At 71.6% G+C, this 111,743-nt stretch carries 107 protein-coding genes and 2 pseudogenes; 51 read left to right on the forward strand and 58 right to left on the reverse strand.

From position 1 onward, the window contains the following. The first annotated feature begins 954 nt into the window (after window positions 1-954). From I4J89_RS38665 to I4J89_RS38695, 7 genes are all read left to right on the forward strand, one after another. Entirely contained in the window at window positions 955-1,782 is an 828-nt protein-coding gene (locus I4J89_RS38665) for a hypothetical protein (RefSeq protein ID WP_196419165.1), read from the forward strand. Window positions 1,783-3,138: 1,356 nt separating this feature from the next. Further along, a complete protein-coding gene (locus I4J89_RS38670; RefSeq protein WP_309238665.1) occupies window positions 3,139-3,591 on the forward strand; it encodes an NUDIX hydrolase in 453 nt (150 codons plus the stop codon). Window positions 3,592-3,891: 300 nt separating this feature from the next. Then, entirely contained in the window at window positions 3,892-4,074 is a 183-nt protein-coding gene (locus I4J89_RS38675) for a helix-turn-helix transcriptional regulator (protein WP_196419166.1), read from the forward strand. Further along, entirely contained in the window at window positions 4,074-5,276 is a 1,203-nt protein-coding gene (locus I4J89_RS38680; protein WP_196419167.1) for a tyrosine-type recombinase/integrase, read from the forward strand. The genes I4J89_RS38675 and I4J89_RS38680 overlap by 1 nt, the downstream gene beginning before the upstream one ends. A 166-nt stretch (window positions 5,277-5,442) precedes the next feature. Continuing rightward, window positions 5,443-6,201 (forward strand): ABC transporter ATP-binding protein, encoded by a 759-nt coding sequence (locus I4J89_RS38685; protein ID WP_196419168.1) that lies wholly within the window; start codon window positions 5,443-5,445, stop codon window positions 6,199-6,201. Continuing rightward, entirely contained in the window at window positions 6,198-8,516 is a 2,319-nt protein-coding gene (locus tag I4J89_RS38690; protein WP_196419169.1) for an ABC transporter permease, read from the forward strand. The genes I4J89_RS38685 and I4J89_RS38690 overlap by 4 nt, the downstream gene beginning before the upstream one ends. 111 nt (window positions 8,517-8,627) lie before the next feature. After that, window positions 8,628-9,041: a hypothetical protein gene (locus tag I4J89_RS38695; protein WP_196419170.1), complete on the forward strand. Its 414-nt coding sequence runs from the start codon at window positions 8,628-8,630 to the stop codon at window positions 9,039-9,041. On the opposite strand, the gene I4J89_RS38700 is transcribed toward I4J89_RS38695, so the two are convergent. Next, complete coding sequence (locus I4J89_RS38700; RefSeq protein WP_309238666.1) at window positions 9,042-10,250, reverse strand: EAL and HDOD domain-containing protein; 1,209 nt, start codon at window positions 10,248-10,250, stop codon at window positions 9,042-9,044. It abuts the gene before it with no gap. Between the two features lie 140 nt (window positions 10,251-10,390). Here I4J89_RS38700 and I4J89_RS38705 point away from each other — a divergent pair, with 140 nt between their 5' ends. From I4J89_RS38705 to I4J89_RS51770, 8 genes are all read left to right on the forward strand, one after another. Continuing rightward, a complete protein-coding gene (locus tag I4J89_RS38705) occupies window positions 10,391-11,938 on the forward strand; it encodes a long-chain-fatty-acid--CoA ligase (RefSeq protein ID WP_196419171.1) in 1,548 nt (515 codons plus the stop codon). 77 nt (window positions 11,939-12,015) lie between these two features. Then, the gene (locus tag I4J89_RS38710) at window positions 12,016-13,317 is read left to right on the forward strand and encodes a GlnX family signal transduction membrane protein (protein WP_196419172.1); all 1,302 of its coding nucleotides are present in this window, start codon (window positions 12,016-12,018) and stop codon (window positions 13,315-13,317) included. Beyond that, on the forward strand, window positions 13,317-14,246 hold the full coding sequence (locus I4J89_RS38715; protein ID WP_196419173.1) for a glutamate ABC transporter substrate-binding protein: 930 nt from the start codon (window positions 13,317-13,319) through the stop codon (window positions 14,244-14,246). The genes I4J89_RS38710 and I4J89_RS38715 overlap by 1 nt, the downstream gene beginning before the upstream one ends. Beyond that, complete coding sequence (locus tag I4J89_RS38720) at window positions 14,243-15,421, forward strand: hypothetical protein (RefSeq protein WP_196419174.1); 1,179 nt, start codon at window positions 14,243-14,245, stop codon at window positions 15,419-15,421. The genes I4J89_RS38715 and I4J89_RS38720 overlap by 4 nt, the downstream gene beginning before the upstream one ends. Then, window positions 15,418-17,718 carry a serine/threonine-protein kinase gene (locus tag I4J89_RS38725; RefSeq protein ID WP_196419175.1) on the forward strand — a complete coding sequence of 767 codons (2,301 nt, stop codon included), beginning with the start codon at window positions 15,418-15,420 and terminating at the stop codon, window positions 17,716-17,718. Before I4J89_RS38720 ends, I4J89_RS38725 begins: the two co-directional genes overlap by 4 nt. Beyond that, entirely contained in the window at window positions 17,715-19,274 is a 1,560-nt protein-coding gene (locus tag I4J89_RS50315; RefSeq protein WP_230860348.1) for a protein phosphatase 2C domain-containing protein, read from the forward strand. Before I4J89_RS38725 ends, I4J89_RS50315 begins: the two co-directional genes overlap by 4 nt. A 10-nt stretch (window positions 19,275-19,284) precedes the next feature. Then, complete coding sequence (locus I4J89_RS38735) at window positions 19,285-20,550, forward strand: vWA domain-containing protein (RefSeq protein ID WP_196419176.1); 1,266 nt, start codon at window positions 19,285-19,287, stop codon at window positions 20,548-20,550. Continuing rightward, on the forward strand, window positions 20,547-21,212 hold the full coding sequence (locus I4J89_RS51770; RefSeq protein WP_196419177.1) for a double zinc ribbon and FHA domain-containing protein: 666 nt from the start codon (window positions 20,547-20,549) through the stop codon (window positions 21,210-21,212). Before I4J89_RS38735 ends, I4J89_RS51770 begins: the two co-directional genes overlap by 4 nt. Here the strand turns inward: I4J89_RS51770 and I4J89_RS38745 are convergent. From I4J89_RS38745 to I4J89_RS38755, 3 genes are all read right to left on the reverse strand, one after another. Beyond that, on the reverse strand, window positions 21,194-21,724 hold the full coding sequence (locus I4J89_RS38745; protein ID WP_196419178.1) for a snapalysin family zinc-dependent metalloprotease: 531 nt from the start codon (window positions 21,722-21,724) through the stop codon (window positions 21,194-21,196). The two genes, I4J89_RS51770 and I4J89_RS38745, sit on opposite strands and share 19 nt — an antisense overlap. A 137-nt stretch (window positions 21,725-21,861) precedes the next feature. Beyond that, a complete protein-coding gene (locus I4J89_RS38750) occupies window positions 21,862-23,100 on the reverse strand; it encodes an RNA polymerase sigma factor (protein ID WP_196419287.1) in 1,239 nt (412 codons plus the stop codon). A gap of 5 nt (window positions 23,101-23,105) precedes the next feature. Further along, a complete protein-coding gene (locus tag I4J89_RS38755; RefSeq protein ID WP_230860349.1) occupies window positions 23,106-23,492 on the reverse strand; it encodes a YciI family protein in 387 nt (128 codons plus the stop codon). A gap of 285 nt (window positions 23,493-23,777) precedes the next feature. On the opposite strand from I4J89_RS38755, the gene I4J89_RS38760 reads away from it, so the two are divergent. Continuing rightward, the gene (locus I4J89_RS38760) at window positions 23,778-25,031 is read left to right on the forward strand and encodes an MFS transporter (RefSeq protein WP_196419180.1); all 1,254 of its coding nucleotides are present in this window, start codon (window positions 23,778-23,780) and stop codon (window positions 25,029-25,031) included. Window positions 25,032-25,374: 343 nt separating this feature from the next. Here I4J89_RS38760 and I4J89_RS38765 read toward each other — a convergent pair whose 3' ends face one another. Further along, window positions 25,375-26,166 (reverse strand): inositol monophosphatase family protein, encoded by a 792-nt coding sequence (locus I4J89_RS38765; RefSeq protein WP_196419181.1) that lies wholly within the window; start codon window positions 26,164-26,166, stop codon window positions 25,375-25,377. A 59-nt stretch (window positions 26,167-26,225) separates the two neighbouring features. On the opposite strand from I4J89_RS38765, the gene I4J89_RS38770 reads away from it, so the two are divergent. Continuing rightward, window positions 26,226-26,606, forward strand: a complete 381-nt coding sequence (locus I4J89_RS38770) for a VOC family protein (RefSeq protein ID WP_196419182.1) — start codon at window positions 26,226-26,228, stop codon at window positions 26,604-26,606. Here I4J89_RS38770 and I4J89_RS38775 read toward each other — a convergent pair. Continuing rightward, entirely contained in the window at window positions 26,603-26,956 is a 354-nt protein-coding gene (locus I4J89_RS38775) for an STAS domain-containing protein (protein ID WP_196419183.1), read from the reverse strand. The genes I4J89_RS38770 and I4J89_RS38775 overlap by 4 nt on opposite strands. Beyond that, window positions 26,953-27,738, reverse strand: a complete 786-nt coding sequence (locus I4J89_RS38780; RefSeq protein WP_309238667.1) for an ATP-binding protein — start codon at window positions 27,736-27,738, stop codon at window positions 26,953-26,955. The genes I4J89_RS38775 and I4J89_RS38780 overlap by 4 nt, the downstream gene beginning before the upstream one ends. A 164-nt stretch (window positions 27,739-27,902) precedes the next feature. Between I4J89_RS38780 and I4J89_RS38785 the strand changes: the two genes are divergently transcribed. After that, window positions 27,903-28,199, forward strand: coding sequence for a hypothetical protein (locus I4J89_RS38785; protein WP_196419185.1), 297 nt, complete (start codon window positions 27,903-27,905; stop codon window positions 28,197-28,199). Window positions 28,200-28,205: 6 nt separating this feature from the next. Here the strand turns inward: I4J89_RS38785 and I4J89_RS38790 are convergent, their stop codons facing one another. Beyond that, window positions 28,206-30,959, reverse strand: coding sequence for a DEAD/DEAH box helicase (locus I4J89_RS38790; RefSeq protein WP_196419186.1), 2,754 nt, complete (start codon window positions 30,957-30,959; stop codon window positions 28,206-28,208). 75 nt (window positions 30,960-31,034) lie between these two features. Here I4J89_RS38790 and I4J89_RS38795 point away from each other — a divergent pair, with 75 nt between their 5' ends. Continuing rightward, the gene (locus I4J89_RS38795; RefSeq protein ID WP_196419187.1) at window positions 31,035-31,784 is read left to right on the forward strand and encodes an HAD family hydrolase; all 750 of its coding nucleotides are present in this window, start codon (window positions 31,035-31,037) and stop codon (window positions 31,782-31,784) included. 4 nt (window positions 31,785-31,788) lie between these two features. Here the strand turns inward: I4J89_RS38795 and I4J89_RS38800 are convergent, their stop codons facing one another. The 7 genes from I4J89_RS38800 to I4J89_RS38830 form a co-directional block, all read right to left on the reverse strand. Then, window positions 31,789-31,980 (reverse strand): hypothetical protein, encoded by a 192-nt coding sequence (locus tag I4J89_RS38800; protein WP_196419188.1) that lies wholly within the window; start codon window positions 31,978-31,980, stop codon window positions 31,789-31,791. A gap of 41 nt (window positions 31,981-32,021) precedes the next feature. Further along, window positions 32,022-32,921: a diacylglycerol kinase family protein gene (locus tag I4J89_RS38805; protein WP_196419189.1), complete on the reverse strand. Its 900-nt coding sequence runs from the start codon at window positions 32,919-32,921 to the stop codon at window positions 32,022-32,024. Window positions 32,922-33,007: 86 nt separating this feature from the next. After that, on the reverse strand, window positions 33,008-33,958 hold the full coding sequence (tatC, locus tag I4J89_RS38810) for a twin-arginine translocase subunit TatC (RefSeq protein ID WP_196419190.1): 951 nt from the start codon (window positions 33,956-33,958) through the stop codon (window positions 33,008-33,010). Between the two features lie 9 nt (window positions 33,959-33,967). Next, window positions 33,968-34,309 carry a Sec-independent protein translocase subunit TatA gene (tatA, locus tag I4J89_RS38815; RefSeq protein ID WP_196419191.1) on the reverse strand — a complete coding sequence of 114 codons (342 nt, stop codon included), beginning with the start codon at window positions 34,307-34,309 and terminating at the stop codon, window positions 33,968-33,970. A 131-nt stretch (window positions 34,310-34,440) separates the two neighbouring features. Next, the gene (locus I4J89_RS38820) at window positions 34,441-34,683 is read right to left on the reverse strand and encodes a hypothetical protein (RefSeq protein WP_196419288.1); all 243 of its coding nucleotides are present in this window, start codon (window positions 34,681-34,683) and stop codon (window positions 34,441-34,443) included. 15 nt (window positions 34,684-34,698) lie between these two features. Continuing rightward, on the reverse strand, window positions 34,699-35,697 hold the full coding sequence (locus I4J89_RS38825) for a helix-turn-helix transcriptional regulator (RefSeq protein ID WP_196419192.1): 999 nt from the start codon (window positions 35,695-35,697) through the stop codon (window positions 34,699-34,701). Continuing rightward, window positions 35,694-36,689 carry a helix-turn-helix transcriptional regulator gene (locus tag I4J89_RS38830; protein WP_196419193.1) on the reverse strand — a complete coding sequence of 332 codons (996 nt, stop codon included), beginning with the start codon at window positions 36,687-36,689 and terminating at the stop codon, window positions 35,694-35,696. Before I4J89_RS38830 ends, I4J89_RS38825 begins: the two co-directional genes overlap by 4 nt. Before the next feature lie 100 nt (window positions 36,690-36,789). Between I4J89_RS38830 and I4J89_RS38835 the strand changes: the two genes are divergently transcribed. Further along, window positions 36,790-37,872, forward strand: a complete 1,083-nt coding sequence (locus tag I4J89_RS38835; protein ID WP_196419194.1) for a DUF3866 family protein — start codon at window positions 36,790-36,792, stop codon at window positions 37,870-37,872. On the opposite strand, the gene I4J89_RS38840 is transcribed toward I4J89_RS38835, so the two are convergent. The 9 genes from I4J89_RS38840 to arc all read right to left on the reverse strand — a co-directional run bounded on the left by I4J89_RS38840 (window position 37,869) and on the right by arc (window position 47,408). Beyond that, window positions 37,869-38,513: an O-methyltransferase gene (locus tag I4J89_RS38840; protein WP_196419195.1), complete on the reverse strand. Its 645-nt coding sequence runs from the start codon at window positions 38,511-38,513 to the stop codon at window positions 37,869-37,871. The two genes, I4J89_RS38835 and I4J89_RS38840, sit on opposite strands and share 4 nt — an antisense overlap. Before the next feature lie 23 nt (window positions 38,514-38,536). Beyond that, window positions 38,537-38,731 (reverse strand): hypothetical protein, encoded by a 195-nt coding sequence (locus I4J89_RS38845; RefSeq protein ID WP_196419196.1) that lies wholly within the window; start codon window positions 38,729-38,731, stop codon window positions 38,537-38,539. Window positions 38,732-38,754: 23 nt separating this feature from the next. Beyond that, window positions 38,755-40,113: a Pup--protein ligase gene (pafA, locus tag I4J89_RS38850; RefSeq protein WP_196419197.1), complete on the reverse strand. Its 1,359-nt coding sequence runs from the start codon at window positions 40,111-40,113 to the stop codon at window positions 38,755-38,757. A 367-nt stretch (window positions 40,114-40,480) separates the two neighbouring features. Continuing rightward, window positions 40,481-41,317 (reverse strand): proteasome subunit alpha, encoded by an 837-nt coding sequence (prcA, locus tag I4J89_RS38855; RefSeq protein WP_196419198.1) that lies wholly within the window; start codon window positions 41,315-41,317, stop codon window positions 40,481-40,483. Between the two features lie 38 nt (window positions 41,318-41,355). Next, the gene (gene prcB, locus I4J89_RS38860; RefSeq protein ID WP_196419199.1) at window positions 41,356-42,195 is read right to left on the reverse strand and encodes a proteasome subunit beta; all 840 of its coding nucleotides are present in this window, start codon (window positions 42,193-42,195) and stop codon (window positions 41,356-41,358) included. A gap of 244 nt (window positions 42,196-42,439) precedes the next feature. Then, window positions 42,440-42,655, reverse strand: coding sequence for a ubiquitin-like protein Pup (locus I4J89_RS38865; protein ID WP_106320381.1), 216 nt, complete (start codon window positions 42,653-42,655; stop codon window positions 42,440-42,442). 100 nt (window positions 42,656-42,755) lie between these two features. Next, the gene (gene dop / locus I4J89_RS38870; RefSeq protein WP_373688193.1) at window positions 42,756-44,273 is read right to left on the reverse strand and encodes a depupylase/deamidase Dop; all 1,518 of its coding nucleotides are present in this window, start codon (window positions 44,271-44,273) and stop codon (window positions 42,756-42,758) included. A 47-nt stretch (window positions 44,274-44,320) separates the two neighbouring features. Next, entirely contained in the window at window positions 44,321-45,568 is a 1,248-nt protein-coding gene (locus I4J89_RS51775; protein WP_196419200.1) for an acyltransferase family protein, read from the reverse strand. Window positions 45,569-45,626: 58 nt separating this feature from the next. After that, a complete protein-coding gene (gene arc / locus I4J89_RS38880; RefSeq protein WP_196419201.1) occupies window positions 45,627-47,408 on the reverse strand; it encodes a proteasome ATPase in 1,782 nt (593 codons plus the stop codon). 175 nt (window positions 47,409-47,583) lie between these two features. Between arc and I4J89_RS38885 the strand changes: the two genes are divergently transcribed. Beyond that, the gene (locus I4J89_RS38885) at window positions 47,584-47,865 is read left to right on the forward strand and encodes a ferredoxin (protein WP_196419202.1); all 282 of its coding nucleotides are present in this window, start codon (window positions 47,584-47,586) and stop codon (window positions 47,863-47,865) included. Between the two features lie 17 nt (window positions 47,866-47,882). Here the strand turns inward: I4J89_RS38885 and I4J89_RS38890 are convergent, their stop codons facing one another. The 3 genes from I4J89_RS38890 to I4J89_RS38900 form a co-directional block, all read right to left on the reverse strand. Continuing rightward, window positions 47,883-48,473, reverse strand: a complete 591-nt coding sequence (locus I4J89_RS38890) for a hypothetical protein (protein WP_196419203.1) — start codon at window positions 48,471-48,473, stop codon at window positions 47,883-47,885. A gap of 71 nt (window positions 48,474-48,544) precedes the next feature. After that, the gene (locus I4J89_RS38895) at window positions 48,545-49,483 is read right to left on the reverse strand and encodes a tRNA (adenine-N1)-methyltransferase (RefSeq protein WP_196419204.1); all 939 of its coding nucleotides are present in this window, start codon (window positions 49,481-49,483) and stop codon (window positions 48,545-48,547) included. A gap of 20 nt (window positions 49,484-49,503) precedes the next feature. Further along, window positions 49,504-50,586 carry a site-2 protease family protein gene (locus I4J89_RS38900; protein ID WP_230860368.1) on the reverse strand — a complete coding sequence of 361 codons (1,083 nt, stop codon included), beginning with the start codon at window positions 50,584-50,586 and terminating at the stop codon, window positions 49,504-49,506. A 393-nt stretch (window positions 50,587-50,979) separates the two neighbouring features. Here I4J89_RS38900 and I4J89_RS52245 point away from each other — a divergent pair. From I4J89_RS52245 to I4J89_RS38910, 3 genes and pseudogenes are all read left to right on the forward strand, one after another. Next, window positions 50,980-51,270, forward strand: a pseudogene (locus I4J89_RS52245) (RecB family exonuclease); the annotation flags it as partial. 378 nt (window positions 51,271-51,648) lie between these two features. Continuing rightward, window positions 51,649-52,260: pseudogene (locus I4J89_RS50345) on the forward strand (RecB family exonuclease); the annotation flags it as partial. A gap of 370 nt (window positions 52,261-52,630) precedes the next feature. Next, window positions 52,631-53,350 (forward strand): LuxR C-terminal-related transcriptional regulator, encoded by a 720-nt coding sequence (locus tag I4J89_RS38910; RefSeq protein WP_196419206.1) that lies wholly within the window; start codon window positions 52,631-52,633, stop codon window positions 53,348-53,350. 675 nt (window positions 53,351-54,025) lie between these two features. Here the strand turns inward: I4J89_RS38910 and I4J89_RS38915 are convergent. Further along, on the reverse strand, window positions 54,026-54,706 hold the full coding sequence (locus I4J89_RS38915) for an HAD family hydrolase (RefSeq protein WP_196419207.1): 681 nt from the start codon (window positions 54,704-54,706) through the stop codon (window positions 54,026-54,028). A 43-nt stretch (window positions 54,707-54,749) separates the two neighbouring features. Then, entirely contained in the window at window positions 54,750-55,460 is a 711-nt protein-coding gene (locus I4J89_RS38920) for a neutral zinc metallopeptidase (RefSeq protein WP_196419208.1), read from the reverse strand. Between the two features lie 252 nt (window positions 55,461-55,712). On the opposite strand from I4J89_RS38920, the gene I4J89_RS38925 reads away from it, so the two are divergent. Then, window positions 55,713-56,480, forward strand: a complete 768-nt coding sequence (locus tag I4J89_RS38925; protein ID WP_196419209.1) for an ABC transporter ATP-binding protein — start codon at window positions 55,713-55,715, stop codon at window positions 56,478-56,480. Beyond that, window positions 56,480-59,014, forward strand: a complete 2,535-nt coding sequence (locus tag I4J89_RS38930) for an ABC transporter permease (protein ID WP_196419210.1) — start codon at window positions 56,480-56,482, stop codon at window positions 59,012-59,014. Before I4J89_RS38925 ends, I4J89_RS38930 begins: the two co-directional genes overlap by 1 nt. Window positions 59,015-59,246: 232 nt before the next feature. Here I4J89_RS38930 and I4J89_RS38935 read toward each other — a convergent pair whose 3' ends face one another. The 3 genes from I4J89_RS38935 to I4J89_RS38945 are packed head-to-tail and all read right to left on the reverse strand — an operon-like array spanning window position 59,247 to window position 60,642. After that, window positions 59,247-59,690, reverse strand: coding sequence for an SRPBCC family protein (locus tag I4J89_RS38935; RefSeq protein ID WP_196419211.1), 444 nt, complete (start codon window positions 59,688-59,690; stop codon window positions 59,247-59,249). Continuing rightward, window positions 59,687-60,031 carry an ArsR/SmtB family transcription factor gene (locus I4J89_RS38940; protein WP_196419212.1) on the reverse strand — a complete coding sequence of 115 codons (345 nt, stop codon included), beginning with the start codon at window positions 60,029-60,031 and terminating at the stop codon, window positions 59,687-59,689. Before I4J89_RS38940 ends, I4J89_RS38935 begins: the two co-directional genes overlap by 4 nt. Window positions 60,032-60,087: 56 nt before the next feature. Beyond that, window positions 60,088-60,642 (reverse strand): hypothetical protein, encoded by a 555-nt coding sequence (locus I4J89_RS38945; protein WP_196419213.1) that lies wholly within the window; start codon window positions 60,640-60,642, stop codon window positions 60,088-60,090. 111 nt (window positions 60,643-60,753) lie between these two features. Here I4J89_RS38945 and I4J89_RS38950 point away from each other — a divergent pair, with 111 nt between their 5' ends. Next, on the forward strand, window positions 60,754-61,623 hold the full coding sequence (locus I4J89_RS38950) for a PAC2 family protein (protein ID WP_196419214.1): 870 nt from the start codon (window positions 60,754-60,756) through the stop codon (window positions 61,621-61,623). A 49-nt stretch (window positions 61,624-61,672) separates the two neighbouring features. On the opposite strand, the gene I4J89_RS38955 is transcribed toward I4J89_RS38950, so the two are convergent. The 3 genes from I4J89_RS38955 to I4J89_RS38965 form a co-directional block, all read right to left on the reverse strand. Beyond that, window positions 61,673-61,870 carry a DUF397 domain-containing protein gene (locus I4J89_RS38955; RefSeq protein ID WP_196419215.1) on the reverse strand — a complete coding sequence of 66 codons (198 nt, stop codon included), beginning with the start codon at window positions 61,868-61,870 and terminating at the stop codon, window positions 61,673-61,675. A 19-nt stretch (window positions 61,871-61,889) separates the two neighbouring features. Beyond that, window positions 61,890-62,816 carry a helix-turn-helix domain-containing protein gene (locus I4J89_RS38960; RefSeq protein WP_196419216.1) on the reverse strand — a complete coding sequence of 309 codons (927 nt, stop codon included), beginning with the start codon at window positions 62,814-62,816 and terminating at the stop codon, window positions 61,890-61,892. A gap of 126 nt (window positions 62,817-62,942) precedes the next feature. Further along, window positions 62,943-63,359, reverse strand: coding sequence for a DUF6232 family protein (locus tag I4J89_RS38965; RefSeq protein WP_196419217.1), 417 nt, complete (start codon window positions 63,357-63,359; stop codon window positions 62,943-62,945). 201 nt (window positions 63,360-63,560) lie between these two features. On the opposite strand from I4J89_RS38965, the gene I4J89_RS38970 reads away from it, so the two are divergent. Then, on the forward strand, window positions 63,561-64,352 hold the full coding sequence (locus I4J89_RS38970) for a GntR family transcriptional regulator (RefSeq protein WP_196419218.1): 792 nt from the start codon (window positions 63,561-63,563) through the stop codon (window positions 64,350-64,352). Here I4J89_RS38970 and I4J89_RS38975 read toward each other — a convergent pair. Then, window positions 64,349-65,701: an alpha/beta fold hydrolase gene (locus I4J89_RS38975; RefSeq protein WP_196419219.1), complete on the reverse strand. Its 1,353-nt coding sequence runs from the start codon at window positions 65,699-65,701 to the stop codon at window positions 64,349-64,351. The genes I4J89_RS38970 and I4J89_RS38975 overlap by 4 nt on opposite strands. A 109-nt stretch (window positions 65,702-65,810) precedes the next feature. Between I4J89_RS38975 and I4J89_RS38980 the strand changes: the two genes are divergently transcribed. Both I4J89_RS38980 and I4J89_RS38985 read left to right on the forward strand, forming a co-directional pair. After that, window positions 65,811-66,968 (forward strand): sensor histidine kinase, encoded by a 1,158-nt coding sequence (locus tag I4J89_RS38980; RefSeq protein WP_196419220.1) that lies wholly within the window; start codon window positions 65,811-65,813, stop codon window positions 66,966-66,968. Further along, entirely contained in the window at window positions 66,956-67,633 is a 678-nt protein-coding gene (locus I4J89_RS38985; protein WP_196419221.1) for a response regulator transcription factor, read from the forward strand. Before I4J89_RS38980 ends, I4J89_RS38985 begins: the two co-directional genes overlap by 13 nt. Before the next feature lie 60 nt (window positions 67,634-67,693). Here the strand turns inward: I4J89_RS38985 and I4J89_RS38990 are convergent, their stop codons facing one another. Then, entirely contained in the window at window positions 67,694-68,965 is a 1,272-nt protein-coding gene (locus tag I4J89_RS38990; protein WP_196419222.1) for a hypothetical protein, read from the reverse strand. A gap of 164 nt (window positions 68,966-69,129) precedes the next feature. Here I4J89_RS38990 and I4J89_RS51780 point away from each other — a divergent pair, with 164 nt between their 5' ends. Continuing rightward, a complete protein-coding gene (locus tag I4J89_RS51780; protein ID WP_196419223.1) occupies window positions 69,130-70,308 on the forward strand; it encodes a sensor histidine kinase in 1,179 nt (392 codons plus the stop codon). Then, window positions 70,305-70,961, forward strand: coding sequence for a response regulator (locus I4J89_RS39000; RefSeq protein ID WP_196419224.1), 657 nt, complete (start codon window positions 70,305-70,307; stop codon window positions 70,959-70,961). The genes I4J89_RS51780 and I4J89_RS39000 overlap by 4 nt, the downstream gene beginning before the upstream one ends. Window positions 70,962-71,134: 173 nt before the next feature. On the opposite strand, the gene I4J89_RS39005 is transcribed toward I4J89_RS39000, so the two are convergent. The 6 genes from I4J89_RS39005 to I4J89_RS39030 form a co-directional block, all read right to left on the reverse strand. After that, entirely contained in the window at window positions 71,135-71,500 is a 366-nt protein-coding gene (locus tag I4J89_RS39005; RefSeq protein WP_196419225.1) for a hypothetical protein, read from the reverse strand. Between the two features lie 225 nt (window positions 71,501-71,725). Continuing rightward, window positions 71,726-72,970: a cysteine--1-D-myo-inosityl 2-amino-2-deoxy-alpha-D-glucopyranoside ligase gene (mshC, locus tag I4J89_RS39010; RefSeq protein ID WP_196419226.1), complete on the reverse strand. Its 1,245-nt coding sequence runs from the start codon at window positions 72,968-72,970 to the stop codon at window positions 71,726-71,728. 61 nt (window positions 72,971-73,031) lie between these two features. Further along, a complete protein-coding gene (locus I4J89_RS39015; RefSeq protein WP_196419227.1) occupies window positions 73,032-73,847 on the reverse strand; it encodes an SCO1664 family protein in 816 nt (271 codons plus the stop codon). Continuing rightward, window positions 73,844-74,440: a DUF3090 domain-containing protein gene (locus tag I4J89_RS39020; RefSeq protein ID WP_196419228.1), complete on the reverse strand. Its 597-nt coding sequence runs from the start codon at window positions 74,438-74,440 to the stop codon at window positions 73,844-73,846. The genes I4J89_RS39015 and I4J89_RS39020 overlap by 4 nt, the downstream gene beginning before the upstream one ends. 110 nt (window positions 74,441-74,550) lie before the next feature. Beyond that, window positions 74,551-75,243: an MSMEG_4193 family putative phosphomutase gene (locus I4J89_RS39025; RefSeq protein ID WP_196419229.1), complete on the reverse strand. Its 693-nt coding sequence runs from the start codon at window positions 75,241-75,243 to the stop codon at window positions 74,551-74,553. After that, window positions 75,243-76,295 (reverse strand): LLM class F420-dependent oxidoreductase, encoded by a 1,053-nt coding sequence (locus I4J89_RS39030; RefSeq protein WP_196419230.1) that lies wholly within the window; start codon window positions 76,293-76,295, stop codon window positions 75,243-75,245. Before I4J89_RS39030 ends, I4J89_RS39025 begins: the two co-directional genes overlap by 1 nt. Window positions 76,296-76,409: 114 nt before the next feature. Between I4J89_RS39030 and I4J89_RS39035 the strand changes: the two genes are divergently transcribed. The 4 genes from I4J89_RS39035 to I4J89_RS39050 all read left to right on the forward strand — a co-directional run bounded on the left by I4J89_RS39035 (window position 76,410) and on the right by I4J89_RS39050 (window position 79,565). Continuing rightward, window positions 76,410-77,405, forward strand: a complete 996-nt coding sequence (locus I4J89_RS39035; RefSeq protein WP_196419231.1) for an aldo/keto reductase — start codon at window positions 76,410-76,412, stop codon at window positions 77,403-77,405. Continuing rightward, window positions 77,402-78,559, forward strand: a complete 1,158-nt coding sequence (locus tag I4J89_RS39040; RefSeq protein ID WP_196419232.1) for a sensor histidine kinase — start codon at window positions 77,402-77,404, stop codon at window positions 78,557-78,559. The genes I4J89_RS39035 and I4J89_RS39040 overlap by 4 nt, the downstream gene beginning before the upstream one ends. Continuing rightward, complete coding sequence (locus I4J89_RS39045) at window positions 78,556-79,194, forward strand: response regulator transcription factor (protein WP_196419233.1); 639 nt, start codon at window positions 78,556-78,558, stop codon at window positions 79,192-79,194. The genes I4J89_RS39040 and I4J89_RS39045 overlap by 4 nt, the downstream gene beginning before the upstream one ends. A gap of 179 nt (window positions 79,195-79,373) precedes the next feature. Next, entirely contained in the window at window positions 79,374-79,565 is a 192-nt protein-coding gene (locus I4J89_RS39050; protein WP_196419234.1) for a DUF5703 family protein, read from the forward strand. Window positions 79,566-79,713: 148 nt separating this feature from the next. Here I4J89_RS39050 and I4J89_RS39055 read toward each other — a convergent pair whose 3' ends face one another. Further along, entirely contained in the window at window positions 79,714-80,382 is a 669-nt protein-coding gene (locus I4J89_RS39055) for a hypothetical protein (RefSeq protein WP_196419235.1), read from the reverse strand. A gap of 21 nt (window positions 80,383-80,403) precedes the next feature. Next, complete coding sequence (locus tag I4J89_RS39060) at window positions 80,404-81,711, reverse strand: M20/M25/M40 family metallo-hydrolase (RefSeq protein WP_196419236.1); 1,308 nt, start codon at window positions 81,709-81,711, stop codon at window positions 80,404-80,406. Window positions 81,712-81,778: 67 nt separating this feature from the next. Between I4J89_RS39060 and I4J89_RS39065 the strand changes: the two genes are divergently transcribed. Then, complete coding sequence (locus tag I4J89_RS39065) at window positions 81,779-82,363, forward strand: hemerythrin domain-containing protein (protein WP_309238669.1); 585 nt, start codon at window positions 81,779-81,781, stop codon at window positions 82,361-82,363. Between the two features lie 123 nt (window positions 82,364-82,486). Continuing rightward, window positions 82,487-83,476, forward strand: coding sequence for a LysR family transcriptional regulator (locus I4J89_RS39070; RefSeq protein WP_196419237.1), 990 nt, complete (start codon window positions 82,487-82,489; stop codon window positions 83,474-83,476). 23 nt (window positions 83,477-83,499) lie between these two features. Here I4J89_RS39070 and I4J89_RS39075 read toward each other — a convergent pair whose 3' ends face one another. After that, complete coding sequence (locus tag I4J89_RS39075) at window positions 83,500-86,100, reverse strand: ATP-dependent Clp protease ATP-binding subunit (RefSeq protein WP_196419238.1); 2,601 nt, start codon at window positions 86,098-86,100, stop codon at window positions 83,500-83,502. A gap of 282 nt (window positions 86,101-86,382) precedes the next feature. On the opposite strand from I4J89_RS39075, the gene I4J89_RS39080 reads away from it, so the two are divergent. The 5 genes from I4J89_RS39080 (at window position 86,383) to I4J89_RS51330 (ending at window position 91,690) form a co-directional block, all read left to right on the forward strand. Beyond that, the gene (locus I4J89_RS39080) at window positions 86,383-86,754 is read left to right on the forward strand and encodes a hypothetical protein (protein ID WP_309238673.1); all 372 of its coding nucleotides are present in this window, start codon (window positions 86,383-86,385) and stop codon (window positions 86,752-86,754) included. 292 nt (window positions 86,755-87,046) lie between these two features. Then, complete coding sequence (locus tag I4J89_RS39085; protein WP_196419239.1) at window positions 87,047-87,307, forward strand: hypothetical protein; 261 nt, start codon at window positions 87,047-87,049, stop codon at window positions 87,305-87,307. A 4-nt stretch (window positions 87,308-87,311) separates the two neighbouring features. Further along, window positions 87,312-88,211 (forward strand): hypothetical protein, encoded by a 900-nt coding sequence (locus tag I4J89_RS39090; RefSeq protein ID WP_196419240.1) that lies wholly within the window; start codon window positions 87,312-87,314, stop codon window positions 88,209-88,211. 60 nt (window positions 88,212-88,271) lie between these two features. After that, window positions 88,272-90,992, forward strand: a complete 2,721-nt coding sequence (locus I4J89_RS39095) for an FtsK/SpoIIIE domain-containing protein (protein WP_444876225.1) — start codon at window positions 88,272-88,274, stop codon at window positions 90,990-90,992. Then, window positions 90,989-91,690 carry a hypothetical protein gene (locus tag I4J89_RS51330; RefSeq protein ID WP_196419242.1) on the forward strand — a complete coding sequence of 234 codons (702 nt, stop codon included), beginning with the start codon at window positions 90,989-90,991 and terminating at the stop codon, window positions 91,688-91,690. The genes I4J89_RS39095 and I4J89_RS51330 overlap by 4 nt, the downstream gene beginning before the upstream one ends. Window positions 91,691-91,697: 7 nt before the next feature. Here the strand turns inward: I4J89_RS51330 and I4J89_RS39105 are convergent, their stop codons facing one another. Genes I4J89_RS39105 through I4J89_RS39115 form a run of 3 tightly spaced genes read right to left on the reverse strand, consistent with a single transcriptional unit; the run spans window position 91,698 to window position 93,371 of the window. Then, on the reverse strand, window positions 91,698-91,874 hold the full coding sequence (locus I4J89_RS39105; RefSeq protein WP_196419243.1) for a hypothetical protein: 177 nt from the start codon (window positions 91,872-91,874) through the stop codon (window positions 91,698-91,700). Between the two features lie 19 nt (window positions 91,875-91,893). Beyond that, window positions 91,894-93,114, reverse strand: a complete 1,221-nt coding sequence (locus I4J89_RS39110) for a cupin domain-containing protein (protein WP_196419244.1) — start codon at window positions 93,112-93,114, stop codon at window positions 91,894-91,896. Continuing rightward, window positions 93,111-93,371 (reverse strand): BatC protein, encoded by a 261-nt coding sequence (locus I4J89_RS39115; RefSeq protein ID WP_196419245.1) that lies wholly within the window; start codon window positions 93,369-93,371, stop codon window positions 93,111-93,113. Before I4J89_RS39115 ends, I4J89_RS39110 begins: the two co-directional genes overlap by 4 nt. Window positions 93,372-93,451: 80 nt before the next feature. Between I4J89_RS39115 and I4J89_RS39120 the strand changes: the two genes are divergently transcribed. Then, window positions 93,452-94,240, forward strand: a complete 789-nt coding sequence (locus I4J89_RS39120) for a DUF72 domain-containing protein (RefSeq protein WP_196419246.1) — start codon at window positions 93,452-93,454, stop codon at window positions 94,238-94,240. On the opposite strand, the gene I4J89_RS39125 is transcribed toward I4J89_RS39120, so the two are convergent. The 4 genes from I4J89_RS39125 to I4J89_RS39140 form a co-directional block, all read right to left on the reverse strand. Continuing rightward, window positions 94,212-95,087, reverse strand: coding sequence for a DUF72 domain-containing protein (locus tag I4J89_RS39125; RefSeq protein WP_196419247.1), 876 nt, complete (start codon window positions 95,085-95,087; stop codon window positions 94,212-94,214). The two genes, I4J89_RS39120 and I4J89_RS39125, sit on opposite strands and share 29 nt — an antisense overlap. Window positions 95,088-95,136: 49 nt before the next feature. Then, window positions 95,137-95,559: a TraR/DksA family transcriptional regulator gene (locus I4J89_RS39130; RefSeq protein WP_196419248.1), complete on the reverse strand. Its 423-nt coding sequence runs from the start codon at window positions 95,557-95,559 to the stop codon at window positions 95,137-95,139. Window positions 95,560-95,761: 202 nt separating this feature from the next. Further along, window positions 95,762-96,394, reverse strand: a complete 633-nt coding sequence (locus I4J89_RS39135) for a nucleoside/nucleotide kinase family protein (protein WP_196419249.1) — start codon at window positions 96,392-96,394, stop codon at window positions 95,762-95,764. A 12-nt stretch (window positions 96,395-96,406) separates the two neighbouring features. Then, the gene (locus I4J89_RS39140; RefSeq protein ID WP_196419250.1) at window positions 96,407-96,949 is read right to left on the reverse strand and encodes a winged helix-turn-helix domain-containing protein; all 543 of its coding nucleotides are present in this window, start codon (window positions 96,947-96,949) and stop codon (window positions 96,407-96,409) included. A 314-nt stretch (window positions 96,950-97,263) separates the two neighbouring features. On the opposite strand from I4J89_RS39140, the gene I4J89_RS39145 reads away from it, so the two are divergent. Next, the gene (locus tag I4J89_RS39145; RefSeq protein WP_196419293.1) at window positions 97,264-97,638 is read left to right on the forward strand and encodes an ankyrin repeat domain-containing protein; all 375 of its coding nucleotides are present in this window, start codon (window positions 97,264-97,266) and stop codon (window positions 97,636-97,638) included. Here I4J89_RS39145 and secA2 read toward each other — a convergent pair. The 3 genes from secA2 to I4J89_RS39160 all read right to left on the reverse strand — a co-directional run bounded on the left by secA2 (window position 97,635) and on the right by I4J89_RS39160 (window position 102,052). Beyond that, entirely contained in the window at window positions 97,635-99,923 is a 2,289-nt protein-coding gene (gene secA2 / locus I4J89_RS39150; RefSeq protein WP_196419251.1) for an accessory Sec system translocase SecA2, read from the reverse strand. The genes I4J89_RS39145 and secA2 overlap by 4 nt on opposite strands. 70 nt (window positions 99,924-99,993) lie before the next feature. Beyond that, window positions 99,994-101,085 carry a zinc-dependent alcohol dehydrogenase gene (locus tag I4J89_RS39155; protein WP_196419252.1) on the reverse strand — a complete coding sequence of 364 codons (1,092 nt, stop codon included), beginning with the start codon at window positions 101,083-101,085 and terminating at the stop codon, window positions 99,994-99,996. After that, window positions 101,078-102,052 carry a Gfo/Idh/MocA family protein gene (locus tag I4J89_RS39160; protein WP_196419253.1) on the reverse strand — a complete coding sequence of 325 codons (975 nt, stop codon included), beginning with the start codon at window positions 102,050-102,052 and terminating at the stop codon, window positions 101,078-101,080. Before I4J89_RS39160 ends, I4J89_RS39155 begins: the two co-directional genes overlap by 8 nt. Before the next feature lie 180 nt (window positions 102,053-102,232). Between I4J89_RS39160 and I4J89_RS39165 the strand changes: the two genes are divergently transcribed. From I4J89_RS39165 to I4J89_RS39190, 6 genes are read left to right on the forward strand one after another with little or no spacing between them, the layout of a single operon-like run. Further along, window positions 102,233-103,234, forward strand: a complete 1,002-nt coding sequence (locus I4J89_RS39165) for a glucosyl-3-phosphoglycerate synthase (protein ID WP_196419254.1) — start codon at window positions 102,233-102,235, stop codon at window positions 103,232-103,234. Between the two features lie 8 nt (window positions 103,235-103,242). Next, on the forward strand, window positions 103,243-104,358 hold the full coding sequence (locus I4J89_RS39170) for a glycosyltransferase (RefSeq protein WP_196419294.1): 1,116 nt from the start codon (window positions 103,243-103,245) through the stop codon (window positions 104,356-104,358). A 60-nt stretch (window positions 104,359-104,418) separates the two neighbouring features. Then, a complete protein-coding gene (locus tag I4J89_RS39175; RefSeq protein WP_196419255.1) occupies window positions 104,419-105,159 on the forward strand; it encodes an ATP-binding protein in 741 nt (246 codons plus the stop codon). Further along, window positions 105,156-106,202 carry a chemotaxis protein CheB gene (locus I4J89_RS39180; protein WP_196419256.1) on the forward strand — a complete coding sequence of 349 codons (1,047 nt, stop codon included), beginning with the start codon at window positions 105,156-105,158 and terminating at the stop codon, window positions 106,200-106,202. Before I4J89_RS39175 ends, I4J89_RS39180 begins: the two co-directional genes overlap by 4 nt. Before the next feature lie 11 nt (window positions 106,203-106,213). Beyond that, window positions 106,214-108,052 (forward strand): CheR family methyltransferase, encoded by a 1,839-nt coding sequence (locus I4J89_RS39185; protein ID WP_196419257.1) that lies wholly within the window; start codon window positions 106,214-106,216, stop codon window positions 108,050-108,052. A 53-nt stretch (window positions 108,053-108,105) separates the two neighbouring features. Further along, a complete protein-coding gene (locus tag I4J89_RS39190; RefSeq protein WP_196419258.1) occupies window positions 108,106-108,831 on the forward strand; it encodes an ATP-binding protein in 726 nt (241 codons plus the stop codon). Between the two features lie 11 nt (window positions 108,832-108,842). Here I4J89_RS39190 and I4J89_RS39195 read toward each other — a convergent pair whose 3' ends face one another. Beyond that, a complete protein-coding gene (locus tag I4J89_RS39195) occupies window positions 108,843-109,982 on the reverse strand; it encodes a SigB/SigF/SigG family RNA polymerase sigma factor (RefSeq protein WP_196419259.1) in 1,140 nt (379 codons plus the stop codon). Window positions 109,983-110,107: 125 nt separating this feature from the next. Next, the gene (locus tag I4J89_RS39200; RefSeq protein ID WP_196419260.1) at window positions 110,108-111,160 is read right to left on the reverse strand and encodes a hypothetical protein; all 1,053 of its coding nucleotides are present in this window, start codon (window positions 111,158-111,160) and stop codon (window positions 110,108-110,110) included. Between the last annotated feature and the right edge of the window lie 583 nt (window positions 111,161-111,743).

A 111,743-nucleotide genomic window follows, 5' to 3' on the forward strand; every position in this document is an offset into this window, starting at 1 on the left:
CGTACCGCTGGCCAGTAGACGAATTCTCCGCCCGACTAGCAAAGGCCGGTTTCACCGAACTCCAGCGCCTGCAACAGCAGGTCCCGGACCGCAAATACGCGGCCATCGCCGCAAGCGCCAGCTGAGTCCGTGGCGGCACGTCTGGATCCGTAGACGACTCAGCGAGGCGTCACGATCGCGTTGACAACCATGACTATCCGGATGGCACCTATCGCCGTCCGTCACGGGATCCTGTAGCCGCTCCAATGCCCACACAAACCTGAGTAGTCGCACAAGCGTTCGATGCGGGCAAGCTGCAGAGCCGATATGTTGTCCAGATGTCTGCGATGGGTGGGCAGTGCCCTGCACGGGTGGAGCTTCACGACGCTCAGATCAGGTGGCTTGAAAGCCGCCCCCTCCGCGCCCATGAGGTTCGACGTGACTGCCTGTGCGCCCTGGAGGTCGGTCACGACGGTGCACACGCCACGCTCGGGCAGGAGGGCAACGAAATCGAGTGGTGGGTTCGATGGACTTTGATCGCGTCGGAGGTTCGCGAGGTTCGGGCTTGCCCCGCCATTCGACCAGAACTCGACGAGTACGACGAGAAGTGATCTGCATGTTGTTCAACGAACACCCCGGACGCCACTCCTACGAACTTGAACGCAGATAGCACCACGAGGTTTGACAGCAACGCTGACAGCAACCGGCACGCACAACGACCGTCATGACGAAGCAGCGCCGAACAATCGTCCGAGGCCGGCGCCACAGAGAGACGCCGGTGGACACGCCGCCCAGAACTTACAAGCGCGGGGTCCTCGCCTCACCCATCAGTGCTTCCGTACTGTCGCGGTGGCGACGGATAGCTAGGCTCCTCGCCTTCAGCTCAATACTCTCGAACATCGGCCCCAGAACGTAGGTCGGACGAACGTCGCGACCCTCATAGATCCTCCTCTTAGGGATACTTAGGAGGCGAACATGCTTCTGCCCACCACCGGAGGAACTGGCGACATGGATCTCGCGTTCCATGTCAGGACTTGGTTACAGCGTAAAGGGTTTGAGGCTGAAGAAGTGCTTCAGCAGGGCTCGAAGACAATCGTTCGAGCCCACGAACCCACGCGCTGGAAGAGGTATATTGGCGCCAGCCCTTCCATTGAGGTTCGGTTCCACCGGCTAGGTCATGGAACCAACGTCGAGATAGGTCTCATGAAGGCGGGGGCGGCGGTAATCGCGGCGCGCTACTTCACCTATTCCTGGGTTGCGATGGGCGTTTCTTATGTTTCACTCAAGAAGGAACTCCAAGAATTCTTGCTGAGTCTTCAGGGCGGCAACAATCCAGTCGGCACGGCAGATCCCAGAGTGCTCGATATAGTCGAAACTGGACGAGTTGAGCGACCAGTGGGAACTGATACCCGCAAGATTGACAATAGCGGAAGCGGCAGTGACGTAACAAGGAACATCAAGGCAAGCAGAAGATGGACACAGAGCTGCGGAGTCGAGATGGAATCGCTACGGACTCGCAGCGGCGGAGTAGATTTTAGTGTGGCAGACTTCCTTTCCCTAAAAGGAAGCCTCGAAACTCAGGTTCGGAAGCTTTATTCCATCTCTACGGAGCAGGAACAAACATTTGAGGAAGAGATAGGCGTAACGGTTCCGCCGCATACCGCGTTGGTGGTCGTAATGGAATGGAAGAGAATCGCGCAGCAGGGGCGAATCCGGCTGACAGTTCCGCAACGGGGAATCGTAGAACTACCCTTCGAGATCGATCTGGGAATCACATTCGATCTGCGCCAATATGAACAGTAGTGTGGGCAATGGAGGTCCGGTTCAGTATCCGTCCTTCAAGCCGGTCAGCTACACACACTGATGTGGGACCTGAAGCGTCATGAGGTCGCGTGGCCCGAGGAGCTGCAATCCCACTACCTGCCCAGCCTGTTCAAGGGTCGAGGTGCAGTTCACCGATGTGCACGGTATTCGCTGCGCCGTGCGTCCTGGTCTCGGAGAGTAACCGTTTCGGGTCTACGACTCGGAGACACTCCGCACTCATACGGGTGACTAACTGGGTGGCAATCACCAGTGACGTCGGCGGACGAGGGCGGACGTCCCTGGATCGATACCGCAGGTGATGACGGCTTCCGCACGAGGTCGGCCGACCTTGTTGGTTGCCTGGGGGTCAAGGGGGTGAAGCACCGAACGGCGTAGTCAGGCTATCAGTCTGGTTGGGATCTACGAGGTGCAAGCTTCGAGGCGAGCCGAGTCAGCTGGCCAGCTATCCACAGCCGCAGAGAGGTCTTCTGGCTGTTGACTACGGCGGCAGAATGTCGGTCCTGCGCATCGAGATTCATGATTGCTTGAACGATCTCGCTCTGCATCTGGGCGAACACATCATCCGGAGCTGGCCCGCCGTCGCTGTAGCGCCATCCAGGGTTTCTGGACTCTACATACCATTCGACAGCTGTTCCCCACCAGTTCCGGCGGCCCCAAAGGGCTCGGATCAGCGCCGTAGCCTCAATAGATCTTGGCCGACTGAGAGGATCCCCCGCGGCTTCCCATTCCCGGCGGTCGCGCTCGACTAGTTCCAGCAATCGGAGACACTCGTCATAGTCCCGACGTCGGACAAAGAGCTCTCGTTCCGCGGCTGCATCGCTCGCTGCTCGATCCAAGGCTTGCTGGCGGTCTCGCGTGGCAATCCAGAGTGCCGCCATGACGGCAAAGAGGGTTCCGACTGCCTGCCCAAAGGACGAGACCGTGGCCTTATCCCACCGCCCATCCAAGGTAGATAGCCATAGGATCCAGCCTGTGGCGGCGGTCAACGCCAACGCAACGAGAAGGTAGCCACGGGTCCGCACAGCAGTGATGATTTCACAAGAGGGCAATCCCGCCGGTTTGATAGCAACGGTGACAGCAACCGGCCAGGATGGCGGCGACCACGGCGAGGTGGCTGTGGACTGCGATCCGAGGGCGCACCCACGGACGGACAACGCCGGACGAGTTGCCTAGGAGTTACAAGCGACGCGTCATGAACCCGGGTTGCTGTGCCAGATCCGTGCCAGACGGACCGGTCATCGTCGGGGAGCAACGGGGAATGGAGGTAAGTTGATCTGCTCCGCTGCTGGTCAAAGCGCTGCAGCTCAGCGATCTTGGGGGAGTACCGTCCTGGCAGTGTGGGAGTCGACATCTGTCTCAATGGAGTGTCGACGAGCCATGCCCGCAAACAGTGAAGATCGGCCGGTCGTTGCGGCCGTCGTCGTCCAAGGCCGCCGAGGCCTGTTGATTCGCCGTGCCGTGGAAGAAGGCCGGCTCTCTTGGCAATTCCCCGCTGGGAAGGTCGAGCCTGGCGAGTCCATCGACGAGACGGCGGTCCGGGAGACGCTTGAGGAGACAGGGCTTGCGGTGCAGGTGGTAGGCCACCTCGGAATGCGAGTACACCCGGACACTGGCCGGACAATATTCTACGTCGCTTGCGAGGTCGAGAGTGGGACCGCCTATGCGGCAAGCGGCGCAGAGGTGGCGGAGGTGGCATGGTGCGACCTGGAAACCGTCGCTGCTCTTGTTCCCTACCGGCTCCATGGTCCGGTCCAGCGGTACCTAGATGATCATCTCGAACGTCGATAGGCGAGCAGAGCCGATCTGACAGCAACGCTGACAGCAACCGGCACGGATGATCTCGATCAGCGCGATCTTGCGCCGGACGATTCTCCGAGGTCACAGCCGCGCACACACTCACCCGGATAGATCGCCCGGAACTTAAAAACCGAGCGGTTGGGTCTAAAGCTGCGGGCGAACCTCAATCTCTTTAGAGCAGTGCCCGCAGCGCCTTGGCGTCGGCTCGGAGTTCGTCGGGGCTGACGCGATCCTCGGAACCGGCGAGATCCGCGTCTACCTGACCCTCAGCCGTAAGGAGGGGCGGTCATCGTGAGCGTTGAGACAGTGGAAGATCTGTGGTCAATCGAGCGCACCTCGCGGTACCTCGGCGTGCCGGTCGGCACGCTCTACCAGTGGCGGCACCGCCGGACGGGGCCGCGTGCGCGGAAGGTCGGCCGGCACCTGCGCTACGACCCGGCGGACGTCCGCGCCTGGCTGCGGGAGTGCGTCTGATGCCCGTCGATGACCTGTGGTACCTGAAGAGCCGTGGTCCCGACGGCACCCGTCTGCCGTCCAGGAAGCACGGGCGAGGCAAGCGCTGGCGCGCCCGGTGGACCGACGACCAAGGCGAAGTCCGGGAGCGGCTGTTCGAGCGGAGAGTCGATGCCGAGCGTTTCGACGCGAACGTGCGGGCCGATGTCAGCCGGGGGCAGTACATCGACGACCGGGCCGGGCGGATCACCGTTGCCGCTCTGGCCGAGCAGTGGCGGGCCAGTCAACTGCACATCGACACCACGGCAATCCGGGTTGAACACGCGGTCCGGTTGCACATCCTTCCGGGACTCGGGCACCTCCAGGTGGGCCAGGTACGCCGGAGCAAGGTGCAGGCGTGGGTGCGGGACCGGAGTCTTGTACTCGCACCGGCCACGCTGCGGCTGGTGTACAGCTACGTCAAAGCGATGTTCGCCCTGGCGGTACGGGACCGGATCATCGCCAGCTCGCCGTGCGTCGATATCCGGCTCCCCGGAGTCGATCGCGGCAAACGGGTGATCCCGACGCCGGCGCAGGTGCACCGGCTCGCCGAGCTGATGCCGGATCGGCTGTTCGCTGCTGTCTACGTCGCTGCGGGATGCGGCCTGCGGCTGGGCGAGGTCCTGGGTCTGGAGGTGGAAGACATCGACTTCGAGCGGGCCGAGCTGTCCGTGCGGCAACAGCTCAAGCTGCACAAGGGCCGTTCGCCGTACCTCGGCCAACCCGAGACCAGGAGCAGCGTCCGCACGGTTGAACTGCCGGATGTGGTGGCGGATGCGCTGCGTACGCACCTGAAGACCCTGGGAGATCCGGTCGAGGTCGACGATGACACCGACCCACGCCGGCCGACTCGGCGACCGGCCGCCCTGGTGTTCCGAGGGGCCAACGGCAAGGCTGTGAACGCGGCATCGTTCACCCGGACCTGGACGTCGGTGCGGGCCAGGGCCGGCCTGCCGATGCGGTGGGGGTTTCACGGTCTACGGCACTACTACGCGACCCTGCTGATCAACGCCGGGGCGAGCGTCAAGACGGTGCAACTGGCGCTCGGTCACTCCACACCGACGGTGACGCTCAACGAGTACGTCCACGAGTGGCCGGACGCGCTGGACCGCACTCGGTCACTGGTGGACAGCGCGTTGGGATCGCCCGGATCGGCGAGCCTGTCGGTGGCGAGACCGGCATGACCGACGTTCCTCAGGTTGTGCCCGAGCTGTGCCCGAGATCAGGCCAGCGGACGGCTGAGCTGGTCATAGCCTTGATCGAGCCTCGAGGTGGTAGTGCTGGATATACCCCGGATCGTCGAGCCCGCGTGACTGTGCCGGACGCCGTACGCCGGAAGGCTTGGCGACCATGACGAATCGTGCGACGGCCGCGGTCGAGCTGCAAGCGGTCACCAGGAGGTACGGCACCGGCGAGAGCGCGGTGACCGCGTTGGACCGGGTGGACGCCCGCTTCGAACCGGGCAGCTTCACCGCGGTGATGGGGCCGTCCGGGTCCGGCAAGTCCACCCTGCTGCACTGCGCCGCGGGTCTGGACCGGGCCGACGCCGGCCGGGTGGTGATCGACGGCGTACCGCTCGACGGGCTGAGCGAGCGCAACCTGACCAGGCTGCGCCGCACCCGGGTCGGCTTCGTGTTCCAGTCGTTCAACCTGATCCCGGCGCTGACCGCGGCACAGAACGTGGCGTTGCCGCTGCGGCTGGCCGGGCGCCGGCCGGCTGCCGGCGAGGTGTCGTCGGTGCTGGCCGAGGTGGGCCTGGGCGACCGGGCCGGGCACCGCCCGTCCGAGCTCTCCGGCGGCCAGCAGCAGCGGGTGGCGATCGCCCGCGCGCTGGTCACCCGTCCGGCGGTGCTCTTCGCCGACGAGCCGACCGGGGCGCTGGACGCCACCTCGGGCAAGGAGGTGCTGCGGCTGCTGCGTACGGCGGTGGACCGGCACGGCCAGACCATCGTGATGGTCACCCACGACCCGCTGGCGGCGGCGCACGCCGACCGGGTGCTCTTCCTCGCCGACGGCCGGGTGGTCGACGAGCTGACCGGCCCGGTGGACGCCGAGCTGGTGGCGGTGCACACCGCTCGCCTCGAGGCGGCCCGGACGGTGGGGGCATGAGCGCGGCGTGGGCGATGGTGCGGCACCGGTTCGCGAGTTTCGCCGGCACGTTCGTCGCGGTGGTGCTCGGGGTCGCGGTGCTGGCCGGATCGGCGAGTCTGTACCTGAGTTCGCAGCCGCAGGCACCGGCCCGCTACGACGCGGCGCCGATCCTGATCCAGCCGGCCATGGCCGGCACCAACGACTACGGCGAGGAGGAACGCCCGGCCTGGCCCGCGTCCGAGGCGACCGGCCTGGCGAACCGGCTGGCCACGCTGCCCGGCGTCGCGGCGGCGGTCCCGGACCCGGTCTTCTACGTGCAGCGGCTGTCCGGCGGCAAGGCGACCGGTGATCCGGAGGCGGCCCGGGCCGACGGGCACGCCTGGTCGTCGGCGCGGCTCGGCGGCTACCGGCTGACCGCGGGACGGGCGCCGGAGAGCCGTGACGAGGTGGCTCTGAGCGGTGCCGATCCGGGCACCCGGATCGAGGTGCTGACCGCGTCCGGGCCGGAGACCTGGACGGTCAGTGGGACTGTCGACGGACCCGGGTTCTACCTGGCGGACTCCGAGGCACTGCGGCGCGCTCCGGGCGTACCGGTGATCGGTCTGACCGTGAGCGGCGACGAAGCGCGCGTGGCCGATGCCGCGCGCGCCCTGATCGGCCCGGCCGGCACCGTCCGGACCGGCGCGGAGCGCGACCTGCTGGAGGCGAACCACGTCACCCGGATCCGCTGGATCGGCGCGCAGCTGCTGATCGCGCTGGTCACCCTGAGTGCCTTCGCCACGGTCTTCGTGGTTTCCTCGACCTGCGCGCTGAGCGCCGCGCAGCGCCGGCGCGAGCTGGGCCTGCTACGCGCGGTGGGTGCCACGCCGGGCCAGGTGCGCCGCCAGATGTACGCCGAAACGACCCTGATCGCCCTGCTCGGCGGCCTGGTCGGAGCCCCGCTGGGTGCCGCCGCCGCCCCACTGCTGGCCGGCCCGATGGTGGACACCGGACTGGAACCGGCCGGGTTCACGGTGACCTGGCAGCCGGCCGCGGTGTTCGGCGCGGCGTTACTCGGAGTGCTGGTCGCCCTGTGCGGCGTCGCGGTGGCGGCCCGGCGCGCGAGCCGGGTCCCGCCGCTGGACGCCCTGCGGGAGGCCGCCGTGGACCCGCGGGCGATGACCAGGTCCCGCTGGGTGCTGGGCGTGCTCGGCGCGGTCGCCGGAGCCGGCCTGCTGGCCGCGATGCCGTCGCTGCCGGTCAGCGCGCAGAGTTCGGCCGGCCTGGGCGCCGCGATGCTGTTGATCACCGCCGCCACCCTGCTCTCCCCGGTGCTGATCGTGCCGCTGGTCCGGGTGGTGGCCTGGCCGGTGCGGCACACCGCGACCGGGCAGCTGGTTCGCGAGGGAACCCTGACCGGGGTACGGCGAGTCGCCGCCACGGCCGCGCCGGTGCTCGCCACGGTGGGCATCACCGTGCTGCTCACCGGCACGATCGCCACCATCGAGGAGGCGGCCGGCATCGACGCGGCCGCCGAGTTCTCCACCGGTTCACTGCTCGTGCCGGACGGCACGCCGGGGCTGAGCGCGGCCGCGGTCGCCGCCCAGCCGGGCGAGTCCCGCCTGGAGACCCGGGTGCTGATCACCCACCAGGACGGCATCACCGGCTTCGAGGCCGCCGGGGTGGCCGGGTCCGGGTCCGGAGCCGTGCTGCGCGACGACACCGCCACCGAACTGGGCGCCCGCGCCGGCTCCACCCTGACCGTACGCTGGGCCGACGGCACGACGTCCGAGACGCGGGTGCGCGCGGTCGACCCGGACGCCCAGGCCACGGTGGTGTTCCCGGCCGAGCTGGTCCGCGCGCACGATCCGCAGGCGCTGACCGCGATGGTGCTGCTCGACGGCGAGCCCACCGCCGCACCCGGCGCCCGGGCCATGCCGGTCGGCGACTTCGTCCGGGAGGAGATCGGCGAGGAGGGGCAGCTCGTCGACCTCTTCCTGTGGGCGCTGATCGGGCTGACCGCCGGTTACACCGGGATCGCGGTCGGTAACACGCTGTTGATGGCGACCGCCGCGCGCCGGTCCGAGTTCCGCGCCCTGCGGCTCGCCGGGGCCGGCACCGGGCAGGTTCTCCGGGTGGTGTCGGCTGAATCACTGCTGGCAGTGGCCGTGGGCGCGGTGCTGGGCGGTACTGTCGCCGGTATATCCCTGCTCGGGGTCCGGGCCTCGGTCGAATCCGAACTGGACCATTCGATCGCCCTGGTGATCCCGTGGGGTGCCGGGCTCGCCGTGACCGCGGGCTGCGTGGCCGTGGCCGTGGTGGCGGCGGCCGTTCCGGTGCTGCGCCGGCGGTGATCTCCGGGCCTCGCTGAAATCTCCTCGGAATCCGGGGGATCCGATGCGGGCACAAAACCTCTAGGCTGACGCGATCGCTCTCAGCGAATGCTCAGCCAAAGGGGTCCGAAGATGGGGAGTGACACGCGCCGGAGGTGGCTCTGGGCGCTGGTCGCCGTGCAGGCGGTCCTGGTCTTGCCGGTGGTGTTCATCTGGCTCGGTCCGGCGCAGGAGGCCGTCGACGCCGCGCCGGACGCCAACATCGGCGCCGGGCTGATCGGGCTCTACCTACTGGCGTTCGGCCTGCCCTGGTCGGTCTTCGTCTGCCTGCTCGACAACCGGTACGAGCTGTTCGACAGCGCTCTCGGCAACCTCGTCGTCGCCGGTCCGGCCGTGTTCAACCTCGCCCTGACCGCGGGCCTGCTGTGGTGGAGCGGCCGGCACCCGGTGGTGGAGTCCGACTGGCAGATCGAGGAGTACGACCCGGACGAGGAAGAAGAAGAAGAAGAAGAGGAAGCGGAAGAGGAGGCCGACCGGGCGCGCTGATCAGGCCGGCGCGAACCGGCTCGCCGCGCTCAGCGTCCGCGTCGACCAGCGCATCGCGTCCAGGGCGGGTCCGGCCAGGTCGCCCGAGCCCCAATCGCCCTCCTCGTACGCGCGGACCGCTTCCAGGAGCCGGCCGAGCCGCCCGGTTCCGAAGGTGAGCGCGTCCGACACGTCCACCGCCAGGGGCAGCTGGTCGGTCATCGCGGCCGGGGTGATGCCCATCAACCGGGCCATCCCGGTGACCAGCCCGGCCACGAACGCCGCGCCCGGGTCCACGCCGAAGCGCGGCCCCAGGTTCTCGCAGAGCCGGGCCTGGGTGAGCGCGGTGAGCAGCTGCTCCTCCGGGGCCTCGGCGACGTCGTCGACCACCATCAGGGTGGCCCAGCGGCGGATGTGGGTCAGGCCGATCATCATGATCGCCTGCCGGACCGAGGAGATCCGGCTGGTCACCCCGGCGGCGACCGAGTTGCTCACCCGCAGCACCCGCATGGCGAGCGCCGGGTCACTGACGATGATCGCAGTGATCTTGTCGAGCCGGACGTCCGGGTGCATCAGGGCGGCGACCAGCTCCAGCCGGCGCAGCCGGGACGGGGACAGGCTGGGGGTGCTGAGCACCTGGGGACGGCTCAGCGCGTACCCCTGGCGCAGCTCCATGCCGTAATGATCGGCGATGGCCACCTGCTCGGCGGTCTCCAGGCGTTCGGCGACCAGCTGGATGCCGGGGTACTCCCGGCACGCGGTGACGATCTCGTCGAGCCGGCTCAGGTCGCCGTCGAGCAGATCGAGCTTGACGTACGAGGCGAGCCCGAGCAGCCGTTCGTGCCCGGAGCCCCAGACGAAGTCATCGAGGGCGATCCGGTAGCCCGACTCGGCCAGCGCGGTGATCCCGTCGATCACCTCGTCGTCGACGGTCACCGTCTCGAGGATCTCCAGCACCACCTGCTCGGGGCCGAACGGCAAGGGCAGCCGGCCGGTCACGAACTCGCGGGTCAGATTGATGAAGCACGGCCGGTTACCGGCCACCTCGCCGATGCCGAACTCGGTGAACGCGTTGATCATAACCGTGCTGGTCGCGTACGTGTCCTGGCGACCGGACGCCACGTCGTCCATACGGCCGCGGAACAGCAGCTCGTACGCCACGACGGCGCCGTTCGCGTCGAAGATCGGCTGGCGGCCCACGTGCACCGCGTCCAACACCGGGATTCCCACGTCGTGGCCATCGGCAGGTAACCCGGCCACTTGATGAATCCGGCCGGGAAACAAAGCCGGAACGTAGGCTTCCACCGGCACTGGTCGGCGTGTTGGGATGAGACCGCCGTCACAGCTCACCTTTGAAAAGGATTTGCCGGATGCTCAACCTCTCCGTACTGCTGGAGGACAGCGCCCGCCACTACCCGGAGCGCGACGCCGTGGTCTTCGGACCCCGGCGGCTGACCTACGCGCAGGTGAACGCCGCGGCGAACCAGGTGGCCGGCCTGCTCGTGTCCCGTGGCATCAAGCCCGGCGACAAGGTGGCGCTCTCCTGCCCCAACCTGCCGTACTTCCCTATCGTGTACTACGGCATCCTCAAGGCCGGCGCGGTCGTCGTCCCGCTGAACGTGCTGCTCAAGGGCCGTGAGATCGCGTACCACCTGAACGACTCGCAGGCGAAGGCGTACCTGTGCTTCGAAGGCACCCCGGAGCTGCCGATGGGCAGCGAGGGTTTCGCCGGATTCAACGAGGTGGCCGGCTGCGAGCAGTTCTTCCTGATCACCGCGGATCCGGCCGCCGCCTCGCCGATCGAGGGCGCCGACACGCTCGGCGCGGGCCTGGCCGGGCAGTCGCCGGCCTTCGAGACGGTGCTGCGCGCCGAGACCGACGCGGCCGTCATCCTCTACACCAGCGGGACCACCGGGCAGGCCAAGGGCGCCGAGCTGTCCCACTCGAACCTGGTGCTCAACGCGCTGACCTGCAACCGGCTGTTCGGCACCCAACCGGGCACCGACACCCACCTGCTGGTGCTGCCGCTGTTCCACTCGTTCGGCTCGACGGTCAACATGAATGCCGGGTTCGCCACCGCCGCCACCCTGGTGCTGCTCCCCCGCTTCGACGCGGCGGCCGCGGTGCAGCTGCTCCAGAGCGAGAACGTCACGTTCTTCGCCGGCGTACCGACCATGTGGTGGGGCCTGCTCAACGCGCTGGGCGAGGGCGTCGACGTGGAGCGGATCGCCCGCAACATGCGGGTCGCCGTGTCCGGCGGCTCCAGCCTGCCGGTGGAGATCATCAAGGCGGTCAAGGAGCGGTTCGGCGTCACCATCCTGGAGGGCTACGGGCTGTCCGAGACCTCGCCGGTGGCCACCTTCAGCGACCCGGACAGCGAGCCGCGGGCCGGCTCGATCGGCATCCCGATCTGGGGCGTCGAGGTGAAGCTGATCGACCCGGAGTGGAACACCATCGAGGCCGCCGACGAGATCGGCGAGATCGCCATCCGCGGGCACAACATCTTCCGGGGCTACATCGGCCGGCCGGAGGCGACCGCCGAGGTGATCCGGAACGGCTGGTTCCGCACCGGTGACCTGGCCCGCCGTGACAAGGACGGCTTCTACTACATCGTCGACCGGGCCAAGGACATGATCATCCGCGGTGGCTTCAACGTCTACCCGCGGGAGATCGAGGAGGTCCTGATGACCCACGAGGCGGTCTCGCTCGCCGCGGTCATCGGTGTGCCGCATTCCAGCCACGGCGAGGAGGTCAAGGCGTTCGTGATCCTCAAGCCGGGCGCCGAGGCCACCGAGGAGTCCCTGGTGGCCTGGAGCAAGGAGCAGATGGCCGCCTACAAGTACCCGCGGATCGTGAGCATCGTCGAGTCGCTGCCCATGACCGCCACCGGCAAGCTGCTCAAGCGCGAACTGAGCTGACCCGCCTGCCGCCGAGATCGCTTGCGCGCGTGCCGCACAGTGGACGGCAACGGGAGCCGGCCACACGGAGGCGAATCTTGACGACCGCTCTGACGCACCGGTCCGCGACGGCCGTACCGCCGCGGACCGGTGCGCTGCGGCGCGTCGGGCAGCTGCGCCAGTCGTCGCCGGGCCGGCTTCAGCTCATCCGCGCCGCCCTGGTCACGCTCGCCGTCCTGACCGGCCTGATCGCCGGGCTGACCGCCGCCTCCGCCACGGCCGGCACCAGCGACCTTCGCGACCGGGCCCAGCCGCTGCTGGTCGAGGCGGAGACGATCTACTCGGCGCTCGCCGACGCGGACACCACGGCGGCGCAGGCGTTCCTGGCCGGCGGCCTGGAGCCGGTCCGGCTGACCGAGCGCTACGAGGCCGACCTGGCCCGGGCCACCACCTCACTGGCCTCGGCCGCCCGGCTCACTCCCGAGGGCAGTGCGGCCTCGCGGGCGGTCGAGGCGCTGGCCACCGGCACCACGCGGTACGCGGCACTGGTCGCCACCGCCCGCGCGGTCAACCGCCAGGGCCTGCCGGTCGGCGCCTCCTACCTGGCCACCGCCTCGCAGCTCAACCGCGAGACCCTGCAACCGGAGGCGAAAGCGCTGTTCCAGCTCGCCCGCAAAGAGGTCGACAGCGGGTATTCGGCGGCGCGCAGCTCATGGTGGCTGATGCTGCTGCTGACCGTGTTCGTGCTCCTGACGATCATGCTGATCTGGTCCCAGCTCTACCTGAGCCGCACCACGAACCGCACCTTCAACGTGCCGCTGGTGGCCGCGACCGGTCTCGCCGCGCTGCTGATGCTCACCTCGGGCTTCGTCTTCTCCGGCCAGCGCGACATGCTGAGCACCGCCGACCAGGACGGCTCGGCCCCGGTGGCGGCCCTCGCCGAGAGCCGGATCCTGCTGCTGCGCGAGCGCGCCGACGAGGCGCTCACCCTGGCCGCGCGGGCCGGCAACGGGCCGCACGAGAAGGACTTCCAGGCGACCCGGGAGCAGCTCACCTTCGACGACGAGAGCCTCGACGGGTTCGAGTGGAACCTGCGGGAGATCCGCGAGCAGCACCAGGTGTACCTCGACCTGCACGAGAAGGTCCGCGAGCTGGACGACGGCGGGGACTACGACGGCGCGGTGAAGCTGGCTGTCGGGGAGGGGGCCACGACCGCGTTCGAGAACGTTCTCGACTCCGTCGACAACCTCCTCGACGACCGCAAGCACACCTTCGACGAGCACATCCGCGAGGCGGGTTCCGGCCTCGGGACGCTGACCTGGCTGGGCCCGCTGCTGGCCCTCGCCATCGGGGTGCTCGCGGTGTTCGGGCTGCGCGCCCGGCTGGAGGAGTACCGGTGATGCGTATCCGTCCCGCCCTCGCCGTCATCGCCCTGCTCGCCGTCGCCGGCTGCACCGCCGAGACGCCGGCTCCGGTGGAGGCACCCGCGGCCACGCCCGCCAGCACGGCGCCGGCCGCCGCACCGGATACCTCGTGCAAACCGCGGGCCAGCCTGCGCCCCACCGGAACCCTGCCGGCGCCCGGCCGGATGCCGGCCGGCAGCCACATGGCGACGATCGTCAACAACGGCCGGCTGGTCCTCGGCACCAGCCAGGACACCCTGCTGTTCAGCTCCCGCAACCCGTTCACCGGCAAGGTGGAGGGCTTCGACGTGGACATGGGCCGGCAGATCGCCCAGGCGATCTTCGGCGATCCGGAGAAACTCCAGATCCGGGTGGTCCCGCGCGCGGAGCGCACCGCCTGGGTCCGGGACGGCAAGGTCGACCTGGTGATCAGCACGATGACGGCGAACTGCGCCCGGTGGAAGGAGGTCGACTTCTCCACCACGTACTTCGTGACCGGTCAGAAGGTCCTCGTCGGCACGGGCTCGACAGCCAAGAGCATCGAGGACCTGGGCGGGGAGAAGGTCTGCGCCGCGGTCGGCTCCACCTCCCTGGACAACATCGCGAAGGTGCGGACCAAGCCGATCCCGGTGGGCAAGGCCAGTTTCGGCGAGTGCCTGGTCGCCTTCCAGCAGAACGAGGTGGCGGCCATCTCGACCGACGACACGATCCTGGCCGGTCTGGCCGCCCAGGACCCGTACGCCGAGGTGGTCGGGCCACGCTTCACCGAGGAGCCGTACGGCATGGCCATCTCCAAGGAGCATCCGGAGTTCACCCGCTTCGTGAACGCGGTGCTGGAGAACAACCGGAGGAACGGCACCTGGGCGGCGACCTACGACAAGTGGCTGGGCACCGCCCCACAGCCACCGGCGGCCCAGTACCGATGACCGCTCCCCTGGCCTCCGCGGACGCGGAACTCGCCCGCCTGGAGCGCGCGGTCGCCGCGATGGCGACGAACCTGGTCGAACTCGACGAGAACCCCGATCGCAAGGAACTCGGCACCGCGAAACTCACCGGCGTCACCGCGACCGCGTGGGCGGACGCCAGCGACGCCCTCGGCCGGCTCTGGCAGGGCCACCGCCAGCTGACCGAGGTGATCGACCGGGCCCGGGCGCTGCGCGACCGGCGGCGGCTCAGCGACAGCGACCGCGCGGCGTACGCGCACGAGGTCCTCGGCTCGTCGATCACGCTCTCCACCAGCACCGTGCCGCTCGCCCAGCGCGGGCTGCTCGGCGTCGGCCAGGTCAGCACCACCTGCTCGCCGGCCGAGCTGCTCGCCGCGATGGAGGCGGCGTTCGCGACCGCCGTGCACGTGGTCACCCGCGCCGGCGAGCGATGGCGCCGCCTCCTCCCCGCCGCCGCCGACGCCGCGGCCGCGCTGGCCCACGCCCGCAACGCCGGTGCCAGCGGCGCCGCGCTCGACGAGGCGGACCGGCTGCTCGGCACCTTCACCGCCACCATGGCCGGCGACCCGCTCGGCACCGATCCGGCCGTCCTCGACCGGGTCCGCGCGCTGATCGACCGGGCCGACGCCGAGCGGACCTCGGCCACCGAGCTGCGGGCCTGGATCGACCAGCGGTTGCGCGACGCACGGACGCTCGCCGCCCAGATCGACACGGCACGCCGGGCCGCCGAGGCCGCACGGGAGGCGGCGGCCGGGCGGTTCCCCGAGCATCGGATCGCGACGGTACGGGGAGCCGACCCGCGCGCCGATCTGGTGGCGATCGAGGCGCTCGCCGCGGCCGGACAGTGGGCACTGATCAGCCCCCGTCTGGCGGCGTGGAACCGGCAGGCCCGGGACCGGCTGGCGGCGCTGCGCGAGTCGGCCGACCGCAACACCGGGCTGCTCGCCGAGCGCAGCGAGCTGCGCGGGCGCCTGGACGCGTACCGGGCGAAGGCTCTGCGCCGCGGGCTCGGCGAGGACCCCGGCCTCACCCCGCTCGCCGAGGCCGCCCGCACCACGCTGTACGAGGCGCCGTGCGATCTGGACACCGCGCGGGCGGCCGTCAACGCTTACCAGGACGCTCTTTCCGCCACGATCGCCGCGAGGGAGGCCCGATGAGATGCCAGCGCGACTGTCCCGGCACGATCGAGGACGGTTACTGCGACACCTGCGGTCTGGCACCGGCCCGCGTCGCGGAGGTTCCGGCGCCCGCGGTGACCACTTCCGGGCCGCTCTCGTGCGGGCGCGGTGACTGCACCGGGACCATCGAGGACGGCTACTGCGACACCTGCGGGCTCGCGCCGGTCGCCGGTGCGGTGCCGAAGCCGCGGGCCGGCGGCTCGGCGATGTCCCGCCCGGCGTCCTCGCGCAGCGGGGCGCTGTCCACGCGTACCGGAGGAAGCGCTCGCACCGGCAGCTCCCGCAGCAGCTCCCGGCGCCGGTTCGGCGGCGGCCTGGTCGACATCGCGCCGATCACGCAGGCCGACCCGGCCACCGCGGTGATGCCGGTCGCCGAGGTGCCGGAGGGCAAGCGGTACTGCGCCAAGTGCGGCAAGCCGGTCGGCCGGGCCCGCGGCGAGCGGCCCGGGCGCACCTCCGGCTTCTGCGCCGCCTGCGGCGAGCCGTTCAACTTCACCCCCAAGCTGGTCAAGGGCGACCTGGTCGCCGGCCAGTACGAGGTGGTCGGCCCGCTCGCCCACGGCGGCCTGGGCTGGATCTACCTGGCCGTGGACAAGAACGTCTCGGACCGCTGGGTGGTGCTCAAGGGCCTGCTCAACTCCGGTGACGAGGACGCCCTCGCGGCCGCGGTCGCCGAGCGGCGGTTCCTGGCCGAGGTGGAACACCCGAACATCGTCAAGATCTACAACTTCGTCGAGCACTCCTCCTCGGCGGGCGACAGCGCCGGCTACATCGTGATGGAGTACGTCGGCGGCAAGTCCCTCAAGGACCTGCGCAAGACGGAGCCGTTCCCGGTCGAGCGGGCCCTCGCCTACGTGCTGGAGATCATGCCGGCCTTCGGGTACCTGCACGACCGCGGCCTGATCTTCTGCGACTTCAAGCCGGACAACGTCATCCAGGCCGGCGACCAGATGCGGCTGATCGACCTGGGCGGCGTGGTGCACGTCGACGACCAGGAGGCGGCCCTCTACGGCACGGTCGGCTACCAGGCACCGGAGATGGCCACCGAGGGACCCTCGATCGCCTCCGACCTGTACACCATCGGCCGGACGCTGGCCGTGCTCACCACCGACTTCCGCGGCTACCAGAGCACGTACGCCGACAGCCTGCCGGCGCGCGACGAGTTCGAGGCCTACCAGCGGCACGAGTCGTTCTACCGGCTGCTGCTGCGGGCCACCCGGAGGGATCCGGCGGACCGCTTCGTCGACGCCACCGAGATGACCGAGCAGATGCTCGGGGTGCTGCGCCAGGTGCTGGCGGCCGGCGGGGAGCCGCGGCCCGCCCCGTCCCGGCTGTTCACCGGCGAACTGCGTACCGACCTGCGCGACGACACCCTGCGCTGGCAGGACCTGCCCACCCCGCTGATCGACCTGACCGACCCGGCGGCCGCGTTCCTCGCCTCGGTCACCGTCACCGACCCCGCCGAGGTGCTCACGCTGCTCGGCAAGGCACCGCAGTACACGCTGGAGGTGCGCCTGCGGGAGCTGCGGGCGAACATCGACCTCGGCGCCCGTACCGGCCGGTTCGAGGACGCCACCGCGTCCCGCGCGCTGCTCGCCGAGTCGGCCGGCGCGGACTGGCGGGTCGCCTGGTACGACGGCCTGCTGGCGCTCGCCACCGGCGACACCGATCAGGCCCGGAGCCGCTTCGACGCGGTCTACGCGGCCCTGCCCGGTGAGCTCGCGCCGCAACTCGCCCTGGGCTTCACCGCGGAGCTGGCCGGTGACCTGAAGACGGCGGCCGGCTACTACGACGTGGTGAGCCGCACCGATCCGGCGTACACCACGGCCGCGGCCGGCCTGGCGCGCTGCCGGCTGGCCGAGGGCGACCGGGCCGGTGCGGTGGAGGCCTACAACCGGGTGCCGGGTACGTCCTCGGCGTACCGGGTGTCGCAGGTCGGCGCGGTCCGGGCGCTGGTCCGCCCGCACGAGTCGGCGGCCGTGGACGTGGACTCGCTCACCAGCGCGGCCGAACTGATCGAGCGTCTCGAGGTGGAGGCGGCGCAACTCGCGGCACTCCGTGCGGAACTGCTCGAACAGGCATTGCGCACACTCGGCGGGGGGACGAGGATTCCGGCGGCGGTGCTCGGCGGCACCCGGGCCGGGGACGCCGGCGAGCGGGACGTACGGTTCGCGCTCGAAGCCGCGTACCGGGAGATGGCCCGGGCGGTACACGGGCCGGAGAAGATCCGCCTGGTCGACATGGCGAACGCGGCGCGGCCGCGGACGCGGACATGAGAGAGGCGGGAACCGCGCCGATGATCCTGACCGAGTGCACCGCATGCGCCGACGAGCGGGCGGCCGGGGCGGCGTTCTGCGAGAGCTGCGGCCGGTCGCTGAGCACGGAGGCGGCCGCGCGGTCCTCGCCGGACTGGATGGACTGTCCGCACTGCGAGGCGGAGCGGACGGTGGGCACGGATGGATACTGCGAGGAGTGCGGCATGCTGGCCGGCCGGCCCCGTGATCATCTGGAGGCGGACGGTGGCCCGGTGGCCGCGGCGGTGAGCGACCGCGGCCGGCGTCACCATCGCAACGAGGACGCCATGTGGCTGGCGGTCGGGGTGGCGGCCGCGGACGTGGTGGTCTGCGACGGCGTCTCCGCGTCCTACGACCCGGATGCGGCGTCGGACATCGCGGCCCGCACGGCGGGCGAGTTCCTCGCGGCCGCGCAGCACCCGGGCGGTGCGGCGCCGGGCCTCGACGCAGACGCGGACGCCGACGCCGACGTCACGACTGATCTCAGCGCGGTCCCGGCCGAGCTGGCCGCGGCCGAGCAGAAGACGACCAATCTGGCCGCAGCCGAGCAGAAGACCGCCGAGCTGGCCGCAGGCGAGCAGAAGACGACCGAGCTGGCTGCGGCTGAGGAGGCCACGACCGAACTCGCCGCCGCCGAGCAGACCACCATCGAGCTCGCCGCGACCGGTTCCGGCGCGACACCGGGCGAGGCCGGGCCTCCGCCCGCGGCCGAGGAGACCGGCGGCCACGCGACCGCCTCCGCCTCGCCCGACGCCGCCCGGCCGGCACCCGACGCGTCCGCCACCACCACGCCCGAGGCGGCCGAGCCGGCACCCGACGCGCCGGAACGAGCGGCCGAGGAACAGCCTGCCCAGGCCGATCCGGCGGCCGCCGGCGACCCGGGAGACGCCAAACCGCACACTCCGATCGGCCGCGCGATCGCCGTACCCGGCAAACCCGGCCCCGCCGTGGCCATCGCCGGCGTGGTGGCCGCGGCGATCGCCGGCGCCGCCGAGGCGGTGGCCTCGCTGGCGCACACCGGTGATCCGCGCCGGTCCGTGTCGAACCCGGCCTGCACCATCGTGGCCGCCGCCGTCCGCGGGCCGCACGTCGGCTTCGGCTGGGTCGGCGACAGCCGCGCCTACTGGCTCACCGAGGACGGCCCGGCCGAGCAGCTCACCGAGGACGACTCCTGGGCCCGGCACGTGATCGCGCTCGGCGTCGACCCGCAGGTCGCGATGAACGATCCGAAGGCCCACGCGATCACCGCCTGGCTCGGCGCGGACGCCGGCCCGGTGCGGCCGAGGGTCGGCGCGTTCACCGCCACCAAGCCGGGGTTCCTGGTGCTCTGCAGCGACGGCCTGTGGAACTACCTGCCCGACCCGGCCGGCTTCGCCGACGTCGTCCGGGCCTGCCTGAGCGCGGCGACCGGCCCGTCACCCCTGCTCGCGGCGGCCCGGGCCCTGGTGGCGTACGCGAACGAAGCCGGCGGCGCCGACAACATCACGGTCGCCCTGATCCCGGTCCAGCCCGCCGAAGTAGTAACTCCAGCCGCGTAAGGAGACCCGAGTGTCGTACACCGCCGAGGCCTTCCAGAACGAGTACCTCGCCCTGGGCGCCAGCGAGGTCAACGCGATCGTGACAGTCACCTCGTCCGGCGCCGAGGGTGGCCGCCGCACCTCCGGCGCCACCGAGATCATCATCGTGGACGCGTCCGGATCGATGCAGGCCGAAGGCCGGATCGGCGCGGCCCGGCAGGCCGCCAAGGCCGCGGTGGAGTGCATCGACGACGGCGTCCACTTCGCGATCATCGCCGGCGTCAGCACCGCGCAGCAGCTCTTCCCGGACCCGGGTGAACTGGCGGTCGCCTCACCGCGGACCCGGGCGGCCGCGTCCGCCGCGATCGACCGGTTGCAGGCCGGCGGCGGCACCGCGATGGGCGCCTGGCTGCTGCTCGCGACCCAGCTGTTCGCGCTGCGACCGGGCGACATCGCGCACGCCATCCTGCTCACCGACGGCGACAACGGCGAGCGGTACGGCTACCTGGAGAGCGTCCTGGAGACCATCAGCGGCAAGTTCACCTGCGACTGCCGGGGTGTCGGCACCAACTGGAAGGTCGCCGAGCTCCGCAAGATCGCCACGGCGATGCTGGGCACCGTGGACATCGTGGCCAAGCCGATGGACCTGACCGCGGCGTTCCAGCAGATGATGACCGCGGCGATGGGCAAGACCAGCGCCGACGTACAGCTGAAGGTCTGGACCCCGGTGAACAGCACGGTCCGGTTCGTGAAGCAGGTGGAGCCACAGGTGGTGGACCTGACCGGCAAGCGGGTCGCGGACGGGGCGAGGGCCGGCCGCTACCCGCTCGGCTCCTGGGGCCAGGAGAGCCGCGACTACCACGTGTGCGTCGACGTCACGCCCGGCGCGGCCGGTGACGAGATGCTCGCCGCCCGGGTGTCGGTGGTGGAGGGCGACACCGTGCACGCGCAGAGCCTGGTCCGAGCGGTCTGGACCGACGACACCGCGCTCTCCACCCGGATCAACCGGCAGGTCGCCCACTACACCGGGCAGGCCGAGCTGGCCGACGCGATCCAGGCCGGCCTGGCCGCCCGGGACGCCGGTGACGACCGGACCGCCACGCTCAAGTTCGGCCGGGCCGCCCAGATCGCCCACGCCAGCGGCAACAAGGCCACCGAGGACCTGCTCTCGAAGGTGGTGGAGATCGAGGACGCGGCGACCGGCACGGTACGGATGCGGCGCAAGGTCGCCGCGGAGGACGAGATGGCACTCGACACCCGCTCGACGAAGACGGTGCGGGTGGGGCGGGCGCAGTGAACGCGTACCTCTGCCCGAAGGGCCACGCCTCGGCGGAGAGCGACTTCTGCGACACCTGCGGCGCGCGCATCGACGATGCCACCGCCGTGCTCACGCCGCAGCAGCAGCCGCCGGAGAAGCCGGCCGAGACCGGCCCCTCCTGCCCGCACTGCGGCACGCCCCGCAGCGGCACCGCCCGGTTCTGCGAGGACTGCGGGTTCGACCACAGCACCGGCCGGATACCGCAGCTCACCATGCCGATGGCCGGGCCGCCGGCCGGTGAGTGGACGGCCACGGTGTTCGCCGACCGGGCCTACTTCGACCTGAACGAGACCGAGGGCGTCGACTTTCCGGTGGACTCGCCTCCGCGTACCGTCACGTTGCCTCCGCCGCAGGTGCGGATCGGCCGCAGGAGCGCCTCCAAGGGCACCGACCCGGAGCTCGACCTCTCCGCCGCCCCGGCGGATCCCGGGGTCTCACACAGCCATGCGCTGCTCACGCTGAACATCGACGGCGTGTGGCTGGTCTCCGATCTGGGCTCGACCAACGGCACCTACATCAACGACGAGGACCGGCCGCTGGGTGCCGGCCAGTCCCGTACGTTGAAGGACGGCGACCAGGTGCACGTGGGCGTCTGGACCACCATCACGCTGCACGCGCCGGATCAGGGCGCCCAGACGTAGGCTTCCGGCGCGACACTGACCGAGGTGCGGAAGTTCGCGTTCACGGTCGCCGCCTCACGGCTGTTCGGGTACGCGTTCGTGCAGCTCACCGGCGCGCTGCTGCCGGACATCAGGTCAGCGCAGAGGCCGGTGCGCCGGTCCGGCAGCCCGAGCAGGTGCCCGAACTCGTGCGCGGCGATCCGCGGCTGGTAGTAGCCCTGGTTGACGGCCTGGCGGCCCATCCACCAGCGGCCGTTGCCGAGCGAGGTGGTCTGCGCGCGGGGCCAGTTGTTGTCGGCGTACACCCGGATGTTGGGGGTCCGTCCGGCGGTGACCGGTTCGAGCCGGACGTTGGTGACCCGGCTGTTCCAGATCTGCGCGCCCTGGTGGACGACCGAGACGAACTCCTGCGCCTGGCTGGCGTCGTAGTAGAGGATGCGCGGTGCCGCCGTGGCGGGCGTGGCGCTGATCACCTGCACACCGGCGAGGGCCGCGGCTGCGCAGAGCGCGGCGAGGACTCTTCGGAGGATCATCGATCTTCTCCTTGGGGGAAAGGGGAAACCTGCACCCGACCCTAGGAAATTCAGCGATCCTTATCGATGGTTAAGGCCATACCGTTTGCCGCCTCCACCGCGCGGGATGGTCGCCGCCGAGGTGCCCGGCGAGCTGGTCAGCCGGTGAGCTGGTCGCGGCGGCGGGTGAGGAAGGCCCGCTCCGCGGGGTTGCCGGCGAGACCGATGGCCCGGTCGTACGCAGCCCGTGACGCGCCGCCGCGCCCGAGCCGCCGCAGCAGGTCGGCGCGCGCGGCGTGGAAGGCGTGGTAGTCGTCGAGGGCCGCGGTGAGCCGGTCGATCTCGGCGAGCCCGGCTTCGGGGCCGTCGACCTCGGCGATCGCGACCGCACGGTTGAGCCGCACGATCGGTGAGGGGTCGAGCAGCACCAGGCGGCCGTAGAGAGCGACGATCGTGGACCAGTTGGTGTCCTGGACGGACCGGGCCTCCATGTGGACCGCGTTGATCGCCGCCTGTAGCTGGTAGCGCCCAGGTGGGCCACCGCCGGCCGCCACCGCCCCGATCCGCTCGCGAACCAGCGCATTGCCCTCGGCGATGAGGGTGCGGTCCCATGCGCCGCGGTCCTGCTCGCCGAGGGGCACCAGCTCTCCGGTGCGGGACACGCGCGCCGGCCGCCGGGCGTCGGTGAACAGCATCAGGGCGAGCAGTCCGGCCACCTCGCCGTCGTCCGGGCGCAGGGACCGGAGAAGACGGCCGAGGTGGATCGCCTGGTCGGTGAGGTCGGCGCGTACCAGGTCCTGCCCCTGGCCGGCCAGATAGCCCTCGTTGAAGATGAGGTAGACGACCGCGAGCACGCCGGCCAGCCGCTCGCTGATGTCGTCGGCCGAGGGCACCCGGTACGGAATACGCGCCAGCTTGATCTTCGTCTTGGCGCGGGTGATCCGGCGCGCCATCGCGGTCTCCTGCGCCAGAAAGGCACGGGCGATCTCGGCGACGGTGAGGCCGCCGAGCAGGCGCAGAGTGAGCGCCACCCGGGCCTCCATCGCGAGCGCGGGGTGGCAGCAGGTGAAGACCAGCCGGAGCCGGTCGTCCTCGACCGAGCCGGCCGGCTCGGGAGGGGTGTCGTCGAACACGAGCCGGGCCGCCTCGTGCTTGGCGTCGCGCTGCGACTCGCGGCGGAGCCAGTCGATCGCCTTGCGGGTCGCGGTGGTGGCGAGCCAACCGCCGGGATTCGGCGGTACGCCCTCGCGCGGCCACCGCTCGGCGGCCGCCGCGAACGCCTCGGCCGTCGCCTCTTCGGCAACGTCGAGGTCGCCGAAACGGCGCGCGAGGCCGGCGACCACCCGCGCCCACTCCTCGTGGTGGGCGCGGGCGAGCGCTTGACCGACGGTCGGCAGCGGGCTCACTCCTGTCCGGGATCCCTGCGCCCGACCCGCCCGGGCCCGCGGAACCGGTGCACCTCCTGCGGCCAGTCGAGCGCGGTCGCGAGCCGGCCGGCCCAGTATCGCGCCGCCTCGTCGTCGGGCACGTCCAAGACGACGAAGCCGCCGAGGTGCTCCTTGGTCTCGACGTACGGCCCGTCGGTGAAGACCGGTTTGCCGTCAACCGACTCGACGCCACACACCACGGTGGACCGGTCGAGCGCGCCGTTGGTGAAGATCAGGACGCCCTCGGCAAGCATCTCGTCGACCACGGCCCGGGCGGCCGTACCCTTCGCGCTGATCTCCTCCGCCGTATGCTCAGGCACCCATTCGTCGTTGAATGCGATCAGGTACTCCGTCACGGTCATCTCCTCCTGGTCCTGAGGCGAGCCTATTTCCGGCTGCCGCACACTAGTTCCACGAACGGCCGCGCCCCGATACGACACCGTCCCAGAAAATTTCGTTGAAGACGGCTCCGGGATAGACTCCCCGCACCCTCTCCGGTTCGAGACAGGAGTCGATATGCGCCTCGACATGGTCACGGTCTCCGCTTCGCCGCGAGAGCACGCCGCCCGCTAACCAGCCACCGGCAGTCGCTCCTCGCCGCGAGGCGGTCCACGACGACCGTTTCCTTCCTGGTTCGAGGAGCTCTTTTGCGTACCCTTCTCGGCCCGCGCCTCGGCGTGGGCTTCAACCGTCTGTGGGCCGCGTCCGCGGTCTCCAACCTGGGCGACGGGGTCACCATGGTGGCCGGCCCGCTCCTGCTGCTCTCGGTCACCGACAACCCCACGCTGATCGCCGGCGGCGCGATCGCCGGCCAGGTCCCCTGGCTACTCTTCGGCCTGGTCAGCGGCGCCTACGTGGACCGCCTGGACCGCCGGCGGCTGATCATCGTGGTCAACCTGGTGCGTGCCGCCGCACTGGCCGTGCTGACCCTCACGGTGGCCACCGGGCACACCACCGTGCCGCTGATCTACGCGGTGATCTTCCTGCTCGGTTGCGCGGAGACCGCCGCCGACACCGCCGCGGGCGCTTTGATGCCCGCCGTGGTCGCACCCGAGCATCTGGACCGGGCCAACGCCCGGCTCGGCGCCACCTTCACCGTGATCAACCAGTTCGCCGCGAAACCCTTCGGCGCCTGGCTCTACGGCATCGCCGCGGCCGTACCGTTCGGCCTGGACGCCCTCACCTTCGTGATCGCCGCGGCCCTGGTCGCCGGCCTGCCACCGGTGCCGGCCGCCCCACCGGCGCCCCGGCGCCGCCTGCGCACCGAGATCGGCGAGGGACTGCGCTGGCTGTGGCGGCACCCGGTTCTACGCGCCACCGCCGTCGCGATGGGCTTCGCCAACATCGTCTTCTGCGCGGCCTTCGCGATCTTCGTCCTCTACGCCCGCGATCGCCTGGGCCTCTCCGAGGTCGGCTACGGCCTCCTGCTGACCGCTTTCGCGGCCGGCGGCCTGATCGGCTCGCTGATCGCGGTCCCGCTCACCAACCGGGTAGGCGCGACCGCGGTACTCCGCGCTGACCTGGTGGCCGAGACACTGGTCCACGCCACCCTGGCCTGGACCCGATCACCGCTGGTAGCCGCCAGCGCCCTGGTCCTGTTCAGCGCGCACGGCATGATCTGGGGCATCACGATAGCCACGCTGCGGCAACGCATCGTCCCGCCACATCTGCTCGGCCGAGTCGGCAGCGTCTACGCCCTCCTCGAATCCGGCGGCGCGGCCGCCATCGGCTCACTCATCGGCGGCCTGCTGGCCGGTATCTGGGGCCTGACCACCCCGTTCTGGCTGGCCTCCGCAGCGATGGCCGCGATAGCCGCCGGCGCGTGGCGGCCACTGCGGCACGCGACGGCCCTCAATCAAAACCCCGCGGCGTACGCCGATCGCCCGTCCCCGCCCCTTTGACCCGTCCCCACCGCACCACGCGATCACCTGCCCGGTCCCCGCCCCACCGCGCCCGCCGGGCCCAGGCAGGTGGCCGGGCCGGCCGGCCACACCATCGCTCACGGCCCCCAGCGCCGGTTCATGCCTGACCCGTGCTGTTTCCCGGCGGTCGCGCTGGGGCCGCCATCGGGCAGCCGGTCGCGTGGTACGGCGGGACGGCCCCGGTTCGGCGCGACAACCGGTCACGCGTACCCCGAAAAGCGTTACCGGCCGGCGGCTGCGCTGCCCAGCGTTACCGGCCCGGCGGCCGCGCCCAAATGCCGGCCGCGCTCACGAATGCCGGCCGGCGGCGGCGCGTCCAGCGTTACCGGGCGGCCGGCGCGCGGCTCAGGGATTTCAGGGCGGCATCGCGCAAGGCGGCGTCAGCGGCGAAGAGTGACGGCCCCGCGCCGGGGCGGACGCGGCCGTCGAGGCCGCTGTAGTGCCCGCCGGCTTCGGCCACGATGAGCGAGGTGGCGGCGAAGTCCCAGATCTGGCCGCAGGTCTGCATGGCCAGGTCCAGGTCGCCGCGGGCGACCATCAGCGGCGGATGCAGCGGCCACGGCCGCTCGTCGGCGACGGCGATCAGTGGTTGGGCGACCTCGCGGGCCCAGTCCGGCACTACGCCGAGGCGGCTGCCGGGTAGCTCGCCGGAGGCGGGGGTGGCGACCTGGATGCGAGCCTCGTCCAGGATCCGGCCGTCCTGGAAGCGGCCCTCGTAGGCGCCGCCGCCGCGCTGGGCCCACCACAGGCGGCCGAGGGCCGGTACGACCGCGACGCCCACCGTGATCTCGCCCTGCTCCTCGAGTGCCACCAGGACCAGCCACCGCTTGTCGCCGGCGACGAACAGGGCGGTCCCGTCGATCGGGTCGATGATCCATCGGCGGCCTCCGGTGCCGGCGGTCTCGCCCTCCTCCTCGCCGAGGATCGCGTCGCCGGGCCGGGCGGCGGTCAGCGCCTCGCGGATGACCGCCTCGACCGCCCGGTCCGCGCGGGTCACCACCGAGCCGTCCGCTTTCACCTCGCGGGGCAGGTCGGCGAGGGCCGCGAAGTGCCGCAACGCCTCGGCGGCACCGGCGAGGGCGGCGTCGCGGGCCAGGGAGAGATCATCAGCCATGATCCCCATCCTGCCAGCCGGCGGTTGCGAGTTCGGACGAGTGACGGAAGGGTTGGATCATGCATCGCAGCCGGGTTTTCGGACTGTTCATCGACACGCCACTCGCCGAGGCCGACGCCGCGGCGCGGTTCTGGTCGGCCGCTCTCGGCGCGCCCGCCCGGCCGGTCCCCGGCGAGGAGGAGTTCGTCACGCTGCATGACGCCGTGCCGGGTCTCAGCGTGGACGTGCAGGCGATCGACGGGGCGGCGCGCTACCACCTGGACATCGAGACCGATGACGTGCCGGCCGAGCGGGCCCGGCTGATCGGGCTCGGCGCGGTGGTGGAGGTGGACAACGACGGGTTCACCACGTTGCGCGCGCCCGGAGGTCACCTGGTCTGCGTGGTGCCGGTGCAGAGCGACCAGGCCCTGTTCGACGCCGATCACAACACCTGGCCCTAGGTTTCCAGATGGAACAGGTCGGCCGCCTGGGTGGCGCGTAGCAGCCAGCGCAGGTGCGGCTGCGGATCGTGCAGGTGGCAGGTCGCCTTCCGGGCCTCCGCGACCCGCCGCGCCGCCAGCAGCATGCGCAGGCCGGCGGCGTCGCAGAAGTCCACCTCCGCGAGGTCGATGTGGATCTGCCGGACCGGTACGCCGAGCCCGATCAGATCGTGCACCTGCGCCATGTCGAAGAGCTGGGTCTGCAGCGCCCCGACCGACATCGCGTCGAGGCTGCCGTAGAGGGTGATCAGCAGCCGGTCGCCGACGCGGGTTCCGGCGATCCGGGTGCCGGACGGGCGGCCGCCGCTCATGCCGGGACCTCCGGCCGGCTGCGGATGATCGCCCAGACGAGCTTGCCGCTGCGGGCCGGGAGCGCGCCCCAGTCGGAGGCGGCCGCGCCGACGATGCGCAGGCCCAGGCCGCGGTCGGCGAGCGACGGGCCGAGCGGCCCGGTGACCGGGTCACGGAGCCGGGGCAGGATCAGGTCGCCGTCGTAGACGGCCAGGTGCAGCGCGGCGGCGTCGCCCTCGCCGCGCGGCGACACGATCACCTCGATGTCGGTGCCGGCGTGCTCGGCCGCGTTCACCACGAGTTCGGACACTACTAGCCGGGCCCGCTGGCACAGGTGCGGCAGGTTCCAGACGGTGCACGCGTCGGTGACCAGCGAGCGGGCCGACACGGCGCCGGCCGGGTCCGGGGGCAGCGCCAGGTGCATCCGGTCGTGCAGGACGCGGTGGCCGGTCATGGCGGCCCGGGCCTGCGCGATCGTGGCGTAGAGGACCAGCCAGTCGCGCGCGCCGAGCCGCCTCAGCCGGCGGGCCAGCGGCGCGGTCGCCTGGACACAGAGCGCGATCCCGACCGGCGGACGCATCGCGGCGGCCTGCGCACAGGCGGTCAGCCAGAGCGGCGCGCTGACCGCGTGCGAGTCGCTGAGCTCGTGCAGGTCCACGATGAGCCCGGTGGGGTGCTCGGCCAGGCATTTGTCGAGCACCGTACGCGCCTGGGCGGACAGCGAACGGTCCCACCGCCCCCAGACGGACAGCTCGATGACCGCGGTGTCGGCGTCGATGACCGCCAGCACGGACTCGGCCACGGCGTCATCGGACGAACCGATCAGATGTGGTGAGCCCGCGACCATGGCGCCCTTCTCCCGGCCGGCGTTATCAGCGGTTGTCTATGCTGCCCCGCAATTCTTGATTTGTCCGGAAGATCTCGTCAACGGGGATTCACCATCCGCGACGCGGGAAGTCGGTTCGTATGGCTACGAAGGTGCTGACGGCCCAGGTTGCCGCCTCCAGTGAGTGGACCGACGAGGCCGGTGTCCGGCAGCCGGGCGGCGAGGTGCACGCCTGGCGGCCCGGAACCAATCAGACCGTGTGCGGCCTGGCGCTGAGCCGCACCAGGCTGCGCCGTTTCCCGCACGTCCGGTTCGATTTCCGGGCCACCGACGTCGTCACGGCGGAGGACCAGGTGCGCCACATCTGCCCGCGGTGCGTCGCCGCGACGTCGCGTCGCGGCGAACGCGGCTGGACCCGGACGTCTCCGCGGCCCTGACCGGCGTCACAGGCCGGTCTGCAGGGCCAGCACCCCCCGGTTCACGGCCTTGACCGCCTTGCGGGCGGTCTCCCGCACGCTGGGCGACGCGGCGGACGCCTCGCGGATCTGGCTGAGCAGGTCGAGCACCTGGCGAGCCCACCGGACGAAGTCACCGGCCGGCATGTCCGCGTCGTACTGCTGGCCGCTGGCCAGGACCCGGGCCAGCGGTTCGCCGCGGGCCCAGCGGTACATCGGCCAGACGAACCCGGGGTCCGGCTCGCGGGTCAGCGCCAGGCCGTGCTCGCTCTCGTCGGCGGCGATCTCGCCCCAGAGCTTGGCGCAGGCGTCCACCGCGGCGGTGATCGGGCCCTTCGGCACCGAGGCCCGGTCCTCGCCCTCGCGGCGCGACTCGTACAACACCATGGAGACGGCCGCCGCCAGTTCCTCCGGGGCGAGGCCGTCCCAGACACCCTGGCGCAGGCACTCGGCGACCAGCAGGTCGGCCTCCGACCAGATCCGGCCGAGCATCCGGCCGGCCTCGGTCACCTCACCGTCGGCGGAGAGGTAGCCGCGGGCCGAGAGCACCGCGCAGACCTGGTCGAACGTGCGGGCCAGCGACCCGGTCCGCCCGGCCACCTTGTCCCGCAGGGCGTCGGTGTCCCGCTGGAGACGATGCCGGCGCTCCGCCCAGCGGGCGTGGTCCTCGCGCTCCGGGCAGGCGTGGCAGGGGTGCTGCCGCAGCTGGACCTTGAGCAGCGCGATCTCGGCGTCCTCGCCCGGCGCGACCCGGCCCCGGCTGCGCCGCCGGTCCGGGTGGCGGTCCAGCCCGGTCCCGCTGACTTGGGCGGCCAGGTCACGGCGAGCGCCCGGGGACCGATGGTTGAAATTCTTCGGTACGCGGACGCGGGCCAGCACCTCGACCTCGCCGCTGAACTCACCGGGCCCGACCCGCCCGGCCCAGCGGTCCTGGGTGAGCACCAGCGGCCGGGGCTCGCCGAATCCGTCCGCGGACGGCTCGATGACCACGGCGAGCCCGGCCCGGCGGCCCTGCGGCACCCGGATCACGTCGCCGATCCGCAGTTTCTCCAGCGAGGAGACCGCGGCGGTGCGGCGCTGCGCCACGCCCTGCCGGGACAGCGACTTCTCCCGGTCGGAGATGGCCACCCGGATCGCGAAATACTCCTCGAAGTCGCCGTGGTGGCAGGCGGCGTCCTCCGAGTACGTCTGCATGGTCTCGGCGTTGCGCTGCACCTGCCGGGCCAGCCCGACCACCGACCGGTCCGCCTGGAACTGGGCGAACGACGACTCCAGCAGCTCCCGGGACTTGTCCGCGCCGACCGTGCCGACCAGGTTGACGGCCATGTTGTAGGACGGCCGGAACGACGAGCGCAGCGGATAGGTCCGGGTGGAGGCGAGACCGGCCACGTGCCGCGGGTCCACGTCGGGGCTCCACAGCACCACGGCGTGCCCCTCGACGTCGATGCCGCGCCGCCCGGCCCGGCCGGTGAGCTGCGTGTACTCCCCCGGGGTGAGGTCGACGTGTGCCTCGCCGTTGTATTTCACCAGGCGCTCCAGGACCACGCACCGGGCCGGCATGTTGATGCCCAGCGCCAGGGTCTCGGTGGCGAAGACCGCCTTGACCAGGCCCTGCACGAAGCACTCCTCGACCGCCTCCTTGAAGGCGGGCAGCATGCCGGCGTGGTGCGCGGCGACCCCGCGCTCGAGCCCGTCCAGCCACTCCCAGTAGCCCAGCACCGACAGGTCCTCGGCCGGGATGCTCGCCACCTTGGCCGTGACGATGCGCCGGATCTCGGCGCGCTCCTCCGGGTCGGTGAGCCGCAGCCCGGCCGCCAGGCACTGCTGCACGGCGGCGTCGCAGCCGGCCCGGCTGAAGATGAACAGGATGGCCGGCAGCAGCCCGGCCCGCTCCAGGCGGTCCACCACCTCGGCGCGGGGCGGCGGCGTCCAGCGGCGACCACGGCCGCCACCGCCGCGCCCGGCGGCCCGGTCGGTGAACTCGAGCCGGCGCTCCATCTCCCGCGAGTAGCGCAGCAGCTCGGGGTGCACGTCGTGTTTCCTGGCCGCGTCGGCGTCGTGGAACAGGTCGAACATCCGGCGGCCGACCAGCATGTGCTGCCAGAGCGGCACCGGCCGGTGCTCGCTGACCACCACCTCGGTCTCGCCGCGGACGGTGACCAGCCAGTCGGCGAACTCCTCGTAATTGCTGACCGTGGCCGACAGCGACACCAGGGTCACCGACGACGGCAGGTGGATGATCACCTCCTCCCAGACCGCGCCGCGGAACCGGTCGGCGAGGTAGTGCACCTCGTCCATCACCACGTAGGCCAGGCCGCGCAGCTGGTCGGAGCCCGAGTAGAGCATGTTGCGCAGCACCTCGGTGGTCATCACCACCACCGGGGCGTCACCGTTGATCGCGTTGTCGCCGGTGAGCAGCCCAACCTTGTCGGCGCCGTAGCGCCGCACCAGGTCGTGATATTTCTGGTTGGACAGCGCCTTGATCGGAGTGGTGTAGAAGCACTTGCGCTCCCCCGAGCGCAGCGCCAGGTGCACCGCGAACTCGCCGACCACGGTCTTGCCCGCACCGGTCGGCGCGCAGACCAGCACGCCGTTGCCCCGCTCCACGACCTCGCAGGCCTCGCGCTGGAAGTCGTCCAGGTCGAAGCCGACGTCGAGCATGAAATCCTCGAGGGCCGGGAATTGCGCGACCCGCGCCGCCCGCCGTTTGGATTCCGCATACCTTTCGGCGGGACTCGTCATGACCACCAGGCTAGTTCGTGGATATGACAATCTGCGACACGGTGGCGGCCGTCGGGCGGGTCGGGCCCGCTAGGTATGGTGCAACGCGTGCCGGATGCTCTCGTACCTACCGATCACCCGCCTAGTCATTTGCGTCCGGTAGAGGCGGTGCTGTTCGACTTCCACGGCACGCTCGCCCAGGTGGAGGACCCGCTGACCTGGGTGGTCGCCGCGGCCGCGGCCTGCGGCGCGGTACTGGACCGGGGCCGGGCGACGATCCTGGCGGACCGGCTGCTGACCGCCGGGCGGGCCGGTGGGCCGCTGCCGCACCGGGTGCCGCCGCATCTGGCCGAGCACTGGGCCGACCGCGACCTGTACGCGCACAGTCACCGAGCCGCCTACACCGGGCTGGCGTCGACCGTGCAGACCGACGTGGAGGGCCTCGCCGACGCGCTGTACGAGCGGCTGCTCACCTCGGACGGCTGGCTGCCCTACCCGGACACCGAGCCCACCCTGCGCAAACTCCACGACGCCGGGATCAAGATCGGGGTGGTCAGCAACATCGGCTTCGACATCCGGCCGCACTTCGCGTCCTGGGGGCTGGACGAGCTGGTCGACGCGTACGCGCTCAGTTTCGAGGTCGGCCGGACCAAGCCGGACCCGGCGATCTTCCTGCGGGCCTGCGGCATGCTCGGCGTGGACCCGGAGCGCACCCTCATGGTCGGCGACACCCCGGCTGACGCCGGTGCGGTCCGGGCCGGATGCGCCGCGCTGGTCCTGCCGGCCGCCGAGCCGGGCCGTACCAACGGCCTGGGCGCGACACTGGCTCTGGCCGGCTGCCCGTGAGGGCTCAGGCGTAGCAGTCGAGCACGGTGCCGCGCCGGCCCCGCTTCGCGGCGGACTCGGCGCACGCCTGCTCGTCACCGCCGACCTCGGGGCTGGTGGCCGCGTCGGCCATCGCCTTGAACGCCTGGCGTGCGCTGCCGAAGACCGACGACGCCATCGAAGCCATCGAGGAGTTGCTACCGATCGTGTTGGTCATGCCAGACAGTTCGGCCCGTCCGGCGAAAACTGACCCCTGGCTCAGCGGAGCAACCGGACCGCACCCGGAACGCAGGTGATCTCGAGCGGCAGCGGCCCGAGACGCTCGCCGTCCGCGTACCCGATGATCCCCTCGGCCTCGATCCGCACCTGCTTGGCCCGCAGCACGGTGACGCGCGGGTCGGTGACGTGGGTGCCGTGCCGCAGGCGCGGCTTGAGCCGGGCCACGCTCATCCGCCCCAGCGGCGCCGCGAAGATCACGTCGAGCATCCCGTCCGCCGGGTCGGCGTCCGGCAGGATCCGCATCCCACCGCCGTAACTGGGACAATTACCCACGGCGACGATCTCGGCCGGGAAGCTGTGCCGCACGCCGTCCGCGTGCACCACGTACCCGCGCGCCCGCAGCCGCGCCAGCTCCAGCAGGATCGCCACGTCGTAGCGGCGCGGGCCCTTCGGGCGCCGCATCCGGTTGGCCCGCTCGTTGACCAGGGCGTCGAAGCCGGCCGCGAGCACCGCACAGAACCAGCGCCGCTCACCCTGGGCACTTTCGGTCCGGGCCAGATCGAACCGGTGGTCGCGCCCGGCACGCAGCGCCGCGCTGATCTGCTCCGCGGCAAGCATCGGATCGAGGGGTACGCCCACAGCGGCCGCGAAGTCGTTGCCCGTCCCGGCCGCCACCACCCCGAACCCGACCGGCCGGTCCGCCACCGCCTGCAGCGCCCGGTGCACGGTGCCGTCCCCGCCCACCGCGACCACCGCCGCCGCGCCCTCGCCGACCGCCTGGTGGCAGGCCGCCTCGGCCTCCAGGCCGTTGTGCGCCTCCAGGAGCCGCACGGTCCGCCCACCGGCGCCCAGCGCCTGCACGACGCCCGGCAGCAGCCCGCGATGCCGCCCCCGGCCCGCTGACGGGTTGGCCAGCACCGCGATGAAGTCGCTCGTCACAGCCGCGAACGGTACGCTGCCCGGCCGCGAACCAAACGACCGCCGTGCCCAGGTGGGCGCGGCGGTCGTCGTCAGCTCGGGCTGTCTCAGGTCATGTCGTCGTAGCGGCGTTCCAGCGGTGCCGGCTTCTCCACCGGCGCCGGCGCGGAGACCGAGGTCGGCGCCTCGATCGGGTCGGACGCACCGACCGGCACGCGTTCCTCGGCGAGCGGCGAGATCTCGTCGTCGTCGAGACCGGCGTAGATCTCCTTGCCGCGGCCCTTGCGCTTGTCGTTGATGAACGCGACGCCCACAGCGATGAAGTACAGCAGGGTGATGCACGCGGCCAGCAGCGTCATCCCGAACGGTCCAGGGTCCGGCGTGGCGATCGCGGCGAACGCGAACGACAGGAAGACCACCGTCCGCCACCAGCTCAGCAGCCTGCGGGCCGAGACCACACCGGTGAAGTTGAGCATCAGCAGCAGCAGCGGGAACTCGAACGCCGCCCCGAACAGCAGCAGCATGTTCATCACGAAGCCGACGTAGGACGTGACCTCGAGCTTCGTCGGCTCGCCGATCACACCGGCTTCCATGATGAACGCCAGGCTGTGCCCGATCACGAAGTAGGCGAGCACCGCGCCGGCGGCGAACAGCGGGGTCGCGAGCGCTACGAAGACGTAGGCCCACTTGCGCTCGTGGCGGTGCAGGCCCGGCGCGACGAACGCCCAAAGCTGGTACAGCCAGACCGGCGCGCCGACCAGCAGACCCACCCAGAGCGCGATCTTCAGCCGCAGCATGAGCTGGTCGGTCACCGCGAGGGTGATGAACTCGCAGCTGCCCGTCTGGTCGGCCGAGCTGGGCAGATCGCAGTAGGGAGCCTTCAGGATCTCGAAGGTCCACTTGGAGATGATGAAGCCGACGATCAGGCCGGCGACGACCGCGATCGACGCGATGAAGAGCCGGTTGCGCAACTCCCGGACGTGCTCGATGAGTGTCATCGAGCCGTCGGCGGCTTGATCGAACTTGGTCGGCCCCTTACGGCGCAGACTCAGGCGCATCGTCCCGGATCAGCGGTCGTTGGTGCGCTGCACCGGGTCGACATACGGCTGCGCCGGCGGCTGCTGCTGGTAGCCGGGCGGGGGCGCCTGCTGGTAGCCGGGCGGGGGCGCCTGCTGGTAGCCCTGCTGCTGGTACGGCTGCTGCACCTCGCCCTGGAGCGGCGTGCGGCTGTGCTGCGGCTCGGCCTTCTCCGCGACGTTGTCATCGTCGACCAGGCCCTTGGTTTCCGCCTTGATGATCCGCAGCGAGCGCCCCAGCGAGCGGGCCGCGTCAGGCAGCCGCTTCGCGCCGAAGAGCAGCACGAGGACCACGACGAGAACGATGATGTGCCATGGCTTGAGCATGCCCATGGGATGACTCCAGTCGGTCGGATCAGGTTGCGGGGTCCATCGTACGTGTGGTTTCCGGTGAAGTTGCCCGCTGGATGCTCTGGGATTCTTATGATCTTGGGAAGTCCTGGGCAACGGAGCGCGAACAGCGCTCAGCGGCCCGTTGCGGCCTGGATCACCGCTACCCTCTCCTGGGTGACCTCGGCCTTCTCCTGAAGCGCCAGAATCGTCTCCTGGAGCGACTCCGCGCCCGCCTGCAACCGCTGCGCCTGCTCCTGGCGGTGCCGCAGCCGCATCGCCGCCCGCCGCAACTCGGACAGCCGCCCCAGCAGACGCACGGACACGGACACCAGCACGAACAGCGCGATCGCCGCGACGGCGATCCAGACCCACATCACCACGCGGTCACCCTACCGGCCCGCCTCCGGTGCCGCCGGTTGCGGCGCGGCGTACTGGTCCAGCGCGGTGGTGGCCTGGGACCGGATCCGTTCAACCAGCTCGGGCGGGGCGACCACGGTGACGTCCGGGCCCAGCCCGGCCAGGAACCGCTGCGCCCAGCCCAGGTCGGTGACCCGCATGGTCACCAGCCATTCGGCCGGCTCACGGCGGACCTCCTCGACCGGGTAGTACTCGGTGATCCACCGGCCGCCCCGGCCGACCCGCAGGGTGACCAGCGGCAGTTCCGGGCCGGGCCGGAAGACGCCGTCGCTGACGTCGTGCGGCACCGCGCCGACCGGCGGGGCGGACGGCTCGGCGAGCTCGGTGAACGCGTCGATCCGGTCGATCCGGAACATCCGGGTGCCCTCGGCGCGGCGGCACCACGCCTCCAGGTAGGCGAAACCGCTCACCATGAGCATCCGCATCGGGTCCACGACCCGCTCGGTCGTCTCGTCCCGGGCCGCCGTGTAGTACGTGAGCCGCAGCGCGTGCCCGGAGTCGACCGCGGCCCGTACCGCGGCGAGTTTCTCCTGGTTGGCCGGCAGCCGTACGGCCACCGGGGCGTCCGCCAGGTCGCCCGCCGCGCTCTCGATCTTGGCGAGGGCCCGCTCGATCGCGTCCCGGGTGCCGATGCCCGGCGTCTCGGCCAGCATCCGCAGCGCCACCACCAGCGCGAGCGCCTCGTCCGGGTTGAGGCGCAGCGGCTTGTCGATGCCGGCGTCGTGGCTGATCGTCACCCGATCGCCGTCGAACGCCATGTCGATCAGGTCGCCGGGCCCGTACCCGGGCAGCCCGCACACCCAGAGCAGCTCCAGGTCCTCGCGCAGCTGCTTGTCGGTCACACCCAGGTCGGCCGCCGCCTCGGCGACCCGGATCCCCGGGCGGGCCAGCAGGTACGGCACCAGATTGAGCAGCCGCCCGAGCCGGTCGGCCGAGGCACGGGGTGCGGCGCCCCGCTGCTGCGGCGTCACGGCGTCACCGCCGGCTGCACCCGCTCGTGCCGGGCCACCAGCTCCTTGAGGTGCTGGATGACCGACTCGCGCAGCTCCGGTGGCCCGTCGGCCCGCACATCCGGCCCGTACGCCGCGATCCGCGCGGCCAGCCACTCCACGTCCCCGTAGGCGATGGTCAGCCGGTCCCCGTCGGTGCCCGGCACGGTCTCGACGGCCATCCGGCGCAGCCCCGCGGCACGGCCGGGCCGGACCGTCACGGTGGCCCGCCCGGTACGCGCGATCGGCCCGGAGGAGCGGGCCACATGGCTGATCAGGTCGGCGTCCTCGTGCGGGGTGAACGCGTCCTGGCGCCCGACCGCGCGTACGTCACCGACGATGCGCGACAGCCGGAAGCAGCGGGTGGCGTTCCGGTCCCGATCGTGGCCGACCACGTACCAGCGGCCGCGCCAGCAGACCACGCCCCACGGTTCCAGACGCCGGGTGTTGGCCTCGTCGCCCTCGGGCACCCGGTACTTGAAGGTGACCGCGCGCCGCTGCCGGGCCGCCGCGGTGAGCGGGCCGAACGCCGGGTCGACGGTCACCACCGGCTCCACGCCGAGGGTGGCCTGCGGGTCCACCTCCAGGCCGGCGGCGCGCAGCTTGGCCAGCCCGGAGGAGGCGGCGGCGGCCAGACCGGCGTGCTGCCAGAGGCGCGCCGCGATACCGACCGCGGCGGCCTCGTCCGGCGCCAGGTGGATGTCGGGCAGCGCGTACTCGCGGGCCGCGATCCGGTAGCCGGGCTCGGAGTCGAAGATGCTGTCGGTGCCGGTCTCCAGCGGCACGCCAAGCTCGCGCAGCTCGGCCTTGTCCCGCTCGAACTTGCGCTGGAAGGCCTCGTGATCGCGTGGATCGCTGGCGTCGTGCTCGTATCCGGGCACGGTCGCGGCGATCTGCGCGGCGGTGAGGAACCGGCGCGTGGACAGGAGGCAGATCACCAGGTTTACCAGGCGCTCAGTACGAGTGCGCGACACGAGAGGCAACGCTAGCAGCCCACACGTTCGGACTGTTATTCGTGCACGGTTCCCCGACCCGGCGGGAGACCGGGCCGAACCGCCCTTATAGGGTCCCGGCATGGTGCGATGGCGGTCCGGGACGGTCCGGTCGGTGCGACGGGAATGGCACGGCGCCGTCGAGCTGGACGTGGAGACCGCCGACGGGCCGCTGCGCGCCCTCGCCTACCCCGGTCTGGTCGGCTCGCCCGAGCCCGGCGACCGGGTGCTGCTGAACGTGGGCGCGCTGGTCATGGGCCTGGGCACCGGCGGGTACGCACTGGTGGTCGCGCTCCCCGACCGGCTGCCGCCCGACCCGCCCGCCGCGGGCACCACCCGCGACAGCGGCCACCTGGTCAAGGCCCGCTACACCCCGTTGCAGCCGATCCTGCTCGGCGTCGACGAGGAGGCGTCACCGCACCGTACCGTGATGGCCGCGGCCACCTCGATCGACGGCATGCCGGTGGTGACCGCCGACCTGCACTCCGCGCTCCCGGCGATCCTGGCCGGCGTGCACGCCGACCGGCCGGACGCCCGGGTCGCCTACCTGATGACCGACGGCGGGGCGCTGCCGGCCTGGTTCTCCCGGACCCTCGACGGCCTGCGCGACCACCTGGCCGGCACCGTCACGACCGGCCAGGCGTTCGGCGGCGACCTCGAGGCGAGCACCGTGCACACCGGCCTGCTCGCCGCCCGGCACGTGCTCGGCGCCGACATCACCATCGTCGCCCAGGGCCCCGGCAACCTGGGGACGGGCACCACCTGGGGGTTCTCCGGGGTGGCGCTCGGCGAGGCGATCAACGCGGTCGCGGTGCTGGGCGGGCGGCCGGTCGGCTCGCTGCGGATCTCCGGCGGGGACGGGCGGGACCGGCACCGCGGGGTGTCACATCACAGCCTGACGGCGTACGGAAAAGTCGCCCTGGCGCCCGCCGACCTGCCGGTGCCGGACGGCCTCGAGCCGGCCCTGGCCGCGGCAGTCGACGCCGCGCTCGCGCCGCTCGGCGGACGCCACCGCCTGGTCCGCGTCGCCACCGGCGGCCTGGACGCGGCGTTGCGGGCGTGCCCGGTGCCACTGTCCACCATGGGCCGCAAGCTCGACCAGGACCACGGCTACTTCCTGGCCGCGGCCGCCGCCGGCCGGCACGCCGCGGCCCTGCTCGGCTAGCGCTTGCGGACCAGCGTCACGCCGTCGCGCACCGGCAGCATGACCGACTCGACGCGCTCGTCGGTGACGATCCGGTCGTTGAGGGCGGCGACGACCTGATCGGACCGCTCGCTCGGATGCAGTACCCGGCCGCCGCGCAGCACGTTGTCGAAAACCAGCAGGCCACCGGGCCGCAGCCGGGGTACCAGCTCGTCGTAGTAGTCCGGGTAGCCAGTCTTGTCGGCGTCCACGAACCCGAAGTCGATCACCGGTTCGGCGTCCAGCCCGCGCAGCGTCTCGAGCGCCGGAGCCAGCCGCAGCTCGATCCGGTCGGTCAGCCCGGCCCGCTCCCAGTAGCCGCGCGCGATGCCCGTCCACTCCGGCGAGACGTCGCAGGCGAGCAGCCGGCCACCCGGCTGAAGGCCACGGGCGATACAGATCGACGAGTAGCCGGTGAAGGTGCCGACCTCGACCGCGTACCGGACGCCGGTCAGCCGCACCAGCATGGTCAGCAGCTCGCCCTCGTCGTGCGAGATCTGCATCTCGGCGTCCGCGGGCGGAAACTTCGCGTGGGTCTCTTCGGCCAGGTCACGCAGCACCCGGTCGGCGGGCGAGCAGTGGGCGAGCAGGTAGTCACTGACCGCGGGATCGACGATGTCCATGGCACGGCCCTTCGGACGAGACTCTAAGAAGTGATGATCAGGTAGAGCCAGCCGGCCAGCAGCAGCCCCAGCACCGTGGCCAGCAGCCAGGTCGGCACCAGGTGCCTGCCGTGCCGCGCCTGCTGGACCTGCTTGCGGATCCGCTCGCGGCGGCGCTCGACCCGGTTGAAACGGCGGTCCGGGTCCGGTTCGGGCTGGCCGGGGTGTGACGATGTCATAGCCCGGCCAGCCTATCCGGTTGCTACATGCTGGCGATCAACCGCTCCACCCGCTCGTCGTAGGCCCGGAACGGGTCCTTGCACAGCACGGTCCGCTGCGCCTGATCGTTCAGCTTCAGATGCACCCAGTCGACGGTGAAGTCGCGCCGCTTCTCCTGCGCGTGCTTGATGAACTCGCCCCGCAGCCGGGCCCGCGTGGTCTGCGGCGGCGTCTCCTTCGCCTCGAAGATCTGCAGGTCGTTGGAGATCCGGTCGACCTGGTTGCGCTTCTCCATCAACGCGTACAGCCCGCGACCGCGGCGCACGTCGTGGTACGCCAGGTCGAGCTGCGCGATCCGCGGATGCGACATCGGGATCTCGTGCTTGGCCTGGTAACGCTCGATCAGCTTGTACTTCGACACCCAGTCGATCTCCCGCGACACCGGGTCCAGGTCGCCGCTCTCGATCGCGTTGAGCACCCGGCCCCACAGCTCGACCACCCGCTTCGCCACCGGGTCGCCACCCCGGCGCTCGACGAACTCGGTGGCCTTAGCCAGGTACTCCTGCTGGATCTCCAGCGCGGAGACCTCCTTGTTGTTCGCCAGGCGGATCTTGCGGCGGCCGGTGATGTCGTGGCTGACCTCGCGGATCGCCCGGATCGGGTTCTCCAGGGTCAGGTCGCGCATCACCACGCCCGCCTCGATCATGCGGAGCACGATGTCCGCGCTGCCCACCTTGAGCAGCGTGGTCACCTCGTTCATGTTCGAGTCGCCGACGATCACGTGCAGCCGCCGGTAGCGCTCGGCGTCGGCGTGCGGCTCGTCCCGGGTGTTGATGATCGGGCGGGACCGCGTCGTCGCACTGGAGACGCCCTCCCAGATGTGCTCGGCGCGCTGCGACAGGCAGAACACCGCGCCGCGCGGCGTCTGCAGCACCTTGCCCGCGCCGCAGATCAGCTGACGGGTCACCAGGAACGGAATGAGCACGTCAGCGAGCCGGCCGAACTCGCCGTGCCTGCTCACCAGGTAGTTCTCATGGCAGCCGTAGGAGTTGCCGGCGGAGTCGGTGTTGTTCTTGAACAGATAGATCTCCCCGGCGATGCCCTCGTCGTGCAGACGCTTCTCCGCGTCGACGAGCAGGCCTTCCAGGATCCGCTCACCGGCCCGGTCGTGGGCGACCAGGTCGGTGACGGAATCGCACTCGGGGGTGGCGTACTCCGGGTGGGAACCGACATCGAGGTAGAGACGGGCGCCGTTACGAAGGAACACGTTGCTGCTGCGCCCCCACGACACCACTCGGCGGAACAGGTAGCGGGCCACCTCGTCCGGCGACAGCCGCCGCTGCCCCCGATAGGTGCACGTGACTCCGTACTCGGTCTCGAGGCCGAAAATTCGCCGTTCCATGACGAAACACTAGCGGTAAGAAACGGTTCAGCGGCAGTCACAACTCGCGCTTTCCCGGATACCCGCGGTGGTCGCCGGTTGCGCTGCTTTTCCGGTACGGGCAGCGAACAGTCCCGCCGAGCCACGCGACGCGGGCACCCCACAAGACCGCCCGGCGACCGCCGGGCCATGCACGTGGCCGCGCCGGCCCGGTGCCATCATCCGCAGGCCAGCGGCCCCGCAAGCCCAGCCGGGCCCCGTTCCCGCCTACAAGCCCGGCCCGCCCCGCAAGCCCGGCCTGCAAGCCGGTCCGGCACTCCCGCGAGCCCGAGGCCATGGCCCCGAAGAAGCGAGGGCGCGGCCTTCCGGCCGCGCCCATCGTCGACGATCAGGCCTTGCCGCCCTTTTCGCTGTCCGGCTTCTCAGCCTTGCCCTCGGTGTCGGCCGAGGCCGCGGACACCGTCGGCTTCGGCTCGGCCGGCGCCGGCGGCGCCGAGTCCACGTCACCGAGATCCGCGTTCGGCACCGCCTCGTGCCCGAGCAGGGTGGCCAGCGCCGCCCCGGCGATCCGGCGGAACGCCCGGCCCTGCCGGCGCCGGTCGAGCACCGCAACCTCGAGCTGCTTCGCCTCAAGGGTGCGGGTCTGCCCGTTCTCCCCGCCGACGCTGCCCAGCGCCTCGGCCGCCAGGGCGAGAGCCACCTGCAACTCCGCCGCCGAGTCGTGCCGCTCGCGCAGCACGTTGGCGATCGCCTCGGACTGGCCGCCCATCGCCATGAAGCCGGGCTCGTCCATCACCGAACCGTCATAGGTGATCCGGTAGAGCTCGTCCTGCTCCGGCGACGCACCGACCTGCGCGACACAGATCTCCACCTCGTACGGCTTCTGCGTCTCCGAGAAGATCGCACCGAGGGTCTGCGTGTACGTGTTGGCGAGCGCCCTCGCGGTCACGTCCCGCCGGTCGTAGCTCAGCCCGATCATGTCCGCCATCCGGACACCGCCCCGGCGCAGGGCCTCGAACTCGTTGTACCGCCCCACCGCCGCGAACGCGATCTTGTCGTAGATCTCGCTGATCTTGCGCAGCGTGGTGATGTTCTCGGCGACCAGCAGGATGCCGCCCTCATAGGTGAGCACCACAGCCGACCGGCCGCGGGCGATGCCCTTGCGGGCGTACTCCGAGCGGTCCCGCTGAACCTGCTCGGGTGATGCGTAGAACTGCATGGCCACGGGTGGCTACTCCTTCTCTCCGGTAGTGCGAGTGCGGATCAACCGCCCGGGTTCTCCATGCGTCCCTGGACGACCTGCTCGGCCACCGTGGTGATCTCTTCGTCGCTGAGCCGGTGCGTGCCGGCCGCCGTCGCCGTCATCACCACCGGGTAGATCTTGCGGGTCACGTCCGGACCGCCGGTCGCGGTGTCGTCATCGGCCGCGTCGTAGAGCGCCTCCACCGCCAGCCGGATCGCGTCCTCGGTGCTCACGCCCGCCCGGTACCGCTTCTTCAGCGCCGACTTCGCGAACAGCGAGCCGGAACCGATCGCCTCGTACCCGGTCTCCTCGTACAGCCCGCCGGCCACGTCGAAGCTGAAGATCCGCCCGGCGCGCCCCGAGTCGGCCGGCGAGAGGTCGAAGCCGGCGAAGAGCGGAACCACCGCGAGACCCTGCATCGCGGCACCCAGGTTGCCGCGCACCATAGCCGCGAGACGGTTCGCCTTACCGTCGAGGGAGAGCATCGCCCCCTCGATCTTCTCGTAGTGCTCCAGCTCCACCTGGAACAGCCGGATCAGCTCGATGCCGATACCCGCCGTGCCGGCGATGCCGATCAGCGAATACGAGTCCGCGGGGTGCACCTTCTTGATGTCCCGGCTGGCGATCAGGTTGCCCATGGTCGCGCGCCGGTCGCCGGCCATCACCACACCCTCGGCCGTCGCGATCGCGACGATCGTGGTGCCGTGCGGCGCGACATCAGCCGAGAGCCCCGGCGGAAGCGGCCGCCGGCCCGGCAACAGCTCGGGGGCGGTCTGACTCAGGAACTGCGTGAAGGAAGACGTCCCCGTGCTGGTGAAGAAATCCGGTAGACGCCCGGATGAATCAAAGCCCGTCGCCACGTGGTTCCTTTCAGGTACGTGATCGCGCATCGGCGCGATGGAGGCCGCCGTGCAGTTGAAGCACAATATCCCGCGCACCGATGCGGCGCGATGAACATCATCGACGTGTTGCGGTCGCCCGCGCCACAGCGGCACACGCGGCCGGCGAAGGCGGCGCCGGATGCCACTCGGGCCCGAAGGCGGCGGCATCCGGCGGCGGAGGCTAAGGCTTCAATGCCCGATCATTGCGAATCGGACATATGGCTCATTGACCCCCTTTTTGCACGTATCCCCTCACGAACTCTTCGGCGTTTTCCTCCAGGACGGAGTCGATCTCGTCCAGCAGGTCGTCGACGTCCTCGGTGATCTCCGCGTGCCGCTCGGCTACCTCAGGATTGGCCTCGACGGTGACGTCCTCGATCTCCTGGTCGCTGCGGCCCTTGCCACTCTGCGACTGACCACCTGTGTCTCGGGTTGCCATGGATGTCCCCCTTCTCAGCCACCCGAAGTCCTGCAACATCGGGTTGGGAAAAACCTACCTCGCGCCTGTGACAAAACAGTCCGCCGGTCCGGCTGTTTTCTCACCGGCTTGTGATGACCTCCAGCAGGTCCTTAGCACTTTCGCAGGTGTCGAAGAGCGCACCCACGTGCTTCTTCGTGCCGCGTTCCGGTTCCATCATCGGCACCCGGACGAGCGACTCGCGGCCCACATCGAAGATCACCGAGTCCCAGCTGGCGGCGACCACTTCGGAGGCGTACTGGGCGAGGCAGCGGCCGCGGAAGTAGGCCCGGGTGTCCTCCGGTGGCTCGTACATGGCGCGCTCGGTGAGGTCCGGGTCGAGCAGGGTCTTCATCGACCCGCGCGCGACCAGGCGGTGGTAGAGGCCCTTCTCCGGCCGTACGTCGGAGTACTGCAGGTCCACGAGCTGGAGTTTCGGCGAGGACCAGGCCAGGTTCTCCCGCTCCCGGTAGCCCTCGAGCAGGCGCAGCTTGGCGACCCAGTCGAGGGTGTCGGAGCAGAGCATCGGGTCGCGGCCGAGCTTGTCGAGCGCGTCCTCCCAGCGCTCGAGCACGTCGGCGGTCTGTTCGTCGACGTCGGTGCCGTACCGGTCGTCGACGAACTGCTTGGCCCGCTCGTAGTAGGCCCACTGCAGGTCGAGCGCGGTGAGCCGGCGCCCGTCGCGCAGTCGCATGAGGTGTTTGAGGGTCGGGTCGTGGCTGACTGCCTTGAGCTCGGAGACCGGGTCGGCGATGCCGAGCTCGCCGGTGAACACCTTCTCCTCGATCATGTTGAGCACCAGGGCGGTGGTGCCCATCTTCAGGTACGACGCGATCTCGGAGAGGTTGGCGTCGCCGATGATGACGTGCAGCCGCCGGTACTTGTCGGCGTCGGCGTGCGGCTCGTCGCGGGTGTTGATGATGGGTCGCTTGAGGGTGGTCTCCAGTCCCACCTCGACCTCGAAGAAGTCGGCCCGCGAGGAGATCTGGAAGCCGGCTCCGGTGCCGTCCTGGCCGATGCCGACGCGGCCCACGCCGGTGAAGATCTGGCGGGTGACGAAGAACGGCGTGAGGTGGGCGACGATGTCGGCGAAGGCGGTCTGCCGGCGCATCAGGTAGTTCTCGTGTGACCCGTACGATGCGCCTTTGTTGTCGGTGTTGTTCTTGTAGAGCTGGATGCGGTGGGCGCCGGGGATGGTGGCGGCGCGCCGGGACGCCTCGGCCATGACGCGTTCGCCGGCCTTGTCCCACTTGACGACGTCGAGCGGGTTGGTGCATTCAGGAGTGCTGTACTCCGGGTGTGCGTGGTCGACGTAGAGCCTTGCCCCGTTGGTCAGTATCACGTTGGCCAGGCCGAGGTCCTCGTCGGCGAGGGCTTCGGCCGGGTCGTAGGCGGCGCCGGAGTAGGTGAAGCCACGCGCGTCACGCAGCGGCGACTCCTCTTCGTAGTCCCAGCGGGCACGCCCGCCCCGGTTGAGTTCGGGGCGGGCTCCGTAGGCGTTGACCACCTGGGAGGAGGTGACCATGGGGTTGGCGCCGGGCTGCCCGGGCACCGAAATGCCGTACTCGACCTCGGTACCCATAATCCGTCGAACGCTCATGCGACCACCTTGTCCGCCACGAAGCCAAGCGAGCTCATGTATCGAGCCTAGACGCTCTCACGTTGCTTTCCGAAGCTGCCCGTGCGCGGCGTGCCACCTTGCGTGGCGACGCCGATCGCGGGGAAGCGCTCCCCGATCCGGCGGCCGAGGGCCTGCCCGGGCAGTTCCACCCAGCGGTGCGCGGCCCACGCGACCGAAAGCGTTCCGGCGGTGAAGGCGAGCGCGATCAGCAGCGGGTTACCGGTGAGCCGCACGATCAGGCCGAGGACCAGCAGGTGCAGCAGGTAGAGCGAGTAGCTGACCGCGCCGAGCCAGGTGAGCACCGCCGGGACGGGCCGGTTGCGCAGGGCGAAGGCGATCACGAAGGTCGCGGTCACCGCGACCGCCATCGCGGTCCAGCGCAGCAGCCCGGTTCCGCTGCTCGACCATTGGTGTAGCGCCAGTCCGGCGAAGACCAGGGTCAGGGTCGCGGCGGCACCGCGCCGGCCGATCTGCCGGTGCTGGGCCCGGTACACCACGGTCCCGGCGAACATCACCGCGAGCATGAGGGCGGCCTGCGCGGACGATGCGCTGGTCACCCACCGTGACGCGTGTCCGTTCACCAGCGGCAGCGCGATCAGGCCGATGCCGATCGCGCCGGCGGGCAGCGCGAGACCGTTGCGACGCCAGATGTACGCGCCACAGCTCACCATCACCAGAAGTGCGACTGCGGCGGCGGCTGTCCTGCGGTCTGGGGCGCTGCCGCCGAGCAGGTCATCCGGCAACCGGGTGCCGCCGGCCAGCGAGACGAGGGTGAGGCCGGCCGCCCACCAGGCCCCGGTCCGGTGCCACCGCCAGGCGAAGAGTCCCGCCGTCACCAGGTAGAAGGTCATCTCGAAGGAGAGTGTCCAGAACGGCCGGACGACGCCGCGCACGCCGAGCAGGTCCTGGAGCATCGTGGCGTGTCCGAGAACGCTCGCCGCCGTCTCGCTGGTGAGTTGCCCGGGCAGGCGATACATCCCGGTCGCGGCCAGGCCGAGCGCGACCGCGATGGTGAACAGGTAGGCGGGGTAGATCCGGAAGAGCCGGCCGATCCAGAACCGGCGCAGGGATCCGTGCCGTTCCAGCGACATCGGGATGACGTAGCCGCTGACCAGGAAGAAGAGCAGTACGCCGTACTTGCCGAGGTCGAACTGGCGGTAGATCTGCAGGTGCCGGTCGGCGCCGAGCAGCACCGGGCTGAGGTGGAAGGCGGCCACTACGACGGCCGCGTAGCCGCGGAGGGCGTCGAGCCACGCGAGGCGGGGAGCGGTCACACGGGTTGAACGAGAACGGGAGCGGAGGGGTTTCCCTCCGCTCCCGCCTCAGTGCGTGTTACAGGTACTGACCGGTGTTGGTCGCGGTCTCGATGGACCGGCCGGCCTCGGCGCCCTTGCCGCCGGAGACGAGCGTGCGGATGTAGACGATCCGCTCGCCCTTCTTGCCGGAGATGCGGGCCCAGTCGTCGGGGTTGGTGGTGTTCGGCAGGTCCTCGTTCTCCCGGAACTCGTCGACGCAGCTGTCCAGCAGGTGCTGGAGTCGCAGCCCCTTCTTGCCCGAGGTGAGGAACTCCTTGATCGCCATCTTCTTGCCGCGGTCCACGATGTTCTGGATCATCGCGCCGGAGTTGAAGTCCTTGAAGTACAGGACCTCCTTGTCACCGTTGGCGTAGGTGACCTCGAGGAAGCGGTTCTCCTCGGTCTCCGTGTACATCCGCAGCACGACCGCCTCGATCATCGCGGCGACCGTCGCGTCGCGGTTACCGCCGTGCTCGGTCAGGTCGTCCGAGCTGAGCGGCAGGTCCGCCAGGATGTACTTGGCGAAAATGTCCTTCGCGGCCTCGGCGTCCGGACGCTCGATCTTGATCTTCACGTCGAGACGGCCGGGGCGCAGGATCGCCGGGTCGATCATGTCTTCCCGGTTGGAGGCGCCGATGACGATCACGTTCTCCAGGCCCTCGACGCCGTCGATCTCGCTGAGGAGCTGGGGAACGATGGTGTTCTCCACGTCGCTGGAGACACCGGAGCCACGGGTGCGGAAGATCGAGTCCATCTCGTCGAAGAACACGATCACCGGCGTGCCCTCGCCGGCCTTCTCCCGAGCCCGCTGGAAGACCAGGCGGATGTGCCGCTCGGTCTCACCCACGTACTTGTTGAGCAGCTCCGGACCCTTGATGTTGAGGAAGTAGCTGGTGTGCTTCTCCTCGCCGCGCCGCTCGGCGATCTTCTTCGCCAGCGAGTTGGCCACCGCCTTGGCGATGAGGGTCTTGCCACAGCCGGGCGGGCCGTAGAGCAGGATGCCCTTCGGCGGGCGCAGCTGGTGCTCCCGGAACAGGTCGGCGTGCAGGAAGGGCAGCTCGACCGCGTCGCGGATCTGCTCGATCTGCGAGTGCAGGCCACCGATGTCGCCGTAGTCGACGTCGGGGACCTCCTCCAGGACGAGCTCCTCGACCTCGCTCTTCGGGATCCGCTCGTACGCGTACGCCGAGCGGGGCTCGATCATGAGCGAGTCGCCCGCGCGCAGCTTGGGGATCTCGAGTGAGTCGGCGAGGAAGACGATGCGCTCCTCGTCGGCGTGCGAGACCACCAGCGCCCGGTCGGCCGGACCACCCGTCGGGTTGTCCAGGACCTCCTTGAGCAGGACCACCTCACCGGTGCGCTCGAAGCCGAACGCGTCGACCACGTTGAGCGCGTCGTTGAGCAGGACTTCCTGCCCCCGGTCGAGCTCGTCGACGGCGAGCGACGGCGAGACCGCCACCCGGAGCTTGCGCCCTCCGGTGAACACGTCCACCGTGCCGTCCTCGTGCGCGGCCAGGAAAACGCCGTAGCCGCTGGGCGGCTGGGCGAGCCGGTCAATCTCTTCCTTGAGAGTGACGATCTGGGCTCGGGCTTCCTTGAGGGTCGCCACGAGCCGCTCGTTGTTCTCGGTCACTCGGGCCAGCTGCGCCTGCGTTGCCGCGAGCCGTTCCTCGAGCTGCCGGACGTGTCGGGGGCTCTCGGTCAACTTCCTCCGCACCAGAGCGAGTTCCTCTTGCAGAAACGCGACCTGGCTGGAGAGATCGTTGGCTTCCTTCTCCCATCGTGCGGCGCGGGAGTCCGCTTCGTCGCTACGTGCCACGTCCCACCTCCCCGGGGGGCTCGAACGTCTTGGGTTAACACTAACTGTTGCGAAGCGGTTTTCGACCCTTGCAACACCCTCGTCACCGAGTCTTGATCGATTGATCAACCCGCGGCCGATGGGCCCATCGGAGGTTCGGGTACCGTCGAGGCGGGCCGGTTTGGGGAGGTAGGACGTGTCGGAAGAGCTTCAGGTCTGGATCGATCAGGACTTGTGCACCGGTGACGGCCTCTGCGTCCAGTACGCCCCGGATGTGTTCGAGCTCGACATCGACGGCCTGGCGTACGTAAAGGACGATTCAGGCGATCTGCTCCAAGATCCGGGTGTTCGTACCGGCGTGCCGGCGCACCTTCGTCTCGAGGTCATCGACTCGGCGAAGGAGTGCCCGGGCGACTGCATCCACGTCGTGCGCACCGCCGACGACGTGGCGATCGCCGGCCCGCACGCGTCCGAGTGAGTGAACTGGAGTGAATCTCAGAGAGTGGGCCGGCCGACGAGCGAGGCCACCACTCGGGAGAACTCCTCGAGCCGGGCGATCTGCCCGGGACCGCCGTCGTCCAGCGTCTTGCCGAACCGCAGCGCGTCGTGCCGCAGCGGGGTCCGGCCCTCCTCCTCGCCCACGCCGGGCGGGGGCACCGCGTCGTCGACCGAGCTGAGCAGCAGGTAGACGTCGATGCTGTCGACCCGGGCCTGCCCGTTCGGCGTACGCGTCAGCCGCCGCCGGCAGCCCACCTCGGTCACGGTGGAGAGCGGCACCACCCGCAAGGAGGACGTCATGGCGCCGACCGGGCCGTCGCCGGGAGCCACGTCCTCGCCGTGCCAGAGGACCAGCCGGCTGCCGTCGCAGACCACGACCTCCTGCCAGACCCCGTTCACCTCGTTGACGAAGCGCTCCAGGGTGAAGCACAGCACCGAAGCGCCGCGCAACACCCCGAACAGCGCCTCCAGGGCCACGTCCGGGTCACGCAGGTAGGCCCGGGCGGCGGAGTCCAGGTCCGGATAGGGCGACCAGTCGGGGAAGACCGCCGGCATCTCGTTGCCGCCGCCGAACGGCGGAGAACTCATCGCGCCCACCCCTGCCCTCCATTCCGGCCGTACCTTTACGCCCGGAACCTACCGGACTCCAACGGCGGCGGTCACTCCCCCGCGGTGCCCTCCCGTTGCGCGGCCAGGGCGGCCTGGGTCGCCTTGCGGAGCGCGTACGCCTCAGCGCCCTTGCTCGGCTTGCGCCGCCGCGGCGGCGCCGTCACGCCCGGCGCGAGCTTGCGCGCCGACACCAGGAACGCGGTGTGCGCGATCATCCGGTGGTCCGGGCGCACCGCCAGGCCGTCGGCGTGCCAGTCACGGACCAGCGACTCCCAGGACCGCGGCTCGGTCCAGCCACCGCGCTCACGCAGCGCCTCGACCAGCTCGGACAACTGCGGCGTGGTCGCCACGTACCCGATGAACACGCCGCCCGGGATGAGCGAGCGCTCCACCATGTCGAGCGCCTCCCACGGGGTCAGCATGTCCAGGACGATCCGGTCGAACCCGCCGATCTCGTTGCCCGCGACGTCACCGTTGTGCAGGTGCCAGGCCGGGTGCGGGCCGCCGAAGAACGCCTCCACGTTCTTACGGGCGATCGCCGCGAAGTCGTCGCGCAGCTCGTAGCTGTGCACCTCCCCGGTGTGCCCCACGGCACGCAGCAGCGAGCAGGTCAGCGCGCCGGAGCCGGCGCCGGCCTCGAGCACCTTGGCGCCCGGGAAGACGTCGCCCATGGCAACGATCTGCGCGGCGTCCTTCGGATAGATGACCTGGGCACCGCGCGGCATGGAGAGCACGTAGTCGGCCAGCAGAGGACGCAGAGCGAGGTACGCCGTACCGCTGGACGCCGTGATGACGCTGCCGTCCGGCAGCCCGATCAGCTCGTCGTGCTCCAGCGCCCCGCGGTGCGTGTGGAACGCCTTGCCGGCCTCCAGCACGATCGTGTGCATCCGGCCCTTCGGGTCGGTGAGCTGAACGCGGTCGCCCTCCCGGAACGGCCCGCGGTGCGCGGGGACCTGCTCGTCGACGGCGGTGGCGGGGGTTGTGGTCACGGATCTTCTCTCAGCTGTCTTTACGCGGACTCGGTGCCTTTACGCGGACTCGGTGTGGCACGCCGCGGTTCCAGCACGGCGGCCACGTCGGCGACCCGCAGGACGCCCACGACATCCTCGCCTGCGGTCACCAGGTAGTGCGCACCCGGGTGGGCCTGCAACGCCCGGACCACCTGCTCGCCGGTCAGCCCGAGCGGCAGGGAGGTCAGCGCGTCACGTGAGCGGGCCACGCTCTCCACACTCACCCAGGGCCGCCGGTCGACCGGCACCCGCTCGGCGGCGACCGGGTCGACCAGTGCGGTGAGGCTACCCGCCGAGTCGGTGACCGCCAGCACCACGTCCGGCCTGGGATCCTCGGCACGGCGCCGCTGCGCCTCACCCAGCGGGGTACCGGCCGGCACCGCGAGCAGCGGCCGGGCCAGCCGGCCCAGATCGATCAGCGGGAACCGTCGGGTCATCCGGCCCAGCCGGATCGACTGGCCGGCGCCCTGCCAGAGGGTGAGCACCACCAGCAACACGAAGACCAGCCCGAAAACGGTCAGCCAGCCGATCTGGTAGAAGAGGAACACGGTCGCCGCGGTGAGCACCGCCAGCACCCGGCCGGCCCAGCCCGCCACCACGGTCGCGCGGTTACGGTCCTTCAGAATCGCCCAGACCGCCGCACGCAGGGCCCGGCCACCGTCCAGCGGCAGCCCCGGCAGCACGTTGAAGACGGCGACCAGGACGTTGCTCACCGCCAGCTGGAACGCGATCTGGCCGGGCACGGTCCGCTCCGGCAGCAGCAGCGCCGCGCCGGTGGCGATCCCGCCGAGCACCAGCGACACGATCGGGCCGGCGAGCGAGACCAGCGCGTCGATCCGCGGGGTGGGCGCGTCCCGATCCATCTCGGTCCAGCCGCTGAGCAGCTCCAGGGTGATCCGGCGCACGCCGATGCCGTAGCGCCGGGCGGTCAGCGCGTGGCCGAGCTCGTGCAGCAACACTGAGCCGAGCAGGCAGACCACGAAACCGACGCCCACCACGTACGCCCACGGGCTGGGCAGGCCGAGCCCGTTGCGCGCATAGTTGCCGTAGACGACCGTCACCAGCGCCGCGAGCAGCAGCATCGAGGCATTCGCGTACACCGGGATGCCCAGCACATGCCCCACCGGCCGCCCCCGGACACCGTCCGGCGCCCGGTCCCGAGGTGCGCCGCCCTGCGGCGCCCGGCTCTCCTCCACGCGCTTGATGCTACGGACACCAGCGCCACGGCACCCACCCCGGCGTTTTCGTCACACCCCTGGCCTAGCCTCTCAGACATGACGGCCCCCACTCCGATGACCGCGCAACCGGCCTCCGCGTCCCCATCCGGCGCCCTGCCGCCGGCCGGCCCCGTGCCGCCGGCCGAGGCCGGACCGCCGGCGGAGGCCGGGCCGTCTGCCGACGCCGAGCCGCCGGCAGACGCTGGTCCACTGGCTGGGGCTGAGCCGCCGGCTGAGGCTAGGCCGCCGGCAGACGCAGTGATTCCGGCCGCCCGCCGCCGCCCGGAGACGCCCCCTGGCCCTTCACTCTCGCCATCGCGGGCCGCCGACTTCAAAACGTGCCCACTGCTGTTCCGCTTCCGCACCATCGACAAGCTGCCTGAGACTCCCTCGGCCGACCAGGTCCGCGGCACGCTGGTGCACGCGGTGCTGGAGCGCTTGTTCGACCTGCCGCCCGTCGAGCGCACCCCCGAAGCCGCGGCCGCCCTGGTCGCCCCAGAGTGGGAGCGACTGCTCCAGCAGGAACCCGCCCTGGCCGGCCTGTTCACCGAACCCACCAGCGCACCCACTGCTGTCCTGGCCCCGGACCCAGCAGCACTGGCCGCCGAGGCCGACGCCACCGGCCTCCCCCAGCCCGCCACCAACCCCCACGCCGACGGCCAGGCAGCCACGCGAGACGCCCTCGCCGCCAACCGCCCGCAGCAGCCCGACCCGGCACCCCAGCCCGCCGCCGCCCCTGACGACAAGCAACAACTCCGCCCGGCGCCCGGCCCAACCACCGCCGCTGACACCCAGCAACACCTTTACCCGGCGGCCGACGCGCCCGATCCCACCGCCGACGGCAACGGCCTCCAGCAACCCGCCCCGGCCATTCCCGCCGCCCGAGCCGACGCGACCGGCCAGCTGGCGCTCGTCGACGTTCCGGGCGGTGCCGAGGTCGCCCGTATCGCCGCCTTCCTCGCCAGCGCTCGCAACCTGCTGACCGGCTACTTCGCGGTGGAGGACCCACAACGCCTGCAGCCCGCCGAGCGGGAGACCCTGATCTCCACCGTGATCGGCGACGAGCTGCTGCTGCGCGGCTACATCGACCGTCTCGACGTCTCCCCCGCCGGCGACATGCGCGTCGTCGACTACAAGACCGGCGGCGCCCCGCGCGAGGCCTTCGAGGGCCGGGCCCTGTTCCAGCTCAAGTTCTACGCCCTGGTGCTGTGGCGCACCCGCGGCGTGGTGCCACGCGTGCTGCGTCTGCTCTACCTGAAGGACGCCGAGGTCTGCGACTACAGCCCCGAGGCCGGCGAACTGGAGCGCTTCGAACGCACCCTGGTCGCCCTCTCCGAAGCGATCGAACGCGCCAAGCGCGACCGCGACTTCCGCCCGAAGCCCAGCCGCCTCTGCGGCTGGTGCAGCCACCAGGCCCTGTGCCCTCAGTTCGGCGGCACGCCGCCCCCGTTCCCCGAACTCGCCCCCACCGGCGCCTTCACCGCCGAGCCCGAACCCGACCGCCTGGCCAGCATGCTCCGCGACGGCCCTCTCGGCTGAGACTCGCGCCAACAGGGATGTCCACGATTGCCAACCTGCCGGCAGCAGCCTGGCAGGTCGGCCGTAGCGGACCTGCCAGTAACAACCGAAAGACCGGCGCATGCGGACCTGCCCGCAACAACCCGCGACGCCCAGCCCTTTCCAGACCGGCCACCAGCAAGCCGAAGGCGAGCCCCGCAGACCGACCCACCAGCAGACCGCGACGCCAGCCGCTGCGGACCGGTCAGCAGCGAACCGCAAGGCCATCCGCCCAGACCGGCCACCAGCGGGCTGGGATGCCGGGCGTCGCCGACCGGCCGGTTGCGGACTGGGATGTCGGTCACCTGGCTACGGGCCGCGCGGGGCGGGCCTCACACCGGACAATGCGGTGATGAGACCGCTGCGTGTCCTGGTTGCGGATGCCGCGCCCCTGCAACGTGCCGGGCTGCGGGCGATCCTGACCGCCTCGCCCGCGGATGGCGTGCGGACCGCGCCGGAGTGGGCGGCGGGAGACGCCGCACCAGCTGAGATCGTGGTCGCCGGGGAGGCCGGGGACGGGGTCGAGGCGATCGAACTGGCCCGGCGCCTGCTGCCTGACGTGCTGATCACCGACCTGACCCTGCCGCGGGCCGACGGGCTCGCGGTGGTCCGGGCGATCAACCAGGCGAACCTGCCGGTGCGCGTCCTGATCCTCACGACCCGCGACAGTGACGAGGAGATCCTGGCGGCGGTCACCGCTGGGGCCACCGGCTACCTGTGCAAGGACGCTCCGCGCGACGAATTGGTGGCCGCCGTCCGAGCCGTCGCCGCGGGTGGCGCGGTGATCGCGCCGCCGCTGCTCGCCCGCATCCTGGGTAGGGTCGCCGAGGCCATCGCGGGCTCCACCGGCAACGGCGCCGCGCGGCTCAACGCGCTGACCGGCCGGGAACGCGAGGTTCTGGAGCACGTCGCCCGCGGCCGCACCAACGCCGAGATCGCCGAAACGCTGCAGGTAAGCGAGACCACGGTGAAGACCCACGTCGGCCATGTCCTGACCAAATTGCGCCTGCGCGACCGCACCCAGGCGGTGGTGCTGGCCTACGAGACCGGCCTGGTGAAGCCCGGCACTTGATCATTCCGGCAGCCCCAGGGGCCACTGAGGCGCGGACCCAAGCCGGGCGCGGACCCAAGCCGCGCGGACCGAGTTCACGCGCGGACCCATGCCGGGCGCGGACCCAAGCCGCGCGGACCGAGTTCACGCGCGGACCCAAGCCGGGCGCGGACCGAGGTCACGCGCGGTTCGCTTGCGGTGTGTGAGGCCGGTTGCGGTCGGCCGGTGGTTGCCGGCCGGTCGCCACTCCGGGCATGGCGGCTGTGGTGTGGATCAGCGAGACAGCCACTGCTGCTAGCTCGGTGGTCGACAAGGCGGGGTGGTGCGGGCCGGCTGTGCGCGAGGGCTGCTTCAACGGCCGGCAGGCAACCCTCACACACAGCCGAATGATCAAACAGGCCCAAAAAGCGGACCCGGCTGTACCTGAAAGCTGTCACCACCTCCTGAGGCCGCACCGCGCCGGGCCGCGCCGGGCCGGGCCGGGCCGGGCGGCGCGTATGGGCTCACCGCGCCACTGCCGCAACGGGCACTCCTGGAACGGTCAGCCCGAACCTTGACCGCAAAAGATGTCCCGAGGGCTTCCGTAGTCACGGTCCCCAAGCGGGGATCTTGCTTGGCCCACGCTCACCGCTGCATCAACGGCCGCCAGACAGCACCCACGTTGGGCCGGACAAAGACCCTGACTGCGGAAGGCCTTTAGCGGGACAGCAACGCCGCCAAGAAAGGGAGGTCGACGCCGACCAGGGAGGACCGCAGGTGGACGCCGACGGTGGGTGGGAGTTCGAGTTCGGCCGGGACGGCCAGGACCGCCGCTCCGGCGGCGAGGGCGCTGGCCGTTCCGCTCGGGGAGTCCTCGATCGCCACGCACCGGGTGATGTCGACGCCCAGCAGTTCCGCAGCCCGCAGGTACGGCTCCGGGTCCGGTTTCGGCTTGTCGACCTCGTCGCCGCAGACGACGGCGTCGAAGTTCTCCGCGCCGATCGTTTTGAGGGCCACCTCGGCGAGCCGGCGGCCGGTCGAGGTGACCAGCGCGGTGGGTATCCCGGCCGCGCGTACCGCGAGCAGCAGTTCGGCGGCGCCGGGGCGCCACACCAGGCCGTCGCCGAACAGCTCGAACACCCGGTCGGTCAGCCAGGTCACGTCCGGCGCCTCGGGGCGGTCCGGCTGGCCCAGGTCGTCGCGGAAGATCTGCATGCTGAGGGCCATGCTGGTGCCCACCATCGCCAGCCGGGCGGTCTCGGAGAGGGTGCCGCCGGCGTGCACGGCGAGCTCGGTCAGCGCGATGCCCCACACCCGCTCGCTGTCGACCAGCGTGCCGTCCATGTCGAAAAGTACGGCGTCCAGAACAGCTCCCCCAGGTCGATCGGCCGGGCCCATTCTGCTGCCAAACCGGCCGGGCGCCGACCGAATGTGACCCAGATCAGAGGCCGCACTCGTCGAGCGAGCTCTGGTAGCCCTTCGCGAACGCGTCCATCCGCTGCTCGGCTGTGCCGTGCGCGCCCTCGGCGAACCACGGCTGACCGGGCTGGTCGCCGACGGCGGCGAGCCCGTCGGCGAGTTCCCGGGTGTCGTTGTCCTGCATGGTGAGGTCGCCGTCGCGGGCCTTGTCGCCGATGAACGCCCCGGCCATGCAGTCGGCCTGCAGTTCCTGCTCGATGGTGAACTGTTTGCGGATGCCGAGCCGGGCCTGGATGCCGTGCGCGTACTCGTGGCCGAGCAGGTAGTACACGAACGCGTCGCCGATCTGCCGGAACGCCGCGAACGCCCAGTTCACGTCGTACGCGATGAAGTCCCCGGCGGGGCAGTACACCGCGTTGTTGCGGGGCAGCGGCTCGCCGGCGCAGTCCAGTTCGCCGTCCCGCTCGTACGGCACGACCTGCCGGATCGGCTCGAAGCCGGTCCCGGACTGCCGGAAGACCGCTGTCCAGTACCGCTCGGCGACGGATCGCGAGGCGCCGATGTCGTTGGCGAACTCCTCCGGAGTGTCGGTGCCGTCGTCCGGATCGACGGGTTCCCCGGCGCCGGAGCGGTCCGTCGCCGGAGCCCGGCCGGGATCCTCGGCCGGGGGAAGGCAGCCGGTCAGGAGCAGGGTCGACATCAGAGCGAGCAGCACTGCCGGTCGAGCACGCATGCGGTCCTCCTGGGCCGGGTGTTCCACGGTAGTTGTGCTTACCAATCCGGGTTGTCGCGAAACCCGCACGCGAACCCGGGAAGCCCGAGTCCTCGGGGGTGTCCCTGAGCCGGCGTGGGTGGTGACCCCCACCGGAATCTCCGCGCCCGCTCCCCCGCGGGACGGACGTTTCCGTGCCGCCGCGCCGAAACACTGATCTGGCCGGCCGGGGCGAGTGCCGCCCCGGCCGGACCACGACATCAAGGGGGAGACGTGAAGGCGACGGATACCGGCGGACCGGTGGCGGCGCGGGCGGACGAGATCTGGAAGGTCTACGGCTCGGGCGAGGCCCAGGTCGTGGCGCTGCGGGGGGTCAGCGCCGATTTCGGGCGGGGCCGCTTCACCGCGATCATGGGGCCGTCCGGCAGTGGCAAGTCGACGCTCATGCACTGCCTGGCCGGCCTGGACACGGTCGACAAGGGCACGGTGCACATCGGCGGCACCGAGATCAGCAAGCTGGGCGACAAGGCCCTGACCCGGCTGCGCCGGGACCGGATCGGCTTCATCTTCCAGCAGTTCAACCTGCTGCCGACGCTGAGTGCCGCGGAGAACATCAAGCTGCCGCTGGACATCGCCGGCCGCAAGCCGGATCCGCAGTGGTGGGATCTCGTGATCGACACGGTGGGCCTGCGGGACCGGCTCGGCCACCGGCCCAGCCAGCTCTCCGGCGGCCAGCAGCAGCGGGTGGCGTGCGCGCGGGCGTTGATGGGCCGTCCGGACGTCATCTTCGCCGACGAGCCCACCGGCAACCTGGACTCGCGGTCCGGCGCCGAGGTGCTCGGGTTCCTGCGCGACAGTGTGCGCGAGCACGGGCAGACCATCGTGATGGTCACCCATGACCCGGTGGCGGCGAGCTACGCCGACCGGGTGGTCTTCCTGGCCGACGGCGCGATCGTCGACGAGCTGGCGAACCCGACCGCCGAGTCGGTGCTGGACACCATGAAGCGGCTGGACACGCTGACCGACCCGGTGATGCTCTGATGCTGCGCGCCACGCTGAAGAGCCTGCTCGCCCGCAAACTGCGGCTGATCCTTTCCGGACTGGCCGTCATCCTCGGGGTGATGTTCGTGTCGGGCGCGCTGGTGCTCACCGACACGCTCAACCGCACCTTCGACTCGATCTTCGCGGACGCCTACGCGGCGACCGACGTCTCGGTCACCGCGAAACCCAAGGTCGAGGTCTCCGAGATGGAGGGCGAGGAGGTCGCGGCGCCGCTGCCGGCTTCGCTCGTGGAGACCATCAAGAACCAGCCGGGGGTACGCTCCGCGACCGGCCGCGTCGACACGGACGGGGCCCGGGTGATCGGGTCCGACGGCAAGGTGCTGACCTCGTTCGGCCCGCCCCGGATCGGCTCGAACTGGACCGGCACCGACGAGCTCATGGAGATGCGCTCCGGCCGCGGACCGGAGTCGGCCGGTGAGATCGCCATGAACGCCACCACGGCCGAGCTCGCCGGATACCAGGTCGGCGACCGGGTGGCGGTGCTCACCCAGCAGCCGAAACGGGAGTTCACGCTGGTCGGGATCTGGGGCTACACCGGCGATCGGGACAGCATCAGCGGTGTCCAGGAGGTCGCCTTCACCACACCGGTGGCCCAGGAGCTGATGCTCGGCGAGAAAGGCGTCTTCACGTCGGTGCTGGTGCGTACCGCCGACGGGGTGACCCCGGACGAACTGCGTGACCGGCTCGCCCCGGTCCTGGGCGCGGACTACGAGGCGAAGACCGGTGAGCAGCTGGCCGAGGAAAGCTCGGCGAGCATCAAGGAGGGTCTCGGCTTCTTCAACCAGATCCTGCTGGGCTTCGCCGGAATCGCGCTGTTCGTCGGCATCTTCCTGATCCTGAACACCTTCTCGATCGTGGTGGCCCAGCGCACCAAGGAGCTGGCGCTGCTGCGGGCGATCGGCGCCAGCCGCCGCCAGGTGATCAACTCGGTGCTGGTGGAGGCGATCGTCGTCGGCCTGATCGCCGCGGTCCTCGGCCTGGCCGCCGGGGTCGGCGCGGGCGCCGGGCTGGCCGCGCTGTTCAGCAGCATGGGCGGTGGCATGGAACTGGCCTCGATCGGGGTGCCGCTGTCCGCGGTGATCAGCGCGTTCGTGGTCGGGCTCCTGGTGACCGTGGTGGCGGCGGTGCTGCCGGCGCTTCGCGCCTCCCGGATCGCGCCGGTCGCGGCGATGCAGGACGTGGCCATCCCGGACCGGCCGCTCACCAAGATCACGGTGGCCGGAACGGTGGTCACCGCGCTCGGTGCGGCCGGGCTCGGCCTCGGCCTGTTCGCCGACGCCGGCGACGCCACCCTGTGGCTGATCCTCGGTGGTGTGCTGGTGACGTTCGTCGGCATCGCGCTGCTCACCCCGCTGATCAGCCGGCCGGTGGTGTCGCTGCTCGGGCGCCTCTTCTCGTGGTCGGTGCCGGGCCGGCTGGGCCGGCTCAACTCGGGCCGCAACCCGCGGCGCACGGCGATCACCGCCGCCGCGCTGATGGTGGGCATCGCGCTGGTCACCGGCGTCACCGTGGTCATGGATTCGGCCAAGAGCAGCCTCAAGAGCGAGGCCGCACGGATCCTCAAGGCCCAGATCATGATCAGCGGGGATCAGGGCGGGCCCCGGCCTCCCACGTACGATCCGGCGGTCCTGGACAAGACCGAGCAGATCCCGGGGGTACGCGCGGCGGCCGGCCTCTACAACGACCTGGTGCAGATCGGCGGGGAGCGGCAGTACGTCGCGGCGACCGAGGACCTGGCCGTGCTGGGTCAGGCGTACGGGACGACGGCCACCACTTTGAAGGACGACCAGATCGCGGTCAGCAAACCGGAGGCCACCGAGCAGGGCTGGCAGATCGGGTCGACGGTGGCGATCCAGACGGCCCGCGGTGACGAGCGCACGTACACGGTCACGCATCTGTTCGCGGAGAACGAGCTGCCCGGCAGCATCCTGATGCCGGCCGCCGCGATCAAGGGCTTCGGGATCACCCAGCCGGTCCTCGGCTTCGTCCGGCTCGACGACGGCGTCCCGGTCTCGGCCGTGCTCCCGCAGGTGAAGGCCCTGCTGGCGGACAGCCCGGAGGTCTCCGCGACCGATCAGCAGACCTTCGTGGACGCCCAGGCCGCGCAGTTCGACCAGATCATCACGATGATCCAGATCCTGCTGGGCCTGGCCATCCTGATCGCCGTGCTGGGTGTGGTGAACACGCTCGCCCTGTCGGTCCTGGAACGCACCCGCGAACTGGGGCTGCTGCGGGCGGTGGGCCTGGGCCGTGCGCAGACCATGCGGATGGTCACCGTCGAAGCGGTGGTGATCTCGGTGTTCGGCGCGCTGCTGGGCGTGGTCGTGGGAGCCGGCATGGGCAGCGCGGTCGCCCGCGCGCTGGAGAACGACGGCATCACCGAGATCGTGCTGCCGTGGGGCCGGATGGGCACCTACCTGGGCCTCGCCGCCCTGGTCGGTGTGATCGCCGCGGTCGCGCCCGCGATCCGCGCCGCCCGCCTGAACGTCCTGGGCGCCATCGCCCACGACTGACGGCCCGGCGCGAGCCGCCGAGCAGAAAAGCCCGGCGCGAGCGGCCGAGCCGGGACGGGCCGGCGCGAATGGGACGAAGCACGTGCGGCCCCGGCGGAAGCCGGGGCCGCACGTGTCTGTATCCACCTGCCGTTTCCCGGCGGCGGCGCTGGGGCCTCGAGCCCCACATGGCCGCCGGGGAGAAGGCAGGGAGCGGTCAGGGCCGTACCGGAAAGGGGTTTGAAAGCCGCGGTTATCCGGCCAAGATCTTGTCGAGCTTCTGGAAGCTGGAGCCCCAGCCCTCGCGCGCGTCGCCGGCCATCGCCTCGGGGAACGGGCTCTGGGTGAGCACCAGGCGGGTGCGGCCGCCCTCCTCGTCGTGGAACTCGATGCGCAGGCGCAGCACGTCGGCGCCGAACTCCGGGATGTGGGCGACGTTCTCCTCGCCGACCAGCAGTTCGTTCTCGATCACCTCGACGAAGGTGGCGTTCTGCGGTGACCGCATGTCCGGGTCGGCGTCGTTGACCATGGTGAAGCGCTGGTGCCCGCCGACCCGCAGGTCGATGTCGACGGAGTCGCGCGGCACCGACCAGCCGACCGGGCCGAACCAGGCGGCCAGCTGATCGGGGTCGGTGAACGCCCGGTACACCAGCTCGCGGGGGGCGTCGAAGATGCGGGTGATGACGAGATCGGTCACTGTGTCCTCCGTGTCGTGCGGTCGGTCTGCATGCGCTTGAGGTGGGCGTCGAGACGCGTGAAGTTGGCGTCCCAGAACCGGCGATACCGCTCCATCCACGCGGTCGCCTCGCGCAGCGGCTCGGCCTCGAGCCGGCTGGAACGCCACTGGGCCGAGCGGCTGCGCGAGATCAGGCCCGCGTTCTCCAGGACCTTCAGGTGCCGCGAGATCGCCGGGAGGCTGATGTCGAACGGCTCGGCGAGCTCGGTCACGGTCGCCTCGCCCTCGGCGAGCCGCGCCAGGATGGCGCGCCGCGTCGGGTCGGCGAGAGCCGCGAAGATCACGCTCAACCGGTCGCTCATTTAACCCCTCCGTTAATTAACGGACCGGTTAAATGTAGGCACGCGTGTGGCGGCTGTCAAACCTTGCTGGGTACGCGCCGGTGCAACTCGGCCAGCAGGACCTCGGGGCCGGGTGACATCAGCCCGACGTCGATGACGTACGCGACCTCGTTGCCCCGCCGCCGGATCCGGGGCGGCCCGCCCTTGCCCGGCAGTACGGTCGCGTAGTCCTCGGCCACCGGCGTGATGATCAGCTCGGTGAACGGGCCGCGCCCGTGCAGCGCCACCGAACCGATCCCGGACCAGGGCAGATGCACCGGACGGCGGCCGGTCGCGGCGAAGTCGATCCCGTGCACCGAGGTGTGCAGCCAGCCGAGCCGCCGCCAGAACAGCAGCAGCACCAGCGCCGACACGATCACCGGGATGATCAGCGTGGCCTCGGCGTAGAGCACGATGTCACCGCCGCCCGGCCGGTAACCGGCGGCCATCTTGAGCAGCAGGCTGATGACGAGCATCGGGAACCAGCAGGCGGCGAGGACCCAGAGCGTGGTCACGTAGAACATGCCGCGGGCCTGGATGAAGCTGACCGTGTCGTCGGTCGGCCCGAGAACCTGGTCCACATGATCGGCCATATGTCGATTATGCGCGCATTGCGCGTACGCCATCCGCTCAACGGCGCGATCCCGGCACGCCGGAGACCTGTCGACGGGTGCCTACCGGAACCCGCACGTAGGCTGTGTGCCATGACTGAGTTCGACGGCCTCCCGCTGCTCCGTTCTCCCGTGGCGATCGCCGCCTTCGAGGGGTGGAACGACGCCGCGGATGCTTCGACCGCGGCCGTGGAACACCTCGAACAGGTGTGGGAGGCCCGTGAGGTCACCAGCATCGATCCCGAGGACTTCTACGACTTCCAGGTCAGCCGGCCCACCATCACCATGGCCGAGGGCGAGACCCGAAAGATCGAGTGGCCGACCACCCGGTTCACCGTGGCCAGCCCGCCCGGCGCGGAACGGGACGTGGTGCTGATCCGCGGCATCGAGCCGAGCATGCGGTGGCGCACCTTCTGCGAATCGGTGCTGGAGATCTGCCACAGCCTCGAGGTGAACCGCATCGTGCTGCTCGGCGCGCTGCTCGCCGACGTGCCGTACACCCGGCCCCTGCCGATCAGCGGCAGCGCGTCGGACCGTGAGATCGGCGAGAAGTACAAGGTGGTCCCGACCCGGTACGACGGCCCCACCGGCATCGTCGGCGTGCTCCACGAGGCGGCCGCCCGCGCCGACCTGGACGCCCTCTCGTTCTGGGTGCACGTGCCGCACTACGCGAACAACCCGCCCTGCCCCAAGGCGACCCTCGCCCTGCTGAGCCGGATCGAGGACGTGCTCGACCTGCCGGTGCCGATGGCCGACCTGGCCGAGCAGGCCGACGACTGGGAGAAGAAGGTCCGTGCCGCCGCCGAGCAGGACTCCGAGCTCGGCGAGTACGTCCGGGAGCTGGAGGAGCGGGTCGGTGACGCGGGCATCCAGCCGCTGACCGGCGACGAGATCGCCAGCGAGTTCGAGAAGTACCTGCGGCGCCGGGGCGGTTCGGCCGGACCCACCGCCGGATCCTGGTAGACGCTCACGTGTCCCCCGCCGGGCAGCCGCCCGGCGGGGGATTTCGCGTTCACACGCGGGCGAGATCTCCTCCGGCGACGCGGTCCAAGAACGCGCTCCACTCCGCACGAGTGAACATCAGCGCCGGCTGGGCCGGGTTCTTACCGTCCCGGACCGCGATGATGTCCTCGTCGATCCTCGCGACCTCGACGCAGGACCCGGACGCGCAGAAGGAACTGCGCTCCCACCTCGTTGTGGTGTCACCCATTTCTAGCCTTCCTCGCCAGTTATCCGTTATGGGGTTTCTCGTCGACGCCGCACGCCGCTCTGGCCACTCTCGCGCGCAAGTCGTACACGCGGGCCAGAATCAGCGCCCTGGTCGCGTCCTCATCGAGCGATCGGGACCAGAAACGCTCGAAGACATTTCGGTGATAACCCACCTCGACCGGATCTTGGACCAATTCGTCCCGAAGGTAGGTCTCCCGGTACAGCACGGCGTCATCGGGGTCGGGGCTGAGGTCGAGCACCGAGAACGCGCCCGAGGAGCCCATCAGAACTCCGGCGTCCATGGGTAGTACCCGGACGTGCATATTGGGCCGGGCGGCCTCGTTCGCCAGGCTCTCGTACTGGTCGGCCGTCACCTGGAGGCCGCCGACCGAGCGCCACAGCACCGACTCGTCGAGAAGCAGCAGGTAGTCCGGCGCACCGTCACGCTGGAAGACGTCGCGCCGGCGGGACAACCGGACGTCCCGCCGGACCCGCCGCTCGTCCTCGGTGAGGCTCTTGTCGAACCACCCGATCGTGGCGTCCGCGACGGCCGAGGTCTGCAGATGCCCGGGCACCAGGGTGGTCTGATACTCACGGATCGTGGTGGCGGCCAGCTCGAACTGGAGGAGCTGGAGCAACCCGGTCGGCAGGTGTTCGCGATACTCCGGGTTGGTCCAGTACCGCTCGCGGCGGGCGACCCGCGCGTCCTCAGCCAGCGACGCGACGCGCTCCTCGTCCAGGACGCCGTACGTCTCCAGCACCGCACGCAGATCGGTCGGCGAGATGGTGACCTCGCCCAGCTCGATGCGCTGCAGCTTGGAGAGGGACCAGCCGAGGGTCTCGGCGATCTCGTGCTGACTCCTGCCGGTCTCCTCACGGGCGGAGCGGAGCGCGAGCCGGACCCGCCGTCGCGCGACGGCGGGCAGCTCGGTGTGCGCAGCCGCCATGCGATATCCTCACAAAAACGTCGAAAGCCGCGAATCACCCATGACTGCAACATCGCAGATGGCTGTCGCCCATGGCCTGCCGCACAATACTCCAGGGAACAAACCGGACACCAAACCGGGTCGCCGTCACCGGTCGTGGAACTCCAGGGATCGCACCAGGCCCCGGCAGAACTCGGCGAACTCCCGCTCGTCCCGGGAGGAGAAGACCTCCACCACCTGACCCCGGTACTCGGCGCGCACCTGCCACCACCGGCGCCGGCGCGGGCGTACGCAGATCGTGCCGTAGACCACCAGGACCCCGACCAGCAGGGCGGTGAGCAGGATCGAGACCGAGCCCACCACCGGGATCGACACCACGGCCGCGGCCAGGGCGGACACGCCGAAGACCTGCCGCCCGGAGGCGTCCGGCTCGGGGTCGTGCCGGACGATGTGGACATCGAAGAGCTCCGCCACCAGGAAGCGGCGCCGGACGGTTTGTGCAACCTCCACGACGCTGTGGGTGATGACGGCTCGCGGACCGCGATAGAAAACCGGCAACTCCATCCCCCTCCTCCCGGATCCAGGACCTCGTCGCCTTAACGCAGGTTCAGTATGCGGGGACGGTGGTCTATCCGCCAGGCTGCTGACAGCCTTGTAGCTGATAGGCGGATTCACTCACGGATTCATCGTGCGCGCGCGTGTCAATGCCGCCCGGATCACAGTTCGTGCCGCATCCTAGGAACCTAGCTATGTCGGGAGGCCACGATGACGATCAATCCGGGCGCCGCCGAGTTCCCGCATCGGCAGATCGCGACCCAGCTCCGCGAGCGCATCCGGCGAGGTGACTGGCAACCCGGCGAACGGCTGCCGTCCATTCCGGCCATGGCGGAGATGTTCGGCGTCGCGAAGCAGACCGTGCAGCGCACCGTGGACCAGCTGCGCGTGGAGGGTCTGCTGATCACCAAGCCGGGATCCGGCACGTACGTCCGGGGCACCCGCCGCCGCCTCAACCGGCTCTCCCGGGGCCGCTACGGTGCACACCGCGGTTACCACGCCGACCTGGCCGCCCGCTACCGCCAGCAGCTCGTGGCGGTGGGCCGGGAACCCGCACCGCCCGAGGTGGCGGACGCCTTCGGGGTACGGGACGGCACCGAACTGCTGGTCCGCCGGCACGTGGTCCGTACCGACGAGGCGACGGTCGAGGTGGGCGCGTCGTGGTTCCGGGTGACCGACACCAGCGGCACCTCCCTGGAGCGGATGGAGGCCTTCGGGCGGCCGCTCTACCAGGAGGCGGAGGAGGTGCTGGGCCGGCGGTACGCGTCGGCGACGGACACCATCAGCGCCCGGCAGCCCAGCCGGGAGGAGGCCGAGACCCTCCAGATCCGGCCGGACACACCGGTGCTGCACCTGCTGCACGTCGCGTTCGACGACACCCGCAAGCCGATCGAGGTGGCCCAGGCGACCTGGCCGGGTCCGATGACCACGCTGACCGAGGAGTACCGCATCCCGGCGCCGGCCGCCGAACCCGGCCCGGAACCGGGGTTCGCGCTCGCCTAGACCTGGGCCAGCAGCGTGCGCAGGGTGGCGGCGAAGCGGTCCGGCTCCTCGAACATGGCGCGATGGCCGGCGCCGGGCAGCACTTCCAGGCGCTTGGCCGGGGCGGCCAGGGCGGCGTACCACTCGTCGAAGAGGACCGACAGGCCGCGCATCTCGTTCCCGCCCTGGATGAAGTAGGCGGGCACGACCAGGCGCGGCACGTCGCGGCGCAGGTCGGTGTCCTGCATGCGCGGGTACAGCACGCTCCAGGTGTCCATGATCGCGGTCAGCGTGTGTGCCTTGTGGAGCAGCGTGTACTCCGGGACGCCGATCTCGAACGCGGGCGGCTTCTGGTCGTACGCCTCGCTCTCGTGGAGCAGGAAGGGCTCGTAGCCCCAGAAATCCGCGTACGGCGGCGGGCCCTGCTCGGAGAGCCGGGTGACCACGTCGTCGCGGCCGGACGACTTGGCCCAGGCCAGGATGTCGGTGTAGAAGAGCTGGTCGCTGGCGCGCAGGTCGACGGCCTGGCCGGTGCCGACGTAGGCGCGGTACTTCTGCGGCGCGCGGTGCGCGGCGAGGGCGCCGGGGATCGAGCCGCCGGAGAACGCGAGCAGGTGGATCCGGTCCTGGTGGAAGCGGGTGCGCAGGTAATCGGTAACGGTCAGGATGTCCGCGACCGTACTGTCCACGGTGACCCGGCCGGCCGGGTCCAGCTCCGGATAGGACGCACCGCCGCCGCGGCGGTCCAGGGTGGCGACCACGAAGTCCTGTTCCAGGGCGGCCAGGTGACGGCGCATCGCACCGGTCTCCGAGCCGCCGGGTGTGCCGGGGACGAAGAGCAGCACCGGGCGGGTGGTGTCGGCGCCACGGATCAGCACGCCGAGGCCGCTCACCGAGGTCAGCTCGGCGACGCCGCCGGGGATCGCGGCGGTCCGGGCCGGAACGGCCACCGCGACGGTGACGGCGAGCAGCGCGGCGGTGGCCAGGGCGATCGGGATCCGGCGGCGCGGGCCGGCTCCGTACGCCGCACCGATCGCCATCGGCAGCAGCGACAGCAGGCCGTGCACACCCCGGCCGGAGAGCAACGCGACGAGACCGAACGCGCTGAGGTGCGGGGCGTCGACCGAAGGGCCGGTGATCGGGAGGCGGGTGAGTTCGAGCGCGGCGGCGTACGCCAGCGGGGTGGTGATGATCGCCCAGCGCGAGCGCGTCACCCGGCCGGCGGCGAGGCCCACGGCCGCGCTGATCACGATGGACCAGAGCGCCTGAGCGTTGGTGAGCGGGCCGCGCGGCGTCCAGAGTGCGGCGGCGGCACCCCAGCCGGCCGCCAGCAGGACGGACGCACCGATGCGGAACCAGGTCGATGTCATGGCAGCGAGGATCGGCCCCGGCGGCGGGACCGCGCACCGGCCGGCGGAACCGGGGCGGACCCTACTTTGGTAGGTGCCGTGCTTCGCGCGTACCTCATAGGCTGCGCTCATGCTCTTCGCCCTGCTGGTGCCCGACCCCGGCAGTGCTCGGGCGGCCGCGCGCGACCGCCTGGCGGACGCCATCGCGATCGCGCTGGCCCTCGCCTACGGATCGCTCATGGTCGCGCTGGGCGACGCCACCCGGCCCGGCGCGTTCCTGCCCTGGCCGGCCGACATCGCGGCCGGGCTGGCCTGCACCGCCGCGTTGCTGCTGCGGCGCCGGCATCCGCTCGGCGTGACCGTCGCGCTGCTGCCGTTCGGCGCGGTGTCCGTGATGGCGACCGGGGCGATCACGCTGGCGCTGTTCACCGCCGCGATCCGGTTCCGTCCGCCGCTGTTGCTGCTGCTCGGAGCCGCGAACGTCGCCACCGCGAGCATCTACTACCTGCTGCACGACCGGCCGGCCTACGAGATCTGGGTGGACTTCGTGATGCGCGGGGTGATCACCGCGGCGGCGCTCGGCTGGGGCCTGTTCATGCAGGCCTACCGCCGGCTCACCGCGTCGCTGCGCGAGCAGGCCGCCCGACTGGAGGCCGAGCAGGAACTGCGCGAGGACCGCGCCCGGCTCACCGAGCGGGCCCGGATCGCCCGCGAGATGCACGACGTCCTCGCCCACCGGATGTCGCTGATCAGCCTGCACGCCGGCGCCCTCGAGGTGCGTTCGGAGGTCTCCGCCGAGGAGCTGAGCATCGCGGCGGGAGCGATCCGCGGCTCGGCGCACGAGGCCCTCGAGGAACTGCGGGCGGTGGTCGGTGTGCCGAGCGGGCGGCCGGAGCCGCCGCAGCCCGGCCTCGCGGACATGGCCGGCCTGGTGGAGAGCGCGCGGGCGGCGGGCATGGCGGTGGACTACGCGAGCGCGGTGCCGCCGGACGGACCGCCCGTGGTGCTCGGGCGCACGGCGTACCGGATCGTCCAGGAGGGCCTGACCAACGCACGCAAGCACGGTGCGGGGCCGGCCGCGTCGGTGCGCCTGGCCGGCAGCGCCGGTCGCGGCCTGCGGATCACCATCATCAACCCCCTTTCCGGTACGCGTGAAGCGCCCGCTGCCGGTGGCGGTGCGGGGCTGGTCGGCATCGGGGAGCGGGTGGCGCTCGCCGGCGGACAGGTCCGGTACGGCTCCTCGCGCGGGGAGTTCCGGCTGGAGGCCGAGTTGCCGTGGCCGGCGTGAGTGATTTCGAGCGGCCGATCCGGCTCGCCATCGTGGACGACGATCCCCTGGTCCGGGCCGGTCTGCGGATCCTGGTCGGCGGCTCGCCGGACATCGAGGTGGTGGCCGAGGCCGGCGACGGCGCGCAGGCGGTCACGGTGGCCGGCGCGCACTGGCCGGACGTGATGCTGATGGACATCCGGATGCCGGAGGTGGACGGGCTGGTCGCCACCCGCCGGATCCGCGGGCGCCCGGGCGCGCCGCAGGTGATCGTGCTGACCACGTTCGACGCCGACGAGTACGTGCTCGAGGCGTTACGCGGCGGGGCCAGCGGTTTCCTGCTCAAGGACACCCCGCCGCGGGAGATCCTGGCCGCCGTGCGCAGCGTGGCGTCCGGAGCGGCGAGCCTCTCCCCCACCGTGATCCGCCGGCTGATCGACCACGTCGCCGACCCCGAGGCGGGCACCCGCCGGGCCCGCGCCCGCGGCCGGCTGGCGGTGCTGACCGACCGGGAACGCGAGGTGGCGCTCCTGGTCGGGCACGGCCGGTCGAACGCCGAGATCGGCGCCGGCCTGCGGATGAGCCTGCCGACGGTGAAAGGGCACGTCTCCCGGCTGCTGACGAAGCTGGACCTGAACAACCGGGTGCAGATCGCCCTGCTGGTGCACGACGCCGAACTGATCTGAAGCGGACCGGGCGCCGCATCGCCCCCCGATGCCGGCGTCCGGTCCACTGCCCCGCTGAGGTCAGGCCGGAGCGGGTGCCGGAGTGGCCGCCGGCGCGGCCGGGGCGGGCAGGCGGCGCAGGTCGCGGGCGATCAGGCCGAAACCGGCGAGCAGCAGCAGCGGCCCGGTCACCCCGATCGGGCCGAGCCCGAGGCCGAGGAAGGCGGCGATACCGGCGACCACGAGCGCCGCGGTCCACCAGCGGGTCACCCGGCTCACCGCGGCGCCCACCGCCACCGCGATCAGTCCGAGCAGGCTGAGCAGCATGCCGGGCATCGCCCAGCCGAAGGTGAACGCCGCGTACCCGCCCAGGGTCTCGCTCACCCGGTCGGCGGTGGCCGCGTCCAGCACCTGCCGGGCCGCCAGGTCCGCGGAGTCGCCCACCATCAGCCCGCTGAAGTTGATCAGCGCGAGAACGGTGATCCCGGCCGCCACCTGGGTGAACCGGTTGGCCCGGGCCGCCACGGCGAGCACCGCGGGCACGAACAGGATCCAGGCGAAGTGCAGGAACAGGGCGCTCACCTGGGTCTGCACCGGCTTGGCCACGCTGTCCGCGAGGTCGCCGGACCAGTCCGGCACGGTCGCCATGCCGATCGCGAACGAGAGCGGTGCGGCGTACAGGGCGAACTGACCGAATCCGCGGCGGAAGGCGCCGAAGGTGTCCGGCTCCGGCTCGGCGGGGGCCGGCCGCGGGCGTACCAGCCGCCAGGCCGCGGCACCGTAGGCACCGATCATGACGATCGGGCCGAGCAGGCAGAGCGGCACCGGCGAGATCGCGAACGCCAGGTAGAGCGCCATGCCCAGCAGCGCGGCGCCGGCGGTCCACCAGTCGATCACCCGTCCGCGGGCGGCCGCGATCGGGGTGAGGATGAGCGACAGGCCCCAGCCGATCAGGCCCGGCCATTGCCAGCCGGCGACCGTCACGCTCATCGCCAGGAACTTCTCGTCGACCGCCTGCACCTGCGCGTCCGGCAGGGTCTGCTCCAGGGCGAGCAGGACGAAGTCGTTCGCCATCAGCGCCGAGAAGGTGGCCAGGCCGACGATCACCGCTATCCAGGCGATCCGGGCGAGCACGGCGCCGCGCTGCCGGATCGGCGCCAGCAGGCCGAGCAGACCGGGTACGAACAGCACCCAAGCCCAGTGCAGCAGGATCGAGTGTGCCTGCACCGCGTCCGGGTGCTGGCGGTAGATCCCGTACTGCTCCGGGATGCCGAGCGCCGGGTCCACCCCGGTCGCCACGGCCAGTGCGATCGGCGCGGCCACCAGGCTCGCGGCCGCTGCTTTACGCCACATGATTGTTTCCTCCCCCTCGGTGTTTCTTCAACCGGCGGGAACGTTACGAACGCGGGGCGGGGGCGTCGCCCGTACCGGGAGTGATCCGGCCTCCCCCGCGCGGCGGACGGCCGATCATCCTGGGGGTGGGTCCGGCCGGCCGGGCCGGGCCGTACCGTCGACGCGTGTTACGGCAACAGCTCAGACGGATCCGCCGCACCGACGTGGCGGTGGCCGCCGGATTCACGGCGTTCGCGGTGGTCGAGGAACAGCTCATCCGGATGCCGGGGAACTGGTGGCCGTACGCGCTGGCCGGCTACACCCTGCTGATCCTCATCCGCCGGCTGATACCGCTGCTGGCGATGATCCCGCACGGGTTCGTGGTGCTGAGCGTGTTCTACGTCGAGACGACCATCGACGGCGAGAAGACCGTGAACTTCCGGCTCTGGCAGGTGGTCGCGATGGTCGTCTGCGCGTACACGGTCGGCCGCTGGGAACCGCCGTTCGGGCCGGACCGCCGGATCACCCACCGGGGCGCGGCCGGCGCGCTGCTGATCCTGGGGACGGTGGCGATGTACAACCACGAGAACCCGGGCGACCCGATGGCGAACATCTTCTTCCCGCTGGCGCCGTACGTGCTCGGGATCGTGGTCTCGGTGCAGGCCCGGCGGCTCGCCGACGCGGCCGGGGTACGGGCCGAGTTCCGCGAGCGGCAGGCCCGGGAGGCGGTCACCGAGGAGCGGGTGCGGATCGCCCGCGAGCTGCACGACATGGTGGCGCACAGCGTGACCGTCATGGTGATCCAGGCCGGGGTGGTGCGCCGCCGGCTCGACGCCGGTCTGCCGGTGGACCCGCAGCTGTTGCAGTACATCGAATCGGCCGGGCGGGACGCGGTTACCGAACTGCGCCGTACGCTCGGGCTGTTGCGCGGCGACGGCGACGGCACCGCCCAGCCGCCGGTCGGTCTGGACCGCCTCGACGACCTGGTGGGGCAGGTCCGGGAAGCGGGTCTCGCGGTGACCGTGCGCCGCGGCGGTGAGCCGGTGCCGCTGCTGCCGGCGGTGGACGTGTCGGCGTACCGGATCGTCCAGGAGGCCCTGACCAACGTGCTGAAACACGCGCACGCGGCGTCGGCCGAGCTCACCGTGGACTACCGGGCCGACGGCCTGCACCTGGGCGTGGTGAACGACGGGCCACCGGCCGCTCCGTCGTCCGGCGGAGGGCAGGGGCTGATCGGGATGCGCGAACGGGTCACCCTGTTCGGCGGGGACCTGCACGCGGGTCCGCGACCGCCGGGCGGGTTCGCCGTGGAGGCGCGGCTGCCGGTTCTGCCCGCCGCCGTCCGGGACGGTGCGGCCCGGTGACGATCAGTGTGGTGATCGCCGACGACCAGCGGATGCTGCGGGCCGGTCTGCGCATGGTGATCGAGACCGAGCCGGACATGAACGTGATCGGCGAGGCGAGCGACGGCACCGAGGCGGTGGCGGTGGCCCGGCGGCTGCGGCCGGACGTGGTGCTGATGGACATCGCCATGCCCCGGCAGGACGGGCTGACGGCCACCCGGACGCTGCTGAGTGCTCCGGATCCGCCCCGGGTCATCGTGCTGACCACGTTCGACTCGGACGAGAACCTGTACCGGGCGCTCCAGGCCGGGGCCAGCGGGTTCCTGCTCAAGGTCTCGTCGCCGGAGCATCTGATCACGGCGATCCGGGTGGTGGCGGCCGGCGAGGCGCTGCTGGACCCGGCGGTGACCACGCGGGTCATCTCGGCGTTCGCCGGGCGGCCCGGTCCGGTGCCGCCGCCGGAACTGGGCGAGCTGACGCCGCGCGAGGTGGACGTATTACGGCTGATGGCGCGCGGCATGTCGAACGGGGAGATCGCCGCGGCGCTCACCGTCGGCGAGGCGACCGTCAAGACGCACGTGGCGCGGGTGCTGATGAAACTCGGGCTGCGAGATCGGGTGCAGGCGGTGGTCTACGCGTACGAGTCGGGGCTGGTCCGCGCCGGCGGCGGCTGACGAAAGAATCCTTATTCCGGCCGGGCTCAGATATGTCCGGCGATTCCGTCGGCCGCTGTGCCGCCGCTTAGTGAGAAAGGCCGGGCCCGGGACGCCTGATCGCGTCCCGGGCCCGGGCTACCTGCTGGTCCGGTGGAGGCCCGGAGATCCCGGGCCGGTACACCGAAGGTGACTTACAGAATGCTGCCGACCAGCCCGCCGACCTGCGGACCCTGCTTGGTCGAGTTGAAGTTGAGCAGCCCGACCTGGCCGGTGCTGTTGTGGTAGCCACCGTCGCCGTAGCCGCCGCTCAGGCCGTGGGCGTAGCCGTGGCCGCCGTGGCCGTAGCTGCTCACGTAGCTGTTGCCGTAGTAGCACTCGTCGTCGTCGGCGTCGAGCACGTAGATCGGCTGCGGCGCGCTGTGGACGACGGCGAGGCCGCCACCGTTGTTGCAGGACTTGCCACAACCGGCCTCGGCCGCGGAGGCGGGGCCGGCCAGGGCCAGGCTCGCGCCGGTGGCCAGGAAGAGACCGCCGAGGAACAGAGCCGTACGACGCATGATGTTTCCTTTCGGACGTTGGTTTGACCAAAGAAAGTCTGTCTGAATCGCCGCCCAAATTCTTCGATTTTGACCCGATATTCGACGATCGGGCAAGATTTAGTGGATTAGCCTCCCGGCCCGGCGAGACGGGGTTATGGTCGCCCGGGGATCTGCTTTCACTGAGCACCGATAGACGCAGAAAAGCCCCCGTCCGCATCGCTGACGGGGGCCTTTTCCGGAATGCTACAAACGCACTCCGAGCAGGGCATTTACTGTCCGGGACATCAATTGCGGCGCATCGGTGTCAGCACCGGCGCCGGCCAGTGCGGCCTCCGCCCACGCGTCCACCAGCGCCAACACGCCCGGCGTGTCGAGATCGTCGGCCAGCGCCTCCCGAACCGCGCCCAGCAGCCCGGCCCCGGACGGCCCGGCCGGTGCGGCAGCGGCCTCCCGCCAGCGGGCCAGCCGGTCCAGACCGGTCTTGAGCACCTCGTCGGTCCAGTCCCGGTCGCCGCGGTAGTGGTCGGCGAGCAGGCCAAGGCGTACGCCCATCGGGTCCACGCCGTCGCCGCGCAGCCGGGACACGAAGACCAGGTTGCCCCGGGACTTCGACATCTTCTCGCCGTCCAGCCCGATCATGCCGGCGTGCACGTAGTGCGCGGCGAACGGCTCCGCGCCGGTGAGCACCTCGGCGTGCGCCGCCGAGCACTCGTGGTGCGGGTAGAGCAGGTCGCTGCCGCCACCCTGCACGTCGATCGTGTCGCCGAGCAGGCCCAGCGCGATCGTGGCGCACTCGATGTGCCAGCCGGGACGGCCCGGACCCAGGTCGCCGCCGTCCCAGACCGGCTCGCCGTCACGGGCGCCGCGCCACAGCAGCGGGTCGAGCGGGTCGCGCTTGCCGGACCGCTCCGGGTCACCGCCGCGCTCCGCCGAGAGCACCAGCATCTCGTCCCGGGACAGGTGTGACTCGTAGCCGAACCGAGGTGCGGCGCTGATGTCGAAATAGACGTCGCCGGTGCCGTCCTCGAGCTTGTACGCCGCGCCCTTCGCCACCAGGTCGGCGACGTGCTCGACGATCTTCGGAATCGACTCGACGGCACCGACGTAGTGGGCCGGCGGGATGATCCGCAGGGCCTCCATGTCCTCGCGGAACAGGGCGGTCTCGCGCATCGCCAGGACGATCCAGTCCTCGCCGTCGCGCTCCGCCCGCTCCAGCAGCGGGTCGTCGATGTCGGTCACGTTCTGCACGTACCGCACGTCGTGGCCGGCGTCGCGCCACATCCGGTTCACCAGGTCGAAGGCGATCATGGTGGCGGCGTGCCCGAGGTGGGTCGCGTCGTACGGCGTGATGCCGCAGACGTACATCGTGGCGGTCGAGGCCGGCGTGCTGGGCTGCACCGACTCCCGCGCTGAATCGAAGAGCCGCAGCGGTGTGCGCCCCGGCGTTTCCGGCAGGCGGGGTACGTCGTGCCCGGTCCAAGCGTCCATGGTCGGAGCCTATCCAGCGGCACCCGCGCACACCCTGGGCGCGTGACCTAAACCTCTGTCACTAGATCGGCGGCCACGGGATGGCCGGCCAGTCCTGGGGTGGTCTCGGGAAACGGCAGGCCCGCAGCAGCCGTTTCACCCGCAGAGCGACGTGCTGCACCTCGGAGGTCGTCAGGTGCTCCTCGAGGGCCGCGCCGAGCGGCCCGGTCAGCTGCTCGGCGAGCCGGGTGAGCACCTCGGCGGCCTCGTCCGGCAGCGGCTTGCCGGTCCAGCCCCACAGCACGGTACGCAGCTTGTTCTCCACGTGGAAGCTGACACCGTGGTCCACGCCGTGCACCCCGCCGGTGGCCGGGTAGAGCACGTGGCCGCCCTTGCGGTCGGCGTTGTTGATCACCGCGTCGAAGATCGCCAGGCGGGCCAGCCGGGGGTCGTCGGCGTGGGCCAGCGCGTACGCGTCGCCGTCGTCGTCGCGGGCCGCGGCCACCGCGAACCAGCCGGCCGGCACGTCATACGCCGGGACGAAGCCGATCAGACCCTCCACCTGGGACGGCTCGTCGATCCAGAGCTGCAGCGCGCCGGTGCCCAGCGGACCGTCCCGCAGGATCGTCGGCGGCACCAGGTCCCAGCCGGTGGCCCGGGACACCAGATAGGCGGAAACCTCCCGTCCGGCCAGCGTGCCGTCCGGGAAGTCCCAGAGCGGGCGCTCGCCGCGAACCGGCTTGTAGACGCAGCGCCGGGTCAGCCCGCCCAGGCTGATCTCGGCACGCAGCGTGGTGTTCGAGGCGTCCACCAGACGCCCTTCGATCTCGATCCGGCCCCGGCCGAGCAGTTCGAGGGCGTCCGCCTCCGCGAGCACGGCCGTGGGCTCGGCAGTCACCGGTGGTAACCGTTGTGCCGGGGGCAGAGGTGGCCGGCCGGGTCCAGCGGCTGGCCACAGAGCGGGCACGGCGGCCGTCCGGCCGCCACCACGCGGCGGGCCCGGTCGATGAACGCCCGGGTCGCCTCCGGGGTCAGCCGCACCCGCAGCCGGTCCAGGTCGTCGTCCGGCTCGTCCTCGTCCTCGTCGCCGTCGACGTCGTCCTCCTCGTCGTCCGGCAGCGAACCGGACAACCCGGCCTCGGGCTCACCGGCCTCGATCGCCTCGATCACCACGGTGCCGGTGTCCACGTCGAAGGCCAGGCCCAGCGTGCCGACCCGGAACTCCTCGTCGACCGGGCTGTCCAGCGGCTCGTTGTCGTGCACCACCGGCAGCGCGGCCTCGGGCAGATCGACACCGAACCGCTTGTTCGCCTCCAGGAGGAGCTCCTCCAGCTTCTCGGCGAGCAGCGACACCTGAACCTTCTCCAGCGCCACGCTGATCACCCGGCCGCCGCCGCGGGCCTGGAGGTAGAAAGTACGATCCCCCGGCTCGCCCACCGTCCCGGCGACGAACCGCTCGGGCGGCTCGAAGGCATGCACTTGGTGGGTCATGGGGACAACCCTAACCATCGAAACGGCCGATCGCGCGGGTCACCTTGGCGGGTTCGCCGAGGGCGCAAAGCGGTACACGCTGCGGCTATACGTCGGTCACCGAGCGTAAATCAGACGCCGCCTCCGGCGCCGCCACCCACCGCCGCGTCACTCTGCGCGGCCTTCTCCCGGTCCGCTGTCGGCGGGGGTACGAGTGAGCCCAGCTCACCGGTCTCGTTGAGGCGGACCAGGAACGGCCGGGTCGGGGTGTACCGGATTACCGTGACCGACGCCGGGTCGGCCACGATCCGCTGGAACTCGTCCAGGTGCAGGCCCAGCGCGTCAGCGGCGATGGCCTTGATCACATCACCGTGGCTGCACGCCAGCCAGATCGCCTCCGGCCCGTGCTCGGCGGTCACCCGGGCGTCCCACGATCGGACCGCCGCGACGGCCCGCGCCGACATCGCGGCCATCGCCTCCCCGTTCGGGAAGACCGCGGCGCTCGGATGATGCTGCACCACCGGCCAGAGCGGCTCCTGCGCCAGCTCCTTGAGCGGGCGGCCCTCCCAGTCGCCGTACCCACACTCGATCAGGCCGTCGTCGGTCACCGGGTCCGCGTACGGCAGCGCCAGCTCCAGGGTCTGCCGGCACCGGATCAGCGGGCTGGTCACCACCGCCGCCAGGGGCAGTTCGCGCAGCCGCTCGCCGACCCGGGCGGCCTGGGCCCGGCCGGTGTCGTCGAGTTCCACCGGTTGCCGGCCGGCCAGGCCGCCGGTCGCGTTCGCCGTGGTGCGGCCGTGCCGCAGCAGCAGGACGGTCGCCACTAGCCGGCCACTCCGGACTCGTGGAACGCCTCGGCGACCAGCCGCAGCGTCGCGATGCCGCCGTCCAGGTCGCCGACGTACGGGCTGATCGACAGCGTCCCGACGCCGGCCGCCGCGTACTCCCGGAGGCGCTTCTTGACCTGCTCCTTCGGCCCGATGATCGAGGTCCGCTCGATGAACTCCTGCGGCACCGCCTCGGCCGCCTCGGCGACCTGCTTGTTCAGATAGAGGTCCTGGACCCGGCGGGCCTCGTCGGCGTAACCCATCCGGACCGCGAGCTGGTTGTAGAAGTTCTGCTCGCGGCTGCCCATCCCGCCGAGGTAGAGCGCCGCGTACCAGCGGACCACGTCGGCGCAGGCGGCCAGATCGTCGCCGACCACCACCGGGACGCTCGGCGCCACGTCGAACCCGTCCATGGTCAGGCCGCGCTTCTCGCGGCCGCGCGCGATGTGGCTCAGATGGTCGCCGGCCGCGTCCGGGGCGAAGAAGATGGCGAGCCAGCCGTCCGCGATCTCGCCGGCCAGCTCCAGGTTCTTCGGGCCGACCGCGGCCAGGTAGATCGGCACCTCGGTGCGCGGCGGGTGGAAGCCCAGCTTGATCGCCTTGCCGGCACCGCCGGGCAGCGGCAGCGTGTAGTGCTCGCCGGAGTAGGACACCGGCTGCCGGGCGACGGCCATCTTCACGATGTCCACGTACTCCCGGGTACGGGCCAGCGGCTTGGCGAACCGCACGCCGTGCCAGCCCTCGGACACCTGCGGGCCGGAGACGCCGAGGCCGAGGCGGAACCGGCCGCCGGACAGGGTGTCGATCGTGGCGGCGGTCATCGCGGTCATCGCCGGGGTGCGCGCCGGGATCTGCATCACCGCGGCGCCCAGATCGATCCGCTCGGTCTGCCCGGCGAACCAGGCCAGCATGCTCACCGTGTCCGAGCCGTACGCCTCCGCGGCCCAGACCACGGAATAGCCGAGCCGGTCCGCCTCCTGAGCCATGGCGAGATGATCGGCGGGTGTGCTCCACGCCGTCTGGTAGCCGAGGCTGAGTCCGAGCCGCACGTGCCCTCCCGAGATCTTGGTGTCCGCCGCAAAGCATATTTCCGTCCGGTAGCCGACGCGGCGCGCGGGTGCTTCAGCATTTCGCGAAGTGCAAGGTCTGAATAAGGTTCACTCATGCATCAGCGACCGCTCGGCCGAAGCGGGCTAGCGGTTTCGCGGCTCGCGCTCGGCACCATGACCTGGGGACGGGACACCGACCCCGACGACGCGGCCGACCAGCTGAAGATCTTCCTGGAGGCCGGCGGCACGCTCATCGACACCGCCGACGTGTACGGCGACGGCGACGCCGAGTCGGTGATCGGCTCGCTGCTCGACCACCTGGTGCCCCGCGACGAGGTGGTGATCGCCACCAAGGCGGGACTCACCCCGCACCGGTACCGGCCGCGCGACGGCTCCCGGGGCAACCTGCTCCGGTCGCTGGACGCGTCGCTGCGCCGGCTGGGCACCGACTACGTGGACCTGTGGCAGGTGCACGGGTACGACGCGCAGACACCGTTCGAGGAGACCCTGTCCGCCCTAGATCACGCCGTCTCCACCGGCCGGGTCCGGTACGTGGGGGTCTCCAACTTCGCGGCCTGGCAGACCGCGCGGGCGGCGACGTGGCAGTCCGCATACCCGGGACGGGCCCCGATCGTGGCCGCCCAGATGGAGTATTCGCTGCTGGAACGCGGGATCGAGCGGGAGCTGCTGCCGGCCGCGGCCACCCTCGGGTTCGGGGTGCTCGCCTGGTCGCCGCTGGGCCGGGGCGTGCTCACCGGCAAGTACCGCAACGGCCGCCCGCTGGACTCGCGAGCCGCGTCCGAGCACCTGGCGCCGTTCGTGCAGACCTACCTGGAGCCGCGCAGCTCCAGCATCGTCGAGGCGGTGGTGACCGCGGCGGGCGGCCTCGGCGTCTCCCCGCTCGAGGTGGCACTGGCCTGGATCCGGGACCGGCCCGGGGTGGCCGCCCCGATCCTGGGCGCCCGCACCGCCGGCCAGTTGCAGGGCGCGCTGCGCAGCGAGCAGCTGACCCTGCCGGCCGAGATCGCCATGGCCCTGGACGACGTCTCCGCGATCGACGTCGGCTATCCGGAACGTGAGGGTGCCGGTTACCCGCACACCGACGGATGAGCCGGCTGCTGCGTCCGCTGGTCCGCGCCGGGACCTACCGGCGTGCGGTGTTCCTGCTGCTCGGCGCGGTGCTGGCGCTGCCGTACCTGCTGGGCGCCGGACTGCTGGCACAGACCCTGATCGAGAGCGGCGCCGGCCGGCCCGACCTGCTCGCGGTCATCGCGGTGTGCGGGCTGATCGCGCTGGTGCCGCCGTTCCTGGGCGGGACCCGGGAGCTGCAGATCGTGGCGGCCCGCTCGCTGCTCGGTGTGGACCTGCCCGGCCACGACCGCGGCCACCCGCCGGAGCTGGAGACCCGGTTGCGCGCGGCGGTCTGGTTCGGCCTGCACCTGCTCAGCGGCGTGGCGATCGGCGCGGTGATGCTGTTCGCGATCCCGGTCGCGATTCTCGCCCTGGCCGGCGGCGAAGGGCTGGCGGACCGCTCCTCCTGGTGGTGGATCCCGGCCGGTCCGCTGCTGCTGATCACCTCGATCTACGCGACCGCCGGGCTGGGCCGGCTGGCCGCCACCATGGCACCGGTGCTGCTGGGCCCCTCACCCGCCCAGCGCCTGGCCGAGGCGCACGAGCAGGAGCGGCGGCTCGCCGAACGCAACCGGCTGGCCCGCGAGCTGCACGACTCGGTCGGCCACGCACTGACCGCGATGACCCTGCAGGCTGGTGCCGCCCGGGCGGTCTTCGACAGCGACCCCGGCTTCGCCCGGCAGGCGCTGCACGCGATCGAGGAGACCGGGCGCACGGCGGCCGGCGAACTGGACGCGGTCCTCGGCATCCTGCGCGACGACGCGGCCAGCAGGGCGCCCGCGCCCACCCTGGCCGACCTGGACCGCCTGCTCACCGGCGACGTCGACGCCGAGGTGGCGGCGGTGGACGTGCCCCCGCAGGTGTCCCGGGAGGCGTTCCGCATCGTGCAGGAGTCGCTGACGAACGCCGCCCGGCACGGGTCGGGGACCGCGACGCTGCGCGTCCGGTCACACCAGGAGGAGCTGATGATCGACGTGATCAATCCGCGTGCGGCCGGCGACGCCGGCCGGTCCGGCGGGCACGGCATCGATGGGATGCGGGAGCGGGTACGGCTGCTCGGCGGCACCCTCTCCGCGGGACCGGACGGCGAACTCTGGCGGGTCACCGCGCGGCTCCCGGTGGTCCGGCCATGACCAGTGTGCTGATCGTGGACGACGACGCGCTGGTCCGGGCCGGGCTGCGGGCCATCCTCGCCGCGGAACCGGACATCACCGTCGCCGGGGAGGCCGGCGACGGCACCGAGGTGCTGCCCGCCGCGCTGCGGCTGCGACCGGACGTGGTGCTGATGGACGTGCGCATGCCGCGGATGGACGGCATCCAGGCCACCCGGCTGCTGCGCGAGCGGTTCCCCGAACCGCCGAAGATCCTGGTGGTCACCACGTTCGCCAACGACGAGTACGTCTACCAGGCGCTGCAGGCCGGCGCGGCCGGGTTCCTGCTGAAACGGGCCCGGCCGGAGCAGATCACCGAGGCGGTACGGGTGGTGGCCAGCGGTGACTCGCTGCTGTTCCCGGAGGCGGTCCGGCGGCTGGCCACGGCGTACGGGCCTCCGGACGGCCGGGTCGGTGCGGCGGGACTGACCGCGCGGGAGGCCGAGGTGCTGACCCTGATGGCCGAGGGCCTGTCGAACGCGGAGATCGCCACCCGCCTGGTGCTCGGCGTCGAGACGGTCAAGTCGCACGTCGGGAACGTCCTGGCCAAGCTCGGGGTGCGGGACCGGACCCAGGCGGTCGTCGTGGCGTACCGATCCGGGTTCATCTCCCTCTGAGAGGGGGACCGGATCGCCTCGGTGCCGATGCTGCTGTGGCCGCTGTGGACCGTCGCACTCGGTGCCGCCGCCTACGGATATCACCTGCGCCGCCGGGGTGCCTGCGGGCGGTGCGACCGGCAAAACCGTGCGCATGTGGGGGTGGTGCGGGGCTCGGGGGCCGGAGCATATTAGATCGCATGGACTACGAATACGCGCCGCTCCGGTTGCCTTCGAATGTCGACAAGTTGACCGCGGCGGCGCAGCTCGCCATACAGGCCGAGTTCTCCGGCTGGGAGCTGGCCAAGGTCCAGCTCTTCCGCGACGGCACCCGGAAGGTGATGCTCCGGCGCCGGATCCAGGCCACCCCCCAGCCCAACCTGAGCTACTGAGAAGCCCGCCCGGCACCAGCCGGACGGGCTTCCTGATTCACGGCCGCGACGCGGCCGCACTCCCCCGTGCGCGCAAGAAGCGCAACCACGACGCCGGCGTCAAAGGGCGCAATGCCAGCGAGCCGAAGGCGAAGCCGACAAGCACAGCTCAGTGGTTGTGACCGGCGTGGTCGTCTTCCTCGTCGGGGAGGAAGGGGTGCTCGTCGAGGCGCCCGACCAGCTGGTCGCCCTCGACCGGCGCGAACGGCCCGCTGCCGTCGGCGTCGTCGAACGCCTCCAGGTCCAGCGGCTCGGCGACCTCGGTGACCGTGAGCAGGCCGTCGAGCGGCTCCAGCTCCGGCACGTCGAGCGACGCGAGGGATCCGTCACCGGCCTGGAGCAGCTCCAGCACGGCCTCGCCGACCGACTCGACCGGACCCGGGTCCTCGTCGTCCGGCACCGAGGTGCGGCGCGCGTTCTCGGCCACCCGCAGCAGCGCGGCCACGCTCGGCACCCGGTAGTCGCGGCGCTGCCGCACCGACACCACCTGCGGGTACGGGTCGCCCGCCGCACCGTCGGACCCGTCGCCGACCAGCCCGAACCGGCTGTCCGCCTCGTCCGGGTCGATCGACTCGACATCCCACGGCGTGACTTCCCCGTACGCGTCGAGCAGCTTCTCGTCGTACGCGTAGGAGGCGTTGTTCAGGTCGACGTACGCCTGCCAGACGTCGTCGTCGTCGATCCGCCCGGCGGCCGCCTTGACGGCCGCGAGGTGCGCCCGCGCCGCCTCGACCACCCGTTCGAGGGCGGCGTCGAGCTCAGCGTTCTGGTCGCTCATGGAAAAAGGTTCCTTCCGAAATCAGCTGTTGCGGAGCAGTCGGTCGAGCACACGCACGCCGAACTTTAGCCCCTCGACCGGAACTCGCTCGTCGATGCCGTGGAAGAGCGCACTGAAGTTGAGGTCCGGCGGGAGCCGCAGCGGCGCGAAGCCGAAGCAGCGGATGCCGAGCGTGGCGAACGCCTTGGCGTCGGTGCCGCCCGACATCAGGTACGGCACGGTACGCGCTCCCGGGTCCTCGGCACGCAGCGCCGCACCCATCGCGTCGACCAGCGCACCGTCGAAGGACGTCTCGACGGCCGGCTGCTGGTGCACGTGCTCGATATCCACGTCCGGCCCGATCACCTCGCGCAGTTCGGCGAGGAACGCGTCGGCCTGTCCGGGCAGGGTCCGGCAGTCCACGGTGGCCGAGGCCTTGCCGGGGATGACGTTGTCCTTGTAGCCGGCCTCCAGCCGGGTCGGGTTGGCGGTGTTGCGCAGCGTGGCGCCGATCAGGTTGGCGATCGGGCCGAGCTTGGCGACGGCCAGTTCCGGCTCGTCCGGGTCGAGCTCGATGTGCAGCGCCTCGCTGACCTGCTCCAGGAAGGTGCGCACGGTCGGGGTGAGCACCACCGGGAAGCGGTGCCGGCCGACCCGGGCGACCGCCTCGGCGAGCGCGGTGACCGCGTTGTCGTCGTGGATGAACGAGCCGTGCCCCGGCCGGCCATGGGCGTGCAGCCGCAGCCAGTCCAGGCCCTTCTCGGCGGTCTGCACCAGATAGAGGCGCAGATCGTCGTTGATCGTGTACGAGTACCCGCCCACCTCGCCGATCGCCTCGGTGCAGCCCTCGAACTCCTCGGGGTGGTTGCGGACCAGCCACTGCGAGCCGTACTCCATGCCGGCTTCCTCGTCGGCGGTGTACGCCAGGACGATGTCGCGCGGCGGGGTGTATCCGACGCGGCGCCACTCGCGGACCACGGCGAGCACCATCGCGTCGAAGTCCTTCATGTCGACGGCGCCGCGGCCCCAGAGATAGCCGTCCTTGATCACGCCCTCGAACGGGGGGACGGACCACTCGCTCGCGTCGGCCGGCACCACGTCGAGGTGCCCGTGCACCAGCAGGGCACCGCGGGAGGGGTCGGCGCCGGGGATGCGCGCGACCAGGTTGGCCCGTTTCGGCGCCGACTCCAGCAGCCGGGTCTCGACGCCGACCTCGGCCAGCCGCTCGGCGACGTACTCGGCGGCGGCCCGTTCGCCCACGGTGGTCCGCTGGTCCCCGGTGTTGGTGGTGTCGATGCGCAGCAGGTCCTGGCAGAGGCCGACTACCTCGTCCACGGCGGTGGTGTTCATCCGCCTTTCTTACCAGCAAGATGTGACCTGCGTTTGAGGGGAGAGCGGTAACGGGTACACCGCGGCCGTGTCTGAAGTGAATCTCCCCCCGCTGCCGCCAGTAGGCGGCGAGACCTCCGGGCGCAGCATCGTCGATGTCCTCGGCGAGCAGCACCGGGAGCTGATCAAGCTGACCGACCGGCTGACCGATCCTGGCCAGGACGACCCCCGGGTGGCGTCGGTCCTGGTCGCCACGCTCTCGCGGCACCTGTCCGCCGAGGAGCAGTACCTCTATCCGGCGATCCGGGCCGTGGTGCCGGGCGGCGACGCGATCGCCGAACGGGAACTGGCCGAGGACCGGGAGCTGCTGACGCTGATGGGCGACCTCGAGCGGACCGGCGAGTCCGGGCCGGTGGCCGCGGCGGTCCGGCGGCACGTCCAGGCCGACGCCGACGAGCTGTTCCCGCTGCTGGAGCAGATGGTTCCGGCCGAGGACATGATCCGGCTGGGCAACCGGGTGGAGACGGCCGAGGAGGCCGCACCGACCCGGCCGCATCCGCGTACGCCGTCGACACCGCCGTGGAACAAGGTGGTGGATCCGGCCCTCGGTGTGGTGGACAAGATCCGCGACATGATCACCGCCCGGACCACGTATATGCGCGATCTGAAGTGAAACGCCGATAACGCCCGGTAAGCGGAGTCTGTGCTGTTCGTTAATATGTTTGTCACGGCTTGCGGATCTTTCCCGGGCTCACAGGACTAGCTTTCGATCCCTTTCAAGTCCTAACGTCACGCTATGAACCTCGAGCTGCGGCATCTGAAGGTGGTCTGCGCCATCGCGGAGACCGGCAGCGTGACCAAGGCCGCGTCACAATTGGGCCTCGCCCAGCCCGCCCTCACCGCGCAACTGCAGCGCATCGAGCGCACCCTGGGCGGTCCGCTGTTCGACCGGGACCGCCGTGGCGCCCGCCCCACCGCCCTGGGTGAGCTGGTGCTCTCCCGCGCCCGGGTGCTGCTGCCCGCGATGAAGGGCCTGCAGGACGAGGCGGCCCGGCTCGCCGCCGGCGGGAACGAGACGATGAGCCGGTACCGGATCGGCGCGGTCGGCGGTCCGGTGGTCGCCCACCTGGTGCACCGCCTCGCGGAGGCGCAGCCGGAGGCCCAGATCACCACCCACGCGTCGTACTACGTGGACGAACTGGCCGCCATGGTGCTCGCCGGCAAGCTGGACTACGCCCAGGTCGGCGTCTGCGGCGACGCCCTGCCGTCGGCCGAGTTCGGGCTGGTCTGGCAGACCATCGCGGTCAACGCGGTCTGCGTGCTGATGCCGGAGGACCACCCGCAGGCCAAGAAGAACGAGGTGGACCTCGCCGAGCTGGCCGAGGAGCACTGGGTGGCCGGTGCCGGCGACACCTGCTTCGCGGACTGCTTCGCCGCGGCCTGCGCGCGGGCCGGCTTCGCGCCGCGCAAGATGCTCGAGACCGACGCGCGGGCCTGCGTCGACATGGTCGAGCTGGGCCTGGCGATCGGGCTGTGCCAGGCCACCTTCCGGCCACCCGCCGGGCTGGCCAGCCGGCCGCTGCGGGGCGCACCGCTGCGCTGGCGGCTGGTGCTCGGCTGGCATCCCGAGTCGCCGGCGGCCGGCAGCGCGCCGAAGCTGATGGCGCTCGCCGACGAGGCGTACCAGGACGTGATCACGCGCAACGAGGCCTACATGGAGTGGATGCGGTCCGAGCCGGAGGTCAACGGCATCACGCCGATCGCCCCGGTGCAGGAGGCCGCCTGACTTCAGGCGGCCTCCGGTGACACCTAGCGAGCGCTCGCCGGCTGCGGGCTGGACTCCACCTCGAAGGTGAGCTCGCCGTCGCGGGCGTCCACGCGGACCGTACGGCCCGGGGCGAGATCCGCCGCGAGCAGCATCTTCGACAGCTTGTTGTCCAGCTCGCGCTGGATGGTCCGGCGCAGCGGCCGGGCACCGAACTCGGGCTGGAAGCCCCGCTCGGCCAGCCAGTCCACGGCCGCGTCGGTGATCTCCAGGCCGACGTCCTGGGCGCGCAGGCGGCGGCGGGTCTCTTCGAGCATCATCTCGGTGATCCGGTGCAGCTGGTCGTTCTCCAACTGCCGGAAGATGATGATCTCGTCGATCCGGTTGATGAACTCGGGCCGCAGCTGCTCCTTGAGCCGCCGGTCGATCCGGTCCCGCAACTCCGCCTCGGCCGTGCGGCCGCCCTCGGTGGCACCGAAGCCGACGCTGCGGGTGCTGCCACTGATCAGGTCCGAACCGAGGTTGCTGGTCATGATCAGTACGGTGTTCTTGAAGCTGACCGTCCGGCCCTGACTGTCGGTGAGCCGCCCGTCGTCGAGCACCTGGAGCAGCATGTTGAAGACGTCCGGGTGCGCCTTCTCGATCTCGTCCAGCAGCACCACGCTGTACGGCCGTCGCCGCACCGCCTCGGTCAGCTGACCCGCCTCGTCGTAGCCGACGTAGCCGGGCGGAGCCCCGACCAGCCGCGACACCGTGTGCCGCTCCTGGAACTCGCTCATGTCCAGCCGGATCATCCGGTCCGGCTCACCGAAGAGCGCCTCGGCCAGCGAGCGCGCCAGCTCGGTCTTGCCCACCCCGGTCGGGCCGAGGAACAGGAAGCTTCCGACCGGCCGGTCCGGGTCGCCCATGCCGGCCCGCGACCGGCGAACCGCCTCGGCGACCGCCGCGACCGCGTCCTCCTGTCCGATCACGTGACCGTGCAGGTAGTCCTCCAGCCGCAGCAGGCGGTCCCGCTCGGCCTCGGTCAGCTGGGCCACCGGGATGCCGGTGGCCCGCGAGACCACCTCGGCGACGTCCGCGTCGGTCACCTGCGGTACGCCGCCGGAGTCGGCACCGGCACCGGCGATCTGCGCCTTCAGCTCGTTGATCTGGTCACGCAGCTGTGAGGCCTGCTCGTAGTGCTCCGCCGCCACCGCCTGGTCGCGGTCCCGGGAGAGCTGCTCGAGGAGGCGCTCCCGCTCGCGCAGTCCGGCGTCCGGCGTCTTGGTGCGCAGGCGTACCCGCGCGCCGGCCTGGTCGATCAGGTCGATCGCCTTGTCCGGCAGGAACCGGTCGGTGATGTACCGGTCCGACAGCTCGGCGGCGGCGTCCAGGGCCTCGTCGGTGATGCGTACCTGGTGGTGCGCCTCGTAGTTGTCGCGCAGTCCGCGCAGGATGGCGATGGCGTCCTCCACCGTCGGCTCACCCACCAGGACCGGCTGGAAGCGCCGGGCCAGCGCGGCGTCCTTCTCGATGTGCTTGCGGTACTCGTCGAGCGTGGTCGCTCCGATCACCCGCAGCTTGCCGCGCGCGAGCGCCGGCTTGAGCATGTTGCTGGCGTCCATGCCGCCGCCCTCGCCGCCACCACCGGCGCCGACCAGGGTGTGGATCTCGTCGAGGAAGACGATCAGGCCGTCACCGGAGGCCTGGATCTCGTCGATCACCTTGCGCAGGCGCTCCTCGAAGTCGCCGCGGTAGCGGGTGCCGGCCACCAGGCCGGCCAGGTCGAGCTGGATGACCCGCTTGTCCTGCAAGGTCAGCGGCACGTCGCCGTCCACGATCCGCTGGGCCAGGCCCTCCACGATCGCGGTCTTGCCGACGCCCGCCTCACCGATCAGCACGGGGTTGTTCTTGGTACGCCGGGACAGGATCTCCACGGCCTGCTCGATCTCGTCGGCACGGCCGACCACCGGGTCGATCTCACCGCGGCGGGCCGTCTCGGTCAGGTCCACGCCGAACTGCTCCAGCGTCGGCGTCTGCCCCGACGAGCCCCGGGAACCGCCCTGGCCGCCGCCGCCACCGCCGGAGGTCGTCTCCGGGTGGGGCATCGCGCGCGTGTCCAGCCGGCCGGCCAGCATCCGGCCGGCCGCCGAGTCGGTGTTCAGCCCGAGCGCCATCAGGATGTGCTCCGGGCCGATGTAGGAGGCGCCGACAGCGCGGGAGATCTGCAAACTGTCCAACAGGGCGCGCTTGGCGGCCGGCGTCAGTGCGACCTGCTCGGGCAGGTCACGGCCGGCGGCCCCCATCTCGGCCCGGCGGTTCGCCGCGGCGGTCCGGGCGACATCGTTGTCGGTGCGTGCGTCCAACTCGGCGAGCAGGGCCTCCGGGTCGGTGCCGGCACGGCGTACGGTCTGCTTCATCGGCTCCTGCTGGAGCACCGCCCAGAGCAGGTGGTCGGTGTCGAGGTCGGCGAGGGGGCGTTCCCCGGTCGCCAGCTCGGCGGCCCGCCGTGCCCCGTCGGTGAGCACCTGGCGGGCGTCGTTGCTCATGTATCGCGCGATGTCGAAGCGCTGCGCCGCCCGGCGCGGCTCGGCCGCACCGAAGAAGCGCGCGAACAGGTCGTCCCACTGACCGGGCCCAGCCGGCCCGAACGGTCCGATGCTCATCAGTCTCTCTTCTCCTGGTACCTCGCGGGCGGCCCGGAACGTCTGCACCGCTGCCCGGCCGCCGGGGCGGCGAATTCGTGCCCGCCCGGGTGTTAGAAGCGTGTGAGCCCGCCTCCTGATTCCCGGTTCGCGCGAAAAGTTGACTGGAGTAGGCTCAAGTTCATGGCCGCACCATTCGCCGATCCGGACCCGCGATCCCTGGCCCCGGCCTTCCAGGAGCCGACCTTCCCCGAGCCAGCATCCCAGCAGCCGCCGCCTCCGGCGGCGATATCCGCCGAGGTCGTGCCGCTGATCGTCGTCGACGGCGCGAACGTGGTGGGCTCGGTGCCGGACGGCTGGTGGCGGGATCGGGCGGGCGCGGCGGCCCGGCTTCGCGACCGCCTGGCGGCGGTCCCCGCCGCCGGCCTGAGTGACGTCCCGGCCCCGGTCGAGGTGGTTCTGGTGGTCGAGGGGCGGGCCCGGGAGATCGCGCAAGCCGCGGAGGGCGTGCGCGTCGAGCGCGCCACCGGCTCCGGCGACGACAAGATCATCGATGTGGTACGCGCATCGGCCGCGAACCGCCGCACCATCGTCGTCACCGCCGACCGGGGGTTGCGTACGCGCGCTCTCGCCCTCGGCGCCGAGGTCCGCGGCCCGTCCTCGGTCCCCCGCTGAGCCGCCGGGAGGGGCGCGCGGGTGACCCGCGCGGGTGGAAAGCGGGAGGGGTTCGCACGCGACAAGAGCCTCCCCGAGTGGCGCCGCGAACCGCCATGATCCACAATGGACGACCGTCGGGTATGCGATCGACCTGGCGATCCGCTGTGCGGGGAGCCGGAGAGAGAGCCCACCCGGGGGGCTACTCCGAATGCCCAGGGTCCGCCAAATCGGGGCATCCGAGGACGGCGGCACCAGAACCGGGCGGTAGTCTGCAATCGCAAAGAAGGATTCGTACAGGAGGCTCCACGCCTTGGCCAGTGTCGCCGAGTTAAGGGCTGCTGTCGACGCCGCGCTTCAGCAGGTCACCGAGGGGCAGGCGGCCATCCAGGCGGCCCGGGAGAAGCTCGGCGAGGCTCAGCAGAGCCTGGCCGCCGCCCTCGACGGCAGCGCCAACGACTCGGTCGGCGCCGCGCACGCCTCGCTGTCCCACGCGGACCAGCAACTCGAGGAATGCATGGGATCCACCTTGCAGGCGATCGAGCAGGCGCAGACCTACACGGCGAACCTCTGACGCGATGTCGCTGCTGCGGGAACTCGGCGCCCAGCTCCGCGCCACCTCCGACGATCTACCAACCGGGCTCGTCACGACGGCGATGGAGCGGCTCCGCAGCGCCACCGAGCTGCTGAACTGGGTGCGTGCCGAGTCCCGCCAGGACATCGGCGTACCCCAGCTGACTTTCGCCACCGAGCACGCGGAGACCGCGGCTGCCGCCCTGCGTGTCACCCAGGAAGCGATCGCGGCCTACCTGGCCGCGCTCGGGCTCTCCGGCGAGCCCGGCGCCCCGCCGGGCCAGGAGTGGCGCACCGCGCTCCAGCCGGAGGAGCGCCGCCCGGCGCCCGACGACCAGACGGCTCCCACGCCGGAGACCCTGGGCCCGTGGTGGCAGGACCGGGTCGCCAAGCTCACCGGCGAGCCCGCCCCGGCCGACCGGAAGTCCGGTCCGGAGCGGACCGACACCGCGGAGCTGCTGCGCCGGGTCGCGGCCGGCGTGCGCTCCGGTGACCGCGCCCGCCTCGGCCGGGAGCTGCACGCGGTGAACGCCTCCACCGGCCTGGGCCTGTCCGCGGTCACCTCGCCGGTGCTGCACCGTCTCGCCGGTGACCTGCTCGGGCACGAGCCCCGCCCGGAGGACGTGCCGCGCCTGCGCGGTGCCGCCGAGGGCCGGGTCCGGTCGCTGCTGCCGGGCACCGAACCGGCCGTCCTGGAGACCCTGATCGACCGGATCTGCCGGGTGCCGGTGCAGCAACAGCAGCAGAAGGACCGGCCCGCGGGGCATCCGGCCGACAACGCGGTCACCGCCGGCGTCCTGGCCGGCGTGCTGCTCGCCCGGCTCGGGCGCGACGCGGAGACGCTGCGGCCGGACGCACCGGAACCGGTTCGCCGTGACGCCGAGGACGGGGAGGGTCAACGATGACCCCAGACGTAACTGCGACGATGCCGGCAGGTCATGGCTGAATCCACCAGAGATCGGGTGATGGAGATCCGGGCCGGGCTGTCGCATGCGCTCGGCGCCGCGCAGACGGCGTTGGAGCGGGCCCAGCAGGAGGAGACCGCGGCGGTCGCCCACTGGGAACGGGTGAGCGGCGCCGCGACGACCCGGCGGCGCAAGCTCGCGGCGGCCCGGGACGAGCGGATCCGGGAGATCGACACCTGGCACGACACCGAGCTGGCCGCGCTCGCCGGTGCCGCCGCGGCGGCCGCCGACCGGGCCGCTCCGGGCGCCGCCGGGGAACTGTGGCACAGCTGGGAGCCGACCCCGCTGAACCGGGCCGCGGAGTTGCGGGTCGGCCGGCTGCTGCTGCCCGAGGCCCCGGTGCCGCACCCGGAGCGGACCAGGCGGCCGGACGGACCATGGGCCGGCGCTCCGGGTGCCACCCGGGACAGCGAACCGGAGCCCGCGCCGCTCGCCGACGAGGCGCCGCCGGAGGTGCCGGCGCTGGTCCGGCTGCTGGACCACGGGCACATCGTGGTCTCCGGCGACCAGCGGATCGGCGACGACGTGGTGGCCGGGCTGCTGCTGCGCGCGCTCGGCACGAGCGCGCCGGGTGCGGTGCAGCTGGTGGGGTACGACCCGGAGCACCTCGGCGGCGGCCTGGCCGGGTTCGCCCCGCTGGCCCCGGCCGGAGTGCTGACCTTCGCCGGGCCGCAGGATCTCGGCCCGCTGCTGGACGGCCTGGTGGGTCACGTACGGCGGATCAACGAGACGGTCCTGGCCGGGGAGTACACGTCGTTGCGGGAGCTGCACGCGGCGACCCGGCGGCGCCCGGAGCCGTGGCGGGTGGCGGTGCTGCTGGGCGCCGGGGAGCTGTCCAAGCACGAGCGGAGCCAGCTGGACCGGTTGCTGCGTAGCGGGGCGGCGTGCGGGGTGCACCTGGTGATCCGGGGGCTGGCGGTGGAGCCCGTGCCCGGAGTCGAGTTCATCACGGCGGCACCCGGTGACCGGGCGCGTGTGAGCGGGGCCGGTGATCTGCCCGTACGTCTCGATCCCGGCCCGCTGCCGACCGTGCTCACCGCGACCTGCCGGCAGATCGCCGAGGCGGTCGCGGCCGGCCCGGCGCCGGTCGCCCTGGACAGCCTGCTGCCGGAGGCCGGCACCGAGTGGCGGGAGAGCTCGTCCGCCGCGCTGACCGCGCCGCTCGGCGACAGCCCGCAGGGCGCCCGGGTCCTGGTCACGCTCAGCGACTACCCGCCGCACGCGCTGATCGCCGGGCCGTCCGGCACCGGCAAGACCAACTTCATCTACGCCTGGATGGGCGCGCTCGCCGCCCGCTACTCCCCCGCCGAGCTGGCGTTCTACCTGCTCGACTTCAAGGAGGGGGTGTCGTTCGCGCGGTTCGCCCCGGGCCGGCGCGACCCGAGCTGGCTGCCGCACGTGCGCCTGGTCGGGGTGAACGTGAACACCGACCGGGAGTTCGGCCTGGCGCTGCTGCGCTTCCTCAGTGGCGAGCTGCGGCGGCGGGCGGACGCGGCGAAACAGCACGAGGTGACCAACCTGGCCGAGCTACGGGCGGAGGACCCGGAGGGAGTCTGGCCGCGGATCGTGGCGGTGGTCGACGAGTTCCAGGTGCTGCTCTCCGGCCGGGACGCGGTCGCCGCCGAGGCCGTGGACCTGCTCGAGGACCTCGCCCGCCGGGGCCGCTCGCAGGGCATCCACCTGATCCTGGCCAGCCAGGACGTCTCCGGCATCGAGGCGCTCTGGGGCCGGCCCGCGCTGGTCGCCCAGTTCTCGCTGCGGATCGCGCTGCCCCGGGCCCGCCGGGTCCTGGCCGAGACGAACATGGCCGCCGACTCGCTGCCGCGCTACCACGCCGTGGTCAACGCCGACTCCGGCGCGGCCGAGGCCAACCGGGTGGTACGCGTACCGGCGGCCGGCGACCGGGACCAGTGGAGCGCGTTGCAGCACCGACTGTGGCGCCGCCGCCCGCCCGAGCAGGGCCCGCCCCGGCTCTTCGACGGTGACGTGGTGCCGCGCCTCGCCGAGAGCCCGGACTTCCGGGGACTGCGCCCGTCCGAGTCGCCGGCCGCCCCGATCGCGCTGCTCGGCGAGACCATCGACGTGACGGCGCGGTCCGCGCGTACCGTGCTGCGGCGCGCGCCCGGCCGCAACATCGCCGTGCTCGGCACCCGGCTCGACGAGGCCTGCGCGGTGCTCGCCACCGCGGGCCGTTCCCTCGCGGCGCAGTTCACCCCGGAGGGCGCCCGGTTCTCGGTGGTCTGCCTCGACCCGGACGCCCGGGCCGCGGCCGAGGCACTGCACGCCCGCATCCCGGAGTGCGGCTGGTACGACGGGGAGAACGTGGACTGGCTGCTGGAGGACGCCGCCGCCGAGGCGACCGCCGCGTGGCCGGCGGACCGGCCGCACTTCATCCTGATCTACGCGGCCGACGCGCTGCCCGGTGGCCGGGCGGCCGCCGAGCAGCTGCGTACCGTGCTGCGCCAGGGCCCGGAGCGCCGGCTGCACGTGCTCGGCTGGTGGCGCGGGGCCGGGCTGCTGCGGGACAGCCTCGGCGGGCACGCCTCCCGGACCGACGCGATCGGCGCGTGGGTGGCGCTGGACGTGCACGGCAGCGAGCTGTCGCCGTACTACCCGGGTGCCGGCGCGCCGAACTGGTACCCGCGCCCGTGGCGGGCCCTGCATTTCGACCGCTCGGTGCATCGAGGCGCCGAGGTGATCATCCCTTACGGAACCTCATGAGCGAATTACAACCGTCCGACTTCGAGCGCGCCGACTACCGGACCGTGCTGCACCGGCTGACCAGCCTGAACCAGCGCGCCGCCACGCTGCGCGAGGAGGCGGCCGGGTGGCACGCCGAACGGGCCGGCGCGGCCGAGGCGGCGGTCCGGGAGGCCGAGGAGAGGGTACGCGAGGCGCAGCACCGGGTGCGTGTGGCGCAGCGGGACCTGGAGCACGTGGACGCGCGTGCCGCCGGGCTCTGGTCGGAGTTCGTGCACCGGGTCGGGCCGGCCGCCGAGCGGTTCGGGCGTACCCTGCCGCCGCCCAGCATTCCCCGGCAGCGCGACCGGGAGGCCCGGGACTACCTGGACGAGGTGGAGAACCGGGTGAAGTACACCCCGCCGGCCCGGCCGCTGACCCTGGGCACGCAGGTGCTCTTCGGGGTCTTCGGGTTCGCCGGGGGCATCCTCGGGGTGCTGGGCAACCTGGTGCTGCGGCGGACCGGGGAGGCGGCCGGCGGCGACTGGCAGGCGGCCGCCCCGGTGGTGGCGCTGCTGGTCCTGCTGTGCTGCCCGATCCTCGCCGTGGTCACCGCCAAGCTGGTCGCGGACCGGCGCGGAGTCGGTCTGGACACGGCGGCGGTCGCCACCGTGCTCACCACCGGGCTGGTCACGGCGGGGCTGTTGTTCACGGCCGTGCAGTTCGCACAGCCCACCTAGAGCCGGTTCAGTGCTGGCTCAGCGTGCGGCGCTGCCGGGCCTCCTCCAGCAGTGCCGCCGGCACGTCCTCGTGCTGGCCGGCGCCGTGCGCCTCGTCGTAGCCGAGGTCGCCGGCGGGGTCGAACTCCGGGCCGGTGGCCGGGACGTCCGAGACCTGTTGCGGGTCGTCCTGCGGTTCCGTCATGCCTTCCGACACTACTCGCTCACACCCGCCTCGCGGGCACGACCAGTCCCTCGGTGAGCAGCCGCCGGGCCAGCACCAGACGGTCGGCGTCGTCGTCGAGCGGCAGGTCAGCGACCGGGTGCGGGTCGCCGTCCAGCGCGGTCTGTACGGCCGGCGCGCAGTATGCCGGGAATCGCAGTTCCCGGCCGGTGAGTCGCAGCACCACCCGGTCCGGGCCGTCGGTGGCCAGCTGCCAGCGCAGTCCGCCGCGGGCGACGATCTCGTCGTGCGGGCCGAGCGAGCCGGCGAAGTCCAGTTGCGCGAGCGGGCTGATCGGTGCCGGCCGGGCCGCCGGCCACGAGCGGTCACGCAGGCGGTTGGCGAGCGCGGCGGGGTCGGCGGTGCCGAGCCAGTCCCGCAGGGCGGCAACGGTCTCGTCCAGCTCCGGGCGGATCGCCTCCGGGTCGGCGACGTCCAGGCCGTACGGCAGGGTGGCCCGCAGGCGGGGGTCCTCCATGGCGAGGGTGAGCAGCTCCTCGACCAGGGCGTACCGGGTCAGGCCGCGGATGCCGACGGTGAGATGCAGCGAGCGGCCGCCCAGGGCCCGGGCCGAGTGCAGCCAGCCGCGCGGCAGATAGAGGGCGTCGCCCGGTTCGAGTACGACGTCGAGGGCCGGTTCGCCCTGGGCGGTGGCGGCGACCTCGTCGGCCCGGCCGCCCCAGGCCTGCTCCTCCAGGGGGTCGGGCAGCACCGGCGGGTGGACGCACCACTGCTTGCGGCCGTCGACCTGGAGCACGAAGACGTCATGGGTGTCGTAGTGGGTGGCGAAGCCCTGGCCGGCCGGCGGGGTCAGGTAGGCGTTCACCTGCAACGGCCGGTTGAGCTCGGCGCCGAGTTCGGCGGCGAAGTCGACGAGCGGGGGCCAGAGCCGGTGCAGGCCCTGCAGGACCAGGGTGGCGCCGCCGGCGTACAGGCGCATCACCTGCTCGTCGACGACCTGGTCGGCGATCTCCGCACCGGCGCCGCCGCCGCCGGTGAACCGCCCGGCCGGCAGCACCTTGCCCTGCTGCGCGACCCGCAGGAACGGGGTACGCAGCCCGCGCCGGCTGAGCAGCTCGTCCACCGCCGCCGGGGAGAGCAGGTCGGTGAAGCCGCCCGGGCCGCCGAGGTCGGCGGCCCGGGTCAGCAGAGGCGAACGGCCCCAGCGGGCACCGGCGAACTCGGCGGGGTCCAGCGTGATGACGCGGGACAGTGCCGTCATTCCGCGCTGCCGTCGGCGCCACCGTCCCGGCCGCTCGCGTTCGCACCGCCGTCGGCCGGACCCTCCCCGGAGGCTCCCCCGTCGGCGCCGCCGTCCACGGCGTTCGGGTTCGCACCGCCGTCGGCCGGACCCTCCCCGGAGGCTCCGCCGTCCGCGCCGCCATCCCGGCCGGCCGGGTTGGCACCGCCGTCAGCCGGGCCCTCTCCGGCCGAGCCGGCCGGGTCCGAGCTGATGATGTCGTCGTTACTGAGTCCCATGACCCCTCCTCACGATGGTCCCGCTGTCCTACCCGCGATGATCACGTCTAATCCGGAACCACCCCGGGTATCCCGGCGGCATGCTGTGGATCGGGACCTCGGGATGGCAGTACCGGGACTGGCGGCCGGACAAGGGCGCCGACGACACCGGCTACCTCTATCCGGGCGGGCTGCCGCAGCGGCTGTGGCTGGAGCACTACGCGGAGCGGTTCGACGTGGTGGAGGTGAACAACGCCTTCTACCGGCTGCCCGAGCGGGACACCTTCGCGCAGTGGCGCGACCGGACCCCGGACGGGTTCCGGATCGCGGTGAAGATGAGCCGCTACCTGACGCACATCAAGCGGCTGCGGGAGCCGGCCGAGCCGGTGGCGCGGTTCCTCGGGCGGGCCGAGGCGCTCGGCGACAAGCTGGGACCGGTGCTGCTCCAGCTGCCGCCGACGCTGCGCGCCGACCTGGACGCCCTGGACGAGACGTTGCGGCAGTTCCCGGCCGGGGTACGGGTGGCGGTCGAGCCCCGGCATCCCACCTGGTTCACCCGCGACTGCGAGGAGCTGCTGCGCGGCCACGGCGCCGCGCTCTGCTGGGCGGACCGGTGCGGGCGCCCGATCACCCCGCTCTGGACCACGGCCGGATTCGGCTACCTGCGGCTGCACGAGGGGCGGGCCAAGCCGTGGCCGAGGTACGGGCGGCAGTCGTTGCGCGCGTGGTTGGACCGGCTCGCCGTACCCGAGACGTTCGTCTTCTTCAACAATGACCCGGGCGGTGCCGCGGTGATCGACGCCGGTGTCCTGGCGGCGGAAGCCGCCCGGCGTGGCCTCGAGGCCACGAAGGCGCCGGCGGTCAGTCCGCGGCCTTCAGCAGATCGATGAGGGTTGACGCATTGCGTTGTGCGTAATCGCGGTAACAGTTGTTCAGCAACGCATGGGTGACGTCGGTCTCATCGGCGAGCGACTTCAGTTTCGGGACCCATTCGGCGAGTTCGGCGTCGGAATAGCGATATCCGAACTTCTCGTGGATGTCCTTGCTGGTCCACTTCTCGCTGTGGCCGTGGAATCGGACCACCGCGACATCGGCGGTCGCCACCGCCAGTGGCGGAACGGACGACTTGTGGCCCTGTGGCATGTCGACACAGACGTACGCCAGCTTGTGCGCCCGGAGGAATTCGATGGTCTCCGCACGGTTGCCGCCGTCGAACCAGGAGGCGTTGCGGAACTCGAAGACCGGCCGCAGCGGCTTGCAGCGTGCCGTCACCTCGAGCAGGTAATCCTTGTTGGACCTGCGGATGCCGAACCACGGCGGGAACTGGAAGAGCAGCGTCCCCAGCTTGCCGGCCGTCACCAGCGGGTCCAGTGCGCTGAGGAAACGGGTCCACACCTCCTCGTACGCCTGCGGCGGCAGGTCCTGCGGGTAGACGCTGGCCTTGTCCGTCTCCGGCCGCAGGTCCTTGTAGAGCGCGGACACCTTGGTCGGATGGCCGGTCAGCAGGCTGAACGCCTTGATGTCGAAGGTGAATCCGTCCGGCGTCCGCTCCGCCCACAGCTTCGTGGTCTGCTCACTGGGCGGGCCGTAGTAGGTGGCGTCCACCTCGACGATCGGGAAGTGCCTCGCGTAGTGCGCCAGCCGCTTCTCCGGGGTGTCCGCCGCCTGCGGGTACCACCCCGAGGCGAGCAGCGTCTTGTCGGTCCACGACGCGGTGCCGACCCGGATCTCACCCATCAAGGTCCCTCCTCCGGGCCCGCCGGTGAGCAGGCCCGGAAACGGGGCGTCAGCTGGCCCGGCGCTCGCGGACCTGCTTGCAGTTCACACACGTGGTGGCCGACGGGAACACTTCCAGGCGCTCCACCGGAATCGGGTTCGAGCAGCCTTCACAGTTGCCGTAGGTGCCCTCGTCCAGGCGATGGATGGCGTGCTCCGCCTGAGTCCGCCGGTCCAGCAGGGTCTTCAGCAGCGAGGTCGCCGCGTCGCGCTCGGCCGTCTTGGACCCGCTGTCGGCCTGATCGTCGCCGGCCGCGTCGCCGATCTCGACCAGCCGCAACCGATGGTTCTGCGCGACCGCTTCCTCGTACTCGGTGTTGAGCTCCTCGAACCGGCTCCGCAGCAGCGTCCGGATCTGGTCGATCTCCTCGGCCGAGCGCCCCTTCGCCGTGCCCGCGCCCTTACCCGTAACAACCGCTCCGTTGACGAGCATCAGTCCCCCTGCCCTTCACTCAGCCCCAGCCGGTGGGCCGTGCGCCGGGTCACCCTCGTCCCGGTCCGGCTCGATGTGCGGAGCCGCTCGATACCCACCGTCCGGGGGCCCCAAACGGGACCCCCGCGAAAAAGTAACCGGAGCATAACTGTCAGTGGTTGAATCCGCCACGGACTCGGCCATTGGGTCTTTGTGCCGACGATCACCACGCCGGCTCGACCACCGCCGGCCGGCGCGGGTCGTCGAGACGTATGACCAGGTCAGCGAAGGTTTGCGGGGCAACCTCGGCGGAGTACCGCCAATAGGCGGGCAAGGTCCACTGCTGGTCGGCCCCGGTGCGCCGGGCCAGTGCGGCGGCGGAGACCTCAAGGTGGACGGTGAAGTCGAACGGGAGGCCGGAGCCGAGCAGCAACGGGCCGCTGACCAGCACGATCGCGTTCGACGGGAGCTCGGTGTACGGCTCGCGGGCGGCCCGGTCCACGCCCGCGTCCCAGAGCCGCGGCAGGATCCGCCCGGAACCGTCCGGGGCCGCCGGGACGAGCACCTCCCGGATCAGGCCGGCCTCGTCGAACCAGCCGGCGTAGAACGAGTCCGGGTTGGTGCGCCCGAACTCCAGGCGCAGCGAGGCGGGCCGCAGGAAGTCCCTGGTGTCGATCCGGACGGCCGGGCGGCCACGCACCCGCAGCGGGTCCACCAGGGCGTCGGCCAGGCGGGCCGGATCGGCGGCGTCCGCACCGTCGATCGCCACCCGGACCCTAGTGTCGGATTCCCGACTGGCGAGCCGGTCGGCCAGGTCGTCGACGAGGGCGGGGAAGGACACCGGACGCACGCGCATGCGGCAATGGTGTCAGGCGACGATCAAGATCCGGGCGTCGTCGGCCAGCCGGTAGCCCACCCCGTAGACCGTGGTGATCAGCGGCAGGTTGGGGCCCAGCTTGAGCCGCAGCCGGCGGACGTGGACATCGACCGTCCGCTCCCCGGCCCGCTCGTAGCCCCAGACGGCGGCGAGCAGCTGGGCCCGGGTGAAGACGCGGCGGGGCCGCTCGGCCAGGTAGAGCAGCAGGTCGAACTCGAGCCGGGTGAGCGGCAGCTGGGCGCCGTCGAGCAGCGCCTGCCGGGACCCGGTCAGCAGCCGCACCTCCGGGCCGTCCGGCACCGGCTCGGACGCCTCGGGCGTCTCGGCGACCGGCTCGACGGTGACCGTGCCGCGGCTCAGCTCGACCAGCTCCCGGACCGCGGCCAGCAACCGGTGGGCCTGTGGTGATATCGCGTCCCCGCTCAGGGGAATGGCGAGCGTCACGGTCAACGCCGGTTCGGTGACGCGCCGGCCGGGACCCCGGCCGGGTCCGGAACGGCGATCGGCACGCGGCGACAATGCGCTGACCGGCATTGAGACATCCCCCAGAATTTGTTGCGGCAAGCGAATACGACTGATCACTGTGCGTAAAGCGGGGACGATATTTCCGGTCGGCTGACGCATGGGTCAAGTCGCCAACCACAGTGTGGGAAACACGTTCCATGTTCGGGGTCTATTCACGACGGTGGAGATCATGTCAAGGCGAGCGGCGATTAAGCCTGATTGTTCACGGTCACAGAAATGCATTCCGGGAACGTTTTCTGTCAGCCTCATTAAAGATTGCCGAACGTGGGTAGCCTCCACCCGTGGCAGAGCTGGATGACGAGACGATCGCGTACGCCCATCGGATGTTCGACCTGGCGCGCTCCGGCGCCACCGCGGACCTGGCCGCACAGGTGGCGGCCGGGCTGCCGGCGAACCTGACCAATGAGAAAGGCGACACGCTGCTGATCCTGGCGGCGTACCACAACCACCCGGACACCGTGGCGGCCCTGCTGGAGCACGGCGCCGAACCGGACCGGGCCAACGACCGCGGCCAGACAGCGCTGGGCGCGGCGGTGTTCCGGCAGAACGCGGAGACGGTGCGGGCGCTGCTGGCGGCGGGGGCGAGCCCGCACGCGGGCGGACCGTCGGCGGTGGAGACCGCGGCCTTTTTCGGCCTTCCGGAGATGACCGCGTTGCTGGACGGGGGCGCCGGGCAGGCGCCCCCGCGAGACGCCTAGTCGCCGGTGAGGCGGCGGCCGACGGCCGCGATGAGCCGGTCCAGCTCGGATCCGAACGGGTTGTCGTGCACCAGGTACGTCCAGGTGGCGCTGGGCCGGACCATCTCGGCCCGGTCCGGCACCCAGCCGTCGGAGAGGTCGACCTCGTCGAACGTCTCGATGGTGCGCGCCTCGACCTGGGTCAGCAGCTCCTGGAAGGCCGGCACGGCGGAGCGGTGGAACTCGTCGAGCGGGTCCAGCTTGCCCAGCGCGCGCAGGTGCACGCCCTCCCGGACCTCGGAGAGGAACGCCAGGTGCTCGGCCCAGAGCCGGTCCAGGTGGTACAGCGCGATCGCCCGGGCCGACTCGGAGAGCACGTCCTCGTCGGTGTCCTTGGCCTTCTCCGGCGACTTCTCGAGCAGCATGATCGCGGCGACCTCGGAGGTGAGCAGCCGCTCCCGGCGCTCGGCCAGCAGCAGGCGCTGCTGCTCGATCACCACGCTGTACCGCCAGGTGTTCTTGTGGATCTCGTGGTTCACGCCCTCGGCGACCCGCTGGGCGTGCTCGACCGCGTAGTCCACCTGCGAGTCGTGCACGACACCGTCGATGTCCATCCGCGGTGAGGCGGGCAGGATGTCACCGGCGTGCCGGACGACCAGCTCGTCCTCCAAGCTGACGAAGAACACCGAGCGGCCCGGGTCGCCCTGCCGGCCGGCCCGGCCGCGCAGCTGGTCGTCGACACGGCGGCTGTCGTGCCGGCCGGCGCCGATCACGTACAGGCCGCCGAGCTCGACCACCCGCTCGCGGTCCTTCTCGTCGCTGCCGCCCAGGCGGATGTCGACACCGCGGCCGGCCATCTGGGTGGAGACGGTGACCGCGCCGAGCGCACCGGCCTCCGCGATGATCGCCGCCTCCTCGGCGTCGTTCTTCGCGTTCAGCACGTTGCACGGCACACCGGCGTCGCCGAGCTGCCGGGCCAGCAGCTCGGAGGCCTTCACGTCCAGGGTGCCGATCAGCACCGGTCGGCCCGACTCGTGGGCGATCTTGATTTCCTCGACCAGGGCCTCGTCGCGCGTCTCGTGCGCCGAGTAGATCCGGTCCGGGTCGTCCTCGCGGATGTTCGGGGTGTTCGGCGGGATCACCGCCACCTCGAGCTTGAAGTACTCGCGCAGCTGCTCACCGACGTGCACCGCGGTCGCGGTCATGCCGCACACCGTCTTGTAGAGGGCGATGAACGCCTGCACCGTGAGGGTGTCGAGCACCTCGCCCTCGGCCGTCGAGTTGAGGCCCTCCTTGGCCTCCACCGCGGCCTGCAGGCCGTCCGGCCAGCGGCGGCGCTGGGCGACCCGGCCGCGCATCTCGTCGATCAGCTCGACGCCACCGTCGCGGACGATGTAATCGACGTCGCGGCGCAGCAGCGCGTGGGCGTGCAGCGCCACGTTCACCGCGGACAGGTGCTCGACCTGGTCGTCGGCGTACAGGTCGATGCCGCCGAGCTGCTCCTCGAGGTGCTTGAGGCCGTCGTCGGTGAAGGCGACGCTGCGGCCGTCCTCGGCCACCTCGTAGTGCTTGCCCTTGCGCAGGGTCCTCATCAGCGCGGCGGCCTCGTGCACCGGGTCGCTCTCGGTGGCGACGCTGCCGGCCAGCACCATCGGCACCCGGGCCTCGTCGATCAGGATCGAGTCGGCCTCGTCGACGATCGCGGTGGCCAGCTCCCGCTGCACCCGGTCAGCCACGTCGGTGACCAGCTGGTCGCGCAGGTAGTCGAAGCCGGCCTCGCTCACCGAGACGTACGTGACGTCGGCCAGGTACGCCTCGCGCCGCTCCTCCGGGGCCATCGACTCGGTCACCCAGGCCACCGTGAGGCCGAGCAGCGTGTAGATCGGCTCCATCCACTCGGCGTCACGGCGGGCCAGGTAGTCGTTGACGGTGAGCACGTGCACCGGGCCGTTGCCGAGCCGGGTGTGCCCGTACGCCGCGACGGTCGCGGTGAGCGTCTTGCCCTCACCGGTGGCCATCTCGGCGACCCGCTTGTCGAGCAGCGCCATGGCGCCGAGCAGCTGCACGTCGTACGGCCGCTGGCCGATCGCGCGGCGGGCGGCCTCCCGGCCGATCGCACAGATCTCGACGTAGTCGGCCGCCTCGCGCGCGGCCTCGGTCAGCGCCGCGTCGTCCAGCTCCTTCAGCGCGTCCTCACGCGCTTCGATCGCGCTGAGCCGCTTCTCCAGCGGCCCGAGGTCCACCGTCGTGCCCGGACGCTGGAGAAACTTGCGGAACCGGCTCTTCAGCCGCTGCGACACACCCATGGCGCGCAACGGTACTTCATTTCGCTGAGTCTCAGGTTCCGGACTCCCCGGTGCCAGTCATTCCGGTGGCTCAGAACGAGATCACCGCCTGGAGCTCCTGGCGGCGCCGCTCGGCGAGATCGTGCAGGAGCGCCGGCGCCTCGTCGAACGGGACGACCGCCGTGATCATGTGCTTACGGATCGTCTCGCCCTCGGCACGGAGCAGATCGACGGTGGCGGCGGAGAGCCGTTCCCGGTCCCAGGAGTGGGCCAGCCCCCGGGGCACCCGGCCGATCTGCGCGCAGCGTACGCCGAGGCCGTTGTGGTGGAACTCCTCGCCGAGCCGGACCTCGTCCGCGCCACCCGGATAGAAGGCCAGGTCGATGACCGTGCCCTGCGGGCGCAGCAGGCGCAGCCCGAGGTGCAGTGCGGCGGCCTGGCCGCGGCACTGGAAGACCACGTCGGCGCCGCGGTCGCCGTCGGCGTGCCGCCACCGGGTCTTGAGCGTGACCGCGGCGTCCGGCGCGTCCGGACCGGTGTCAAGGGTGTCCAGGCCGAGCGCCTCGGCGATCTTCAGGCGCTGCGCGGTCGGGTCCAGCACGACCACCGAGGCGGCGCCGTGCGCCCGGGCGAGCAGGGCGGTGAGCAGGCCGACCACGCCGGCGCCGACGACCGCCACCCGGGCACCGAGGACCCCGTCGGACAGCGAGCGCACGGCCGGGCCGTACCGGTCGGCGGCCGCGTGCAGCAGGCCGTTCGCGCAGATCGGGCCCATGTGCGCGACGTAGACGCCGAGGATCGGGTCGAGGCCGGCGGGCAGCGGCACCACCCGGTCCCGCAGCGGATGGCCGTTGTACCCGGTCCGGTGCCCGTAGGTCATCGCGACCACGGTGCCGTCCGGGAACGCGGCGGTACGGCTCTGCTCGACCTCGGCGACCTCCATGTAGCCGAGGCGGGTCACCGGGTAGGCCTGCTCGGGCGGCGCGCCGAACAGACCGAGGCCGGCGTCGAAGCCGGTGTGCAGCGCCGGGTTGGTGCCCTTCAGGAAGGTGAGCTCGGTGCCGGCGGAGACCCCGCTGAACAGGGTCCGGGCCCGGAAACCGCCGTCCGGCACCGGCTCCGCCGGCACCTCGGCGATCTCCACACGGCCGGGACCCGAGACGATCAGATTGCGATCAGGCATGGACGGCCTCCGGGCGGACCGGGCGGCCGGTCGCCGCCGATTCGGCGACGGCGAGAGCGACAGCATGGGTACGCAGAGCCTCGGCGTACGGGACCCGCACGTCGTCCTCCTCGCCACGGACCGCGCGGACGAACGCCCGATCGACGGCCTGGTGCGCGGTCGCCGGTTCGCACGGCAGCGTCACGGTGCCGGTCTCGTCGCGGATCACCAGTTCGCTCTCGGTGAAGGCCAGGGCCAGGCCGTCGGCGTACACCTCCAGGCCGGCCCGCTGCTTCCAGCCCAGCACGCAGGTGGCGGCCAGGTTGCCCACCGCTCCGCTGGCGAACCGCAGCACCGCCGTGGTGGCGCCGTCCACGTCCGCCCCGTCGACCGGCGGCGGGGTCCCGTTGCCGTACGCGAACACCTCGTCCACCTCCCCGCCGAGGTGCCGGGCCAGGTCGAGGACGTGGGCCGCCTGCTCGACCACCGGCCCGCCGGACTTGTCGGCCCGCGGCCACCAGGCGACCGGCGGCACCTTGTCCAGCCAGGCGCCGGTGATCAGGCGGATCGGCCGGCCGGCGAGCATCTCCCGGGCCCGCTCCACGGTGGGCAGATAACGCCAGTGATGGCCGACCGCGGTACGAAGATCCGCCTTAGCGATGAGACCGGATATTTCGGTCGCTGTGCTGAGATCGATTGAAATGGGCTTTTCCACGAACATCGGCAGGCCGGCCGCGATCACCGCTCGCTCCGCGTCACCGTGAGCGAACGGGGGCACGCAGACGTAGACGGCGTCCGGGCCCGAGTCGATCAGTTCCGCGACGGAGGCGTACGCCCGCGCGCCGTGCTCGTCCGCGAGTGCCCGGGCCGCGTCGGCCACCACGTCGGTCACCCCGGTCACCTGCACGTCCGCCAGTCCGGAGAGGACCCTCGCGTGCCGGGCCGCCACTCCGCCGGCACCTACCAGACCAATCCGTGTCTTCGCCATCCGCTCCCCTGCTCCCTGTCGGCACGATCGGCGGGTTCTGTATCCGGGTAGCCCCGCACCGAAACGCTCGGCAGTGGATGGTTGCTGTGCGAAGTGTGTTCGTAACCATCCGGAAAGATTGATATCCACACACAGTGGGAACTCAGCGGCGGCGGATTTGTCGACCTTGGGGGAACGCCGATGTGGCACTCGAACACGACCGTCTCGCCGATCGTGGAGGCGTGGACGACGTACCGGACCGGGCGCGCCGGTCAATGGACGCCGGAGCAACTGGCCGTGGCCAAGAGGCATGACCGGGTCAGCGTGGTGATCCCGGCCCGGAACGAGCAGGCGACGATCGGGGCGATCGTCGCCACCATCCGCGCCGAACTCGCCGAGCGGGTCCCGCTGGTGGACGAGATCCTGGTGGTCGATTCGCGCTCCACCGACGCCACCGCCGCCGAGGCACGGCGGGCCGGTGCGCGGGTGGTCAGCCAGGACCGGATCACCCGGGGGCTGCCCCGGATGGAGGGCAAGGGCGACGCGCTCTGGGCCGGGCTGGCCGCCAGCTCCGGGGACGTGGTCGCGTTCGTCGACGGCGACCTGCGGGAGTTCTCCGCCCACTTCGTCACCGGGCTGCTCGGACCGCTGCTCACCGACAGCAGCGTCGAGTACGTCAAGGGCTTCTACCACCGGCCGCTGATCGGGCCGGTGAGCGTGGAGACCGACGGTGGTGGCCGGGTCACCGAGCTGGCCGCCCGCCCGCTGCTCAACCTCTTCTTCCCGGAGCTGGCCGGTTTCGTCCAGCCGCTCGCCGGCGAGTACGCCGGCCGACGCCGCACCCTGGAGCGGATCCCGTTCGTCTCCGGCTACGGCGTCGAGATCGGCATGCTGATCGACCTGGTCGATCTGGTCGGCCTCGACGCGCTCGCCCAGGTCGACCTCGGCGAACGCAAGCACCGGCACCAGGGCACCGAGGCGCTCGGCCGGATGGCCGCGCAGATCATGGTGACGGCCTGGTCGCGGATGCACCGGCGTGGCCTCACCACCGACCCAGTGCCGCCGTCGACCCTGCTCACCCAGTTCCGCCGGGGCGGTGACGAGGCGCTGCCCAACCTGGACCGGCAGATCGCCGTCGCCGACACCGGCGTGACCGAACGCCCGCCGCTGTCCTCCCTCGACCGCCGGGCGGTGGCCGCGTGAGAGTGCTGATGAACGCCGGGCCGTGGCTGCCGGTACCGCCGGCCGGGTACGGCGGCATCGAGAACATCGTCGCCACGCTGGTGCCCGAGCTGCGCCGGCTCGGCGTCGAAGTGGTGCTGGCCAGCGTCGGCGAGAGCACGCTGGAGGCCGACGGGCGGGTGCACGTCTTCGACCAGGGCCAGTTCGCGGCACTTCAGCGGCCGTACAACCAGGTGGTCGGTGTGGTCCAGGCGCACCAGCACGCGGTGGTGCGCGCGCTGCGCGAACGCGACGACATCGACCTGATCCACGACCACGTCGAGGCGGCCGGGCTGGTGACCCTCGCCACACTCGGCGGCGACGCGCCGCCCGCCCTGCACACCCTGCACTGGGACCTGCACAAACACCCCGGCCTGTACGGCACGTTCGACGGCGGCGCCCGGGTACGCGTCAACGGCGTCTCCGCCTCGCAGCTGGCCCGTGCCCCGCAGGCGCTGCGCGACCACTCGGTCGGGCACGTGCACCTGGCCACGCCACTGGCGGCCGAGCCGATGCCGGAGGTGACGAAGGACTCGTACGTCGTGGTGCTGGGCCGGATCAACCCGGGCAAGGGTCAGGACCTGGCCGCCCGGCTCGCCCACACGCACGGGTTCGACCTGGTGCTGGCGGGGCCGGTCGGCCCGTACCGGAACGCCGCCGAGCTCACCGCCGCGGACGGCGACCCGGCCGCGGCGCTCAACCCGGACGTGCGCTTCTGGCGGGAGAAGGTGGCGCCGCACGTCGACGGCGTACGCGTGCGGTGGGCCGGAACGGTGACCGGCCGCGACCGTGACCTGATGCTGGCCGGCGCCCGTGCCGCGCTGTTCCCGCTGCGCTGGGAAGAGCCGGGCGGTACCGCGGTGGTGGAGTCGCTGGCGCTCGGCGTGCCGGTGGTGGGCATCGCCCGTGGCTGCCTGCCGGAGCTGATCGAGGACGGGTTCAGCGGTCTGCTCACCGACGACGAGGAGGCCCTCGGGGAATTGGTGGGCAAGTCCGCCACCGTCGATCCGCGCGCCTGCCGGGCCGAGGCCGAGCGCCGGTTCACTCCGGCGGTGATGGCCGAGTCCTACCTGCGGCTGTACGAAGGGATCCGGAAGGGGACTTGACGTTTGCCGGGCCGGACCGGCGGGCACCTGAGTCTGCGTCTTACGCGCGGAGGGAGCGGCATGCCCAGCCAGCTCGTCTGCCGGCCGAAACGGGATCTGCCCGTGGCCGTGCTGGCGATCAGCGGCACCCTTGACCGGGTCACCGGGGACGCACTCGGCGCCGCGGTCCGCCGCAGCCTCGCCGTGCAACCGGTGAAACTGCTGCTGGACGTCGCCCGGCTCCGGATCGGCGATCCGCGCGCCCTGGCCACGCTGGGCTCCGTCGTCTGCCAGACGGCGGAGTTCCCGGCGGTGCCGATCGTGGTCTGCGGCGCGGACCCCGCCACCCAGCGGGCGCTCGCCACCACACCCGACTGCGCCGGCCTGGAGTTCGCGGCGGACTGCTCCCGGGCGCTCGCCGAGGCGGACGCCGAGCCGCGTGAGCCGGGCCTCCGGGTGCGATTACGGCCGGTTCCGGAGGCCTGCCGCCAGGTCCGGCAACTGGTCAGCCAGGCCTGCGCCACCTGGCAGCGCAACGACGTCACGACGACCGCCACGCTGGTCGCCACCGAGCTCGTCGCGAACGTGGTCCGGCACGCCCACACCACCATGGAGTTCACCCTGGGACTCCGCGACGGCCGCCTGACCATGGCGGTACGTGACGGCAGCCGCCGGTTGCCACGGCCGCTCGACCCCGCGGTGACCGACGCCGGCGGGCGCGGGTTACGACTGGTGCGCGATCTGACCGACGCCTGGGGGGTGCTACCCGTGACCGACGGTAAGGTGGTGTGGACCCAGCTCACGACTGGAGCCCCGGCGTGACCGACTCGTCACCGCAAGAGCATCGCGACCTCGTAGCGATCGGCGCCTCGGCAGGTGGCGTGGAGGCTCTGCGGGCCCTGGTGGCCGGGCTGCCGGCCGACTATCCGGGTTCGCTGCTCGTCGTGCTGCACGTCCCCCGGAGCGCACCGAGTGCGCTGGCCGGCATCCTGTCCCGCAGCGGGCCGCTGCCGGCCGCCACCGCCCAGGACGGCGACCCGCTGGTCGGCGGCCGGATCTACGTGGCTCCGGGCGACCATCATCTGCTCCTGATCGACGGGCACCTCCGGCTGAGCCGGGGCCCGGCCGAGAACGGGCACCGGCCCGCGGTCGACCCGCTGTTCCGCTCGGTCGCCCGGGTGGCCGGGCGCCGCGCGATCGGCGTCGTCCTCTCCGGGTCGCGCGACGACGGCGCGGCCGGGCTGGCCGCCATCGCCGCCGCCGGCGGAGCCACGGTCGTACAGGATCCCGAGGACGCCATCTATCCCTGGATGCCCAGGGCCGCGGTGGATCAGGTCAAGCCCGATCACATCGTGCCCGCCGCCGGGCTGGGCGGCCTGCTCGCCGCGATCACCGCGGCCGCGCTGCCGGCCGTGCCCGCGCTCGAAACCGATCCGCTGCTCAGCGCCGAGGTGGCGATCGCCGAGCTGAGGCCGGTCGACACCGACGAGTTCTCCGCCCCCGCTGGATACGGCTGCCCGGACTGCGGCGGAAGTCTCTTCCTGATCCACGAGAAGCCGATCCCGCGATTCCGCTGCCGGGTCGGGCACGCCTGGTCACCGGAGAGCCTCCTCGACGAGCAGGCGGCGACGCTCGAGAGCGCCCTGTGGCAGGCGCTGCGGGCGCTCGAGGAGAAGGCCACACTGAGCCGGCGGCTGGCGGCCAGGCGAGCCACGTCGGCCGCCGGTACGCAGTTCCGCGCCATGGCCGAGGACGCCGAGTCCGCCGGCGCGACCCTCCGCCAGCTGATCGCCCGCCTCGGTTCCACCGCGTCGCCGGAGGAATCCGCCAATTCGTGGCGCCCCACCGGGCGTGACGTACGGTAGCGTTCCCAGTCGTGCAAGAGATTGACCCGCACTTCGAAGCGCTGCTTCTCTACCTGAAGGAGTCGCGCGGCTTCGACTTCACCGGGTACAAGCGGTCCAGCCTCATGCGCCGGGTCAATCGCCGGATGAGCCAGATCGGCACGACCGCCTACCCGGAGTACCTCGACCACCTCCAGGTGCACCCGGACGAGTTCACCGCCCTGTTCAACACCATCCTGATCAATGTGACGGCGTTCTTCCGGGACGCCGACGCCTGGGAGTACCTGCGCGCCGAGGTGCTCGAACCGATGGTGGCGGCCAAGCCGGCCGAGTCGATGATCCGGGTCTGGTCCGCCGGATGCGCCTCCGGTGAGGAGGCCTACACGCTGGCCATGGCGCTGGCCGAGGTGCTCGGCGCCGAGCAGTTCAAGGAACGCGTCAAGATCTACGCGACCGACGTGGACGAGGAACAGCTCAACGAGGCCCGCCAGGCGACGTACGGCGAGCGCGAGGTGCAGAACGTGCCGTCCGCGCTGGTCGAGAGGTACTTCGAGCCGGTGAACGGCCGCTACACGTTCCGCAAGGACCTGCGCCGCTCGGTCATCTTCGGCCGCAACGACCTGGTGCAGGACGCCCCGATCTCCCGGATCGACCTGCTCACCTGCCGCAACACGCTGATGTACTTCAACGCCGAGACCCAGACGAAGATCCTCAGCCGGTTTCACTTCGCCCTCGCCGAGTCCGGCGTGCTGTTCCTCGGCAAGGCGGAGATGCTGCTCAGCCACGCCAGCCTGTTCACACCGATCGACCTCAAGCGCCGCGTCTTCCGGCGGGTTCCCCGCCTGTACGCCCCGCCCGGCGTCGCCTTCGCCGATCCGCCGCCGAACGCGGGAAGCCCAGTCACCGGTCTCGACGAGCTGCGCACCGAGGTCTTCTCGGCCAGTCCGCTGGCCCAGCTCGCGCTCACCTCCGACGGCCTGGTCGCCCTCTCCAACCGGCAGCTGGAGAAGATGTTCGGGGTGTCGTCACGCGACACCGGACGGCCGTTCCGCGATCTCGATCTCTCCTACCGTCCGGTTGAGCTACGCCGCTACATCGAGCAGGCCCAGCTGGAGCGCCGCGGTCTGCGGGTCAGCGACGTCGAGTACCACCGCGGCACCGATGTCAGCTACCTCGACGTGCAGATCAGCCCGCTGACCGGCGCCGACGGCAGCCTCCTCGGGGTGAACCTGATCTTCCACGACGTCACCGCGTCCCGCCGGCTCCAGGACGACCTGGAACACGCCAACCAGCAGCTGGAGGCGGCGTACGAGGAGCTTCAGTCCACGAACGAGGAACTGGAGACGACGAACGAGGAACTCCAGTCCACGGTCGAGGAACTGGAGACGACGAACGAGGAACTCCAGTCCACCAACGAGGAACTGGAGACCATGAACGAGGAACTCCAGTCCACCAACGACGAGCTGCAGAGCATCAACGACCAGCTGCGGATCAGCACCGGCCAGCTGGACGAGGCCAAGGTCTTCCTGGAGACGGTGCTGACCAGCCTGCAGGCGGGCGTCGCCGTGGTGGACCCGGATCTGCGGGTCCGGATGTGGAACCGGCACGCCGAGGACCTGTGGGGACTGCGGTCCGGCGAGGTGATCGGCCATCATCTGCTCAACCTCGACATCGGTCTGCCGGTCGACCGGGTCCGGCCGCTGCTGCGCGGGGCGCTGGGTGCGGACGGGGAGTCCGCGGAGATCCGGCTGGACGCCGTGAACCGGCGCGGGCGGGCCGTGACGGTACGTGTCGCCTGCACTCCGCTCCGGAGCCGCGACGGCGTACCGCGGATCGGTGACGGAGTAATCGTCGTGATGGAGACCGCCTGACGTTTGCCGCCACGGGCGCGGGGTAAGCGGCGACAGATCGGGGAGGCGGTGCGATGACGGTCCGGTGCAGGGTCCGCGGCGACGACGCCCGCCTGGCCCTTGTGGTGTCCGGCCGGCTTCAGCTCAGCGATGTCGCATCGCTGCGCGCGCAGATGTTCAAGTGCCTGACCGAGCAGCCCGAGGCACTCTTGATCGATCTCAGCGAGCTGCACGTCGACCAGCCGCTCGCGCTGGCGGTCTTCACGACGGTGCTCCGGCAGGCCGCCAGCTGGCCGGGCACACCGGTGCTGCTCTGCGGCCCGCCCCCGGCGACCCGGGACCTTCTGCTCACCGGCGCCTACCGGCAGTTGCCGCTGTTCTCCGGCATGGCCGCGGCACGGCGCCACATCACCGACGGCCGCCGGACCGTGCCCACGGTACGCGAGGAACTGCTTCCGATCAGCGGGTCCACCCGGCATGCCCGGGACGTCGTCACCGACGCCTGCCTGGGGTGGGATCTGCCCGGTCTGGTCGCCCCGGCCAGCCTGATCGTCACCGAGTTCGTCGGCAACGTCATCGATCACGCCAACACGATGATGACCCTGCGGATCTCGTTGCGCCCACGCCAACTGAACCTCGCGGTCCGGGACGGCTCCTCCGTGCAGCCACCTCCCCTGCGAACGCCCGCCCCGGAGAGTACGAGCGGGCGCGGGCTCCTGCTCGTGGACGCCCTCGCGGACTCCTGGGGTTGCCTGCCATCGGAAGGCGGCAAGGTGATGTGGGCGGCCTTGCGCCGCTGAACGCGGCGGAGTCAGCAGCGGCGCAGCACGCCTGCCAGGCCGGAGACGGCCAAGATCCGGGCGACGTACGGCTGAGCCCCGCTCACGCTGATGCCGGCGTTCGCCGCGGCCGCCGCCTGCGCCGCGTCCAGCAGCACTCCGACACCCGCCGCGTCGATCAGCGGCACCCCGGAGAGGTCCACGATCACCGAGACGACCCCGGGCGTGCCGATCGCGTGCCGCAGTCCGATCCGCAGCCGCTCCGCGGTGTCCCGGTCCACCTCGCCGCGCACCCGTACGGTGAGCGCGGCGCCGTCCCGTTCCACCGACACCTGCATGCCGGGATGCCCGGCCCGGGCCTCCCCGCCCTCCCAGCGCGGCGGCACGTCACTGAGCATCGCCTCACGCAACCAGGCCAGGGCCCGGCTGAGCAGCCGGGAAACGTGCATCTGCGAGATGCCCAGCTCGGCCGCGATCTCCGCCTGGGTGCGGTTGCCGTAGAACCGCATCGCCAGCATCCGGCGCTCCCGCGACGGCAGGCGCAGCAGCAGCTCGGCGACGGTGAGCTTGTCGGTCACCGCCTCCAGCTCGTCGTCGACGTCACCGAGCAGGTCACCGAACTCCTGGGCGCCGTCCCCGGCAACCGGCGCGTTCAGCGAGGCCGGCGCGTAGCCGGCGGCCGACTCGACCGCCTCCAGCACGGCCGATTCGCTCACCCCCAGCTGCTCCGCGAGCTCACCGGTCGTCGGGGTACGCGCGAGCGCGCTGGTCAGCACCATCGAGGCGTGCCCGACCTCCAGGCTGAGGTCCTGCACCCGGCGCGGCACGTGCACGCCCCAGGTACGGTCCCGGAAGTGCCGCTTCAACTCGCCGGAGATCGTGATGACCGCGTAGGCGGTGAACGAACCCCGCTCCGGGTCGTACCGGTCGACGGCCTTGACCAGGCCGAGCCGGGCCACCTGCTCGAGATCCTCGAGGTACTCGCCGCGGCCGCGGTACCGGCGGGCCAGCCGCGCGGCGAAGGGCAGGCAGTAGCGGAGCAGGTCCTCACGCAGCGACTCGAGTTGTACCGGGGAGGCGCCGGAACGGCGTTCGGCGTACGCGAGAGCGGCAGCGTCGAGATCCTCGAGGGCGTTCTCGGCCTGTTCGCCGGCGTGGTTCCGTGCGGGCATCGCATCCCTTTCCGGCACCGGTACGCGGGGAACCCGCCGCGCGGGCGCACGTCCCCTTAACGGGACGCTACTGCCCGGGCTACCACCCACCCAAACATCGTCAACCGACCGAGCGCTTCTCATCGTCACCCCTGCCGGTTCCGGCGCGGCGGAAGACCGCTCGGCGCCGACGACGGATCCTCCGGAGCCTCCGGAGCCGCCACCGCCGGCTCCGGGCGGACCTGGGCGCCGGCACGGCCGGGCAGCCCGGACGGCTGCTGACCCTCGTCCGACGGCGCGCCGTCCGCCGGTGGCTGACTGCCGGGTTGCTGAAGGCCAGGCTGCGGGGGGCCGGGCGGTGGGCTGGCCGGGTTGTGCTGGCCCATGTCCGGTGCCTGTAGCGGCGGGCGCTGCGGGGCCGCCTGTTGCGGGCCGCCGGGGTTGTGCTGGCCCATGTCCGGAGCCTGCAACCGTGGCCGGGCCGGCTGCCCCGGATTCTGCTGGCCCATGTCGGGAGCCCGCAGACCGGGCCGGGCGGCGTTCTGCTGACCCAGATCCGGCGCCTGCGAGACCGGACGGGCCGGCTGTCCCGGGCCGGCCTGAGCCGCCTGGTTGTGCTGGCCCATGTCGGGGGCCTGCAACGGGGACCGGGAGGCCGGCTGCTGACCCGCCGGGCCGGACTGCTGGCCCATGTCGGGAGCCTGCAACGGCGACCTGGTGGCCGGCTGCTGACCCGCCGGGCCGGATTGCTGACCCATGTCGGGTGCCTGCAACGGGGACCGGGAGGCGGGCTGCTGACCGGCCGGACCCGGCAGGGCCGTTTCGGGGGCAAGCAGCGGACGCTGCGAGTCCTCCGCGGCCTGGACCAGAGCGGCCGCGGACGGAAGGAACGAGGTGGGTTCTGCCGGCTCGGCGGCCGGGGTACTCTGCGGCGTCCCGGCGGGCGGCTGTGGCGGCGTACCCATGATGATCTCGGTGGCGCGGACCGGTCCGCCGCCGGCCGCCGGACGGGCGGACCGGGTGAACCGTGGCGCGTCCAGCGGGCTGTTCTGCTGGCTGTAGGGCGGCGGCTGCCGCATCAAGTCATCGGGATCGTCAACCGCGGGCGCGGCCACCTCGCCCGGCCGGCCCTGCGGCACACCGGCACCCGACGGCCCGAAAGCGGAAGCGGAAGCGGCCGGCGACGCACCGGCGATCACCGGCGAGACGCCGCCCGGAGCAACCTGCTCCGCTCCCGGCCGCTGCGCCGGTCCGCCTTGCGCGACATCAGCCAGCCCAGCATCCGCCGGCGCCGGAACGGCCTGCGCAATCCCCGCCTGCGCCGGACCCTCCTGCCCGAAACCAGGCTGCGCCGGACCATCCTGCGCGAAACCAGGCTGCGCCGGACCATCCTGCCCGAAACCAGGCGGTACCGGGCCACTCTGCGCCGGCTCGGCGTGGGCGGGACCCCCGCCCGCAGCGGATCCGGGCTGCGAAACGCCGACCACCCCCGGTCCGACCTGCGCGCTACCCCCTGCCACCTGGCCGGGCTGCGCAGAACCACCGCCGGCCGGCGGCCAGGGCGGCTGCACTTCCGTCCACTGCCCGCTATCGGGCCGAACGGCGGCCGGCGGCGCCACAGCGCCCGGGAACGCCGGCTCCTGCACGAAAGCCGCGAACGGCATATCGGCCCCAGACACGACAGGAGCCACCGGCGGCCTGTCGACTCCCGGCAGGGGGAAAGCCGCGGCAGGCGGGATGGAAGCTTGCGGCACGCCAGGCGTACCCGGACTCCCCTCTCCA

The sequence above is a fragment of the Actinoplanes aureus genome (assembly GCF_015704865.1).
Classification (GTDB): Bacteria; Actinomycetota; Actinomycetes; order Mycobacteriales; family Micromonosporaceae; genus Actinoplanes; species Actinoplanes aureus.

What these genes read in the sequence shown, in the direction of transcription:
- I4J89_RS38775 (WP_196419183.1), bottom strand. Translation starts at nt 26,956, where the DNA reads ATGAGCGGCGGCCGCCCGTCCGGCACCCGGATCGCCGGAACCCGCGTC.
- pafA (WP_196419197.1), bottom strand. Translation starts at nt 40,113, where the DNA reads ATGGAACGGCGAATTTTCGGCCTCGAGACCGAGTACGGAGTCACGTGC.
- I4J89_RS51330 (WP_196419242.1), top strand. Translation starts at nt 90,989, where the DNA reads ATGAGCGAATTACAACCGTCCGACTTCGAGCGCGCCGACTACCGGACC.
- I4J89_RS39115 (WP_196419245.1), bottom strand. Translation starts at nt 93,371, where the DNA reads ATGGGACTCAGTAACGACGACATCATCAGCTCGGACCCGGCCGGCTCG.
- dop (WP_373688193.1), bottom strand. Translation starts at nt 44,273, where the DNA reads ATGAGCGTTCGACGGATTATGGGTACCGAGGTCGAGTACGGCATTTCG.
- I4J89_RS38940 (WP_196419212.1), bottom strand. Translation starts at nt 60,031, where the DNA reads ATGAGCGACCGGTTGAGCGTGATCTTCGCGGCTCTCGCCGACCCGACG.
- I4J89_RS39060 (WP_196419236.1), bottom strand. Translation starts at nt 81,711, where the DNA reads ATGAACACCACCGCCGTGGACGAGGTAGTCGGCCTCTGCCAGGACCTG.
- I4J89_RS38795 (WP_196419187.1), top strand. Translation starts at nt 31,035, where the DNA reads ATGGTGCAACGCGTGCCGGATGCTCTCGTACCTACCGATCACCCGCCT.
- I4J89_RS38705 (WP_196419171.1), top strand. Translation starts at nt 10,391, where the DNA reads ATGCTCAACCTCTCCGTACTGCTGGAGGACAGCGCCCGCCACTACCCG.
- I4J89_RS39195 (WP_196419259.1), bottom strand. Translation starts at nt 109,982, where the DNA reads ATGCCCGCACGGAACCACGCCGGCGAACAGGCCGAGAACGCCCTCGAG.
- I4J89_RS38790 (WP_196419186.1), bottom strand. Translation starts at nt 30,959, where the DNA reads ATGACGAGTCCCGCCGAAAGGTATGCGGAATCCAAACGGCGGGCGGCG.
- I4J89_RS39005 (WP_196419225.1), bottom strand. Translation starts at nt 71,500, where the DNA reads ATGCGTCGTACGGCTCTGTTCCTCGGCGGTCTCTTCCTGGCCACCGGC.
- I4J89_RS39145 (WP_196419293.1), top strand. Translation starts at nt 97,264, where the DNA reads ATGTTCGACCTGGCGCGCTCCGGCGCCACCGCGGACCTGGCCGCACAG.
- I4J89_RS38960 (WP_196419216.1), bottom strand. Translation starts at nt 62,816, where the DNA reads ATGGCGGCTGCGCACACCGAGCTGCCCGCCGTCGCGCGACGGCGGGTC.
- secA2 (WP_196419251.1), bottom strand. Translation starts at nt 99,923, where the DNA reads ATGGGTGTGTCGCAGCGGCTGAAGAGCCGGTTCCGCAAGTTTCTCCAG.
- I4J89_RS39130 (WP_196419248.1), bottom strand. Translation starts at nt 95,559, where the DNA reads ATGCTCGTCAACGGAGCGGTTGTTACGGGTAAGGGCGCGGGCACGGCG.
- I4J89_RS38890 (WP_196419203.1), bottom strand. Translation starts at nt 48,473, where the DNA reads ATGAGTTCTCCGCCGTTCGGCGGCGGCAACGAGATGCCGGCGGTCTTC.
- I4J89_RS39190 (WP_196419258.1), top strand. Translation starts at nt 108,106, where the DNA reads ATGACGGTCCGGTGCAGGGTCCGCGGCGACGACGCCCGCCTGGCCCTT.
- I4J89_RS38840 (WP_196419195.1), bottom strand. Translation starts at nt 38,513, where the DNA reads ATGGACATCGTCGATCCCGCGGTCAGTGACTACCTGCTCGCCCACTGC.
- I4J89_RS38930 (WP_196419210.1), top strand. Translation starts at nt 56,480, where the DNA reads ATGCTGCGCGCCACGCTGAAGAGCCTGCTCGCCCGCAAACTGCGGCTG.
- I4J89_RS39045 (WP_196419233.1), top strand. Translation starts at nt 78,556, where the DNA reads ATGACCAGTGTGCTGATCGTGGACGACGACGCGCTGGTCCGGGCCGGG.
- I4J89_RS38800 (WP_196419188.1), bottom strand. Translation starts at nt 31,980, where the DNA reads ATGACCAACACGATCGGTAGCAACTCCTCGATGGCTTCGATGGCGTCG.
- I4J89_RS38755 (WP_230860349.1), bottom strand. Translation starts at nt 23,492, where the DNA reads ATGACCGTGACGGAGTACCTGATCGCATTCAACGACGAATGGGTGCCT.
- I4J89_RS38910 (WP_196419206.1), top strand. Translation starts at nt 52,631, where the DNA reads ATGAGACCGCTGCGTGTCCTGGTTGCGGATGCCGCGCCCCTGCAACGT.
- I4J89_RS38835 (WP_196419194.1), top strand. Translation starts at nt 36,790, where the DNA reads ATGGTGCGATGGCGGTCCGGGACGGTCCGGTCGGTGCGACGGGAATGG.
- I4J89_RS38945 (WP_196419213.1), bottom strand. Translation starts at nt 60,642, where the DNA reads ATGGCCGATCATGTGGACCAGGTTCTCGGGCCGACCGACGACACGGTC.
- I4J89_RS39135 (WP_196419249.1), bottom strand. Translation starts at nt 96,394, where the DNA reads ATGCGCGTGCGTCCGGTGTCCTTCCCCGCCCTCGTCGACGACCTGGCC.
- I4J89_RS39070 (WP_196419237.1), top strand. Translation starts at nt 82,487, where the DNA reads ATGAACCTCGAGCTGCGGCATCTGAAGGTGGTCTGCGCCATCGCGGAG.
- I4J89_RS39110 (WP_196419244.1), bottom strand. Translation starts at nt 93,114, where the DNA reads ATGACGGCACTGTCCCGCGTCATCACGCTGGACCCCGCCGAGTTCGCC.
- tatC (WP_196419190.1), bottom strand. Translation starts at nt 33,958, where the DNA reads ATGCGCCTGAGTCTGCGCCGTAAGGGGCCGACCAAGTTCGATCAAGCC.
- I4J89_RS38965 (WP_196419217.1), bottom strand. Translation starts at nt 63,359, where the DNA reads ATGGAGTTGCCGGTTTTCTATCGCGGTCCGCGAGCCGTCATCACCCAC.
- I4J89_RS38665 (WP_196419165.1), top strand. Translation starts at nt 955, where the DNA reads ATGCTTCTGCCCACCACCGGAGGAACTGGCGACATGGATCTCGCGTTC.
- I4J89_RS38970 (WP_196419218.1), top strand. Translation starts at nt 63,561, where the DNA reads ATGACGATCAATCCGGGCGCCGCCGAGTTCCCGCATCGGCAGATCGCG.
- I4J89_RS38950 (WP_196419214.1), top strand. Translation starts at nt 60,754, where the DNA reads ATGACTGAGTTCGACGGCCTCCCGCTGCTCCGTTCTCCCGTGGCGATC.
- I4J89_RS38920 (WP_196419208.1), bottom strand. Translation starts at nt 55,460, where the DNA reads ATGCGTGCTCGACCGGCAGTGCTGCTCGCTCTGATGTCGACCCTGCTC.
- I4J89_RS39035 (WP_196419231.1), top strand. Translation starts at nt 76,410, where the DNA reads ATGCATCAGCGACCGCTCGGCCGAAGCGGGCTAGCGGTTTCGCGGCTC.
- tatA (WP_196419191.1), bottom strand. Translation starts at nt 34,309, where the DNA reads ATGGGCATGCTCAAGCCATGGCACATCATCGTTCTCGTCGTGGTCCTC.
- I4J89_RS38975 (WP_196419219.1), bottom strand. Translation starts at nt 65,701, where the DNA reads ATGACATCGACCTGGTTCCGCATCGGTGCGTCCGTCCTGCTGGCGGCC.
- I4J89_RS39170 (WP_196419294.1), top strand. Translation starts at nt 103,243, where the DNA reads ATGAACGCCGGGCCGTGGCTGCCGGTACCGCCGGCCGGGTACGGCGGC.
- I4J89_RS39020 (WP_196419228.1), bottom strand. Translation starts at nt 74,440, where the DNA reads ATGACCCACCAAGTGCATGCCTTCGAGCCGCCCGAGCGGTTCGTCGCC.
- I4J89_RS39175 (WP_196419255.1), top strand. Translation starts at nt 104,419, where the DNA reads ATGCCCAGCCAGCTCGTCTGCCGGCCGAAACGGGATCTGCCCGTGGCC.
- I4J89_RS39095 (WP_444876225.1), top strand. Translation starts at nt 88,272, where the DNA reads ATGGAGATCCGGGCCGGGCTGTCGCATGCGCTCGGCGCCGCGCAGACG.
- I4J89_RS38980 (WP_196419220.1), top strand. Translation starts at nt 65,811, where the DNA reads ATGCTCTTCGCCCTGCTGGTGCCCGACCCCGGCAGTGCTCGGGCGGCC.
- I4J89_RS38680 (WP_196419167.1), top strand. Translation starts at nt 4,074, where the DNA reads ATGCCCGTCGATGACCTGTGGTACCTGAAGAGCCGTGGTCCCGACGGC.
- I4J89_RS39140 (WP_196419250.1), bottom strand. Translation starts at nt 96,949, where the DNA reads ATGCCGGTCAGCGCATTGTCGCCGCGTGCCGATCGCCGTTCCGGACCC.
- I4J89_RS38865 (WP_106320381.1), bottom strand. Translation starts at nt 42,655, where the DNA reads ATGGCAACCCGAGACACAGGTGGTCAGTCGCAGAGTGGCAAGGGCCGC.
- I4J89_RS38765 (WP_196419181.1), bottom strand. Translation starts at nt 26,166, where the DNA reads ATGGCTGATGATCTCTCCCTGGCCCGCGACGCCGCCCTCGCCGGTGCC.
- I4J89_RS39155 (WP_196419252.1), bottom strand. Translation starts at nt 101,085, where the DNA reads ATGCCTGATCGCAATCTGATCGTCTCGGGTCCCGGCCGTGTGGAGATC.
- I4J89_RS38690 (WP_196419169.1), top strand. Translation starts at nt 6,198, where the DNA reads ATGAGCGCGGCGTGGGCGATGGTGCGGCACCGGTTCGCGAGTTTCGCC.
- I4J89_RS38715 (WP_196419173.1), top strand. Translation starts at nt 13,317, where the DNA reads ATGCGTATCCGTCCCGCCCTCGCCGTCATCGCCCTGCTCGCCGTCGCC.
- I4J89_RS38845 (WP_196419196.1), bottom strand. Translation starts at nt 38,731, where the DNA reads ATGACATCGTCACACCCCGGCCAGCCCGAACCGGACCCGGACCGCCGT.
- I4J89_RS38725 (WP_196419175.1), top strand. Translation starts at nt 15,418, where the DNA reads ATGAGATGCCAGCGCGACTGTCCCGGCACGATCGAGGACGGTTACTGC.
- I4J89_RS39165 (WP_196419254.1), top strand. Translation starts at nt 102,233, where the DNA reads ATGTGGCACTCGAACACGACCGTCTCGCCGATCGTGGAGGCGTGGACG.
- I4J89_RS38720 (WP_196419174.1), top strand. Translation starts at nt 14,243, where the DNA reads ATGACCGCTCCCCTGGCCTCCGCGGACGCGGAACTCGCCCGCCTGGAG.
- I4J89_RS38955 (WP_196419215.1), bottom strand. Translation starts at nt 61,870, where the DNA reads ATGGGTGACACCACAACGAGGTGGGAGCGCAGTTCCTTCTGCGCGTCC.
- I4J89_RS38990 (WP_196419222.1), bottom strand. Translation starts at nt 68,965, where the DNA reads ATGTGGCGTAAAGCAGCGGCCGCGAGCCTGGTGGCCGCGCCGATCGCA.
- mshC (WP_196419226.1), bottom strand. Translation starts at nt 72,970, where the DNA reads ATGGACGCTTGGACCGGGCACGACGTACCCCGCCTGCCGGAAACGCCG.
- I4J89_RS39120 (WP_196419246.1), top strand. Translation starts at nt 93,452, where the DNA reads ATGCTGTGGATCGGGACCTCGGGATGGCAGTACCGGGACTGGCGGCCG.
- I4J89_RS39105 (WP_196419243.1), bottom strand. Translation starts at nt 91,874, where the DNA reads ATGACGGAACCGCAGGACGACCCGCAACAGGTCTCGGACGTCCCGGCC.
- I4J89_RS39040 (WP_196419232.1), top strand. Translation starts at nt 77,402, where the DNA reads ATGAGCCGGCTGCTGCGTCCGCTGGTCCGCGCCGGGACCTACCGGCGT.
- I4J89_RS39075 (WP_196419238.1), bottom strand. Translation starts at nt 86,100, where the DNA reads ATGAGCATCGGACCGTTCGGGCCGGCTGGGCCCGGTCAGTGGGACGAC.
- I4J89_RS38770 (WP_196419182.1), top strand. Translation starts at nt 26,226, where the DNA reads ATGCATCGCAGCCGGGTTTTCGGACTGTTCATCGACACGCCACTCGCC.
- I4J89_RS38785 (WP_196419185.1), top strand. Translation starts at nt 27,903, where the DNA reads ATGGCTACGAAGGTGCTGACGGCCCAGGTTGCCGCCTCCAGTGAGTGG.
- I4J89_RS38915 (WP_196419207.1), bottom strand. Translation starts at nt 54,706, where the DNA reads ATGGGCCCGGCCGATCGACCTGGGGGAGCTGTTCTGGACGCCGTACTT.
- I4J89_RS39050 (WP_196419234.1), top strand. Translation starts at nt 79,374, where the DNA reads ATGGACTACGAATACGCGCCGCTCCGGTTGCCTTCGAATGTCGACAAG.
- I4J89_RS38695 (WP_196419170.1), top strand. Translation starts at nt 8,628, where the DNA reads ATGGGGAGTGACACGCGCCGGAGGTGGCTCTGGGCGCTGGTCGCCGTG.
- I4J89_RS38745 (WP_196419178.1), bottom strand. Translation starts at nt 21,724, where the DNA reads ATGATCCTCCGAAGAGTCCTCGCCGCGCTCTGCGCAGCCGCGGCCCTC.
- I4J89_RS38900 (WP_230860368.1), bottom strand. Translation starts at nt 50,586, where the DNA reads ATGCTGCTGCTCGCGGCGCTGGTGACGGTCGTCTACGGCAACTATGCG.
- I4J89_RS39125 (WP_196419247.1), bottom strand. Translation starts at nt 95,087, where the DNA reads ATGGGTGAGATCCGGGTCGGCACCGCGTCGTGGACCGACAAGACGCTG.
- I4J89_RS39055 (WP_196419235.1), bottom strand. Translation starts at nt 80,382, where the DNA reads ATGAGCGACCAGAACGCTGAGCTCGACGCCGCCCTCGAACGGGTGGTC.
- I4J89_RS50315 (WP_230860348.1), top strand. Translation starts at nt 17,715, where the DNA reads ATGAGAGAGGCGGGAACCGCGCCGATGATCCTGACCGAGTGCACCGCA.
- I4J89_RS38685 (WP_196419168.1), top strand. Translation starts at nt 5,443, where the DNA reads ATGACGAATCGTGCGACGGCCGCGGTCGAGCTGCAAGCGGTCACCAGG.
- I4J89_RS39160 (WP_196419253.1), bottom strand. Translation starts at nt 102,052, where the DNA reads ATGGCGAAGACACGGATTGGTCTGGTAGGTGCCGGCGGAGTGGCGGCC.
- I4J89_RS38820 (WP_196419288.1), bottom strand. Translation starts at nt 34,683, where the DNA reads ATGTGGGTCTGGATCGCCGTCGCGGCGATCGCGCTGTTCGTGCTGGTG.
- I4J89_RS39090 (WP_196419240.1), top strand. Translation starts at nt 87,312, where the DNA reads ATGTCGCTGCTGCGGGAACTCGGCGCCCAGCTCCGCGCCACCTCCGAC.